General features: G+C 45.9%; 92 protein-coding genes and 3 tRNA genes (1 of these 95 only partly in view). 24 read left to right on the top strand and 71 right to left on the bottom strand.

What is annotated here, in order from left to right:
* The 25 genes from T359_RS0112650 to T359_RS0112530 form a co-directional block, all read right to left on the bottom strand.
* Positions 1 to 2,396, bottom strand: a 2,396-nt coding sequence (locus T359_RS0112650; protein ID WP_026517805.1) for a hypothetical protein, incomplete at its 3' end; no start/stop codon positions are given.
* Between the two features lie 95 nt (positions 2,397 to 2,491).
* Positions 2,492 to 2,579: transfer RNA gene (locus tag T359_RS0112645), tRNA-Ser, on the bottom strand.
* A 111-nt stretch (positions 2,580 to 2,690) separates the two neighbouring features.
* Complete coding sequence (locus tag T359_RS0112640) at positions 2,691 to 3,248, bottom strand: Fe-S-containing hydro-lyase (RefSeq protein WP_026517804.1); 558 nt, start codon at positions 3,246 to 3,248, stop codon at positions 2,691 to 2,693.
* A 59-nt stretch (positions 3,249 to 3,307) separates the two neighbouring features.
* Positions 3,308 to 4,150, bottom strand: a complete 843-nt coding sequence (locus tag T359_RS0112635) for a fumarate hydratase (protein ID WP_330370190.1) — start codon at positions 4,148 to 4,150, stop codon at positions 3,308 to 3,310.
* Between the two features lie 9 nt (positions 4,151 to 4,159).
* Positions 4,160 to 4,567 carry an HIT family protein gene (locus tag T359_RS0112630; protein ID WP_026517802.1) on the bottom strand — a complete coding sequence of 136 codons (408 nt, stop codon included), beginning with the start codon at positions 4,565 to 4,567 and terminating at the stop codon, positions 4,160 to 4,162.
* On the bottom strand, positions 4,567 to 5,217 hold the full coding sequence (locus T359_RS0112625) for a rhomboid family intramembrane serine protease (protein WP_051545364.1): 651 nt from the start codon (positions 5,215 to 5,217) through the stop codon (positions 4,567 to 4,569). The genes T359_RS0112630 and T359_RS0112625 overlap by 1 nt, the downstream gene beginning before the upstream one ends.
* Before the next feature lie 19 nt (positions 5,218 to 5,236).
* Complete coding sequence (locus tag T359_RS0112620) at positions 5,237 to 6,250, bottom strand: SCP2 sterol-binding domain-containing protein (protein WP_026517800.1); 1,014 nt, start codon at positions 6,248 to 6,250, stop codon at positions 5,237 to 5,239.
* A gap of 39 nt (positions 6,251 to 6,289) precedes the next feature.
* Entirely contained in the window at positions 6,290 to 7,705 is a 1,416-nt protein-coding gene (locus T359_RS0112615; RefSeq protein WP_026517799.1) for a DUF6382 domain-containing protein, read from the bottom strand.
* Positions 7,702 to 8,154, bottom strand: coding sequence for a hypothetical protein (locus tag T359_RS0112610; protein ID WP_155840119.1), 453 nt, complete (start codon positions 8,152 to 8,154; stop codon positions 7,702 to 7,704). Before T359_RS0112610 ends, T359_RS0112615 begins: the two co-directional genes overlap by 4 nt.
* Positions 8,141 to 8,587 carry a prepilin peptidase gene (locus T359_RS0112605; RefSeq protein ID WP_026517797.1) on the bottom strand — a complete coding sequence of 149 codons (447 nt, stop codon included), beginning with the start codon at positions 8,585 to 8,587 and terminating at the stop codon, positions 8,141 to 8,143. The genes T359_RS0112610 and T359_RS0112605 overlap by 14 nt, the downstream gene beginning before the upstream one ends.
* A gap of 23 nt (positions 8,588 to 8,610) precedes the next feature.
* A complete protein-coding gene (locus T359_RS21690) occupies positions 8,611 to 9,534 on the bottom strand; it encodes a TadE/TadG family type IV pilus assembly protein (protein ID WP_155840118.1) in 924 nt (307 codons plus the stop codon).
* A complete protein-coding gene (locus tag T359_RS0112595) occupies positions 9,518 to 10,954 on the bottom strand; it encodes a DUF5702 domain-containing protein (protein ID WP_026517796.1) in 1,437 nt (478 codons plus the stop codon). The genes T359_RS21690 and T359_RS0112595 overlap by 17 nt, the downstream gene beginning before the upstream one ends.
* Positions 10,938 to 11,156: a Flp1 family type IVb pilin gene (locus T359_RS23060; RefSeq protein ID WP_035784399.1), complete on the bottom strand. Its 219-nt coding sequence runs from the start codon at positions 11,154 to 11,156 to the stop codon at positions 10,938 to 10,940. Before T359_RS23060 ends, T359_RS0112595 begins: the two co-directional genes overlap by 17 nt.
* Positions 11,157 to 11,190: 34 nt before the next feature.
* Positions 11,191 to 12,657 (bottom strand): type II secretion system F family protein, encoded by a 1,467-nt coding sequence (locus tag T359_RS0112585; RefSeq protein ID WP_026517795.1) that lies wholly within the window; start codon positions 12,655 to 12,657, stop codon positions 11,191 to 11,193.
* Between the two features lie 21 nt (positions 12,658 to 12,678).
* Positions 12,679 to 13,461 (bottom strand): type II secretion system F family protein, encoded by a 783-nt coding sequence (locus tag T359_RS0112580; protein ID WP_155840117.1) that lies wholly within the window; start codon positions 13,459 to 13,461, stop codon positions 12,679 to 12,681.
* Positions 13,394 to 14,626 carry a CpaF family protein gene (locus tag T359_RS0112575; RefSeq protein WP_026517793.1) on the bottom strand — a complete coding sequence of 411 codons (1,233 nt, stop codon included), beginning with the start codon at positions 14,624 to 14,626 and terminating at the stop codon, positions 13,394 to 13,396. The genes T359_RS0112580 and T359_RS0112575 overlap by 68 nt, the downstream gene beginning before the upstream one ends.
* Complete coding sequence (locus T359_RS0112570; RefSeq protein ID WP_026517792.1) at positions 14,610 to 15,638, bottom strand: hypothetical protein; 1,029 nt, start codon at positions 15,636 to 15,638, stop codon at positions 14,610 to 14,612. The genes T359_RS0112575 and T359_RS0112570 overlap by 17 nt, the downstream gene beginning before the upstream one ends.
* Positions 15,635 to 16,066, bottom strand: a complete 432-nt coding sequence (locus T359_RS21685) for an A24 family peptidase (protein WP_242839091.1) — start codon at positions 16,064 to 16,066, stop codon at positions 15,635 to 15,637. The genes T359_RS0112570 and T359_RS21685 overlap by 4 nt, the downstream gene beginning before the upstream one ends.
* A gap of 273 nt (positions 16,067 to 16,339) precedes the next feature.
* Entirely contained in the window at positions 16,340 to 16,816 is a 477-nt protein-coding gene (locus T359_RS0112560) for a flagellar export chaperone FliS (protein ID WP_026517791.1), read from the bottom strand.
* 14 nt (positions 16,817 to 16,830) lie between these two features.
* Positions 16,831 to 17,991, bottom strand: coding sequence for a flagellin N-terminal helical domain-containing protein (locus T359_RS0112555; RefSeq protein ID WP_026517790.1), 1,161 nt, complete (start codon positions 17,989 to 17,991; stop codon positions 16,831 to 16,833).
* A 13-nt stretch (positions 17,992 to 18,004) separates the two neighbouring features.
* Positions 18,005 to 21,142, bottom strand: a complete 3,138-nt coding sequence (locus tag T359_RS0112550; RefSeq protein ID WP_026517789.1) for a DUF6240 domain-containing protein — start codon at positions 21,140 to 21,142, stop codon at positions 18,005 to 18,007.
* A gap of 95 nt (positions 21,143 to 21,237) precedes the next feature.
* Complete coding sequence (glgB, locus tag T359_RS20285; protein ID WP_081795570.1) at positions 21,238 to 23,277, bottom strand: 1,4-alpha-glucan branching protein GlgB; 2,040 nt, start codon at positions 23,275 to 23,277, stop codon at positions 21,238 to 21,240.
* 36 nt (positions 23,278 to 23,313) lie between these two features.
* Positions 23,314 to 26,433, bottom strand: a complete 3,120-nt coding sequence (locus T359_RS0112540; protein WP_026517788.1) for a hypothetical protein — start codon at positions 26,431 to 26,433, stop codon at positions 23,314 to 23,316.
* A gap of 129 nt (positions 26,434 to 26,562) precedes the next feature.
* The gene (gene rsmA, locus T359_RS0112535; RefSeq protein ID WP_026517787.1) at positions 26,563 to 27,423 is read right to left on the bottom strand and encodes a 16S rRNA (adenine(1518)-N(6)/adenine(1519)-N(6))-dimethyltransferase RsmA; all 861 of its coding nucleotides are present in this window, start codon (positions 27,421 to 27,423) and stop codon (positions 26,563 to 26,565) included.
* A gap of 12 nt (positions 27,424 to 27,435) precedes the next feature.
* A complete protein-coding gene (locus tag T359_RS0112530) occupies positions 27,436 to 28,200 on the bottom strand; it encodes a TatD family hydrolase (RefSeq protein ID WP_026517786.1) in 765 nt (254 codons plus the stop codon).
* Positions 28,201 to 28,495: 295 nt separating this feature from the next.
* Between T359_RS0112530 and T359_RS0112525 the strand changes: the two genes are divergently transcribed.
* Positions 28,496 to 28,568, top strand: a tRNA-Lys gene (locus T359_RS0112525).
* 651 nt (positions 28,569 to 29,219) lie between these two features.
* Here the strand turns inward: T359_RS0112525 and T359_RS0112520 are convergent.
* The 11 genes from T359_RS0112520 to sufC form a co-directional block, all read right to left on the bottom strand.
* On the bottom strand, positions 29,220 to 29,681 hold the full coding sequence (locus tag T359_RS0112520; protein WP_026517785.1) for a hypothetical protein: 462 nt from the start codon (positions 29,679 to 29,681) through the stop codon (positions 29,220 to 29,222).
* Positions 29,678 to 30,772, bottom strand: a complete 1,095-nt coding sequence (locus T359_RS0112515) for a hypothetical protein (RefSeq protein WP_026517784.1) — start codon at positions 30,770 to 30,772, stop codon at positions 29,678 to 29,680. Before T359_RS0112515 ends, T359_RS0112520 begins: the two co-directional genes overlap by 4 nt.
* A gap of 104 nt (positions 30,773 to 30,876) precedes the next feature.
* Positions 30,877 to 31,086 carry a hypothetical protein gene (locus T359_RS0112510; RefSeq protein WP_026517783.1) on the bottom strand — a complete coding sequence of 70 codons (210 nt, stop codon included), beginning with the start codon at positions 31,084 to 31,086 and terminating at the stop codon, positions 30,877 to 30,879.
* A gap of 9 nt (positions 31,087 to 31,095) precedes the next feature.
* Positions 31,096 to 31,785, bottom strand: a complete 690-nt coding sequence (locus tag T359_RS20280; RefSeq protein WP_051545359.1) for an MBL fold metallo-hydrolase — start codon at positions 31,783 to 31,785, stop codon at positions 31,096 to 31,098.
* A gap of 26 nt (positions 31,786 to 31,811) precedes the next feature.
* Positions 31,812 to 32,360, bottom strand: coding sequence for a M48 family metallopeptidase (locus T359_RS0112500; protein WP_026517782.1), 549 nt, complete (start codon positions 32,358 to 32,360; stop codon positions 31,812 to 31,814).
* 34 nt (positions 32,361 to 32,394) lie between these two features.
* A complete protein-coding gene (locus T359_RS0112495) occupies positions 32,395 to 32,844 on the bottom strand; it encodes a hypothetical protein (protein WP_026517781.1) in 450 nt (149 codons plus the stop codon).
* 443 nt (positions 32,845 to 33,287) lie between these two features.
* Positions 33,288 to 33,731, bottom strand: a complete 444-nt coding sequence (gene sufU / locus T359_RS0112490; RefSeq protein ID WP_026517780.1) for a Fe-S cluster assembly sulfur transfer protein SufU — start codon at positions 33,729 to 33,731, stop codon at positions 33,288 to 33,290.
* Positions 33,721 to 34,941 (bottom strand): aminotransferase class V-fold PLP-dependent enzyme, encoded by a 1,221-nt coding sequence (locus tag T359_RS0112485; RefSeq protein ID WP_026517779.1) that lies wholly within the window; start codon positions 34,939 to 34,941, stop codon positions 33,721 to 33,723. Before T359_RS0112485 ends, sufU begins: the two co-directional genes overlap by 11 nt.
* 92 nt (positions 34,942 to 35,033) lie before the next feature.
* Complete coding sequence (locus T359_RS0112480; protein WP_026517778.1) at positions 35,034 to 36,200, bottom strand: SufB/SufD family protein; 1,167 nt, start codon at positions 36,198 to 36,200, stop codon at positions 35,034 to 35,036.
* A 9-nt stretch (positions 36,201 to 36,209) separates the two neighbouring features.
* Positions 36,210 to 37,619, bottom strand: a complete 1,410-nt coding sequence (gene sufB / locus T359_RS0112475) for a Fe-S cluster assembly protein SufB (protein ID WP_026517777.1) — start codon at positions 37,617 to 37,619, stop codon at positions 36,210 to 36,212.
* 1 nt (position 37,620) lies between these two features.
* Entirely contained in the window at positions 37,621 to 38,376 is a 756-nt protein-coding gene (sufC, locus tag T359_RS0112470) for a Fe-S cluster assembly ATPase SufC (RefSeq protein WP_026517776.1), read from the bottom strand.
* 221 nt (positions 38,377 to 38,597) lie between these two features.
* On the opposite strand from sufC, the gene T359_RS0112465 reads away from it, so the two are divergent.
* The 4 genes from T359_RS0112465 (at position 38,598) to T359_RS0112440 (ending at position 42,142) form a co-directional block, all read left to right on the top strand.
* A tRNA-Gly gene (locus T359_RS0112465) sits at positions 38,598 to 38,668 on the top strand.
* 287 nt (positions 38,669 to 38,955) lie between these two features.
* Entirely contained in the window at positions 38,956 to 39,852 is an 897-nt protein-coding gene (locus tag T359_RS0112460; RefSeq protein ID WP_035784396.1) for a putative manganese transporter, read from the top strand.
* 35 nt (positions 39,853 to 39,887) lie between these two features.
* A complete protein-coding gene (locus T359_RS0112455) occupies positions 39,888 to 40,346 on the top strand; it encodes a Fur family transcriptional regulator (RefSeq protein WP_051545357.1) in 459 nt (152 codons plus the stop codon).
* A 611-nt stretch (positions 40,347 to 40,957) separates the two neighbouring features.
* The gene (locus tag T359_RS0112440; RefSeq protein ID WP_155840116.1) at positions 40,958 to 42,142 is read left to right on the top strand and encodes a hypothetical protein; all 1,185 of its coding nucleotides are present in this window, start codon (positions 40,958 to 40,960) and stop codon (positions 42,140 to 42,142) included.
* A gap of 115 nt (positions 42,143 to 42,257) precedes the next feature.
* On the opposite strand, the gene T359_RS0112435 is transcribed toward T359_RS0112440, so the two are convergent.
* Positions 42,258 to 42,776, bottom strand: coding sequence for a hypothetical protein (locus T359_RS0112435; protein ID WP_026517771.1), 519 nt, complete (start codon positions 42,774 to 42,776; stop codon positions 42,258 to 42,260).
* 496 nt (positions 42,777 to 43,272) lie between these two features.
* Here T359_RS0112435 and T359_RS0112430 point away from each other — a divergent pair, with 496 nt between their 5' ends.
* Positions 43,273 to 43,968, top strand: a complete 696-nt coding sequence (locus T359_RS0112430; RefSeq protein WP_026517770.1) for a hypothetical protein — start codon at positions 43,273 to 43,275, stop codon at positions 43,966 to 43,968.
* 524 nt (positions 43,969 to 44,492) lie between these two features.
* Here the strand turns inward: T359_RS0112430 and T359_RS20275 are convergent.
* From T359_RS20275 to T359_RS20270, 3 genes are all read right to left on the bottom strand, one after another.
* Positions 44,493 to 44,828, bottom strand: a complete 336-nt coding sequence (locus T359_RS20275; RefSeq protein ID WP_026517769.1) for a hypothetical protein — start codon at positions 44,826 to 44,828, stop codon at positions 44,493 to 44,495.
* A gap of 206 nt (positions 44,829 to 45,034) precedes the next feature.
* Positions 45,035 to 45,820, bottom strand: a complete 786-nt coding sequence (locus T359_RS0112420; protein WP_026517768.1) for a hypothetical protein — start codon at positions 45,818 to 45,820, stop codon at positions 45,035 to 45,037.
* Between the two features lie 199 nt (positions 45,821 to 46,019).
* A complete protein-coding gene (locus T359_RS20270; protein WP_051545356.1) occupies positions 46,020 to 47,180 on the bottom strand; it encodes a DUF3810 domain-containing protein in 1,161 nt (386 codons plus the stop codon).
* 191 nt (positions 47,181 to 47,371) lie between these two features.
* Here T359_RS20270 and T359_RS0112410 point away from each other — a divergent pair, with 191 nt between their 5' ends.
* From T359_RS0112410 to T359_RS0112400, 3 genes are all read left to right on the top strand, one after another.
* Positions 47,372 to 48,046, top strand: coding sequence for a response regulator transcription factor (locus T359_RS0112410; RefSeq protein WP_026517767.1), 675 nt, complete (start codon positions 47,372 to 47,374; stop codon positions 48,044 to 48,046).
* On the top strand, positions 48,046 to 49,386 hold the full coding sequence (locus tag T359_RS20265) for a sensor histidine kinase (protein WP_051545353.1): 1,341 nt from the start codon (positions 48,046 to 48,048) through the stop codon (positions 49,384 to 49,386). The genes T359_RS0112410 and T359_RS20265 overlap by 1 nt, the downstream gene beginning before the upstream one ends.
* A 141-nt stretch (positions 49,387 to 49,527) precedes the next feature.
* A complete protein-coding gene (locus T359_RS0112400) occupies positions 49,528 to 50,013 on the top strand; it encodes a hypothetical protein (RefSeq protein WP_026517766.1) in 486 nt (161 codons plus the stop codon).
* 69 nt (positions 50,014 to 50,082) lie between these two features.
* On the opposite strand, the gene T359_RS0112395 is transcribed toward T359_RS0112400, so the two are convergent.
* The 4 genes from T359_RS0112395 to T359_RS0112380 form a co-directional block, all read right to left on the bottom strand.
* Positions 50,083 to 51,588, bottom strand: a complete 1,506-nt coding sequence (locus tag T359_RS0112395; protein WP_026517765.1) for an O-antigen ligase family protein — start codon at positions 51,586 to 51,588, stop codon at positions 50,083 to 50,085.
* A 345-nt stretch (positions 51,589 to 51,933) separates the two neighbouring features.
* Positions 51,934 to 52,710, bottom strand: a complete 777-nt coding sequence (locus T359_RS20260; protein ID WP_051545351.1) for an RluA family pseudouridine synthase — start codon at positions 52,708 to 52,710, stop codon at positions 51,934 to 51,936.
* 86 nt (positions 52,711 to 52,796) lie between these two features.
* Positions 52,797 to 53,486, bottom strand: a complete 690-nt coding sequence (locus T359_RS0112385; RefSeq protein ID WP_026517764.1) for a response regulator transcription factor — start codon at positions 53,484 to 53,486, stop codon at positions 52,797 to 52,799.
* 21 nt (positions 53,487 to 53,507) lie between these two features.
* Positions 53,508 to 55,034 carry a sensor histidine kinase gene (locus T359_RS0112380; protein ID WP_026517763.1) on the bottom strand — a complete coding sequence of 509 codons (1,527 nt, stop codon included), beginning with the start codon at positions 55,032 to 55,034 and terminating at the stop codon, positions 53,508 to 53,510.
* Between the two features lie 309 nt (positions 55,035 to 55,343).
* On the opposite strand from T359_RS0112380, the gene T359_RS0112375 reads away from it, so the two are divergent.
* A complete protein-coding gene (locus tag T359_RS0112375; protein WP_026517762.1) occupies positions 55,344 to 56,924 on the top strand; it encodes a glucose-6-phosphate isomerase in 1,581 nt (526 codons plus the stop codon).
* A 1,163-nt stretch (positions 56,925 to 58,087) separates the two neighbouring features.
* On the opposite strand, the gene T359_RS0112370 is transcribed toward T359_RS0112375, so the two are convergent.
* From T359_RS0112370 to T359_RS0112360, 3 genes are all read right to left on the bottom strand, one after another.
* On the bottom strand, positions 58,088 to 58,783 hold the full coding sequence (locus T359_RS0112370; protein WP_026517761.1) for a 5'-methylthioadenosine/adenosylhomocysteine nucleosidase: 696 nt from the start codon (positions 58,781 to 58,783) through the stop codon (positions 58,088 to 58,090).
* Positions 58,784 to 59,066: 283 nt separating this feature from the next.
* Complete coding sequence (locus T359_RS0112365; RefSeq protein WP_026517760.1) at positions 59,067 to 59,546, bottom strand: S-ribosylhomocysteine lyase; 480 nt, start codon at positions 59,544 to 59,546, stop codon at positions 59,067 to 59,069.
* Positions 59,547 to 59,560: 14 nt separating this feature from the next.
* Complete coding sequence (locus T359_RS0112360; protein ID WP_026517759.1) at positions 59,561 to 60,427, bottom strand: MurR/RpiR family transcriptional regulator; 867 nt, start codon at positions 60,425 to 60,427, stop codon at positions 59,561 to 59,563.
* A gap of 209 nt (positions 60,428 to 60,636) precedes the next feature.
* Here T359_RS0112360 and T359_RS0112355 point away from each other — a divergent pair, with 209 nt between their 5' ends.
* From T359_RS0112355 to T359_RS0112340, 4 genes are all read left to right on the top strand, one after another.
* The gene (locus T359_RS0112355) at positions 60,637 to 61,035 is read left to right on the top strand and encodes a Fur family transcriptional regulator (RefSeq protein ID WP_026517758.1); all 399 of its coding nucleotides are present in this window, start codon (positions 60,637 to 60,639) and stop codon (positions 61,033 to 61,035) included.
* Between the two features lie 62 nt (positions 61,036 to 61,097).
* Positions 61,098 to 61,637, top strand: a complete 540-nt coding sequence (locus T359_RS0112350; protein ID WP_026517757.1) for an NADH peroxidase — start codon at positions 61,098 to 61,100, stop codon at positions 61,635 to 61,637.
* 186 nt (positions 61,638 to 61,823) lie between these two features.
* Complete coding sequence (locus tag T359_RS0112345; RefSeq protein WP_026517756.1) at positions 61,824 to 64,478, top strand: HD domain-containing protein; 2,655 nt, start codon at positions 61,824 to 61,826, stop codon at positions 64,476 to 64,478.
* Between the two features lie 107 nt (positions 64,479 to 64,585).
* The gene (locus tag T359_RS0112340) at positions 64,586 to 65,086 is read left to right on the top strand and encodes a hypothetical protein (protein WP_026517755.1); all 501 of its coding nucleotides are present in this window, start codon (positions 64,586 to 64,588) and stop codon (positions 65,084 to 65,086) included.
* A 49-nt stretch (positions 65,087 to 65,135) separates the two neighbouring features.
* On the opposite strand, the gene T359_RS22835 is transcribed toward T359_RS0112340, so the two are convergent.
* Positions 65,136 to 66,299: a flavodoxin family protein gene (locus tag T359_RS22835; protein WP_197027096.1), complete on the bottom strand. Its 1,164-nt coding sequence runs from the start codon at positions 66,297 to 66,299 to the stop codon at positions 65,136 to 65,138.
* Between the two features lie 398 nt (positions 66,300 to 66,697).
* Here T359_RS22835 and rsgA point away from each other — a divergent pair, with 398 nt between their 5' ends.
* Positions 66,698 to 67,669 (top strand): ribosome small subunit-dependent GTPase A, encoded by a 972-nt coding sequence (gene rsgA, locus T359_RS20250; RefSeq protein ID WP_051545349.1) that lies wholly within the window; start codon positions 66,698 to 66,700, stop codon positions 67,667 to 67,669.
* A gap of 14 nt (positions 67,670 to 67,683) precedes the next feature.
* On the opposite strand, the gene T359_RS0112325 is transcribed toward rsgA, so the two are convergent.
* Positions 67,684 to 68,640, bottom strand: a complete 957-nt coding sequence (locus tag T359_RS0112325; protein WP_026517754.1) for a hypothetical protein — start codon at positions 68,638 to 68,640, stop codon at positions 67,684 to 67,686.
* Between the two features lie 195 nt (positions 68,641 to 68,835).
* Here T359_RS0112325 and T359_RS0112320 point away from each other — a divergent pair, with 195 nt between their 5' ends.
* Positions 68,836 to 69,969, top strand: coding sequence for an ArsR/SmtB family transcription factor (locus T359_RS0112320; RefSeq protein WP_026517753.1), 1,134 nt, complete (start codon positions 68,836 to 68,838; stop codon positions 69,967 to 69,969).
* A 71-nt stretch (positions 69,970 to 70,040) separates the two neighbouring features.
* Here the strand turns inward: T359_RS0112320 and T359_RS0112315 are convergent, their stop codons facing one another.
* The 3 genes from T359_RS0112315 to T359_RS0112305 all read right to left on the bottom strand — a co-directional run bounded on the left by T359_RS0112315 (position 70,041) and on the right by T359_RS0112305 (position 73,206).
* Positions 70,041 to 70,991: a leucine-rich repeat domain-containing protein gene (locus T359_RS0112315; RefSeq protein WP_330370191.1), complete on the bottom strand. Its 951-nt coding sequence runs from the start codon at positions 70,989 to 70,991 to the stop codon at positions 70,041 to 70,043.
* A gap of 336 nt (positions 70,992 to 71,327) precedes the next feature.
* A complete protein-coding gene (locus tag T359_RS0112310; RefSeq protein ID WP_026517751.1) occupies positions 71,328 to 72,680 on the bottom strand; it encodes an MATE family efflux transporter in 1,353 nt (450 codons plus the stop codon).
* 70 nt (positions 72,681 to 72,750) lie between these two features.
* On the bottom strand, positions 72,751 to 73,206 hold the full coding sequence (locus T359_RS0112305; RefSeq protein ID WP_026517750.1) for a hypothetical protein: 456 nt from the start codon (positions 73,204 to 73,206) through the stop codon (positions 72,751 to 72,753).
* 195 nt (positions 73,207 to 73,401) lie between these two features.
* On the opposite strand from T359_RS0112305, the gene T359_RS0112300 reads away from it, so the two are divergent.
* Positions 73,402 to 74,568: a GGDEF domain-containing protein gene (locus tag T359_RS0112300; RefSeq protein WP_026517749.1), complete on the top strand. Its 1,167-nt coding sequence runs from the start codon at positions 73,402 to 73,404 to the stop codon at positions 74,566 to 74,568.
* A 76-nt stretch (positions 74,569 to 74,644) separates the two neighbouring features.
* Here T359_RS0112300 and T359_RS0112295 read toward each other — a convergent pair whose 3' ends face one another.
* The 6 genes from T359_RS0112295 to T359_RS0112270 form a co-directional block, all read right to left on the bottom strand.
* Positions 74,645 to 75,721: an undecaprenyldiphospho-muramoylpentapeptide beta-N-acetylglucosaminyltransferase gene (locus T359_RS0112295; RefSeq protein ID WP_026517748.1), complete on the bottom strand. Its 1,077-nt coding sequence runs from the start codon at positions 75,719 to 75,721 to the stop codon at positions 74,645 to 74,647.
* Between the two features lie 24 nt (positions 75,722 to 75,745).
* Positions 75,746 to 75,988 carry a TIGR03905 family TSCPD domain-containing protein gene (locus tag T359_RS0112290; protein WP_026517747.1) on the bottom strand — a complete coding sequence of 81 codons (243 nt, stop codon included), beginning with the start codon at positions 75,986 to 75,988 and terminating at the stop codon, positions 75,746 to 75,748.
* 88 nt (positions 75,989 to 76,076) lie between these two features.
* Complete coding sequence (locus T359_RS0112285) at positions 76,077 to 77,168, bottom strand: hypothetical protein (protein ID WP_026517746.1); 1,092 nt, start codon at positions 77,166 to 77,168, stop codon at positions 76,077 to 76,079.
* A gap of 18 nt (positions 77,169 to 77,186) precedes the next feature.
* Positions 77,187 to 78,704 (bottom strand): MBOAT family O-acyltransferase, encoded by a 1,518-nt coding sequence (locus tag T359_RS0112280; protein ID WP_026517745.1) that lies wholly within the window; start codon positions 78,702 to 78,704, stop codon positions 77,187 to 77,189.
* 117 nt (positions 78,705 to 78,821) lie between these two features.
* Entirely contained in the window at positions 78,822 to 82,601 is a 3,780-nt protein-coding gene (locus T359_RS0112275; RefSeq protein WP_026517744.1) for an endo-1,4-beta-xylanase, read from the bottom strand.
* A 202-nt stretch (positions 82,602 to 82,803) separates the two neighbouring features.
* Positions 82,804 to 88,044, bottom strand: a complete 5,241-nt coding sequence (locus T359_RS0112270) for a leucine-rich repeat protein (protein WP_026517743.1) — start codon at positions 88,042 to 88,044, stop codon at positions 82,804 to 82,806.
* A gap of 167 nt (positions 88,045 to 88,211) precedes the next feature.
* Between T359_RS0112270 and T359_RS20245 the strand changes: the two genes are divergently transcribed.
* Positions 88,212 to 89,144 carry an alpha/beta hydrolase gene (locus T359_RS20245; protein ID WP_051545347.1) on the top strand — a complete coding sequence of 311 codons (933 nt, stop codon included), beginning with the start codon at positions 88,212 to 88,214 and terminating at the stop codon, positions 89,142 to 89,144.
* Positions 89,145 to 89,233: 89 nt separating this feature from the next.
* Here the strand turns inward: T359_RS20245 and trpA are convergent, their stop codons facing one another.
* The 6 genes from trpA to T359_RS0112235 all read right to left on the bottom strand — a co-directional run bounded on the left by trpA (position 89,234) and on the right by T359_RS0112235 (position 94,677).
* Positions 89,234 to 90,004 (bottom strand): tryptophan synthase subunit alpha, encoded by a 771-nt coding sequence (gene trpA / locus T359_RS0112260; RefSeq protein WP_026517742.1) that lies wholly within the window; start codon positions 90,002 to 90,004, stop codon positions 89,234 to 89,236.
* Positions 89,997 to 91,187, bottom strand: a complete 1,191-nt coding sequence (gene trpB, locus T359_RS0112255) for a tryptophan synthase subunit beta (RefSeq protein WP_026517741.1) — start codon at positions 91,185 to 91,187, stop codon at positions 89,997 to 89,999. Before trpB ends, trpA begins: the two co-directional genes overlap by 8 nt.
* A 23-nt stretch (positions 91,188 to 91,210) precedes the next feature.
* Entirely contained in the window at positions 91,211 to 91,816 is a 606-nt protein-coding gene (locus T359_RS0112250) for a phosphoribosylanthranilate isomerase (protein WP_026517740.1), read from the bottom strand.
* Positions 91,813 to 92,595, bottom strand: a complete 783-nt coding sequence (gene trpC, locus T359_RS0112245; RefSeq protein WP_026517739.1) for an indole-3-glycerol phosphate synthase TrpC — start codon at positions 92,593 to 92,595, stop codon at positions 91,813 to 91,815. Before trpC ends, T359_RS0112250 begins: the two co-directional genes overlap by 4 nt.
* An 11-nt stretch (positions 92,596 to 92,606) precedes the next feature.
* Positions 92,607 to 93,623 carry an anthranilate phosphoribosyltransferase gene (trpD, locus tag T359_RS0112240; RefSeq protein WP_026517738.1) on the bottom strand — a complete coding sequence of 339 codons (1,017 nt, stop codon included), beginning with the start codon at positions 93,621 to 93,623 and terminating at the stop codon, positions 92,607 to 92,609.
* Positions 93,624 to 94,059: 436 nt separating this feature from the next.
* Complete coding sequence (locus T359_RS0112235; protein WP_026517737.1) at positions 94,060 to 94,677, bottom strand: hypothetical protein; 618 nt, start codon at positions 94,675 to 94,677, stop codon at positions 94,060 to 94,062.
* 214 nt (positions 94,678 to 94,891) lie between these two features.
* Here T359_RS0112235 and T359_RS0112230 point away from each other — a divergent pair, with 214 nt between their 5' ends.
* Together T359_RS0112230 and T359_RS0112225 are read left to right on the top strand one after the other, a co-directional pair.
* Entirely contained in the window at positions 94,892 to 95,653 is a 762-nt protein-coding gene (locus T359_RS0112230; protein WP_035784392.1) for an exodeoxyribonuclease III, read from the top strand.
* 52 nt (positions 95,654 to 95,705) lie between these two features.
* Positions 95,706 to 96,701 carry an AEC family transporter gene (locus T359_RS0112225; protein ID WP_026517735.1) on the top strand — a complete coding sequence of 332 codons (996 nt, stop codon included), beginning with the start codon at positions 95,706 to 95,708 and terminating at the stop codon, positions 96,699 to 96,701.
* On the opposite strand, the gene T359_RS0112220 is transcribed toward T359_RS0112225, so the two are convergent.
* The 7 genes from T359_RS0112220 to dnaA form a co-directional block, all read right to left on the bottom strand.
* Positions 96,702 to 98,159 carry a GGDEF domain-containing protein gene (locus T359_RS0112220; RefSeq protein ID WP_026517734.1) on the bottom strand — a complete coding sequence of 486 codons (1,458 nt, stop codon included), beginning with the start codon at positions 98,157 to 98,159 and terminating at the stop codon, positions 96,702 to 96,704. It abuts the gene before it with no gap.
* Positions 98,160 to 98,198: 39 nt separating this feature from the next.
* Positions 98,199 to 100,718: a DNA gyrase subunit A gene (gyrA, locus tag T359_RS0112215; protein ID WP_035784426.1), complete on the bottom strand. Its 2,520-nt coding sequence runs from the start codon at positions 100,716 to 100,718 to the stop codon at positions 98,199 to 98,201.
* Positions 100,719 to 100,763: 45 nt separating this feature from the next.
* Positions 100,764 to 102,701 (bottom strand): DNA topoisomerase (ATP-hydrolyzing) subunit B, encoded by a 1,938-nt coding sequence (gene gyrB, locus T359_RS0112210; protein WP_026517732.1) that lies wholly within the window; start codon positions 102,699 to 102,701, stop codon positions 100,764 to 100,766.
* A 15-nt stretch (positions 102,702 to 102,716) separates the two neighbouring features.
* Positions 102,717 to 103,832, bottom strand: a complete 1,116-nt coding sequence (recF, locus tag T359_RS0112205; RefSeq protein WP_026517731.1) for a DNA replication/repair protein RecF — start codon at positions 103,830 to 103,832, stop codon at positions 102,717 to 102,719.
* The gene (locus T359_RS0112200) at positions 103,829 to 104,044 is read right to left on the bottom strand and encodes an RNA-binding S4 domain-containing protein (RefSeq protein WP_022777385.1); all 216 of its coding nucleotides are present in this window, start codon (positions 104,042 to 104,044) and stop codon (positions 103,829 to 103,831) included. Before T359_RS0112200 ends, recF begins: the two co-directional genes overlap by 4 nt.
* Before the next feature lie 31 nt (positions 104,045 to 104,075).
* Positions 104,076 to 105,185 carry a DNA polymerase III subunit beta gene (gene dnaN, locus T359_RS0112195; protein WP_026517730.1) on the bottom strand — a complete coding sequence of 370 codons (1,110 nt, stop codon included), beginning with the start codon at positions 105,183 to 105,185 and terminating at the stop codon, positions 104,076 to 104,078.
* A 304-nt stretch (positions 105,186 to 105,489) separates the two neighbouring features.
* A complete protein-coding gene (gene dnaA, locus T359_RS0112190; protein ID WP_051545344.1) occupies positions 105,490 to 106,890 on the bottom strand; it encodes a chromosomal replication initiator protein DnaA in 1,401 nt (466 codons plus the stop codon).
* 550 nt (positions 106,891 to 107,440) lie between these two features.
* Between dnaA and rpmH the strand changes: the two genes are divergently transcribed.
* The 4 genes from rpmH to T359_RS0112175 form a co-directional block, all read left to right on the top strand.
* Positions 107,441 to 107,575, top strand: a complete 135-nt coding sequence (gene rpmH, locus T359_RS0112185; protein ID WP_013282343.1) for a 50S ribosomal protein L34 — start codon at positions 107,441 to 107,443, stop codon at positions 107,573 to 107,575.
* Between the two features lie 86 nt (positions 107,576 to 107,661).
* The gene (gene rnpA / locus T359_RS0112180) at positions 107,662 to 108,012 is read left to right on the top strand and encodes a ribonuclease P protein component (RefSeq protein ID WP_026517728.1); all 351 of its coding nucleotides are present in this window, start codon (positions 107,662 to 107,664) and stop codon (positions 108,010 to 108,012) included.
* Positions 108,009 to 108,218: a membrane protein insertion efficiency factor YidD gene (gene yidD, locus T359_RS22205; protein ID WP_081795565.1), complete on the top strand. Its 210-nt coding sequence runs from the start codon at positions 108,009 to 108,011 to the stop codon at positions 108,216 to 108,218. Before rnpA ends, yidD begins: the two co-directional genes overlap by 4 nt.
* Positions 108,219 to 108,238: 20 nt before the next feature.
* A protein-coding gene (locus T359_RS0112175; RefSeq protein WP_026517727.1) for a YidC/Oxa1 family membrane protein insertase crosses the window boundary here: on the top strand, positions 108,239 to 108,665 show its beginning. It continues 887 nt past the right edge of the window; the window shows 427 of its 1,314 coding nt (coding positions 1-427); its start codon is at positions 108,239 to 108,241; the stop codon falls past the right edge of the window.

The raw sequence follows: 108,665 nt of genomic DNA, 5'->3' as shown, positions 1-108,665 counted from the left end.
TTTTCATTGGCATTGATCAGAAGATTCCCTTCTACCTCAACCCTGGCATCTTCAATCGTAAAACAGCTAGTGTTAAGGTACAGATCTCCCATAACCACCATCTTAGCGGTCTGCTCTGAGGCTGGAGCTGATATAGTCAAGGATCCGTTCGGTACGATAGCTCCAACAGCAAAAACTCCGCTGCCCGGGAGGACAACCTTTCCGTTTCCGTAAAGGTAAGAAGTATAAATCTCCTGAGAGTCATATGTTAATACGCTTAATGTTCCACCATTTAATCTGATTCCATTGACTATTCTGTACTCAAATTCTGGAATTCTAAATGTTCCTTTTTTAGAGGCATAAATTCCTACATAATTGGATCCATCTTTCTGGATAGTAAGTGTCTCTCCCGAATTAACAGTAAAGGGATTGTCAAAAATTGGCATGAGAACTGTATCAATAAGACTATCCTGCATTGAATTGTATCTATCAGTCAGTCCGGAAACCGTGTCGGTGCCCCCTACCCAATCAATGACTCTTCCAAGTCCGCTTTCAGCAATGGCCTTGATGGTGTTATAGCCAAGTTCATTGGCACGCAAAGTAAGCTTCTTTATAAAAAAAAGATCATCCAGACAATGTTTCGCAAGCTCATCTAATCGGTCATCATTTATACCACTATTTTTTGCATTTATATAAGCAGTTTTATCATCTTTATACGCCTGAACAGCATATCCTTTTACTATCTTGAGATACTTAATCTCAATAATCTTATCAGCCGCGTCCGCCACACTATTAAGTTTCATTCCCAGCTTAATGGTAGCATCAATATATCCCAGCTGCTCAAGATAACCTGCAGCCTTAATTGCAGTGATTTCTCTTGATGCGCTGTTAATGGCGGTTCTTGATGACAGGGCATTCACAATCCAGTTTTTTCCCTGTTTTTTAATTTCCTTCTTAATCTCTTTTTGTATATAACTATTAGCAAACTTCATAGCAGCATCATAAACTGCCTTATTAACATTCTCTTCGTAGTTATAGTCGCTTCCCAAAAGTTTAATGTAACGTCCGGAAACGCCCGCATACTTATTGTCATTTTTGGCAATAGCTATATCGTGAGTTGCCCTCAGCGGATACACCAAGGAATCCTGCTGTTCAAACAAAGACTCTATGACCAGCACATTCTGCATAGAATCAGTTACAATACCAAGCACGTCCCCTGCGGATAATCTCTTCTTTGTCTTTTCTCCACCAATATTAAGATCAAGATTTGTCCTCCACGCCAAGAACTTATCATTATCACTTCCCAGCAAGGCATATTCATCAGCCTCCAAGGCCTGGGCAAGGGTCATACTGTCATCTTTAGTTACACAGTTAATTTTCTTTCCATTCAAAAGATCACTGATTGTGTTCCAATATTCAACCTTAGAGTCAGCATAGGTTGGCAGGGCCACATAAAGATAATATTTCTGTTCGGCATCCTCCAGATCACTGGCCAAAGAAGCCCATTCTTTAGCATCGCTCATAGCTCCCTTAAGCTTTTTCGCGTATGAAATTGCAGTCCTGTATTCCTGAAGCCTTGCACTTTCATTGTTTACAGAATCCCCTATGGATGAAGTGTAATCCGTGCTTAGACTCTTGCTGAGCACTGCTTCATAATTCTTTACAGTTACTCCGGACTTAAATTTCTCCCACTGTTCTTCCTTGAACTTATCCCAGTCAGCTTCAGTCCCAAAATCATCTCTATATTTTTCATACAGATAATCAATATACTTTTCACGAAGGTTTTCGATCTGTTCACTGACTCCATCCATAATGTTGTCTATAGAGTAGTACAGATCCACCATTGCCTTGTATTCCCAGAAATCCTTATTCTGATATGTATCCATAACATCCTGGTACAGATACTGGGTCCCACTGGTGAAATATGGATTATCACTGGAGGATTCATCATTTATGAATGTTTCCTCTACAAAAGATCTATTCTCAAGAAGGTTGTCGTAAATCGTATGATCAACGCCTCTTCCTCTAAATCCTCCTGCCTGGAGTGCATATTCATCTTCTGAGCCATAATCATATGCCTCAACTGAAGAATTGTTTTTCTCGGAGGAAGGCAGACTATCCCCGGGATCGTCGGAAAGAATGATCTCCTCCTCAGCATCGGAAGGCTCTTCCTCCAGGATGTCATCCAAAGAAAGCTCGGATTCCTCGGGGAGATCTTCATCTAAGGATGCATCTTCTGAGGGATCGAGGGATTCGTCCTCGAATAAATCCACAGAGGCATCCTCCGGAGATTCTTCCATAAAAATAATTTCGTTGTTGTCTTCATCGGAATATGCGAATGCGCTAAGATCCATAGATGAAAAAAGAACAGCAACAGACAGTAAGCCACCTACGACTCTACCAAGACCAGGTTTCATATTAACCCCCTTATTCAACAATACAGATTTTTCATAGATATAATAACACAAAAAAACTCCGGGAAACATTAAGTTTCCCGGAGCTATTTGCTAAACGGAGAAAGCGGGATTTGAACCCGCGCACCGCGTTAACGGTCTACACCCTTAGCAGGGGCGCCTCTTCAGCCACTTGAGTATTTCTCCATGCCTGAATCCCTCTACCAATATGTGGTTTTGAGTTCATATTTCTGATGACGAATCATCAGACGCAAAATTAATTATACAAAGAGCTGATGCCTTTGTCAATTACTTTATTCAAGAATCTTCTCTGTTAAACGCTCTTACGGCAGTCTCATAGAGATTATTGCCCTCGGAGTCTATTACTACAATGGCAGGAAATCTCTCTACTTTGAGCTTCCTGATGGCTTCTGTGCCAAGGTCATCATAGGCCACAACCTCTGACTCTGTAATAGACTTGGACAAAAGAGCTCCTGCTCCGCCGATGGCAGCAAGATAAACTGAACCATTGCGCTTGATGGCATCCACCACCGCCTGGGATCTCTTACCCTTACCGATCATTCCACCAAGGCCAAGATCCAAAAGCTTGGGGGCATACTTATCCATTCTGCTGGCAGTTGTTGGACCGGCAGAGCCTATAGGGCGTCCCTCTCTCGCGGGAGATGGTCCCATATAATAGATGGAATTGCCTTCCAATTCTATAGGAAGCTTGCCTCCACTGGCCAGAGTTTCTGCCATTCTCTTATGAGCAGCATCTCGGGCAGTGAAAATAGTTCCGGTAATATAAACCATATCTCCGGCCTTGAGCTGCTTCGCTGTGTCCTTGTCTATAGGTGCATGTATTTCTCTTTCCATGATAACCTCTTGATATTTCTATATATTGTAGATAATGCCGGTAAAACCGTTAATCCCAATTAAAGTGTAATTGTAACATGTCGATTGACGTGACAGCAAATGTTAACTGCTACAGGAAGTCCTGCTATATGTGTCGGATAAGTGTTGATGTTAACCGCCAGGGCTGTTATTCGTCCGCCAAGTCCGGCAGGACCTATTCCAAGCTTGTTGATCCTGGTTAGGAGTTCCTCTTCCATTGCTCTGATGTGTTCAAGCTCTGAGTGCTGACCTACAGGTCTTGTAAGAGCCTCCTTTGACATCTCAGCACATTTCTCGAAGGTTCCACCGATACCGACTCCCACAGTCATGGGCGGGCAGGCATTGGGACCTGCATCCTTAACCGCCTGGATTATGGCATTCTTAACGCCCTCTTCTCCGTCGGCGGGTTTAAGCATAAATACGCGGCTCATGTTCTCACTGCCAAAGCCCTTGGGAGCACAGGTGATCTGAACCTTATCTCCCGGAACGATCTCGTAATGAACCACCGCAGGAGTATTATCTCCGGTGTTCTTTCTGATAAGTGGATCGCCCACTACAGACTTGCGAAGATATCCTTCTGTATAACCCAGCTTAACACCCTCGTTGATGGCATCCTGAAGGCTTCCGCCCACAAAATGAACATCCTGACCTACCTTAAAAAAGAACACTGCCATTCCTGTATCCTGGCAGATAGGAATCCTGTCACTTGCTGCAATCTCGAGATTCTCCTGCAGCTGGCAAAGGATCTTTTTTCCCAGTTCGGACTCTTCCTTGTCCCTGGCATCCAACAGGGCCTTCTTCATATCTTCGGAAAGCTCATAGTTGGCGTCTATACACATATTTTTTACAGTTTCTGTTATCTGCTTAACATCAATTTCACGCATTATCCTGTATCAGCCTTTCAAAATCTCATCTTTAATTGCGGTAAGCTCCTCAGCTGATGGAGATGTAGGCTTCCAAAGGATGTGCTGTCCGTCATTCTCATATCTGGGGATCACATGAAGGTGGAAGTGCATAACTGTCTGTCCTGCTGCCTCTCCGTTGTTCTGAACAAGGTTAAGGCCGTCGCACTTCAGAGTCTTCTTCATCATGGCTGCAACCTTCTTACCGGTATTAACAGCGCCAGCCAGGGTCTCATCAGGAATCTCAAAAAGATCTGCGTAATGAGCCTTGGGAAGTACCAGTGCATGTCCCTTGGTAGCAGGTCCCAGGTCTAAGATCACTCTGAAATTGTCATCCTCATAAATTGTATTTGACGGAATCTCTCCGCTTGCTATCTTACAAAAAATACAGCCGTCCATTATGCAATACCCTCCATATTCTTTCTGTTTTTTAGAAGTACTATATTGATGATTCCAAACACACCACCTGTGAGGAATCCGCCAAGATGAGCCAGTGTATTGGCTCCTTCCTGGAAAAAGCATGTGTAGATAAGAAAAACTGCCAAGAGGCCAAGCCTCATCATAAGGCTCTTGTTCTGAATAAACTTACGTCTGTTGATCACGAGCCAGATCACCATGAAACCTACGATTCCCATGATGGCTCCGCTGGCTCCCACCGATACCCAGTTGAGATTGTTGCGGACCTCGTAGGCCATGGACAAAAGATTCCCAAAGATACCGGATATAAGATACATGATAATAAAGAAGCTGTGGCCTGTATACTGCTCCACGATAGCTCCCACAATGACCAGCTGCAGCATATTGTTGATAAGATGCTCTATGCCGGCATGGAGGAACATGGCGGTGAATATCCTGTAAAATTCACCCTCCATCAGAACCCTGTAGGTAACCAGTGCTCCTTTGTTGTACATAACATCTCCCACGATTGGTCCCAGGAGAAAAATAATAACATTCACTCCCAGTAAAATCAGTGTGACGAATGCATTCCTGTATATATCTCCCTGGTGTTTAATAAAATCATCGGGATTTGATTCTGTATTATAATCCATAGCAAAATCCTTTCAGGCTTCAATCGTTCTGCATCAGATCAAAAAGCTGATCCATGCTCCTAAGGAGCTTGAAGTCGCCTTTCATCTTGATATTACCTGCCATAAATGCTCTCTGGAAGGTAAGTCTGCCGTCAAGAATGTCCTCAAAGACCTTCTGATCTGAGGTAATAATAACATCGCAGCCATCCTCGTCACCGGTTCTGCACTCGCATTTGGAGTTGTCAACGTCGACTATCACCGGGCGAAGCTTGGGATTGTCCTGAAGAATGATCTTGTACTTGGAGCGGATTCCGGCAACAGGGGTAAAGACTCTGTTGAGCTTCTTGATATACTCATCGGTATTGCCCGATGCGGAATCTTCTTTGCCCATCTTGTCTCTGAAGATGCTGGCCAGCTCCTGAAGATCTTCCTTTTGCTTTTTAACATATTTATCATCGGAGGCATACTCGGAAAGCTGCTCCGACTCCTGAGGTGTAAGGTCTATGCCCTTGGCAACCGCAACCTTGTTGATAACGGCCTGATTGCTGGTGGGGAAAACAGCCATCTTCTGATTGATGGTCCTGTAGATGTTCTCGGTCTTTTTCTCAATGATCTTGATATATTCGGTGTTGGTCTCCAGCTTGGTAGTATCCGGGATATAGCCGCATATTCCGTCGCAGGGAAGACCTCCCAGCATCTCCCAGGCAGCCAGAAGACTCATCATGCCCTCTCTTTCGCCGTGGGTTGTGCTCATAACAACCGGAGCCATGTAGATTTCCCTGATCCTGTTCTTATCTCCGTAAAGCCAGCAGGCATCAAGGAACTGCATCATATATCCGCCAACGCCGAACCACTCAACGGTGGAAGCAAGAATAACGCCGTCCGCATCCTTGAGGGTGTTGGGAAGTGCGGTTATGCCGTTTCTCTGTTCGTAGAGATTGTACTGCTGTACCTTAACATTAAGTTCCTGTAAAACAGTGGTGATCTGTGAGATTACTTGAAGCGTGGGATCGTCGATAATCCCTCTGCCCCCATAATAGATATTGATCTTCATGAACTTCCCTCCAACTAATTAAGGCTATTATAACACAATTTACCTACAGTCGAAGCAAATTCTACCTATTCTCACCTCGTCCCCCTCATCGATGTAATTCTTTTCCTGAGGGGTCAGTTTAAGGCCGTTCTTGAAGGTTCCGTTGGTGGAGTTGAGATCAACCAGGGCCAGCCTTCCGCTGTCCTCATCTCTGAATATCCTACAGTGAATTCTGGATACGCTCATATCCTTTAATACCTTGTCGACGCAGCCCTCCATCTTGCCGATGGTGAGGGGCAGCTTATCAAGGCAGATCCTTACTGTCTTATCAAGATTTCTGCTGTAAAGGTTAAGAGGGCCGCTTATCTCTTCATCCATGTTGAGAACCATGGTGGCGTTATTCACACAGCCATCACCGCTGCTGCCGGCGGTTATCTTCAAAGGAGTCTTGTAAAAGCTCTCATTCACAGGCTCCTCATAGTCGTAGTTATAACTAAATCCGGGCTCTTCCTCCTCTTCTTCCTCAGATTCACTGATGTCTTCATGGGAAATGACTTTTTCCTCATCAGGCATATTTTTTCCGCGGTAGCCCTTAAAGCCGCTGACAAAGCACAGGGCTCCGCACACCAGGGATACGGCCATAACTGCCATGGACATGTAATTCTCCTGGCTGGTGAGGATGTAGGCCTTTCTGACATAGACCATGCCTGCCACCAGAAGGGCAAATAGTCCTGCCAAAAGAAGCTGTGCCCTGGCCCCAAGCTTCTGCTCAGCTCTTTTTAAACCGAAGGACTTATGGGATCTGATGCCTGCAAAAACTGCCGCCTCCTCATCATCTTCCTCGTCCTCATCCTCATCATCGCTGTCTTCCGGCTCAAAGGAAATGCTCTCCCCGGGCGGGATAACCGCCGGAAGAGGAGTCTCTTTTTCACAGGCCGGGGCAGCTTTCAAGAGCTTTTCTATGCCCTCTATGGTCATGGCCCCTTTTCCCGTGGCGTATTCGCAGAGCTCATAAATGGCAGTGGCTGCCTCCTCATCCTCTGAATTGGTCATATCAAGGAGCTGCTCTGTCAGTTTTTCAAAGCCCCCTTCCGCTGCCGCAAAAGGGCAGAACATAAAGCTGTAGCGGCCCGTGGTCAGGTCCACAAATATGCTGTCCGCATCAAAAACCACGCCGTCCTCTCCAAGAAGATACTCGGAGAGCCCCTCCAGCATGTCCTTCATATCGGAAAAAAGCTGAAGCTGCTGGGCCCTGTTCATGCCTCTTGAGGTGTATCTGTCACGAAGGCTCTGCATGGAGCCTATCTCATAATACAGAAACTGCTCCCCGTTGACATTTCTTACATCGCAGGGAAGAAGCCCCGCAAGCCTCCCTCCCGACAGGATCTTGAGCTGGTAGGCCTCGCCCTCGCTCTGCTTTTCAAGCTTTACCACCAGGTAATTGTGCTTTAAATCTCTGTAATACTTGTAATTCATAACACTTTTTCTCCTATATCCTTAAGCCTCTTGATTCTTCTGATGTGCTTCGGGTCATTTCTGATCCTGGCTTTTAGCACTGCTTCCAGCTCCCAGCCGGATTTTATCTTGAGAAAATATCTTCCCATGGCGGAGTTCCTTATTTTGGTGGTGCCCTTTACCTTGACCTCCTTGCCGGAAACCGCCGCGCTGAAGGCGGGCTTGTCGGCCCCGAAGTACCTGCCGCCGGCCTGCTTGGAGGCTCCTGCTGCCACGTAGTCTGCGGGGGCCACTTTCTTTTTGGCATCGGCCTTCACGCTGGCCCGTAATGCCAGAATATAACAGTCCTGACTGAGGATCGCCCTGTTGTACATGTAGTAGGCGCCCCATATCAGCATCACTATCACGCAGATAACCATTGGAATGATAAGGGAGGCCTCCAGAGTCATATATGCCTTAAACCTGCGCAAGGACCATCACCCCCATTCCCACTGCCATGAAGGGTAAAAAGGGTATCCGGGTCTTCCCTTTGGCTTTTTTGCAGACCAGAAGAAAAAGTGACAAAAAGCCGCAGAGAAAAACTGCCAGGATAAGCCCCAGGGCCGCCTTTTCAAGACCAAAGGCAGGAGCTATGCAAAGGGCCATCAGCCCGTCTCCGTAGCCAAGACTCTGTCCGGTGGCTCTGGAGATAAGAAGCATCACAGCCCCGGGAATCAGGCAGGCGATAAGGCTCCAAACAGTGGCTGTATTCATAAAAAGTATCACGATAATATCCAAAAGGGCTACGACGCCGCACAAAATAAGCAGGGTAGCAGACACCTCTTTTTTCCTGATGTCCCTCACCGCAGCCCAGACGAGAACTGAGATCAGGGTTGTTTTAAAAAATGCATCTACAAATATCATATCTGTCCTTTCCGTGACCCGGCTCACCCGCAGGCGCTGCAGGGGCCTCGTCCACCCACCTCGGAGATGGGGATTGTATAGATTTTTCTTTTTAATCCGGGGCAGCTGACGCTGCTGTGGTATCTGGTTCCGTAATCCGTCACAAAGACGTTTCCGCCGCCCACGGTCTCTGCGCAGTATTCGCAGGGGTAGTATTTGGAGCCGTCCTTACTTCTTGCAAATCCAAGGCTGTCAAAGGGGATGCTCCGCACATCGATCTTCAGATGCTTGCAGCCGGCGTTTCTGTGATAGACTGTTCCATGCTCCGTGACATAGACCATCTCTTCCTCGGAGTCTTCGCCGGCCAGTCCTCCGGATATGTCATAGCCGGTCCAGGCGTGCCCATAATACCTGGACTGAACCTTGAATTCCTTAAATCCAATGATAGGAATCAGCGGATGGACCTTGTAATCCACCACTATATCTATGTAGTCGTCTCCCGCCATTATCTTTGATGTCAGAAAACTCAGTCCGGATGCCCCGCCCGTCACACAGCTTTTGTTGACGCTGTCCCCCAGGTATTTTTTTACACTGTGGGATGCGTAAGCCATGTAACCTCCCGCCGCCAGCACGTCTTTGACAAGGGAGTCACCGCCAAGACCAAGGGCATCCTTTCCGGTTTTAATGTCATAGCCCACCAGGGCTATTTCGCTTCCCGTCTGGTGAAGCGCCGCCTCAAGATCCGACTGGACCTTGATGACATTAAAGGCGGTCATAATATTAACGAAGAAGAAAATAAAGAGGGGGAGAACTATCGAGGCTTCCACGGTGATAGAAGCAGATAGGAGCACTTCCTTACTTCTTCTTATCGTCCGGAAAAACGTATCTTCTTTCTTTTTTATTTTTGTTTGGTCTTTTAAAGAAGTGCCCTTATCAGCTTCCATCAGCGCATTACTCCTCATAGCCATAGATTTTGTCCACCTTTGCTTCATATCCGTATCTTGTTCCCACTGTGATCTCCGCCCTGAAAATATCCACGCAGTGATCTATCCGAAATCCGCTGTTGCCGGCGGTTTTTCTGACGTCCATCTCTATGATGTCCATCATCCTTTTTGTCTTAGTTGAAGAATCTGTCATGAAAAGCTTGATCCGCAGGTAGTCCTGATAATATAGCCCCTCTCCCAGGTCTCCTCCCCGAAGAAAGTCCCTGAAAAGAAGCATGTTCAGAAGACTCAGCCTCCAGGTCCTATCGCTCTTTAGGATGGGAACCCTTCCTCCGTCAAAAAGAATATTGAGGTCCGAGATGGACTCTGCGAAGGTCCAGGCAAAAAGAATGGAATACTTAAGGATATCCCTTATCTCAGGCATAAAGAGGATGATGGCCAGGGTATCCGCCAGGAGCTCTGCCTCTTCCACTTTTTCCGAGCAGGAAAAGAGATAGAGCATATTGGAAGCCTCTCTCCAAAAAAGCAGGGTCCAGGCCATGCTCTGAAGATTCTCGTAGTCGCTGCCTTTGCCGTAGATCATATATTCCAGCTGGTACTTAAGAAGGGATTTATCAAGGGTATCCCCGTAGCGGCTGCACTTTTCGTAGTAATACTGCTCCAAAAGAAGCTTCTGGGCATCCGTGGGTCCGCTCTCATCAAGGCCTGTTCCATGGCCCAGCTCCCTGTGGGAGGCCAGTGTTCCAAGGCTGGCTGTAGCGGTAGATATCTTGCTTTTATCAGGAATAGACAGCACCAGTGGTCCCAGGCTTTTAAAACAGTTCACTCCGTCTGCCGGATTTCCCAGGGGAACCTCTTCCTCTTTTCCCTCGTCATTGATGATCTTTGGCGGGATAATGGCATCCAGCTGAGCCTGATTGGCTGCTGCCATAGCCTCCACATCAGTGGAATCAAGGCCTGCGGATGTGAGGTCGCTTAAGTTTTTGAGAACATCGGATAGTAATCCCTCCACAGGCTCAGCCTCCATATAGGCCAGGATCTGGCGGTTCAGCACCGCGCCCTCACCGTCACTGGCAAGGGAAAAGCCGGTGACCTTGGCCTCGTCGCAGTTCATGGAGAGCATAGTGTCAGCTCCTGTGAGCTTACCGACAGCATTTCGCTGAAAGTTCTTGTCCGCATAGTATTTGAGGTGCTCCTCCATTTTTTTTACAGAGCCTTTTCCTGTGCCGTAGGCCATATCCACCATAAGAAGCCCGTATTGGTCGTACAAAGCCCTGCTGTATTCCCCCAGGCAGGAATTCATGGAGATGTCAGCCACGCATTCCGCCTTCATCCTCACTGCCCCGATCCTGGCTCCCTGATAAAGAGCCAGAATAAGTGACAGAATGATCATTATGGACAGTGAAAGGAATACCGTCAGGTAGGCCTTAGCTGATGATCGCACGGGTATCTCTTCTGATCGCTTTAAAGACATCATCCACAATTCCTGAAATCTCTTTCTTGAAAATAATGACAAGACCGATGAGAACTACGATGATAAGGATGACCTCCACTGTTCCCATGCCGTCCTCGTCCTTCCAGAAGTCCTTGAATCTTCTGTAGGCTCCTACTCCAAATGCTCTTGTTCGTAAAATTAAATCATTCATACTTTTTCTCCTTTTTTCTTGTTCTTTTTTATTGTTAAAATGCCATGTATGCGGGAATCATGATGATGACCATCACGATAAGAAGCATAAGCACCATGGGCATCAATAACCTTGTTCCGGCTTCCTCCCCTTCCTTTCTCACCAGGTCAAGCCTGTCGGAAAAGGCTTTTTCCGCTTCGCTTCGAAGCAGGGTAAGAAGCTCGCTGTTTCCTTTTTTCAGATTTTGGGAAAGAAGTGTGCAAAGCCTTGTGTACTGCTGACTTCCACACCTCTGCCCAAGGCTCTCGTAGACTTTTGTCTCCGGAACACCGCTTTTTAGCTCTCTGGCGGACCGAAGGATCTCTTCATAGAGATAGCTCTTGGGGGCTCCGGCCCTTTTCTTTTGCTGATAATTTCTGGCCTGCTTTTCAATGGCTCCACGCATGGTCATGCCGGCCCCCAGATACAGGACCATCTTGGACACAAACTGGGGATACTCCGACAAAAGGGCCTTGGATCTTTCCCGGACCTGCTTGGACAGCTCTCTGTCCTTGATTACGTAGGAGCCCACGGACAGGACCAGCATCATTATGAGAAGCATGAGGCTGTTGTCCTGTGTGTTTTCCTTCCAGATGATCTCTGTCTCACCGTAGCTGCCGGGGAGGGGGATGCTCTCGTCATATTGGGACTCTTTATCCGCATCCTTAAGCTTTCCGTTTATGGACTCCATAAGCTGCTCATAGGGAGTCAGGGTCTTTGGTTTTACATTGGCATAGAGCACCTGCTGAAAGGCATCATCTCCGTAGCTAAAAGTAGCTGTCAGCATCACAGGCTTGCCCCCCGCCGGGATTGCCTCGGTATTAAGACTTCCGTCGTAGTGCATGACTGAATAGTCCTCCACGGTCCAGTCGATCTCGAAGGGATAGCCCTCAAGAACTTCCACCAGATTCAGGTCCTCCGTGACCTCATCAAGAGATGGGTTGCCGCCAAGGATAGCCCCCGGCAGGATCTCCGAGGCCTCTTCAAAAAGGTTTTTTGCCTGGGACGCAGTGTACCTGCGCTCATCCACAGGGAGACTGAACTCCCCGATGACCTCTCCCCCGGGGCTTTCCGCTATCAGCTCCGCATCATAGGAGCCCTCACCGTAGTCCCTTCTAAGGAGCCTTCCCTCGTCATCGATATTGGAGGAAAAAACCACGCTCAGGTGCATCAGCAGCGCCAGAATGCTTCCCGCATTGGCCAAAAGCAGCACCAAACTGAGCTTTCGAATGTAATAGCCGGTCTGGAGACTCCCCATATCCCTGGGGTTATTCAGTTGTCTTAGATTGGTGCGAACAGCTTCCGGCTCCAGGAACCGGAATTTCTTGCTCCCCACCAGCTTTTTGTAGAGAAAGAGAGACATCCTCAAAAGCTCTCTGCTGATGCCGGTTTCATCAATCTCCTCCGGCAGAGTGGTCTTCCTTGCCAAAAACCACAGCGCCACAGAGAGAGCGGGCACCGCTCCGTAAAGAATAGTGATCATGTTTTATTTCCTTTTCTGATTTCAGGCCTTGATATTGACTATCCGCTCGGACATTAGATAAGCAAAGATATAGATGGTCATACACACAGTCATTGCAATGATCCCAAAGAGGTTGTGATACAGCGGGGAAAAGAAATCCCTGCTGGTGAGGCTCACATAGAGGATAATGAAAAAGGGCACGCAGTTCATGATCCTGGCTTCCAGCTTTCTGGCGCTGATCAAAACCTCGATCTCCTTTTCCACCTCCACTCTGGAGGAGATGATCCCGATAGTCCTTTCTATCATCTGTGTCATATTGCCACCATTTCTTTTTGACACAGCAAACACCTCCGCAAAGTCCTGCACATCCCTGTTGAGGCAATCCTCTCCGAATCGAAAGAGCAGGGTTTCTATAGGGATATTGTTTCTTATTCCTTTGTGGATCCTTCCGAGATGCCTGCAGATCAGACTCTTTTTTCCATAGAGAAGCTCCATATCACTCTGTGCTTCCATAAAGGCATTCTCCACGGAATACCCGGCCTTCATGGCCGTAAGTACTGACTGCATGGCATCCCTGAACTGGATTCCAATGAGCCTTATGTCCCTCTCGATCCTTCTTTTTCTCTGGAGGAACACCCATATCAGCATCACGGGAGATACAAACACAACCGCTGTCCAGGAATCGTAAAACAGTCTTCCGAATAAAACTGCAATTCCCACTCCCTGCAGAATCCCCGGGATATCAGCCCGGGTAAATCTAAAGCGTAAGGCCTGCTGCCACAAGCTTCTCCCTCGCCTTAAGATCTCCTTCTTTTTTCCACTCACCTTTTATCCTCCCTGTTTCGTCCGTTCCGGTCTCAACGAACCGAAACAGCGTATTTGTCCTTATTCTTCCCTGCTCGTCAAGGCCGTTCTCAACCTCTCTTATCTCCAGGACCTTCCTGCTTCTGTCCCTGATTCTTCCCAAGTGCACGATAATGTCTATTCCCGCCGCGATCTGCCCTCTGACAGCTGGAAGGGGCAGCTCACCCATTCCCATAAGGCTCATGGTCTCAAGTCTCGACAGCATATCCACTGCACTGTTGGAGTGTCCGGTGGACATGGCCATATGGCCCGTATTCATGGCCTGGAGCATGTCTACGCACTCCCCGCCTCTGACTTCACCCACAATAAGCCAATCCGGGCGCATGCGCAGCGAGGACTTTATAAGGTCTCTGATGCTGATGGGCCTGCAGCCTTCAACGTTGGCATTTCTGGCCTCCATCCGCACCAGATTGGGAACGCCTCTTATCTGAAGCTCCGCGTTGTCCTCTATACTGATTACTCGTAGATCTTTGGGAATATAATCTGACAGTGCATTTAAGAAGGTGGTTTTACCGGAGCCGGTACCACCGGAGATAAAAATGTTATAGCCTGCTTTGATGAGAGTCCCCAGATAGTCCCTGAGTTCCTCTGATAAAGAGCCCAGCTCAAGGAGCCTAGCCATGTTGATGGGCTCATCGGGGAATCGCCTTATGGTTATCACCGGGCCTCCCAGGGCCACGGGATTCAGAACAATGTTGACTCTGGCCCCGTTTTCAAGCCTTGCATCCACTATGGGCGAGGCCTCATTAACCACCCTGTTGCAGGAGGCCACAATCTGCTGAACCACATCCTCCAGCTTTTCTCTGGATTCGAACCTGCCGCCGAAGCGAAAAAGCCGTCCGTCCTTTTCGATAAAAATGTTGTCTGTTCCGTTTACCATGATCTCCGTGACCCTTGGGTCATCGATGAGCTGCTGCAGAACATCCAGCTTTCTGATGGAATGAAAGATCAGGTCTCTCAGTTTTTTCCTGTCACTGACGGACATGGCCAGATTCTTGAAGCTCCCGGACAGTTCCTGATCGATGAGGCCGTACATCTCCTCATCGGAAATATCCTTGGAAAAATCAAGGGATGCCATAACCCTTTCTTTTACTTTTCTTTTGAGCTCCTCAAGACGCGGATCCATTGATCAATCCCTCTCTGCCAAGAAGCTCCTCAATGGCACCTGTGTAGGCGGCCTTTTCTCTGATATCGGGAAGGCTGCATTTCACAAGGCTCTGTTGGATGTCCTCACAGCCGTTCCGGGAAAGGACGTTTTCAAACATCCTCATCCTGTACTTATCCGAGGGCTGGGCTCTGTTCACTGTAAAAATACAGCTGCACATCCTGAGGATATCGTCGAAGCCCTCCGGGTATTCCTTCATGTCTATTAAAATGAATTCGTACCCTGCCTCCCGGGTAAGGAGCTGCGTTAGCTCCGAAAGTCTCTCGCAGGTCACGTCCTTGATCTGCATGGCAGTCTTGGCAGGAGCTATGAAATCCAGCTCTCCGGAGCTCTTTTTTATCCTCTCCAGATACAGGCAGAACTTGTCTTTTTCGCAGTCCGCATAATAGAGAAGATCTGTGATATCCTCCTCCGGCTCCTCCTTGAGAAGCCCTCCCATGGAGGAATAGGTCTCGAAGCTGAGAAGTATCGTTTTTCCCTTCCGGGCCAGTATCTCTCCGGCCTTGATGGCCATGGAGGTCTGTCCGCATCTTGAAAGAGGCGTATAGAATCCGATTATCCTGCTGTTTCCGACTTTGGATCTGGCCCAGAGCCCTCTGAAATCCTCGGGGCTTCTGGAGCACATATCTATGACCGCATGGGCGATCCCCGAAGCCGGCTGGTATTTACTTATATGCTCAACGTGCCTGCCGGTGGGATCCGCCTCTGCCACTGCTCCCGAGAAGCCTTCCTCGTCGAGAACCAGAATGTTTCTGTACTTATCCAGGGCCTTTGCGTCCCACAGCTCATAGTAGCTTTTCTCCGATGCGATAAGAAGATTAACATCCTCGGTCTCTGCAAATTTATCCATAATCAATCGATCGGAAAAAGAATGGATATCAATGCTTAAGTTAATGTGATTTCTGATGTACTCATCAAGGCGTCTCAGATATACGGAATCCGGGTCGCAGATGGCAAGTATCGGCCTACTCATACAAATCCTCCCAAAACAAGTAACGCACTCATCATGACCGGAACGGCGAAATGAATGGTTCTTTGCTTATTTCTTTTAAATATAATGACAAAAAGTGATATGGCTCCTGCAATCAGGAAAGAATATAAGATACAGGAATGTAATTCCTGCAGTGATAAAAAAGATGCTGTCGACATGATCAGCTTAACATCGCCTGCGGCGATACCCTTTAGCATATACACCGGAAGACATACCAGAAATGCCGCAAGGATCGCAAGAAGCGAATTCTCAAAAGCATCCGGTCCCTCCAGAGCTGAGAGTGTAACTCCCGCCACAAGCTGCGGTAAAACCCAGAGGTTGTAGATCTTGTTCCTGGTCAGGTCGGTGATCACCGCCCCCGCAAGGAACACACATAAAATTATTCTGATAAAAATTCGCTCCTTTCGCAAACCGATTTTTATTCCGGAATATTTCGAGCTCGTGAAACCAAATTAGCAGATGAATTTTGCTTTGTAAATAGGGTTTTGACGTTTCATGACTTTGCATAATTAATAATTTGTTCGATTGGTGTTCGATTCCTTTTAAAACAACAAAAAAGCGGACCCCTACGCCACCATCAAACGTTTTAATAGGATTCGCTCTTTGTTATTACGTATATATGTTAATGCAAATGCGCAAAAACATCAATAAAAATTAATAATTTTAAGATTTCTTAAGAAATGTCAGCAAACATAGCCCCTGTTCATGGAAGATGCAGCTATACTCTCGTTCAGAGCGCTTTTTCCATAAGTAAGACCCGCATATACGGTCTGGATGTTGTCCATCATGGGAGGCGTGGTGTCGAACTTCTCAAGCTCTGTATAGGCTTCGTGAAGAGCTCTGATATTTCTTTTAACTCTCCAGATCTTGTTCATGCTTCCTGTGGCCCCTGCCACCACAAGCTCTTTTTTGGAAAAAAGATAAATCTTGTGGAGCTGCTTTGCCAGTTCGAATCTAAGGTCCAGGGACCTTATGAGTTCGTCCAGACAGCTCTGGGCCTTATCCAGGCTGGTTATGGCATCATCTCTTTTTCCGATAGCCAGAGCATCTATGGCATCATCGGCATAGCAGATGAGGATCTCGTAAAGTATGGTTATCATCTGGGTCTTATTGGCACCGGATATTCTTAAGGTAAATTCCTGTTTCTTTTCAGAGGTCATATGCACTACTCCTTTTACTGAAGAAGCTGAAGGACCTGGGAAGGTCTTTCGTTTGCCTGGGCCATCATGGATGTTCCTGCCTGGGAGAGAACCTGCTGGGTTGAGTAAACCGTCATTTCCTCTGCCATGTCTACGTCCATGATTCGTGAGTACGCTGCTGTCATATTTTCAACTGTGATATCAAGACTTGATGTGGTGTGCTCCAGTCTGTTCTGATATGCTCCCAGTCGGCTTCTGATGGAGCTGATGTCTGAGAGGGCATCCTTTACACTCTGGATGGCCTGTCTGGCACCTATGGGGTTGGCCATATCAAGGTTGTAGATTCCCAGGGTTGTAAGATTGACTGCGGGAATCCTGATGTCAATGGTCTGTCCCTCGTTGGCTCCCACCTGCATGGTCATGGCGCCTGTGGCTGTGAGCTCTATGTCGATATCGCCGTTAAAGGCCTCGTCTATCTGGATCTGGATCTTTTTACCTGTGCTGTCCTTAAGTGTCAATACATCTTCTTTGATGCTGGCCTGCATGCCGTTGGGCATGTAGTCGTTGCCCTTTTCATCATAGATATGAATGTTGTTTTCGCTGTTATTTTCAAAAAAGATACCGTTTTTATCTACATCAGTTGAACCCTTCAGGTGTGCGTAAGAAACATCGATACCGGTTATCTTGTATTTGCCGGCGTCTATGGCATCGGAGTAGCTGCTTACCTTGATCTTGGGATTGGTGTCGCCGTTTACCGTTGCATAGGCTCTAAGGTCAAAGGAACCGTCAAGGATGTTCTGGCCGTTGAACTGTGTGGTCTCTGACATTCTGACAATCTCGTCTTTAAGAAGTGTTACCTCTTCCTGAATTGTCTCTCTGTCGCTTTCTGTCAGCGTATCGTTACTTGCCTGAATCGCCAGCTGGTTCATTCTCTGAAGGATTTCGTGGATTTCAGATAAGGTTCCGTCCGCCACCTGTACAATTGAGATGGCGTCATTTGCTGAGTTTCCGGCAACTCCAAGGCCCTCTATCTGGGAATTCATACGTCTTGACATGGCCAGGCCCGAAGGATTGTCCTTGGCGTTGACGATTTTAAGTCCGCTGGATAGTCTCTCCAGAGATTCTGATAAGAGCTTGTCGTTTCTCTGAAGGGAGTTATTAGCCACCATTGCAGATACGTTGTAATTGATCTTCATTTCTACCTCGTTTCTATAAAGCTTCAAGGAAAGCTTTTGCCATTTTCAGAAGGGTTCCGGTTTCTGTAATATTCTTTAAGTTGCCATCCGTGGCATTAGCTGAAGCCGCGCCTGAGTTTACAGGCTGTATCTGCGCGTGGTAAAGGATCGCTATTTTATCTTGGCCCACACCAAATTCCCTTATTTTCTCTGCCAATTTGTCGCACATTTTACGTCTAACGGTTTCTAAATATTCAGTTTCCTCGCTGCCCGGGCTGTTAGTCGTTGTCAGCATTCCGGCTATCATGCCGCCCTCTTCGTAGAGGGTTGCGGTGATAAGTCCGTACTCATAGGTCTGAACACTAGCTTCCATCCGTGATTTTTGTGTGTCATCACTTCTTAAGGTGATGTGCATTGAAATCTTTTGCCCGTCTATCTCTGCAGGTACGTCAAAGCTTCCTCTTTCGGAACTCTGACTCATGACGGTCAGCTGCTTTTGCATGAGCTTTATGCTCTTGACGTCGATATAGGAATCCTCCGTCTGCTCAAGCACTTCGGTGAGTTTGTCGGAGATAGAGGATAAGGTGCTTCTATAGGTTTCCCCGTAGTCGTCGTCACCGAGAGCCTCTGCCAGCAAGCTCTGCTCTCTTGTCACCTCATCTTTTCCCAGATCTTCCGTCTTATCCCAAATGCTTCCGCTGCGTCTGTCACGCCTGTTGGAAATCATAGCCTCTATGTTGCTTAAGGTGACATCAAGACCGAGCACATTCAGCTCATCCACTGCTCCGGCCGCCGCCTTAGAAGATGCTATGTTCCTTATTTCATTGACCTGCTGCCTGTAAAACTCATTGTCCAGTTCCCGATCCTCGTATGCATTTTCCAGCCTGTCTGCAAGGTCGTTTAAAAGAGTCTGAGCATTAGGTTTTACCTGCGATAGTTTTTCAGGTTCAAGATTCTCATATACTATATCGGCTTTGGCACTATAATATCTGAAGGCCAAATTGATCTGTTCATCAATTTTTTTTGCGCCATCTGTCCCGGCCGCTTCCAGACCGCCAAAGCTATCATCTACAGTAAAATCAAGGCCTCTTCTCGCCGTCCGCTGGGTTCTTGTGGCGGATAAAAGATTTTCCAGAGTCATGTCACGGCCTGTCTTAAGCACAGCGCCTATGGCCTGATAATCTCCTGCCTTGATGGTGGAAAAAAGTCTGTAGATTCCGATAAAAGAGGTTTTTTCCTCCTGGGTTATATTCTTTTGCTTTTCAAGCTTGTAGATAAATCTCGAGTATTTCTCGTCGCCGCCGGAATTACCCTTGTTGCCGCCGTCCTTTGAAAGGTTCTGGTCCAGGGCCTGCCCCAGCTCTTCCAGGGTCATGGAAAGAGGGTTCTTGCCATCCCTTATAAGATCAAGGACTGCGCCGGGTTTGAGCCTGTCCAGAGTTGCTTTAAGGGTCTGATCCCAGCTCTTTATCTTCTCTATATTATCTTTGGTGATCTCCATGCTGTTGTAGCCAAGTATCCTCACCGCACGTCTGTTGTCTTCGTTTACTTCTTCGCCGTTTTCCTTAAGAAGCTCATCGACATTGCCAAAGGCCTTCTTTATGCTGTCTCCCAGATCTGAGCGAACCTGGGTGGAAAGAGGCTCGTAGCTCTTCCGGGCTTTGGTATAGGAAAGGGTGAGCCGCTGGGATACTGTGCTGATCTCGGAGAGGGTTGCGCTCTCCAGGTCGTCTCCCATGGCGCCGGTTACATCGATGGGTCCAGTCTTTATCACGTTTACTCTGGAGATGGTCAGGGTCATGACCTGGGACTGAACCTTTTTATCAACTCCCGTTATCTCATCCAGGGCTATACCTGCGGTCTCGTCTGACATATTTCCAAGGATGCTCTTCAAATGGTCGATGAGATCCTGCATTGGGGCTGTGTCGATGGAGAAGCCGCTGGAAAGGAGCTGTCTGTTGGCCTCCACTGTCATCTTCATGCGGACTTCCTCAAGCTGAAGTCTCGCCTTGATAAAACGAGGATCCTGATCATCCACTGCGGTGGCTGTAGTATCGCCGCTTTGATATGCCCTTGTTTCCTGATCGAGATTTTTTATGTTGATCTCTTTTCCATAGGCTATTGCTCTCTTGATTCCCTCAGGAGTTATCTGTCTTGTGACCCTCTGGAGGTTCTTAGCCTTGGTAAAAAAGCTCTCTCTGTCACAGATATCTGCGCTGGTAACCTTCTTGTAATCCGCCTTGGCTGCGGCTATGGCGTCGGCTGCGGTCTCTTCTGTTACAGGAAATTCCAGGTGTCTGAGTTTATCCGCCGCTGTGAGATTCTCGGGAGTAAGGGGGATTCCCTGCTCCACGATCCATTTTGCGGTATCCTTCACATCCTCTTTTGATGCGTCAAGTCCCGCTTCCTCAATGATCCTGTCTATCTGGGGAGCCAGCTGCTGCCAGTCGTATTCCTCGGACTTCTGAGCGTAATAGCCGCCCATCTCCTGGACATAGAAGCCTCGTGCTGTCCTGTCCATGCCGTTGGTGCTGTGGGCTGCGAAGTAGAGATTTTCTATGGTGGGCTCCATTTTGTTCAGCACCATGAACTTGACAGCGCTGTCACTTAGCTCCGTCATGTCCTTTATCTCGTCATAGGCCACCTTGGCTGCCTTGACGTTCTCTGAGGTCACAGGGACATCATTATCATGAAAGCTCTTCTGGATAGCGGAGGCAAAAGCTTCACTGCCGGTAATGCGGGTAAGCTTTTCAAGGCTGAGGTCATCATTGTAGCCTGTGATCTCAACTCCGGATTCCAGGAGCACACTCTTTATTTTGTCTACGATTGTAACTGTTTCCGAAGGGTCTGTTTCCCTTAGATCAAATCCATCCTTGGAGGCCCTTGCAAAGTCCTCCGCCGACATGGTATTTGAAAGGAGCGCCATATAGTTATGCTGCGTCAGAACATCCGTGTTCTGTGCCATCTGACTCAGATCCTCAAGGCTTCTTGTCTTTTTGGTATAAGCTTCGTTTCCGAAAAGACTGCTTTCGAGGTCCACCTGGCAGGTAGCTGAGCCATCTATAGCATAGCTCCCGATCTTGTTGTAGGAAGGCCTCTGGAACTCCATCCCTGAAGTGTTCATGTTCTGGGCCACCTTCTGATCGGATACAGTATTAAAAGTTATGTTCATATACGCCTCATAATTTCTTAGCAAAACAATAGAAGGTGATGAACCTATCATTCATCACCTTCTATTTCGGCTTATGCCGCTAAATTCTTAACTGTTTATTTTTTCTTGGTTGAAGTGGTCTTTTTGGCCGCTGCCTTCTTGGCGGGAGCCTTGGCTGCAGCCTTCTTTTCAGGCTCCGGCTTCACTTCCTTTACTTCTTTAACTTCTTCCTTGGCCTTTTCCTTCAGCTCGGGATTCTGGAAAACGAATACCTCTGCTCCGTAGGGAGGAAGGTCAAAGGTCAGGCTGTAATCCTTGTAGTCGCAAAGACCTGGCTGAGCCTTGATCTTGGCGGGGATTCCTGTTCCCATGCCGCCGAAGCGCTCCTCGGCGCTGTCCAGGATATGTGTATAGGTTCCGGCGAAGGGAACACCAACCATGAAGCCCTTGCGCTCCACGGGGGTCATGTTGATGACAAAAAGGATGTTGTCCTTGCCGTTACTTGCTCTTCTGTAGAAGCTGTAGGTGCTGCGCTCCTTGTCGTCTGCATTGATCCACTCGAATCCGCCCCAGTCGTTGTCAATCTCGTACAGGGCAGGATACTTACGGTAGATCTGAAGGAGGTTGGCCACATAGTCCTTCATTCCTCTGTTGAGAGGGTTGGCAAGAAGGAACCAGTCAAGTTCTCTCTTTTCACTCCACTCGCGCTCCTGGCCGAAATCCTGGCCCATGAAAAGGAGCTTTTTGCCGGAGTGGCCGAACATGAATGTGTAGCCGGCGCGGAGGTTGGCATACTTATCAACCTGATAGCCGGGCATCTTCTCAAGCATGGAGCACTTAAGATGAACCACCTCGTCATGAGAAAGAGGCAGGATGTAGTTCTCTGCGTCATTGTAGCTCATGGCAAAGGTCATCATGTAATGAGCGCCCTGTCTGAAGTATGGATCCAGCTTCATGTACTCGCAGAAGTCATGCATCCATCCCATATTCCATTTGAATGCAAAGCCAAGACCGTCGTCCTCGGGTCTTGCTGTAACCTTGGGCCATGCTGTGGATTCCTCGGCGATGGTAAGGACCTCAGGATAGGTTCCTCTTACAACGCTGTTGAAATGTTTGAAGAATTCGATGGCTTCAAGGTTCTTGTTGTCGCCGTATTTATTGGGTACCCACTGGCCGTCCTTCTTGCCGTAGTCCAGGTAAAGCATGGAAGCTACCGCGTCTACACGAAGGCCGTCGATGTGGAATTTTCTGATCCAGTAAAGAGCGTTGGCGATAAGGAAGTTCCTTACCTCGTTCTTCTCAAGGTTGAAGATCTTGGTTCCCCAGTCGGGATGCTCTCCCTTTCTTGGGTCCGGATGCTCGTAGATGCAGGTGCCGTCGAAGCAGGCAAGGCCGAACTCGTCAGGGCAGAAGTGAGCGGGAACCCAGTCAAGGATAACGCCGATGCCTGCCTTGTGGAGCTTGTTCACAAGGTACATGAAATCTGTAGGCTCGCCGTATCTGGCTGTGGGAGCATAGTATCCGGTTACCTGATATCCCCAAGATCCGTCAAAAGGGTGCTCCGCAATACCGATGAGCTCGATATGGGTGTACTGCATCTCCTTGAGATACTCAACGATCCTGTCTGCAAACTGTCTGTAGGTGTAAAAACCGTCCTCGGTTCCGTCAGGATGCTTCATCCAGGAACCAATGTGGCACTCGTAAATAGCAATGGGAAGACGATTAACATCTTTTCCCCTGATGCTGTCATACCATTTCTCATCAGACCACTTGAATCCGGAAAGATCTGTGGTTCTGGAGGCGTTGCCGGGACGAAGCTCAGCGTAATTGGCATATGGATCTGCCTTGTAGAGCTTCCTGCCGTCCTGGGTGGTGATCATATATTTGTAGAGCTCTCCGATGCCGACTCCCGGAATAAAAAGTGTCCAGATATTGCCGGTCTTGGAGCGCTGCATCTGATGTGCGTTCTCATCCCAATGATTGAAGTTGCCCACAACGTGAACATCTGCGGCATTGGGTGCCCACACTGCGAAGAAATAGCCTTTTTTGCCATTCTCCTCTGAAGGATGTGCTCCTAATTTCTCGTAAATCTCGTAATGAGTTCCCTGTCCAAAAAGATACTCATCAGCCTCTGATATAAAAACTTTCTGACTCATATTTTTTCCCCCTCGGTCAAAAGTCATTATAATTCTTTAATGCAAAAAGTCTTTTTCTCGTAAGATGACCATGTCATTCTCGTCGTAGCGCTTGTTGACGATGATATCCATGAAGTGTCCCACGGACTTCTTCTCAGCGTAGTAAATGGCGTCATCTATGATGTCCTTGACCTCTGAAACCGTTACCTCATGGTCAAGGGTCTGTCTCTCGGAGATCTTGGTGTGAAGCGCAAGAATACCGAGATTATCTATAGCGTACTCTTTTTCAAGAGCATACTGTCTTGCATAGGCAACCAGCGAATCGTCGTCCAGAGCCTCGATATCGACTCTGGCATTAAAGCACTGGTTAAGAGACGGGTTCTTGTCAAGGAATTTGTCCATATCCTCTCTGGTATCTTCCATGACGATTATAAGACCCTTGTTCTCTTCCTGAAGAACCTTGAGCAGCTCGCTCACTGTCTCAGGAAGAAGGTCTGCCGCTCTCTGGATGATAAGCGCACCGTTGGCAAGCTTGTCAAAAATGGTTCCGACACTCTTCTTGTTCAGGGTGTTGGCTGTTATCTTGGCCACCTTGCCGCTGAAGTTGGAGTCGGAGGCCTGAATGGCCTTGATAAGTCCCTTGGCCAGATTAACAGTGCCTGCGCCCTCCTCACCGGTTACAATGGCATTGCCGGAAAAGGCGTCCATGCTCAGATTATCAATGGCGTTGATGATCTGTCTTCTGGATTTCTTGTGATGGATATAGGGGCCAAAGAGCTCTTTCTCCTCAGGAGTCATGGTCCTTACGCGCTCCTCCATCTCACGGTTGCCGATGTGGTGCTTCCTGGAGTCTTTGTGCTTCTTATCCTTTTTATTTTTTTCTTTATTGTCTTCAGTGCTATCCTCGGTGCTGTCCTTGGATGCTTCCTCGGAAGCAGGCTCGTCTTTGGATTCTGCGTTCTCTTCGGAATCGGTCTCATCCTGGGATTTATCTGTTTCTTCCAGGGATTCGTCTGCTTTTTCCTCGGAGTCCTCTGTTTTTTCCTCAGATGCGTCCTCTGCCTGATCTTCTGCCTCAGAAGTCTCTTCTGCTACATCTTCTGCTGCGTCTTCTGCAGGCTCAGCCTCTGTCTCAGGTTCTGTTGCTGTATCAGGCTCCTCCTGGGGCTGCGCTGCTGTATCCTCAGCCTCGGCATCCTGGATTTCTTCCTCTACCTCAGGGATCTCGCGGGTATCGGTCTCCTCCTCGATGGGTGCCTCTCCCGGGAATACCTCCTCCAGGCCGTCATCTGCGTCCTCAATGTTCTCGCTGTCAAAAACTTCCGCCACAGCGTCATTGATCACATCCTCGTTATTGCGTGACCAGTCGCCTCTTCCGGAAGCCTTGTCATGGCGCTCCTTCTTGATGGCATCGCTGATGGCCTTCTCAATTTTCTCCTGAAGGCCTGCCTTGGTCTTTTCATCGAAGTCAGCAAACATGTCGCCGGTCTCGTCGGCAACTCTCTTTTTAACTCGCTCAAACTGCTTCTGCTGCTGATTCTTCTTGAACTGTTCCCAGTTCTCCATATATTCTGCAATACTGATCTGGCCTGTGATCTGTTTCTCAACCATAGGCTCGGGTTCAACCGCCAGACTGATCTGACCGTCGGATTCCTGGGCGAGAATTCTCTCAAAGTGTGAAGGCATCTGGTAGCTGGCGTTAGGGTGGATAACGGCTCCGGGCACTTCATCCTCAAGGGGCTTCTCTTCATAAACCGCAGGTCCAAAGGCTGTCTGCACAGGTGGCAGCTCTTTTGTATTGCGCTCTTCTACGTAAGCCTTGAATTTAACTGTATCGTTGGTACGAAGCTCCGCAAAATCGGGCTGATCGTCCTCTTCTTCGTCGATCTGGTCATAGTTATCCTTGGCTTCTCCCAGGATAGGACCGTTGCCGCCGAATTTGATATCTATTCCAAGCTCAGGAGCTGTGGGAATGTCCTGAGTCTGTGTGTCGAAAAATACTTCCTGAATGCCACCTGCAGGTGCATCGGATACCGCTGAAGTAACAGGAGAAAAGGCTCTTGTCTCAGAATCCTTGTCATCATAGATCTCAGCGGTGTCGCGCTTAACAGGGTTCTGGTCCTGAACAGGCTCATAGATCCTGGTGTCGTCGCTGATCTTACCCTCGGCAAAGGCCTCTTTAAGCCCCTGGGCCAGGGTCTCCTGAAGGTTCATGGTGTTGTAATCACTGATATCTACAGAAGGCTCCTTGATCTCGCTGATATGAGGATATCTGATCTGATAGGGATCGTACTCGGGCTCAGGCTCTGCAGTCTCCTGCCGGCTGCTCTCAGCCATGGCCTGCTCCTGGGTGATGACCTCGCTGACAGACTCAAACTCCGCTGTGTCAGGCTCTGCCGGAAGCTCCGGATCCTGGTATGTGCCTTCGTTATAGGCCTTTATCACCTCATCCGTAACGGGAGGCATCTCCTTGGTGGGCTGCTTGATCTCTATGGTGCCGGTCTCGTCCTTGCCGACTTCGTCCTTTTCATTGACGATGGTGGCATCAACCTGGCCGCCGTGGGCTGCCTTGAGTCTTGCATATCTGTCCTGCTGCTCCGGTGAAAGAGGCTCGTGAAGGGCCTTGAGTTCCAGAGCCTTCATGACATATCTGCCCTCGCCGAACCACAGGAACATCTCATCACATTCCTCGATACATTCTGTGGTCAGACCCACACGATGATAAAGATACGCAAGTTCATATGCCCATCTTTCCCTGTAATCGTGCTTCTTATATTCCTCAAGTACAGCTATTCTCTCCTCAAGACTTACGTCCTGGGCCTCGTACAGCTTGTACTGAAGTATGTATCTTCCGGTGTCTCGCGGTGCTATCCTTACAAATTCCTTGTAATACTCAACCGCCTGAACGAACTCGCCCATTTTGATGGCCAGCTCGCAAAGAGAATAAACGATGGCTCTCCCCGTAGGGTGCCTGTCATAAGCCATAAGGAGAATATCCCTGCTCTCCTCGTAGCGTCTGTTGATCTTATATAAATCGCTGATGGTGCAGAGCATCGCAACGCTCTTAACACGCTTCCAATCAATGGTGTCAGCGATCTTTACTGCATCGGCATACTTGCCTTCCCCAATCAGAGCCTTGATCTCATCGGCTCGGATTTTATACTCGACTTTATCCAAAATATCCACCCTTTTTTAGTAAAAAAAATTATGATACGAATTCATAATGAGGATCATGCAAGCATGACCACATTATGACCTTTGTCCCCTATCATAATACTATATATAGTGCTAGTTTATCATAGCACACTATCTTTGTAAAATATCTGAGAGCATTGCAAACTGCTCTAATGTAAGGACTTCACCCCTTGCCCTTTCGTCGATCCCCATCTCTGTGAGGGCATCCTGAACCTGCTGCCTGGAAACACCCAGCTGCGGGTTGCCGGAAAGAGAATTGGACAGTGTCTTTCTTCTCTGGTTAAAAGCGGTCCTGATAATGTCAAAAAGGAGCTTCTCGTCCTTAACACTCACCTTGGGCTCCTGATAGCGCCTTAAGTGCACCACTGCGGAACCAACTCCCGGCTGCGGGATAAAAGAGCTGGGAGGAACATCCATAACCTCTGAGGCCTCGGCATAAAACCCAACTGCCAGGGAAAGCGCTCCGTAGTCCTTGCTTCCGGGGCCCATGCTCATGCGGTCCGCCACTTCCTTCTGAACCATGACGGTGACGCTCTCGATGGGAGCACCGCTCTCAAAAAGCTTCATGATAATGGGAGTTGTGATGTAGTAGGGAAGATTGGCCACCACTTTGATGGGCCTTCCCTCGTTGTAGGTATTGACTATCTCCTCTATATCCACCTTGAGGACGTCCTCGTTGATGACGGTGACATTGTCATATTCTGAAAGAGTGTCCGCAAGAACCGGCATCAGAGTCTTGTCGATCTCCACAGCCACCACCTTTTTGGCGCTGTCTGCAAGATACTGGGTCAGGGTTCCGATTCCCGGTCCAATCTCCAGAACGCAGTCGCTGTCTGTGACTCCGGCGGCCTCCACAATGCCTTCCAGTGTGCCGTTATCTATGAGGAAGTTCTGGCCGAACTTCTTCTTGGCACTCATATTGAATTTAGTCAGGACCTCTTTTGTCCTGGCGGCGTTACCTAAATATGCCATTATTAACCTCTTTTATATTCCATACATTCGTCTGGCGTTATCAAGCGTGATGCGCTGAACCTCTTCCTCGGAGATGCCCTTGATGGCGGCTATCTCTTTTACCACGTGGGGAAGGTAGGTTGAATTGTTCCTCTTGCCGCGGTAGGGCTCGGGAGCAAGGTAGGGACAGTCCGTCTCAAGAAGGATCCTGTCCATGGGGGTCACATCCACAACCTCTCTCAGCTTCCTGCCGTTCTTAAAGGTGATGACTCCGCCAACTCCTATATAAAAGCCCATGTTAAGGCAAACCTTGGCGATCTCTGCAGAGTAGGAAAAACAGTGAACCACGCCGCCAATCTCCTCGGCATGGGCCTCCTTCATGGTATTCACCGTATCCTCTGCGGCATCCCTGGAATGAATGATAACGGGAAGCCTCTTCTCTCTGGCAAGGTCCAGCTGCCTAAGAAACCATTTCTTCTGAACGTCCTTGCCGGGCTCGGGCCAGTGATAATCAAGACCGATCTCTCCGATGGCTACACATCTGCCGTCATCGCTCCACTCTCTAAGCAGTTCGAAATTGTCCTCATTGAGCTCCGCGGAGTCGCTGGGATGCACTCCCACAGCGGCATAGACAAAATCATATTTATGTGCCAGTTCCAAGGTCCTCCTGGTAGTATCCAGGTTGGCACCTACATTTACAATATATCCGATCCCCGCATCCTTCATGGACGCCAGGAGCTGTTCTCTATCTTCATTAAACCTCTCATCATCATAATGAGCATGTGTATCAAAAATCATATTTTCCTCCAAGTTACCATATATAAAATATCACAAAATACGTACAAATCACAGTATTTATGTGGGATGAATTGCAATCTGACATAAGTAAAAACACTCTGTAAAGGTGGTTTTATGTCAAATCAACGGAAACTTTTAAAAAAGGTTTGGTCTCCAAAGCATGTAAAACACTGGCTTTTCTAAAAAACTAATAAAAAAATTAAAATTTTTTCAAAAAAGTGCTTGCAATCTCCTTCTGGGCGTAGTATAGTATCACTTGTCGTTAAGACATGGCCACCGCCGCTAAATAATAAATGCGCTGCTAGCTCAGTTGGTAGAGCACCTGACTCTTAATCAGGTTGTCCAGGGTTCGAGACCCTGGCAGCGCACGCCGAGTACTGTTTTCATAGGTATATCCTATGGGGATGGTACTTTTTTTCGCGTTAAAGTGAGCCACGCAAGACAAAATAAGCATATGGAGGTTCCGGGGGAGTTTACTCACCAAGGAACTTCCATATGCTTATTTTGATTTATGCGGCGAACGCCGCGTAAATGAGGAATTTGCCCTCAGGCAAATTCCGAATCTTGCGTGGCTTACTTTATCGCGAAAAAACGCGGAAACCACAACCAATGCCGCGACAACGAGGAATCTGCTCCTCAAGATTCCGAGTCTGCGTGGTTCATTTTGATCACAAAGTGGAGGGCATCACCCGTGGGAGCTTGCTCACTAAGGTGAATATATATGTCTCTTTTTGCATGGCTCATTTCAATGCGCAAAGTCGCTGTAGTCTTGTAAATTCCGAATCTTGCGTGGCTTACTTTATCGCGAAAAAACGCGGAAACCACAACCAATGCCGCGACAACTCGGAATCTGCTCCTCAAGATTCCGAGTCTGCGTGGTTCATTTTGATCACAAAGTGGAGGGTATCACTGCCGGTAGCCTGCTCAGCTTTTTTTCCGCAGGCAGCGCAGCACACAGCCAATAGCGCTGCGATCCCCAAAACTACTTTTTCCTCAAAATAATTCTCCTTCCGGCCTTGTCAATTCGCCCTCAGGTCTACCAAATGATTATACGGCGCAATGCCATTCCCCCAGGTATACACCAGATAATATTTCCCATCAGACACATCCGCATCAACAGTATCATCAAAGCCGTAATTCCTCTCAATATCCTCCAACTGCTGGCTTGCCTGGTGCTGCACCAGCATGTCATATTTCCCTTTTCTGTAGGCGCTGTAATGCTTATCGATCTCTTCCAGAGAAAGTTCTGAGCGGATCACCACAGCCCCGTAGAAATTCATCTTATTTCCGCTGCCATTGAGATTTCCCGCCAGATAAAAGGTCTCCACCAGTTCCGACCTGTCCGGAAGCGGTGTGTCCTTTATCCTGTCCATCTCTTTTTTCGCCCCAAGATTATTCATAAGGGGAGTTATCATAATGTTTATCAATAATAAAGCGAACAGCACAACCGCTGTTGTAATAATAATGATTACCTTTTTCATAATGACTGCCCATTCTCCTCTTTAAAGTGTTTGTAGTAATTCATTACTACTTCACCGTATCTTTCAGCAAGATCCCCGGAGCCGTTGTAGCTTCTGAACATCTTCTGAATCTCCTCGGGAGACATATTCTCGACGCTGTAGCCATTTTTCCAGGCCTTATAACTGAGGACCTTGGCCACCATATCAATATTGTAGGCAGGATCCTGGAGCTGCTCCCACATCTTGGCAATATCCTCAGGATTATCTGCACTAAGCTTGCTGTCCGGATTGAAGTGATTATATGCCTCAATGGCAGTTCCGGCAAAGATCTGGCCTAAGCCGGTGGAGGAATCCCCCTTAACGCCCAGCTCTACAGCTGCATCTGCCAGCGGATCGTCGATACCGTAAAATCTGATCTCCTGGAAAAGAACAGCCTGAATCATGGCTTTATCCATGCCGTTAGCATCTGCGATCTGAGATATAAGCGCATCATTTTTTACAATATAATCAAGAGATTCTATGCTGGAATTGAAAAGAGAAGTCTTCAGATACTGACCTATATTGGCATAGCCCACGATATCTCCCTGCAGCTTCATAAGAAGATCCAGCTTGCCGCTCTTCATCAGATCGATGAGCTCCGGGAAGTCCTCTAGCAGCTGCTTAACGATTGAAAGCTTGGGCGCTTTTAGAAGAAGCATCAGATCGATCAGGGTTTCCCAGTCCTGATTGGCGTTGGCTTTTTTAGGATTTGCTGCGGGTGCCGGGGCTGCGGGCTGAGCAGGTGTACCGCCGGTTTCGGGCGCGCTTAAAGGAATCAGCTGTGGACCGTTTCCTGCCTTCTGCTGATTTCCGGTAATCTTGCTCTCGCAGTCGATATAATAGCGCACTGCTGCCCCAAGAGTCACTCCAAGAGTTGTTATGTTTGTTGCATGTTGATTTGTCCTTACAGTTAAAGTTCCCAGAGCCGGGCCGACCTTTTCAGCAAGACTTGAATCAAGACTATCTTTTACATCACTAATCTGTGTCGCACAGCTGCGGATATCTGTTGTGCATTGCCCCAATGTTGCCACGGACTTCATCACTTCGTCCGGGTTAATATAGAATTTAGCCATTTCTGCCTCCGTATCTGTTTATGTTTCGGATTATAGCATACAAATCCTTGTAAATTCGGATTTTCTGACGAATGGCACTTGAAATGGGATGAATGGCATGTTTTTTACTTTTTTCTCCCGATCATCATTCCGATTCCGCCTGCAGCTGCGCCACCTACGATCATCAAAAAGGCCTCGATGGCGGCTTTCCCCTGCTGTTCCTCGGTGGGATTCAGCTCCAGGGAGCCGGTGTAAAGATACATGATTCCCGTAAGTATGAGTATTACTGCCGCCAGCAGCAATGCGAATTTTATAATCTTAAGAAATGTATTCATAATTACTCCTTATATTATGTAGAACCCGCAGTCCTCAGTAGTATAGGACTTAACCTGATTTCCGAACAGATCTGCCATCTCGAAAGGAACCTCCCCGGCTCTCACTTTCTGCCAGGCGGCCTTCACCTTCTCCACGTGGTCCGCAGGAATCTCCCTCACATCATGGGATGCGTAAATTGTGTCGTATTCATCCTTCATGGCGATGAGCTTATCAAGAGATGCCTCGTACTTCTCCGGATCTCTTTTGTCGCCAAACATGTAGATATGGCCCTTCTGCACAGAATCCCCGGCGATGAGTACGCGGTTCTTCACATCAAGGATGGCCACGCTTCCGGCGGTGTGTCCCGGAATGTGGATTATCTTAAGGGGCCTGTTGCCCAGGTCGATCACGTCACCGTCTGCGATCTCATGGAGGGCTGTCCCCGGATATCTGTTGCAGACATCGCACTTAACGTAGTCCTCGGGATGAATGTATATTTCGGTGAAAGAGCTTGTTGCTGAGGTGTGGTCTCCGTCTCCGTGAGTGTTTAACAGCATGATAGGCTTGTCTGTGAGGTTTTTTGCCTGCTCCAGGGCATCAGGGCAGTTCATTCCGCTGTCGATCATCACAGCCTTCTCATCCCCTGCCAGAAGGAAAAATCTCACAAAGCCGTCCTCAAAGCTCCAGGTGTTCTCGCCAATCTTAATTATTTCTGCCATAGTTTTTTGCTCCCCATTTTAATCTATTATTTTCTCATCAGTTCATTTCCGTGATCCTTGAGCCATTTGCGGCGCTCTTTGTAATCCGGAATGATCTTCTCCACCTCTGCCCAGAAACGGTCGGAATGGTTCATTTCCTTCCTGTGGCACAGCTCGTGGACCACCACATACTCCGTGATCTCGTCCGGCGCCCTCATCAGAAGGCAGTTGAAGTTGAGGTTACCCTTGCCGGAGCAGCTTCCCCAGCGGCTCTTCTGCATTCTGATGGTGATATTTCCATAGGTAACTCCCATCATTCTTGCGTATTTGTCCACCATGGGCGGGATGATGCGCTTCGCCCTGGTCACAAGAAGCCTTATATCCTGCTCTGTCAGCTCTTCCCCTTTGGTGGCCTCCTGCTGTCTCTCCTGCATCTTCCGAAGGCTCTTATCTATCCAGTCAGCCTTCTCCCCGATGAAGCGATTTATCTCCTTCTCTGAGACGCCATAGGGCGCCTTCACAACCACCCGAAGATCCCTGGTAACCTCTATAGCTATTGTTTTTCGTCTGCTTCTAATTAGTTCTATCTTCTGCATACTAGAATTATAGCAAACGCTGTCAATCACTATACTATTTCAGATGATTTATTACTTTTTTCTCTACTTGTTTTATATCTAACGGAAACGCCTCTGATTCCATTGAAAACAATAATGTATTCCCAATAGATAATCCACTCTTTTCATAAGCCCCCAACTTGGATAGCGATTTTATTGCATACTCGCCGTCAGTTACAAGACCAAAATGCTCCCAATATATTGTTTTTCTCTGTTCCACATTCAAAAGAGCAAAATCAGGAAATAACACTCCTCCTGCAGTAAGCTCATATTTCGGCTCATAAACATATGGAATTTCATGTTTATAAAACAAATCCGCTAATATCTTCTCTGATTTTGACCGCACATATTCACCCTTATTGGTTAAATATTGCCCTTTCTCCGGAAAAGTATTCTTTTCTCCTTCATGTGTACGCTTCCATTCTTCTATAAATTCTTTATCTGAAAGAACCACCGGTGTTACCATCTCTTTTCTTGCATCACAAAGACGATCGTAGACATCTGTGATCACATTCATGTCATACAATTTAATGAAATGTTCTATCTTAAGTCGCAGGCTGCGAACCTTTCATTTACGTGTAGTTCCCGTCTCATCCCTACACGCATTATTCTCATTTACTCTAATCTGCGTGTAGAACAAATCAAGATGCCACTTGGAACCACACGCAAAAAGCGCATACTTACTTAGATACGTGTAGTTTCTTAACACTGGGCCAATAATTTCTTTGGAATCAGCGTGATCAGACAAAAACGATCACAAAATGATTGTGTTGAATAAAAGAATTAAGGAAAGAATACTCCCATCCTGCTGATAAATCAAGGATTTTTGCTTTGGGTAAAAAAACAGTGCATTGGATTTAATTCCAATACACTGTCATAAGCATTTCATCATTATAATATTCTATGCAATCACTGCTGTGCCTTCTCGGGGTTCTCCAGCATCTCCTGCATGGTGTGCCAGCCAAGGACTGCGCACTTAACTCTGGCGGGCATGTGAGCCACGTCCTGAAGGGCTGCTGCCTCGTCCAGCTCCTCGAGAGATGCCTCGTCGGTAACTTCTCCCTTTATCATACCCATGAAGGTGCCTGCAAGCTTGATGGCGTCCTCTTTGGTTCTGCCGATGATCTGGTCTGCCATCATATCAACGGATGCCTGGGAAATAGCACATCCGCTGCCTTCGTACATGGCGTCCTCAATCTTGCCGTCTACTATCTTAAGTGACAAAGTAATATCATCGCCGCAGCTGGGATTAACGCCGCGAAGCACCAGGTCCGGCGCCTCCATCTTGCCCTTGTGAACCGGGTGAAGATTGTGCTCATTAACTATCTCTCTGTATAACTGCTTAAGCTCCATATCCCATGACCTCTCTTACTCCTGAAAGCTTCTCCAGGAATCTCTCTACCTCTTCCTCGGTGTTGTAAAAATACACGCTGGCTCTTGCTGTGGAGCCTGCTCCGATGAACTGCATAAGAGGCTGAGCACAGTGATGTCCCGCTCTTACGCATACATGGTCATCGTTAAGCACCGATGAGATGTCGTGGGGATGAACTCCCTCCATGGTGAATGTCACAATTCCGCAGTGCTTGGTGTAATCCTTTGATCCATATATTTTAATATAAGGCATCTTGGCCATGCCGTCCATAAGAAGCTTGGTGAGCCTGTGCTCCTGCTCCTGAATCTTGTCAAAGCCAACATTCTGAAGATACTTAATGGCTGCCGCAAGACCTACAGCGCCGCCCAGGTTCACGGTTCCTGCCTCAAACTTGTGAGGAAGCTCTGCGTAGGTGGCATCGGTTCTTGTTACATACTCGATCATCTCTCCGCCGGTCAAAAAAGGACTCATCTTCTCGAGAAGATCCTTTCTTCCGTAAAGAGCGCCGATTCCCATAGGTGCCAGCATCTTGTGTCCGGAAATAGCGTAGAAATCAACACCAAGCTCTCTTACATTGACCTGCATGTGAGGAGCGGCCTGGGCTCCGTCAGCGAGAACAACAGCGCCCTTGCTGTGGGCGTACTCTGCGATCTCTGCCACAGGATTGGTGATTCCCATTACATTTGAAACATGGCCTACTGCCACGATTTTGGTCTTATCTGTAATCTTGGAGGTGTACTCTGCTTCTGAGATAACGCCCTCTTCATCAGGCTCAAGGAAAACGAGAGTTGCTCCTTTTTTCTTGGCTACCATCTGCCAGGGAAGAAGGTTACTGTGGTGCTCCATGACGGTTACCACGATCTCGTCCCCTGCTTCAACGTTATCCATTCCGTATGAATAAGCCACTAAGTTGATGGACTCTGTAGTATTTCTTGTAAAAATGATCTCTTCTGACTTAACGCCGCCGAGGAACTGGGCCACTGTGCTTCTTGCGCTCTCGTAGGCATCGGTAGCTGCAACGCTCCAGTCATAAAGGCCTCTTAAAGGGTTGGCATTGGCTGTCTTGTAAACCTCTGAAATAGCATCCAGCACCTGTCTTGGGCGCTGGGATGTGGCTGCATTGTCAAAATAGATATAATCTCCTGAATTAAGGATATCGAAATCCTTACGAAAATCCTGGACTGTACTCATACTGTCTCCTATTGTTTATGTTTGTTCGGGTCATGAAGTCATAAGTACTTCTGCATGCGAGCATGCAGTACTTATAACTTATGACACCTATATCATAATACATTCTGTATATAGTAATTCACTCTCTCCATAAGGCCTGGCTCGGGGATGGTTCTTGCCACGCTCTTAAGCCTTGCTCTTATCATGATCCTCTTGGCTTCTTCCTCATCAATGCCTCTGCTCTGCATGTAGAAAAGAAGGTCCTCGCCCAGCTGACCGATGGTTGCTCCGTGTCTTCCGTCCACGTCCTCTTCCTGACAAAGGATAACAGGCATTGAACGGTTAACTACGTCGGGACTGAGGAGAAGTGCATCCTCCTGCTCATCTCCCGCAGAACCTGAGCTGCCGTTCTTGAAATCAATGGTTCCTCTGAAGGTCTTTTTTGCCTGATCCATCAGAACGCCCTTGAACTGCATGTTTGCCAGGGTCTTTTTGCCTCTGTGGTCTGCAACATAGTTGATATCAAGCTTCTCATCATCTCTGCAAAGATATCCCATGTTGGTGTTAAGCTCGGACTCTTTCTCAGACAGATTGATGTAGCTTCCTGTCCAGACCTTGTTTGCTCCAAGCTCGAGAGTTGTTATATTGATGGCGCCTTTGTTAAAAGCTGCGCCGCCGATGTCGTCAAAATGTGTAAAGCCCTTGCCCAGAAGCTGCGCCTTAACGAGACTTATCTTAGCGCCTTCCTCTGCAAGAAGTCTTGTGCTGACGCCAAGGAATCCCTCAGCATCAAGCTCTGAATTGTAATCCATGACTACAGTGATCTCGGAATCCTTCTTGGCGTGGATCACCTGTCCTGCCAGGACGCCCTGTCCCTTGTCCATCTTGAACTCAAGAACCACGGGCTCTGCTGCCTTAACGCCCTCTTCAACGGTGTATACGTCGACCTGGGCTCCCACAGCCTCCATGAGATTGTCCACATCAGCGCCCATTCCTGTTCTTACGGCCTGGGATGCGTCTCTTCCCGAAGTATCTCCGTTGGGCACTCCGGGAACGCCGGTGGAAACGTTGATCCTGTCACTTACTTTTCTGAAAAGTTCTCCTGCCTCGGCAAAAGATACCCTTTTTACGCTGACACCCTGTGGAAGGGCCTTGGCCTCAGGGCTTTCCAGCTTATCAATATTTAAATCAGATCCGGTAATGGCACTGTCGTTGACCTGTAAAAAATTGTAAGTCAGCACCGGCAGTACATTAACCTTTAAATTCAAGTCTTTTTTCATATCAGTACCTTACATGTTTCCACTCATCTCTAACTTGATGAGGTTATTCATCTCTACTGCGTACTCAAGAGGAAGTTCCTTGGATACAGGGTTCGCAAAGCCGCTAACGATCATGGCCTTGGCATCCTCTTCGCTGATACCGCGGCTCATGAGATAGAAGATAGCGTCGTCGCTGATTCTTCCGATCTTTGCCTCGTGTCCTACGTCCGCGTCATCTGTGCGGATGTCCATTCCGGGGATAGTGTCCGCTCTGGAAATGGAATCAAGCATAAGTGAATCGCAGGAAACGGAAGCCTTAGCCTTTTTGGCTGTGCTGTTAATGATTACACTGCTGCGGTAGGTTCCGATGCCGCCGTCCTTGGAAATAGACTTGGTGGAAATAACAGATGCAGTGCGCTTACCCTGGTGAACTACCTTGGCACCGGTATCAAGGTTCTGGCCCTTGCCGGCAAAAGTAATTCCCGTAAACTCCATCTGAGAATCGTCGCCCTTGAGGATGGTCATAGGATAAAGGTATGAAGTGTGGGAACCGAAGGAACCTGATACCCACTCCATTCTTCCGCCTTCCTCAACGATGGCTCTCTTGGTGTTAAGGTTATACATATTCTTGGACCAGTTCTCAATGGTTGAGTAACGAAGTCTCGCATTCTTGCCTACATAAAGCTCTACGCAGCCTGCGTGAAGGTTGGCCACGTTGTACTTGGGAGCTGAGCAGCCCTCTATGAAGTGAAGGTCTGCGCCCTCATCAACAATGATCAGGGTGTGCTCGAACTGACCTGCTCCTGCGGCATTAAGTCTGAAGTATGACTGAAGAGGAACCTCAACCTTTGCTCCCTTGGGAACATATACGAAGGATCCGCCTGACCAGACCGCGCCGTGAAGAGCTGCGAATTTGTGGTCTGTGGGAGGTACCAGCTTCATGAAGTGGCTCTTGATCATATCTGCGTAAGGGCCCTTCATGGCACTCTCTAGGTCTGTGTAGATAACTCCCTGAGCTGCAACTTCATCCTTCAGATTGTGGTAAACCAGCTCTGAGTCGTACTGAGCGCCTACACCTGCAAGAGACTCTCTCTCTGCCTGAGGAATTCCCAGTTTTTCAAAAGTGTTCTTGATATCCTCGGGAACCTCTTCCCAGCTGCCCTTCATGTCGGACTTGTGTCTTACATAAGAAGAGATCTTGTCCATATCAAGGCCTTCAATACTTGGGCCCCAGTCAGGAACCTGCAGCTCCTTGTAGATACCAAGGCATTTAAGCCTGAACTCTCTCATCCATTCAGGATCGTCCTTCTCCTCTGAAACCTTAAGAACGGTCTCCTCGGTGAGGCCTTCCTGCATACGGTAGAAGTCCTGCTCGTTCTCTATATCTTTAAAATCGTATAAGCTGTGGTCGATATCGGCCACCATCTGCTTGTTGTCCATATCAATCCTCGTTTATAAATCTCTCGAATCCGTGCTCGTTGATCTCGTCCACAAGGCTTCCGTCACCGGTGTGAACGATCTTGCCCTTAACCAGAACGTGTGTGTAGTCAACATGAAGTGACTCTAAGATCTTGGTTGAGTGGGTGATGATAAGAAGGGCTCCGTCCTTCTTTTTCTGATATTCCTCGATACCCTTGGAAACAGTTCTTACAGCGTCTACGTCAAGACCTGAGTCTGTCTCGTCAAGGATGGCAAATTTGGGATTAAGCATAAGAAGCTGAAGAATCTCAGCCTTTTTCTTCTCACCGCCGGAAAATCCTACGTTGAGATCTCTGTCCGCATAGGACTCATCCATGGAAAGGATCTCCATGGCTTCCTTCAGGGACTTGCGAAAAGACATAAGCTTAACAGGAGCGCCGGTCTGGGCGTGGTATGAATTCCTGATGAAGCTGGAAAGTGAGATTCCTGGAACCTCGTAGGGGTTCTGGAAAGAAAGGAACATTCCTGCCTTGGCTCTCTTGTCTGCGCCGCTGTTTGTAATGTCCTCTCCGTCAAAAAGGATGTTACCCTCGGTTACGTTGTAGTGAGGGTTACCCATGAGAGTGAATCCCAGGGTAGACTTACCTGCGCCGTTGGGTCCCATGAGTACGTGGGTCTCGCCGGGCTTGATATCCAGGTTGATGTTATGAAGTATCGGAAGCTCATTATCAATTGAAACCGATAAATCCTTAACCTGTAATAAAGACTGTTCTGACATGATAAATTTCCTTTCCCAAAAACGTATATAGATAAAACTACTGTTTCAAATCAAAGTTTTCCTACTAGCTTAGTAGGATTTATATTATCATCCCTTATAACTGTTGTCAAATAGGGATTTTTCCTACATTTGAAAAAAACACAACAGCAATCCATAGTTTATCATAAAAGTGCTTGACATACCATTGAAAGTTAAGTAATATATATTCTTGTCAGCACCACGCGGGTGTAGTTCAATGGTAGAACACCAGCCTTCCAAGCTGGATACGTGGGTTCGATTCCCATCACCCGCTTTGTGTAGAACACTTGGCGAGGTTTTCCACGAGCCTAGTGTGAACCATGGGTAAGCACTTAACGAGGTTCTTTCGAGTTTAGTGCGCATCCCACGCAGAACACTTGGCGATGTGTTTCACAAGTTTAGTGCGCATCCCACGCAGAACATCATCGGTTTTTCACAGCATCGTGAAAAGCCAATTTTTTTGCCAAAAATCTAAATGCAAATGATTTGCATTTGCATTTAGATCAGAGGCGAAGCAATCCGTGATATAACAACACCTACACCATTCATAAGGAGAAACCTATGGAACTTATTATCGACATTATAAAAGACGGCGTCATAGACTCTGTTAAGATCCTGCCTTTCCTTTTTATCACCTACCTGATAATGGAATACTTAGAGCACAAGACCGCGGATTTCACTCAGGACATCGTTCAGAAGACCGAGCACTTCGGACCTCTCTGGGGCGGACTTATCGGAATCTTTCCCCAGTGCGGCTTCTCTGCGGCGGCTTCCAACCTCTACGCAGGAAGAGTCATCACTCTGGGAACACTGATCGCCATTTACCTTTCAACTTCAGATGAGATGATCCCTCTTTTCATATCAGAGCATTTCCCTGTGGGAACCATGATCAAGATTCTCGCTGTGAAGGCCGTAATCGGCATCATCGCCGGTTTCGTTATCGACGCGGTGGTGCATTACTACCACAAGCTCAAGGGCAGAGCCCTCAACGATCCCGTGAACATTGAGGCCCTCTGTGAAAAAGAGCACTGCCACTGCGAAGAGAGCGAGGAGGAAGGACTCCTTGGCATTGTAAAATCAGCATTTGTTCACACCATGCACATTTTCCTGTTTGTACTGGCGCTTTCACTGATCCTCAACGCAGCCATTGAGCTCATCGGCTCCGACAACCTTTCAGCCATGCTCAAGACAAGCCCTGTGATCAGCCATATCCTGGCAGGAATCCTGGGACTTATCCCCAACTGCGCAGCATCAGTTATCATCTCAACCCTTTACCTTGACCAGATGATCACCTTCGGAACCATGATGAGCGGCCTTCTGGTAGGCGCCGGCATCGGTCTTCTGGTTCTGTTCAGGGTTAACGACGACAAGCGCCAGAACATCAACATCACTATTCTTTTATTTGTAATCGGAACAGTGATCGGTCTTCTTCTGGACCTTATCGGTATCAGATTCTGATATTTGTTTTTGTTTATTAGTTTTGGAGAAAAATCATGAACTGCAAGATACATCCCGAATCTCACGACGATATAATAGAAAAATTCTGGCCCGAGGGCTTTAAAAAGACGAAGCAGAGGATTGATATATTCAAGATACTTCATGCATCCGAGACACCTTTATCCGCTGCCGAGATTTATAACCAGCTTCTCAGCGATAGTGCCAAAGAGCAATACGCTTTCTCTACGATTTACAGAACCCTGCTGGCCTTTGAAAAAGCCGGCATTGTAACAAAGAGTGTCCTCTCCACCGAGGACAACGCCATTTACGAGCTTACTCTTGGCACCCACAAGCACTACGCAATATGCTTAACCTGCCACAAGAAGTTCCCTATCAGTGCCTGTCCTATGCACATAATCTCAGACGAAGTTACGAAGACACTTCCCGACTTCCAGATCACAGGCCACCAATTGGAAGTCTACGGATATTGCAGTAGCTGCAAAGTCGCACGCTGACTGGCTTTACCAGAGAGTGGGGTCAGTCATTACTACATTCAGCCTATTACAAACAGCAGATGTAATATTATATTCCTTAAATTTGTGAACAAGCCGGTCCTCATCTCTCCCTAGTACCATTGCAAGCGACCAATCTTGCTCTAATCCCAAATCATACAATCCATTCTCTGTAGTTAAACTTCTTGGCCAAGCCTTATAACTATGTGTTTCATTTTGGCATAAAATAATTCGCAATATTCTCATTTAATATAATCTCCATGTAAACATTTCATTTGATTAGAGGCGGCTTCACGAACCGCCTCTAGCCTTTTATCTCTACCAACCTTTTATTGAAAGTTCAGGGAACCTGTCAAAATATTTATAAAATATAACATTAAACTCATGTGTAAAAAAGCTTTTGTATATCCCTCCTAAGAAGGTGTAATATTAAATCTGTTAGATAATAATTTCTATAATTGAAGATAAGGATTCGCTACAATGCCATCAATCAATCAATCAATCAATCAATCAATCAAAAATCCGCCAAGTCACCACTGAAGTCAATCATTTTTTCCATATTTTTACTTATTGCCAGCATCTTTCTTGGTCTTATTTTTGAAGTATTTGCATACATGATACCAACAGACAGAATCCGTGAAAATATAGCCAGAGGAGTAGACATTTATCACTCCGAAACTAACTTTTACATGTTTTCAGATGGTTATCTGTCAACCATGAATGATAATGACTCAGATTCGGTTATTCTCTCCATTACGGCGTATTCTACAGGCAACCCACTAAAAGACGCACTTTCTTCCGAGTATCCCTCAGTAATATCAGGTGAAGAAAACGCTCCTAGAATATTAAATATATTATCATATTCACATTTCCATCCTGATCAGTACCAAATTCTCTCTTACTCGAGATACTGGCACGGATACGTCACAATACTAAAACCCTTCTTCTATTTCTTTGATTTTGCAGATGCCAGAGTATTTAATTACATCTGCCAGCTTTGCCTTTATATGTATGTTGGCTATCTGTTGATAAAAAACAATAAAAGTCAGTATTCGCTTGCATATTTTGTTCTGCTGGCAATATTTAATCCGGTCATAATCGCATTGGCTTTTCAATATTCCCCTTGCACGTATATCATGCTTATAGCTATGTGCATACTGCTAAAATACCAGACCTTCTTAGAAGAAAAGCATATGATTCCTTGGTTTTTTATGATATTAGGAATTATAACCTCATATTTTGATTTTTTAACCTTTCCCTTTGTCACCCTGGGAATCCCTACAGTCATTCTTATTCTTAACAATGATGCAACTGTGGTCAAATTTAAAAAATGTTTCTTGTGCGGCTTTTTATGGTGTTTTGGATACGTTGGCATGTGGAGTGGGAAATGGCTGTTAGGTTCACTTTTCTTAGATCAAAATCTTTTAGAAGAAGCAATTTATTATATTAAACACAGAACCGGCCATATTAATCCTGAAATAACCAGGCTTGGCGCATTAATAAATGTATGTAGTGTTCTTGCCAAATGGCCATATCTTTTGCTTTCAGTTGCCGTCTTTATATTTCTTTTTATTAAATACATTGTTCCGGTTATTAAGGCAAAAAAATTTAAGTATTTTTTGCAAAAAATACTCCCATTTATATTTGTGGGATTATACGGTATCATCTGGATACTTTTCACTTATGAACATTGTGACGAAAATCTAAAATTCTCATACAGAGAGCTGGGAATAACTGCTTTCTCATTTGTTTCCGGTATTATTTATGCAGGTAATGAAACTCTAACCCGAAATATCTAAAGAGTGGGGTCAGTGACCCCACTTTAGAAAAAAAGCCTGCAAACAACAAAACCTGATTCAATTCCTCTGATCAACACACAACATTTTCATCAAACATATAGCCGAACATATTTGATTACTTTTCTTTTACACTTTCAAGAATTCTGATGAAGTCATCGTAATAGTCGTATTTTCTGTCCTCGGGAATTAGTAATACGAACTGCAGGACTTCTTCAGGATGATCTTTTCTCTCGGCCAGATATCCATAACGATCACTGCCTTTGCCGTCCGTTCCCTCTGTAGTTGCATAGAACCATGAGCCTGTCATAATACCGTAGGAACGAATCTCACTCTCATATACTTTTCCGTATCTTTCTTCCCACTCGTTTTTAAATTTCTCCAGTCCGGCTTCTTCTGTATAAGACGGCTCCTCCGGATCACGATCACGATAGTAAAAACGTAATTCTATACCATCAGAGTCATCTTTAACACAGTATCTAAGATCAGTTTCATCGTCCATTTCAACTCTTTCAAAATATGAAGGAATTTCAAAAGTAAAATTATCGGCATTAACTGTTCTGGTGTCTGATGATCTGAATCCGTTACGGCTTGGTCTGTCTGAAGATGATTCCGCATTTGAGGATGATCCTATCAAAGCGCCTCCGAAAAAACAAAGCAATCTAAAGAGCACAACGCATGCGATTACAATTATGATTATCGCAGTATCGTTCTTTTTAGGTTTTGCACCATACATGTTCTGTGGTCCACGCTGCATATTAGGCTGGCCATACTGCATGTTTTGTGGATTGCTCTGCATATTCTGCTGTGTATTTGTCTGATTCTGCCAATTTAGCTGTATATTACTTGAACAATATCCGCAAGTGCAGCTCGTCGCATTTGCGCTGTATTCAACATCTGCCCCACAATAGGGACACTTAATTACCATTCTGTTAACCATTTTATTTCCCCAATCCATTACTTAATTTCAAAGTGCGCACACTTTTCGCAACATCATAACACCTGACCCTTGTACTTTCAATGAAATTATTGAACGTGCGTAATTAAGAGAATTTTTATCCTTTATAGCAACAATAACGATTATAATTATAGGTGCACACAATCAATATTTTTCAATTAGTGAGGGGTATTATATGAGTAAAAAATCCGGATTTATCAAAAAACTTTGTGGAATTATTCTTTCTGTTTTTGTTCTTTCATCATTTGTTGGAAATATAGAAGCTTTCGCTTATAGTGAAATTCCAGATTATCTTGACTTCGGCGACAGCGTTGTTTCCATCAACGCCGGAGAATCAAAGGAAGTGTGGCTCTACGCCCACTATGATTACACCTATTATCTTGGACCACATTCCAGCACCGGAACATATTGCGAGTGCAAGTTCAAGAGTGGAACCGAGTATATCAAGCTTCACATCGGAGCTGATGAGACTGAAAAAAACGTATTCTTCTACTTCTACATCGATGATCCCAAGGTTCCATCCAAGGATGTTCACGACAACATCGAGGTTTATGTTCAGAATATCACCGCTGCTCCGGAAACATTAGCAGTGCCCATCGCAGGCGGAACCGGCACTCTTAAGAAGCAGGGAAATATCGCAATGCTCTACAATGCACAGGGCATCGCAATGGCTTCCTTCTCCCTCACCAAAGGAGCAGGAAACATGGCTTCACTTTCCATCAAGGGTGTAGCAAACAACGGCTCTAACTATTTCAACGTAACTTCCGGCAGTGACTCCTCCCCGGTAATCTCCGAATCCGATAAAGCAGTCATGCTCGCCAACGGCTACGCCGGTGTCTGCGTAAACGGCAAATTCAAAAATTGGCCATAATTTAGCGGAACATATTTCCCCTGTCAGATCTACCTCTGCCAGGGGATTTTATTATTTCATAGCACAGGGCCGGGAGGATTTGGGAGGCGCAGCGGGAATGCTCGCGGACAAAGATCCGGGCTCAGGTTGAGGATGCCCCCGGATTTGGCGTGCCCTGCGGAAATATAAATTGTGAGACATTGGAGACGGGCAGATGATTTATGCGCGCCTCAGATAGCCGGACGGTCGAGTGTTCTGAACTACGTGAAATGAGACCGTCCGGTTAGATGAGGTGCCATAAATCACAAGCGGCTCCATGCGAACAGATTTATATTTTCGCAGGGTGCGACGAAGCCGGAGGGAGCCTCAACCTGTCGCAAACCTCCCTGCGGGCATTCCCGCTGCGCCCCCAAATCCCCCGGGCCGTCCTTCAATCATAAAACCCCCGCCACCGATTGGTGACAGGGGTCTCAATATGTACTGACTAAAGCAATTGATTATTAACTAGTTACTACGTGTTGTAAATCTAATTGAATTAGTGTCTATTAGTTGTTTGCAGACTCAGATGTAGCCTCAGAAGCAGCCTCAACTGCCTCCTCAACAGAAGCCTCCTCTGATGCCTCAACAGAAGCATCCTCATTAGCCTCTTCTACAGTTGCATCTGTAGCAGCCTCAACAGCTTCCTCAACAGAAGCGTCCTCAGTAGCCTCTACTGATACTTCCTCAACGGCCTCAACAGCCTCTTCTACTGTAGCCTCAACAGTTGCCTCAACAGCTGTCTCCTCTACTGCGTTCTCTTCTACTGCTGCCTCTCCGCAACCAGCAAGAACTGCTGCAGAAAGTGTTAAAACTGAAAGTAATGTTACGATATTCTTTTTCATAATATATAATCTCCTCTTTGTATACTGCTACTTCAAAACAGAAAGCAGTGACACCTGGTGCCACACAGTCTGAAGTAGTCAATTGCTTCAGTACAAAGTAAGATTATATACTCCTAAAAACGAAATGTCATGAATAAACTTGTGCATATTATATTAAAGAATTGCCAATTTGTTGTGCATCTTGCACAAGCTCTTTTCCCTCAAAATCAGTTGGAACCGCCGTCAGATGCTGAATCCGCGCCGCTTTCAGAGGCCGAATCACCGCTGGCTGCTGTATCCGCATTATCCGTTTCCGGAATGCTTATATAGGAACCGAATTCCGCCACAGACCCCCCTGATTCAGTGTCCATTTTAAGGGTAATGGACATTCCGTCCTCTCCCTGACCCACCAGATTACCGCAGGCAAAGACGTACTCTTTTCCATTCTCATCAGTGGCCACAAGCTCATAGTCCTTGGAATCCGCATAAACCTGAAGCATTATCCCCATGAGGGTGTATCCGTCTGTCAGCACCACATCATCTCCCAAAAGATTGTCTGAATAGCTGTCTGCAGAAACATCATGGAGCTTCAAAGAAGTCAGATTAACTCCCGTCTTATTAACAAGGTAGCACTCTATCTCCTGATGCTTGGCAGCTTCCACCCTGTCTGCCTCCTCGCTGTCGTAGGTCTTGTCCATGACTCCCACAATATCTTCATATTCGGAAATAATAGCTCTCACTGTGGGGAGATACTCATCGATCTTCTTGTCGCTCATCTTGGTAAAATCAACCGTCAGAGTCTCATCAACCCTTGCTGACAGCTCATCAAGCTTGGCCCTGTTGGACTCCTCGGTGAGGTCCAGATATTTCTGCTCAGCGCGGCCTCTGTATTCGATCAGTGTATTTCTTGCAGTCTCCGCCTCATCCAGCTTCTCGTCAGAAGGCTTGCAGCCCACAAGAAGAAGTCCGCAGACAGCGATCAACATCAATGTCTTAAACTTTTTTACATTCATTATTATTATTCCTTTTTCCAAAAAATAGAATGTCGCTTGCGACATTCTCGCGCCGAGCGCGGTTGCTGAAGGCAACATATTCCTATCGCGCGAGTGCGCATCCATAGCGGAGCGCTTTTTATGATATAGGAATTTCGGAGAAATTTCCTATATCATAAAAATTCCCGGGATCGCCCCAAAAGGCAATCCTAGGAATCCATTATACCCCAGAATCCGGTCCGTGGTAATAATAATCCATTATAAGTCCCACCACCTGAGTGTAATTAACCTTGCCCTCCAGCACTCCGTTGACCTTGAGGTTCGTGTCGATGAAGACATCTGCGGCTTTTTTAACTGTCTCGGTCTTGATCACCGCCTTCTTCTCGACCTCTTTCCACTCCTCCTCGGTGACGAACTGGTTGTCAAACCTGACCCTGTCGGAGATCTTTACATGGGAGTTGTAAACGTCCTTATCCACAGCCTTGTAAAAATCGTTGTTGATATAGTTCAGAACCCCCAGCCAGCCGCTGTACTGGAACACGATATCATCGGATCTGATGCAGGCCAGGAACCCGAAGAAATTGGCCTCGTCCTCGTAGATGTAGCCGTGGGTGTGGGCCAGCTCATGGCACATGGTGAAGGGCTTGTTCATTATCGCCATCTTGGAATTGATATTGGCTTCCATGGAAAAAGGGAAGTAGTACCCCTGCATGTACTGTTGGCACATAAATTCAGAAAAATACAGCTCCTTGGGAACTGAGAAATATCCGTCAAACCTCTTGTAATCATTGGAAAGAGCCGCAACCGCGCGCCTTGCGGTCTCAGTCATGTCGCCCTCGTAAACCACATTTCCCTTTTCATCCCTGGGCATCTGCTTGCTAAGTTCGTTGCACTTTTTTACCACAAAGTCACGAAGATCTGCCAGCTGCTGCAGGTCGTAGCTCTCCCCCGGCGCATAGAGCGGAATCTTGGAGGTGTGATACAGAACGAAGCAGTTAAGACTCATAATGACACAGGTTATGGCCAGAAGAACCGGTGTCACTCTGTAAAAAAAATCTGATATCCCATCAAGGACCTTTTTGGCCTCTTTAACGGATTCTTTTTTGGACAGGAAAAAATGGTATATTCCAAGAAAAATGGTATGTAAAAGAATAAACAGAACCGTGGTCGCCACATATATGACCACCAGAACCAGTAGCCACTCTCCCACGGAAAATGGTGCTATGCTGGTAATTCGCGAATATACGGATGTAAGCCTTGGAAAAATATTATCAACGTAAAAATCGGAAAAAGCTGTGCTCTTCCACGCGATCAGATTGAATATTCCACAAAGAACAAGTGTAAGAATAATAGGAAATGAAAAAGCCTTCTTCGTTTTCATGTCCGTAACCCCCGGTGCCCCAAATATACATAATATTTTACATTCAAAATATGTACTGAAAATGTCTAAAACAGGAGTAAATTGTTCATATTTTATACATATATTAGAACCATTTTAAGTTAGCTTAAGGTTAACCATGGTAAAATTATAATAGGAACTAATGATCACTTTTAATAAAGGAATTATTTCATATGAAACTTCTTCTTGCAGACGACGAAAAAGAATTAACAAACGCCCTGGTGGCTATATTAAAACACAGCAACTACACCGTGGATGCGGTCTACAACGGCACCGACGCCCTGGACTACGCTCTTGCGGGGGACTACGACGGCATCATCCTGGATGTCATGATGCCCGGCATGGACGGCATGGAGGTTCTGAAGGCCCTTAGAGCCAAGGGCATCTCCACACCGGCTCTTTTCCTCACTGCCAAGACCGAGGTGGATGACAGGATAAAAGGCCTGGACCTGGGGGCGGACGACTATATTTCCAAGCCCTTTGATATGGGGGAGCTCCTGGCAAGAGTGCGGGCAATGCTCAGGAGAAAAGAGGAATTTGCTCCCTCTGACCTGACCTGCGGAAACCTTACTTTGGACAGAAACGGGTGCGAGCTCAAGACCCCGGATCACGAGGCCGTGCGCCTTGCGGGCAGGGAATTCCAGATGATGGAGATGCTCATGACAAGCCCCGGCCGCATTATCTCCGTGGACACCTTCATGGACCGCATCTGGTCTGACGGCGAAGCGGACGTAAACGTAGTCTGGGTCTACATTTCCAACCTTCGAAAGAAACTCGCTTCTTTGGATGCAACCTGTGAGATCAAGGCCTCAAGAGGTCTTGGCTATTCTATAAACGAGGTCAAATAATGGAAGCTGAAAACAGTATGGTAAAAAAGCTGCGGAAAAAGTTCGTGCTTACTGCGATGTTATCGCTGCTGGTCATTCTCGCCATAATGATCTTCGTCATCAACATCGTTAACGTGAACCGTCTTATTTCCGATGCGGACAACCTCCTTAACATGCTGACCCTCAACGACGGTGAATTTCCCATGCCCTTTGGGCCTGAGTCCAAGGGCAGAGGCCGCGGCCCCAGAGGTCCCATCGAAAATGATCCCAGTGCCTTTTTTGCCCTGGATAAATTAAACGACAACAGGTCCCGGGAGATGCCCTATCAGTCCAGATATTTCTATGTAAAATTCAACGCTGACGGTAAAGTCTACATGGCAGACACCAGTCACGTTGCTTCCGTTGATGATGACACCGCCATAAGCTATGGCAACGCTGTTTATTCCGATAAGAACCACAAGGGCTTTCATCACTCCTACAGATATCAGCAGCTGCTGGATACCGACGGCAACAGCATAATTGTTTTCACGGACCTGAGCACCTCAATCCTCAGCGCCTACACACTGCTGTATCAGTCACTGCTCATAGGCCTTTTTGCCCTGGTGGCCATGTTCATTCTGGTGTATCTCTTCTCCGGAAGAGCCGTGGCCCCCGTGGTTGAGTCCCTGGATAAGCAAAAGAGATTCATCACCGACGCAGGCCATGAACTGAAGACCCCGCTGGCTGTCATCTCCGCCAATGTTGACGTTCTGGAGCTGGAATCCGGCAAGAGCGAATGGACCGGAAGTATCCGCAACCAGATAAAGCGCATGAATTCTCTGGTAAAAAATATGCTGACTCTCTCCAGAATGGACGAGGAAGTGATGCATGTGGTCTACAGCGATTTTGACATGAGCAAGGCCGTGGAAGAAACCGCCAGAAGCTTTGAACCCGTGGCGGAATCCGAAGGCAAGGACTATCAGATAAATATAGAAGAAGACATACACATCACCGGGGATAAGAACGCCATAACCCAGCTCACATCCCTGCTCCTGGACAATGCCATTAAGTATTCTTCGGAAAAAGGAAACATACACCTTATGCTCTCCAGGGACAAAAATGTAGTTCTTGAGGTCTCAAACAGCTGCAGCAACATCCCCGAGGGCAATCTGGACAAGCTATTTGACAGGTTCTACAGAGCGGACTCCTCCCGAAGCAGAGAAAGCGGCGGTTTCGGAATAGGCCTTTCCGTGGCAAGGGCCATAGCCATCTCCCACGGAGGCGATATCCAGGCACTGCGAGATGGGGATGAGCTCATCAGATTTGTGGTAACTCTTCCGAGGCACCTTCCCAAGAGCATGATGGCTAGAATTAGTAAGTAAATAATAAAATGTGACAACTTTATACTTTTTTAAGATATTTTTTTCGTAAAAATGTCTGAGAAGTCCCATTAATACTGCATTCCTATGCTATAATTAATAAATCACAACTAAACTTAATTTTTACTGACTGGAGGGATGCGTATGTACAAAAGCGGGGACAAAGTTATTATTCTTGATTACAACCAGAAACCTCTCGTTCCACAAGTAGTAGCAGAGATTGAGGATGTGATCGCCGAGGACAGGGTAAGGCTCAAACTTCCTGACAATGCTTGTTGTATGGAGTTTGTTGATCGTTTTGAAAAGATTGATGAAGAAACCTATAATAAATATCTCCACGCTGTGCATGAACGCGAAAAGGAGCTTCCTGTAGACCTTCAGCTGGACATCAGGAAATTCGCTTCCAAGCATCCGCGCCGCAGAAAAGATGAGATCATAAAGATGTTCGACAGGGACAAGCGCTACGTTTCAGTGCTTAACGCCTACACCGGCCGTGCCAAGATGTACGGTGAAGAGAACATCAACGACCGCTTCCTTTTTGAATATAAGGAAGCCCTCTACGGAATTGTAGAGACAAGAACCTTCTTCCACGAGCTTGATGATTCCATCAAGGTTCCGGAACTGATCTGAATATAGCAAATTAAGAGCCGGCCTCATTTTGATAATGAGGACCGGCTTTTCTTATGTCATATGCAGTTGCTATTTCTGAGATCTGAGTCTGTGATCTGCCATTAGCTTCAGTCCCATACCGATGCAGATGAAGAAGTAGGGAGTCGATACAGTCTGGGGAAAAGACACAAGGCTGTTCAGGAAGTAGGCTCCGATAGGAAGGGCAAAGACCATGGCCAGTCTGGTATCTTCCTCTGAATTCATGCCCTCTGCGATCTTCATGAGATTCCAGAGACTTGAAAATATCATTCCAAGGTAGGCCGCTGCTCCCAGGATTCCGTTCTGGATAAGGATTGTAAAGAGCTCTGAGTGGGCATTGGTGAGCCTTGCGCCATCGAAGGCATCATACACCACCCGGGCAATCTCCTTATCTGTTTTGATAAAAGCAAAGTAACAGTCAGGTCCCACACCAAAGAGCTTTTGGAAAAAGGATTCCCCGGAAAAGACCATGGCTGAGATCCTCCAGATGACGCCCCTGCCGTTGCCGAAGTCATCACTGAAGCTGTTTTTTACATATAAAAGAACCACAACCCCTGCCGTGATGGCCACTCCTATGAGGAGGTAGCGGTAGATTTCCTTTTTGAAGGAAGCCTTGATCTCCCCAAGAAGACAGCTGAGTCTGTAGAGGCTGATTGCCGCTGCCGCCAGGATAAGTCCCACGTGCCTTGCGCAGGTAAGGATCAGGATGCTGTCCTCGTAGGTATAGCTGCTCTTAAGGATTATATAGAGAAGACCTGCACTCTCCATGGCTATTCCCAGGATAAAAAGCTGGCAGAGGAAGTTCTTAAAACTCTCTCTGTCCCTGAGGCCGTTAAAGGCAAGAAGCCCGAAGCATGCTCCCACCACCAGAAGGGCGCTCTCGCTTCCCTGAAGAAAAAGTGCCGCAAGGCCCACCAGCTCGTATATTGCGCAGAGGAAAAAGCCCTTGGAAAATCTCTTTTCCCTGTAGCAGAGCCCTGCCCCAAGGGGCACAAACACTGACAGAAAGCCGGTGAACCAATTGATGTTGCCGATGGTTGCCAGGTAGGAATTGTTTCTGCCGTTGATGGCAAAGGGGTAGATGCCGAATCTGTTGATGATGCCAAGGATGAACATCAGGAAGGGCACCAAAAGACTTATGGCGGCCACCCATTTACTGAACTTGCCGCTGCCTATGCCCCAAAAGGCAATGATAAAGGCCAGTGCCGCTGCAAAACCCCAGGTCAGAAAGCCGGTTCTCCAGCCATCCAGGCCGAAGAAGGCTACCTTCCTATCTACTGCGAAGGCAAGCGAAATGATGGATAAGCCGAAGAATGCCAGAAGAAAAGCTCCCTTTCTCGCGGTTACGATCAGCCTTTCTTTATCTATCTGTTTCCCCGCTTTCTTAAGCCTCAGCAGATAGATTCCGATTCCCAAAACACAGGCCCCCAGCGCAATCCCGCTTATCCACAGAAATGCCAAACCCTTAGCTTCGCCCAGCTTGTGATATCCGTCCTTCATGTATATTGGTAAAAAAACACACATCACCACTATGTAAATTGCTGTCAGAAACTTCATAAAATACTCCCGATTATTTTTTGGTCCCCCATCCTCGTCCACGGGGGCCGCCCCACAGCAGAACGTCAGAAATATTCGCCGCTCCTTCGCTTAGATTCATGGCACTCCCAAAAGTCCCCCTCGTGTCTGCGACTCAAGAACTCCGTCCGTATCTTCTGCAACCACCACATGCTCTAATCCGTCGGACGTCAGACATTGAGCCGCGGACAGACCCTCGGAGGATTTTGGTAGCGCTCATGAATCTTTGCGCTCTCTCACAGGACTCACATTTCTGACGTCCTGCTGCGTGTCGGCCCCCGTGGACGAGGTTGCATCGATAAATATAAATACGTGAAGATAAAATAATTACTTCCGGATCAATTCACTTATATGTGAATTATGTGGTTTTACTGAAAATTCTGTGCGTTTGCCTGTCTTTGGATGGTCGAAAGCAAATTTGTAGCAGACAAGGCACACATCCTTGATTCCCTGGGATTCAGAAAAGGCCTTGGAATCAGCACTTCCGTACTTCTGATCTCCGAGGATCGGATGTCCCAAATACGATAGCTGTGCACGAATCTGATGATACCGCCCGGTAAGGAGCTTGATTTTAAAGAGTGTCATCTCGCTTTCTTCAGCTACCACTTCATATTCCAGCTCTGCTTTGTCTACTCCTCCTGCGATAAGGCGACACTTTTCACCACTATCCAGAAGCACTGAACTGCCATCAAACGATTCCTTCTCTTTTTCAGTGAGGATTATCGCGTTCCCATCGCTTTCTTTACGTGCGATATAGTCAGTCAAATGACCTGATTTTTCCTGAACACTTCCAAAAGAAAGAGCATAGTAGTACTTATCCGTAGTCTTTTCCTTGATCTGCCCGGAAAGGCTCGTGGCTGCTGCCTTGGTCTTGGCAAGAACCAGAACGCCCTCCACCGGCTGGTCCAGGCGGCTTACGGTGGCGACGTATGGGGGCTTGGGTTTTCCTGCATAGGCGGCCCTGCGCTCTTTTCGCGCCAGGTAGTTCCTTACGTAGCTCACCACATCCATGCTGCCTACCCTTGCCCCTTCCGTGGCAACTCCGGCGGGCTTGTGGCAGGCGATTATGTCATTGTCTTCATAGACGATTTTTATCTCTCTCATCAAATCAACACTCTCGGATTTTATAAACTGAAAAAAGCGTCTACCAACGGCATTTACCGATGATAGACGCCAATGTGCATCTTGTATTATACCTTAAATCTGTAGCCTACGCCCCAAATTGTTTCAATATACTGTGGATTGGAGGTGTCGTACTCGATCTTTTCACGGATCTTCTTGATATGCACTGTTACAGTGGCGATATCGCCGATGGAATCCATGTTCCAGATCTTGCGGAAGAGCTCTTCCTTGGTGAATACGTGGTTGGGATTCTCTGCAAGGAAAGTAAGAAGATCGAACTCCTTGGTTGTGAAGCTCTTCTCCTGGTCATCCACATAAACTCTTCTTGCGGTCTTGTCGATCTTCAGTCCTCTGATCTCTACATAGTCGTTGGACTCATGACCTGAACCAACAAGTCTTGAGTATCTGGCCATATGTGCCTTAACTCTTGCCACCAGCTCTGATGGGCTGAAGGGCTTGGTGATATAGTCGTCGGCGCCAAGTCCAAGGCCTCTTATCTTGTCAATGTCGTCCTTCTTGGCGGATACCATAAGGATCGGCACATCCTTCTTTTCCCTGATGTGCTTACAAACTTCAAAGCCATCCATTCCCGGAAGCATAAGGTCAAGAATTATCAGATCAAAGTCCTCTGCAATAGCGGTTTCAAGACCTGCATCTCCGGTGTTCTCAATCTTTACCTCAAAGTCACTGAGTTCAAGGTAATCCTTCTCGAGGTCGGCGATTGCCTCTTCATCCTCAACAATAAGAATTTTGCTCATACACGTTCTTTACCTTTCTTTTTAATATGTGTCCTGGTCTACTGTTACGGCTTCTGTATCAGCCTCGGAGCTGTCTGCATAGTCCACAAATTTACGAAGGACGAAATGCATGCAGGTTCCCTCCCCCTCATGGCTTGTAGCCCATATATATCCGCCATGATCCTCAATTATCTTTTTAACTATTGATAGTCCTATACCGCTGCCGCCCTGCTTGGAATTGCGGGATGCGTCCGTCCTGTAGAATCTGTCGAAGATATTGGGAATGTCCTTCTGGGCGATTCCCTTGCCGTTATCCTCCAGCTCCACTCGGATGGAATCCAGCTCATCAAGGATCCTGATGTCGATCTGACCGGTGCCGTCGTCACGATTGAGGTACTTGACGCTGTTGCTGACGATATTGTTGACTACCCTCTTTATCTGCTCGGGATCCGCAACGATCTGGGTGTCCGGAGTAGTAAGGTTCGAATAATTCAGCTCAATCTGCTTATTTTCAAGGTCCGCGCCGATCTCCTCGATACAATCGCCGAAGTAATCAGCCACATTGAGCTTTACAAAATTATAAGGGATACGGTTGTTGTCGATACTGGAATACAGCGTAAGCTCATTTATCAGGTTGTTCATGTCATTGGCCTTACCGTAAATGATCTTGATGTATTTCATCTGCTTCTCAGGGTTGTCGGCAACGCCTTCAAGAAGTCCCTGGGAATATCCCTTAATGGCAGTGATAGGAGTCTTAAGGTCGTGGGAAATATTACTGATAAGCTCCTTGTTCTGCTTCTCTCGCTCTATTTTTTCTTCCGCGGATTCCTTAAGACGAAGTCTCATGTCCTCGTAGTTGCGGTACATGGCTCCAATCTCACCCTTTTCCTTGACGTCCGTCGGAAGGACATAGTCAAAATTGCCATCCTTAATATGCTGCATCGCCACGTTAAGTTCGTCGATGGGCTTGAAAAAGCTCCTTCCGATCCACATGGTGAGCAGAATACTGGTTAGCAAAAGGATCAGTATGATGGCGATACTCATGTACACTATCATGGAAGTAGTCAGTGCCGGTCTGAGCCCTGATACTATGTACAACGAGCCCTCTTCCCCTGTGGAAAAGATAAAGTCAATCTGCCTTACTAGTCGTCTTGAGGATGTGTAGTAGATTCCGTTTACGTTGGTTCCGTAGCCCGGAAGCTCCTTCAGTACGTCTCTGGCCCGCTCGTAGTCATCTACGTAGTAGACCGCATCCCCTTTTTTAACAATGATAAAAGCATACTTCTGCTCAACTTTACTGTTGAGTTCACTGAGAAAAAGCGTGTTCTCCAGTGCAAAAGGATCAACTAAAAGCGAAAGAGTGATCTCCTTGGTAAGCTCCTCCGTCATTTCAGAAAAGGCTCCGCCGGGGTCCGAAATCATGCCATAGTCCATGTTTCTGGGGTATCCAACGGTCTGCTGCCTTCCCACCAAATAACTTCCTAATACAAGGTACGTTCCTACTGCAAGTATAATCGGTATTATTACAACCGCTATTGATGTGATCAAGAGTTTAGTACGAAAACGCATAGTGCCCCCTACATCTAAATTAAGTATAACATAAAAAATGCACGGTTGTTAATTTTCACTTTATAATTATCAATTTTTTGAACAAAAATTATTTATATATTTATTACTATATTTCATAATATATTTAAAACCTTGTGCTTGCTATGTCTTTTAAGGTTTGATAAACTTTTATCGAATGCGGAAAAGGGTTTCCGCAAGGCAAATAGGAGCTGGAAACCGTTATCGCGCGTCCTTTGGGCGATTACGGATCCCGTATCCGAACGGGCATAGTCAGGTTTAAACTGATAATAATAGAGGAGGACTCGAAAAATGATTAATTGGAATAATCTTGATACTCTTGGTTCATTTAATGAGCTCAAGGGCGCAAAAAAGGTTAACCTTCAGGCAGTTATGGAAGGTGCCTCAGGAGCAGAGCGTGTAAAGAAGTACTCTGTACCTATGGCTGCAGGCCTTGCATTTAACTACGCTGCAAAAGAGGTTGACGATGCAGTTCTTGGCTCACTTGAAAAGCTTGCTACAGAGGCTCAGCTCCTTGAGAAGTTTGAAGCTCTCTACAACGGCGAAGTTATAAATACAGGCGAGAAGCGTCTTGTTCTTCATCAGCTTACCCGTGGTCAGCTGGGAGAAGACGTGGTTGCAGACGGCGTTAACAAGCGCGAGTTTTATGTTAAAGAGCAGCAGAGAATTGCTGATTTTGCTAAAAAAGTTCACTCAGGCGAGATTGCAAACGCCAAGGGTGAGAAGTTCACAACTGTAGTACAGATCGGTATCGGCGGATCTGATCTGGGCCCCAGAGCTATGTATCTTGCTCTTGAGAACTGGGCTAAGAGAACCGGCAACTTCAAGATGGAAGCCAAGTTCATCTCCAACGTAGATCCTGATGACGCATCAGCTGTTCTTGCTTCTGTAGACGTTGCACACTCACTGTTCATCCTTGTTTCCAAGTCAGGAACTACACTTGAGACTCTTACCAATGAGTCCTTCGTTACAGATGCTCTTAAGAAGGCCGGCCTTGATCAGAACAAGCATATGATCGCCGTTACTTCCGAGACATCACCTCTTGCTAAGAGCGATAACTACCTTGAAGCTTTCTTCATGGATGACTATATCGGCGGAAGATATTCTTCAACTTCAGGCGTAGGCGGAGCAGTTCTTTCCCTCGCTTTCGGTCCCGAAGTATTTGCTAAGTTCCTGGACGGCGCTGCCGCTGAGGACAAACTTGCAGCTAATAAAAACGTTCTTGAGAACCCTGCACTTCTTGATGCACTTATCGGTGTTTACGAGAGAAACGTTCTTGGATACGGCAGCACAGCAGTGCTTCCTTACTCCCAGGGCCTTAGCCGTTTCCCTGCACACCTTCAGCAGCTTGACATGGAGTCCAACGGCAAGAGCGTTAACAGATTCGGCGAGCCTGTTAACTATGTTACAGGACCAATCATCTTTGGTGAGCCCGGTACCAACGGACAGCACTCCTTCTACCAGCTGCTTCACCAGGGAACAGATATCATTCCTCTTCAGTTCATCGGCTTTAAGAACAGCCAGTGCCAGAACGATGTAAACATTCAGGACAGCACCAGCCAGCAGAAGCTCTGCGCCAACGTTGCTGCTCAGATCGTTGCATTCGCCTGCGGTAAAAAAGATGACAACAAGAATAAGAACTTCGAAGGCGGACGTCCTTCAAGTATCATCATCGGTGAGGAGCTGACCCCTGAAGCACTTGGTGCACTTCTTTCTCACTTCGAGAACAAAGTAATGTTCCAGGGCTTCGTATGGAACATCAACAGTTTCGACCAGGAAGGCGTACAGCTCGGCAAAGTCCTTGCCAAGAAAGTCCTTGCCCACGAAACAGATGGCGCCCTCGCTGAGTACAGCAAGCTTCTTAACATTTGATTTTGATCGGACAAAGATAGAGAAGGCCGTGGGCGCTACGACGAAATAAAGATTTGTTCGCTTCGCCGACTCCTTGATTTATCAGCACATAAAAAAAGCCGTGTCACAAAGCTTTCACGTTGTTCAGAGCAGCTTTGCAACACGGTTTTTTTATGTGCATAAATCATAGTCACAGTACGAATGACTCACAAATTTCCATTACGCCGCAGCGCCCCCGATCTCCTCTATCTTCTGCGCGTTGGAAACGTATATGTTGAGAATGCTTGCTTTACACAACAGGCTTCCCGCAGGTTTCGTTGGGCAAGTATATTTTTTGAATGAGCTGCCGCGCAGACTGCTTGCTAGTCACAGTAAAGAAAGGGCCTGCCCCCGCATAAATAGGATAAGACCACGGGAAAATGCTGGTCTTATCCTACATTTTATCGGTATAACAGTAATATATTATTGATTGAAGGTATTTTTTGTAATTTAATAGGATAAAATGCTTTATATTGTAGAATCTTATCCTATTTTTCAAGAAAAAATATAGGATAAAACAATTGAAACTGTAGAGTCTTATCCTATTCCGCTGTTTTAGCCACTCCAAATGAAGCCATATTGAATGTTACTATTCACAGTCTTACGACTGCTCATAGTAACATTCGGGGCGATATTAAAGTTTTGCTTCGCAAAAGATCGCCCCTCACTCTTGTATCATATTCTCACGAATCACGCAGCTAGTGCGTGATTCTACTATGAATAGTAACTATTGAACTACTTCCCGGAGCGGGAGCTTAGTCAAGGGACCGTGGAATAAACCGCAGCGGCAGCCCCCGTCCGGGTAGCCACAAAAATAGACTTCCGCGAGGATTTATGCCGCGAAAGCCCTTGATTAAGTGACACGGATCATCCTTGCCAGGCGGGGGACGGCTTCTTTATGCCGGCCCTCCTGCCTTCCGGCGAGGACGGGTTCGGGCAGCGCCCGAAATAAAGCTTAGGACCAGGGGATGCCCAAGTGGCGGGGATAGCCCTTCTCGAAGGGCCATCCCCAAGAACGTCCTCCTAGGTACTAGCACCTTCGGGTAGCCACAAAAATGCATAATTGGGGTCTGACCCCACTCTGTGCTAAAGCCAGTAAACATCATCGTTTCCCGGGTGTCAATTTGGTTAGATTGTGTGCAATTTCATAAACTCTTAAGCAGTTCCAGCGTCGCTGCCGCGCAGTCTTTCGCAGCCTTTGCTTCAAACACAGGATAGTCCACAACATCGCTGCCGTCTGCCTTGTCGGAGATGGCGCGGATGATGAGGAAAGGAATGTTGTTCAAAAAGCATGCCTGAGCGATTCCTGTGCCTTCCATCTCGCAGCACATTCCGCCAAAATCAGCTATGATGGTGTCCTTAACTGCCTTGTCGCAGATGAACTGGTCACCGCTGCAGACTCTTCCCTCAAAGATCCCAAGATCCGGCGCCGCAACCTTGATGGCAGCCGCAGCCTTCTCTCTCAAAGTCTTGTCTGCCTCGAAAGAAGCCACTCCCAGCTGGGGAACCTCTCCCTTTTTATATCCGAAAATTGTAGCGTCCACATCATGATAAACCGCATCTGTGGAGAGCACGATGTCTCCGATATTGATCCTTGCATCCAGCGAGCCTGCTGCCCCGGTGTTTATAACATGGGTCACACCGAAGGTATCCACCAGGATCTGCACACAGATTCCCGCATTCACCTTACAGATTCCGCTTCGTACAACAACTGCCTCTGTGCCTCCGATGGTTCCCTCAAAGAACTCCATAGAGGCCTTCTTAACGATATTTTTTATCTCCATGTTCTTCTTGAGGGTCTCTACCTCAACTTCCATGGCTCCGATAATTCCAATTTTCATGGGTTTTCTCCTTTATTCTTAATGATAAAATTAAACCGCATATTTATTATAATGCATGTAAACACATCTAAAAAGGGAAGCTCCTCATATTCCAAGGAACTTCCCTTAATCTGTCATATCGATCGTTACTGTTCACTCGCCACAGCTCGCTCCAGTAACGAATTCGCGCATTCATTCCAATTCGCCTGCGGCGAAGAATGCGCTCACTCCTGAATCATATTCTTACGCAGTCAGCGGCGTTGCGCTTCCTGCTACCTCTGAACAGTAACTATCGGTCCTTTTATTATTCCGGATAGACAAGATGCTTATCATCTATGTTGTAGAGAGTGTTGTCCAGATACCTTTTTGCCAGGAAATTGGCCATTCCCAAGTTCATATCAAGATAATTGCCACAGTCTCTGGGGCTTGCTCCGGGAACCTCTCCCTTAAAGTCCCTGATAAACTCATACATTCTTGTGATAAGAGGTACGATGTCCCTGGAATCAAGGTCTCCTGCAAGAACTACATAGAAGCCGGTCCTGCAGCCCATAGGTCCAAAGTAAATGGTTCTATCCTTGTACTCCTCATCGTTTCTGAGGAAAGTAGCGCCAAGGTGCTCCATTGTATGTACCTCTGCGGTATTCATGACGGGTTCCTTGTTGGGAGCTGTCATTCTAAGGTCAAAGGTTGTGATGGTCTCTGCTCCCACTTTGTCTTTTCTTGATACATAAATGCCCGGTTCAAGGTCTAAGTGATTCACTGTAAAGCTTGCTATTTTTTCCATTATGTTCTCTTCCTTTAATCTTTATTGGACTCATGGAAAACTTCATATGAATCGCGGAGATACCCTTTGATATTCTCGTAATCCCTGTTGGCGATGGCTGTGTAAAGCGTATCCACAAGGAAGAGCTGCGCAAATCTTGAACTGGTGATTCCGCTCTTTTTATCAATCTCGGGCGATGTGGCAAAAAGAACCTGATCGCAGCCTGTGGTAAGGGGATTATTTCCCAACTTGGTAATGGCAATAGTGCCGGCACCTCTCTCTTTTGCAATCTTGAAAAGTGCCATGATCTCTGCATTCTTGGCGTTGTCGCTAAAGAAAATCGCCACATCATCAGAGCAGATCTGGGAAATAGTCATGAGATTCATATGATGATCCTGGTTAAATACAACATTATAATGAATTCTCAGAAGTTTGCAATACAGGTCGTAGGCTGCAACTCCCGCCGTACCTACACCAAATACCTGGATCTGCTTGGCTCCCACGATCTTTGTTACCGCATCGGAAAAAGTTCCCGCGTCAAAAAGTCTGTATGTGGTCTGCACCGCCTGAACGCTGGTAGCACAGATATTATCTGCAATTGACTGAAGCGAGGTATATTCATTTACGTCCTTGAAGGAAATCTTGGGACCCTTGTCCGCCTGAGCCAGTGAGGTGTTGGCCTCTGCATAGTAGGCGTTCTTCAGATCCTTAAGTCCGTTATAACCTATGGCCTGCGCAAATCTTGTCCAGGCCGCCTGGGTTGTGCCGGAGAGCCTCGCCAGCTCTTTTATGGGATATTGGAAAAGATCATCCTTCCTCTCCAAAACATAGTCTGCCACCAGTCTCTCGGAACTGGGCAATGAGTTATAACAACTTTTGATCTTTTCACTGACAATGTTCATAATAACCTCCATTATTTGAAACCCTATATCATAAGTATATATCAATATTTCATTCATAAACGAAATAAAATTACAAACTTTTCATAAGATATTCTAAAACTTTTATAAACTGAAGACAAAGATGGATATTTGTGTTATATTTGATATTAGGAATGATTACTGATTTTGAGAAAGGGTCAATTTTTTAATTCGCAATAGCAGGAGGTTACATGGCGCTTAAATACAGCAAACAGAGAGCTATGATCAAAGATTTCCTGCAGGGCAGGAAAGACCATCCTACGGCAGAGGTAGTCTACAACAATATCCGGGAGATTTACCCCAAGATCAGCCTTGGCACGGTTTACCGGAATCTGGTGCTTTTATCCGACATCGGAGAGATCGCAAGATTCAGGGTTGGGGACGGATATGAGCATTTTGACTATGATGTCAGAAATCACAACCACTTTGTCTGCAACTGCTGCAAAAAAGTGGCGGACATCGAGATGGACGATATCAACGGCAAAATTGATGAGATCGCCTCCAAGTCTTTTCCCGGAAAGATAGATGGGCACAAAATCTATTTCTACGGCACCTGCGAGGATTGCCTTTTACAGAATCCGCAATTATAAATTCAAACATCATGTGCAAACAATTGCACTTTGCGCAGAGCGCGAGAAAGGAGATTTCTACTATGAAATGGGTATGTCAGGTATGTGGTTACGTTCATGAAGGCGACACTCCTCCGGAGGCTTGTCCTGTATGTAAGGCACCGGCTGAGAAGTTTACCAAGCAGGCAGATGACCTTGTATGGGCTGCTGAGCACGTTGTTGGTGTAGCTAAGGGCGCTCCTGATGATATTATCGAGGACCTTCGCTCCAACTTTACCGGAGAGTGTTCAGAGGTTGGTATGTATCTTGCAATGAGCCGCCAGGCTTATCGTGAGGGATATCCCGAGATTGGTGACTATTATGCTAAGGCAGCCTGGGAAGAGGCTGAGCACGCAGCAAAGTTTGCTGAGCTTCTGGGAGAAGTTCTTACAGATTCCACCAAGAAGAACCTTCAGATGAGAGTTGACGCTGAGAACGGCGCAACCAATGGAAAGACAGATCTTGCCAAGAGAGCTAAGAAGCTTGATCTTGATGCTATCCACGACACGGTTCATGAGATGGCCAGAGACGAGGCTAGACACGGCAAGGCTTTCGCTGGTCTCCTTAAGAGATATTTCGGTTAATCAGAAATATATATACTGAATTTTTGAAAGAGGGCAATCCTGTGTGATTGCTCTCTTTTTTTGCATTGAAATTGGTCAGTTTGCATGCGTAAAGAACAGACTGCAAGTTCGTAATATGGTGTATAATTGTTTTATATAATGTGTATGCATGATTGAAAGATGGCTAGATATTTATGAGGGATCACGATGAATAAATCTTCAGATAAGCTGTTATCAAGATTGTTTTTTTCAATACTACCGGTACAGATACTTATTTTTGCCATGGGCTCCATCAACACCATAGTTGACGGAACAATGGCGGGACGATACATAGATTCCACCGCGGTTGGAGTTATCGGTCTTTACTACTCCATGGTCAATATCATGACCGCTGCGGGCTCGGTACTTCTCGGCGGTACCACTGTTCTGTGCGGAAGGTACATGGGAAAAGGTGAAATCCACAAAACTGAAGGTATCTTTTCTCTGAATCTGACGGTGACATTCATTGTTGGAGTTATTCTTACTGCCTGCAGCCTTCTGGTCCCGGGACCAATAGCAGTTATGCTGGGATCCAGTGACGAGCTGAAGGCTAAACTTGTCCAGTATATTGTCGGATATGCCATCGGTATCATACCTATGCTCCTTGCTCAGCAGATAGCTTCTTTCCTTCAGATGGAGAGGCAGAGCACCAGAGGATATATAGGTGTTGCAGGTATGATCATTTCCAACGTCGCATTGGATATTGTGCTGGTAGGGGTTCTGCATATGGGCATTTGGGGCCTTGCCCTTGCGACTTCTTTCAGTAATCTGACCTATTTTATTATACTTGCTCCCTATTATTTTTCTAAAAAATGTCAGCTTCATTATGGCTTCAAAAAGATATTGTGGAGGGATCTGGGCCGCCTTATAAAAATCGGTATTCCCGGAGCCCTGCTTGTATTCTGTATAGCCCTAAGGGGCATGGTCCTCAACAGAATTCTTCTTAAATATTCAGGAAATGACGGCCTTTCAGCCATGTCATCCTTTAATATGATCTGCGGTTTCCTTATTGCATATTGCCTGGGAAACGGATCTGTTGTCCGCATGCTGACCAGTGTTTTTGTGGGTGAGGAAGATAAGCACTCCATGAAGAAGACTCTGAAGCTGGTCTTTACCAAAGGGCTTCTCATGTCGGTGGTGTTTACCATATTTATATTGCTCATAGCTCCTTTTGTGACATCCATTTTTTTCCCGGACAATACTTCAAACGTGTATAAGCTGGCCTATCAGCTTCTTATGATCTATTCCGCATGCATACCGCTGATCCTGATATGCCAGATCTTCACAAATTACCTTCAGGCCACCGGTCATGTAACATTTGTAAATATCCAATCGGTGTTCGATGGCTTTTTTTCCATGGTCATTCCGTCGATTATTCTCGCTCCCATCATGGGAGCCATGGGTGTCTGGCTTGCCAATCCGATCGGAATTGTACTGACCATACTTACGGTCCCGCTCTACAACATTATCTTTTGGAAGAGGCTTCCGAGAAATGTTGACGAGGTCATGTTCCTCAGACCGTCTTTCGGTGTGGCGGAGGGAGACCTTATCGATGTTCCTATTTCTGATATCAGTGACGCATCAGCTGCCTCAGAGAAGATCCAGAACTTCTGCGCTGAGCATTCCATGGGCAAAAAAACTGCCTATTTTTCAGCTCTTTGTCTTGAAGAGATCTCAACATATATCATTGAACACGGCTTTAAAGCCGATAAGAAAAAACATTCCCTGAATGCACTTTCAGTTTTTAAGGATGAGAAAGTAATTCTCAGGATCAAGGATGACTGCCAGCCCTTTGATCCAAAGGACATGGCGTATCTGACCTCGGGAGAAGATAACCTTGGTAATATGGGAATCAGGATGGTTTATGACATTGCGGATGAGGTTAATTACCAGAACATGCTGGGAATGAATGTCCTGACCATTACCATAGATGACAAGAATCTTCTTGAGAACAAAGAAACAGATTATCTTTTGGAAAAGAGATTGCGGGAGCTTAGCCCGGAGCTTCATACCAAATTCAGAAATACTGTTTTTACAACTGAGAAAATACTGTCGAACTATCTGCTTCTTTTCCCGGGATTTACGGACCACTCCGAGCTTCACAGTATGACGGTCATTGACTCCTGTAACAGACTTATAGGAAAAGAGCGGATAAATGAGCTGAATGCAGACGAGATATTTATTCTTCTGGTGGGCTGTTACCTTCATGATGTGGGCATGGGCATAAGGGAAGAGGATTTCCAGGAGTTCAGGGTAAGACTTCCGGAAAAAGAATTTTTTGAAAAGAATAAGGGTGCCAGCAAGGCAGATTTCGTAAGGTCTTATCACAATGAGTTCAGTGGCTTTTTTGTTGAAAAGTATGCAGATCTCTTTGAACTGCCTTCAAAAGAGCATGTTTTTGCGGTGAAACAGATCGTGCGAGGACACAGAAAGACAGATCTGATGGATGAAAAGGAATACCCTTCAGAGTTAAGGCTCCCAAACGGAAACACAGTATGTCTGCCCTATCTCGCGGCTCTTATAAGATTGTCGGATGAAATTGATGTTGTGGCCACCAGAAATCCTCTTGTTCTCTTCGATATTGCTATTTTGACAAAAGAGATCGATATTGTTGAGACCAGAAAGCTTCTGGCCGTCAAAAGCATGATGATGACAAACGATGCTTTTATTCTAAATTATGAGACAGAGGATGAAAATGTTTATAGATCACTTGAGGTTATGGTGGAAAAGATGCAGGATATTCTGGATTACTGCAGGGATGTAGTAAGTAAAAAGAGTAAATTCAACATCAGCCAGACAAAGGTTGTTCTGAAAAGAAGATAAACTATAAAGTCGCAATATTTTTCATTCCCATTTTGAAACCCTTATGATAAGATGGAGTGCTTAAAAATATAATTTTAAGCAAAGTAAGAGAAAAGAGGTATACAAAAATGGGTAGATATCGGGAGGTACATTCAGAAAAGGAAGCAAGGAAATATGCAAGGGGTTACGCAACCACAATATGTTGGTTTCTGTGGGCATTTTGCCTTCTTATCCTGATTTATACTGTTGGAATGCAGTATTCTGAGTACAGAAGTATCAAAGGGGCTACAACTGTTGTCGCAGAATACACCAGAGGCAAGGACTTTGAACATGCTAATTATATGGATGAGGATAACCACTATCATTCCTTCGACATAACAGGAATGGGCGCTGAGCATGATGGTGATTCCATTGTGCTTTACTACAAGGGCGATATAGATTCTGCACTCCCCCGCGTAGGTGCGGCAACCTGGATCAGATCTTATGTATTATTTGGACTTGCGTTTATATGCTTATCTATAAGATTGATCGTCATTTATAAGTCGGATCACAACGTCTATGACGCTAATGGTTTCTTCAGCAAACTGTCAGTGTCTCCGTTAATTAAGTTTTATATGAAAGAGAAATAAATACTGAGATTAATAAGAGAGTAGTCCGCAGACCACTCTCTTTTCGTTATTAGCAAGTCTTCTTATAAAGATCCCTTTTGCGGAGGCCGTTCTCTTTGGCCTTCATTAAGAAGCCCTTGTTGCCGTACATGATGTATCCGATGCGGGGGAATTTGTAGGACTTGGTGTAAATGTCCCCGATCACGCCGGAAGCATTGATGGCTTCTGCGGCGCGAAGGAGCTCTTCATATACAAATTTGCCGGGGCCGTGGTGACCGTATTTGATCACGTTGCCCATCATTCCGCCGGCGCCGATGGCGATACCACCGCAGTAGGTAAAGCCGCATTTCTCACACCAGGTCTTTACCATGCTGAGAAGGTTGCCTATCTGCTCGCTCTCGAAAAATCCCATGTTTGCAACAACATAGATCTTCTTATCCCTTGAAACAGCGCTGCCGGCGGCACATTCTTTTTCCAGAAGCTCCATGAGCTTAAGGGCTGTTGAAGGAATTCCATCAACATAGAGGGGCATTCCGAGAACCACTTTTTTAGCGGAAAAAACTTCGTCTCTGAGCTCATCCATCTTTTTAAGATAAGGAGTAACGTTGAGCTGAAGCTTCTCACCCTCGGTATTGTCTGCAATGATGTCCAGGAACTTCCTGGAGCGGGATTCATCTCCGCGGAGGCTGCAGTTTAAGAAGAGAGTCTCGGTCTTAACTTCCTGCTCCTTGGAAACTTCAGCGGCCTCTCCGGTCTCAGCCTCAGTCTCCCAGAACTGTATATCCTTGATACGTCCGTTGAAGTTGATGCAGACAGCCTTCACGTACTTTTTTGCCTTCTCCTTGTCCTCTTCAGTGAGGTTCTCGCCTCTGAAGATAAATCTGAAGGGCTTCTTCTCGTGGAATCTGGGCTGGTGGTGCATCTCGCCCTTAACCAGTCTGAAAAAGGGAAGAATATATCCGATGCTCCTGTCCAGAACATTTTTTACAAAGCTGCTGAATCCGCCGTAGGTATATCTGCTGATGACAACAACCTCATCGGCGCTGTGGATGAGCTGTCCCATCTTGTCATAGCCATCCTTGATAACGCACTGGCCCGGAGTCTTGAGCCAGCATCCAAAGCATCCTGCGCAGGGGGAGATGTCTCCCTTGTCTGAAATCACTTTCCAGCCTTCATAATCTGAAGCTATCTTTGCCCATTCTTTTTCATTTAAGTCGTGAATAATAAGATTCATAGGTCCCTCCATGCGCTAGATGTTTATCTAATATTTGATTGATGAATATAAAATATCATATTGTTTGATGGTTGCCAAATATAAATATTAGATTTTTATCTAACATAATATAAAATGCCTGTGAAAAAGGGGATGTTGACGGTGTATGGTATCAGTGCTACACTCAATTAAGAAACAAAAATAACGAGGAAAGCGAGGTAATCATAATAATGAGTGCAATGAGAATAGAGATTGTAACTGAATATGGAATGATGGCCTCGGTATGCCCATTTTGATATATTAGACTAGTTCTATTCTATATTAGCATTTGAACCGTGGCTTGTTTTGTCACGGTATTTTTATGCCCTTTTTTAGGGAAAAAACACTATGAAAACACTACAAATTAACGGAGAAAAAAAATGAATAATATTGGAAGAATTACAGAGATTCAGAAAAACAGCTATACAATCAGATTTATGGAAAAAGAAATTCCGGCTAAGCTCAAGGGCTCTTTTTACAATGAAAGTGCCGATAAGCTGCCGGTGGTGGGTGACTATGTTGAATTTGCCTACAACCCCATGGGGGATTCAATGATCCGGTCTGTATGCGAGAGAAAGAGCTTTTTGACCAGGCCGGATCAGGCCAAGACTGCCACTATGCAGTATATGGTGGCAAATGTGGACTACACCTTTATTGTCACATCATTGAATGAAGACTACAGCTACAACCGAATCGCAAGGTATGCCAGCGTTGTGCTGCAGGGGGGCTCCACGCCTGTGGTGGTTCTCACCAAGTCTGACCTTTGCAATAACGCAGGAAGGTATATAAGTGAAGTGGAATCAATTTCAGATAAGATCAGGGTCCATGCCATCTCTGCTAAATATGAGATTGGCCTTGAGGAGCTTGATGAGTATCTGACCCCCGGAACGACTATCTGCTTCATGGGCTCCTCCGGTGCAGGGAAGTCAACGCTTTTGAATGCTATTTGCGGAAAAGAGATAATGAAGACTTCAGAGATAAGGTCCTATGATTCCACAGGAAGACACACCACCACCCATAGACAGCTGATCACGCTGGATAACGGTGTTGCTATCATAGACACTCCCGGCATGAGAGAGCTGGGAATGGCTCAGGTTGAGGAGGGGCTGGATAACACATTTTCTGATATCCTGGAGCTGGAAAGTCAGTGCAGGTTCAGTGACTGCAAGCATGAGACTGAGCCCGGATGTGCTATTAAGGCTGCTATCGAAAGCGGGGAGCTTGATCCTGACAGGTACATGCTCTACAAGTCCTTAGGACAGGAGAACCAAAGAAACTACGCCAAGAAAAAAGTGATCTCCAAATGGGCAAAGGCCTCCAAGAAGTTTAAGGATAGCAACAATGTCTGGTGATGGATGAATATAGTTCATTGGTTGGCTGTCACCACAAGCTCGTAGTTGGGGCCGAAGGACCAGGATTCAAGGGTGTTTCTGGCGGAGTCCCGGAGGGTCCAGGTGCCGGATTTGATCTCGGGCTGCCCTTTCATATCCATGGTAAAGTAAATGGCGGTGCCGTCGGCAGCCTGTCCATAGAAAGCACCACTTTCATTGGAAAAAGTGCCTTTTACCCTGTGGGATGCGGAAACAATGCCGTCATCTCCTGTGATGGTGGCTATCCAGCTCTTCCCGGACTTTTTCATGGAAAGGGTTATATCGCTGACTTTTCTTCCTAAACTGTTCTTAAGGGAAAGGTCATAGGTTCCTTCGATATCCCCGAAAGTATCATTATAATCGCTCTCACTTATGCAGACATAATCAGGGTTAAGCTCCAGGGTATAGGGCACTCCGCAGTCTATCTTTATACATTTCCTGTCGTGGAGAATGCCGGTGCTGCCGGACTTAACAAATATCTCGCAGTCCTCAGCGGTGCCCTTGCTGACAAAGCTGCCATCTGCTGCCCTTCGCTGCACCCACCGGGAGGATACCCTGAACATGGCATCCCTGGTTCTGTCTCCGATGAAGGTCAGGGTCAGGTCATAATAGGTAAAAGTATCTTTTGAGCTGCTACTGTCATCAATCCTCATGAGATACTTAACATTGGCTCCGTTGCTCAAGGCTATAAAGATCGGGTCAAACTTGGAAAGCTCCACAACGGTCCCACGCTTGTTATAAACTGTGGGCGTAAGGCTCATCTCAATAATCCCGACCTCCTTGAGCCTGGGCATAAGATCAAAGATATTATCAACTTCAAACTGTTCGTAGGGCTCCATCCAATGGTCCGCAGCATAGGCTGTAACGGGGGTAAAAAGCAGGCAAAAAGCACTGCAAACCAGCACAGTAACCGGGGTTATTCTATTTTTTACAAATCTCTTAAAATTCTTCATACCATATTCTATCAGCGAATTGTTAATACCAAGTAAACCTAATGTTAAGACTCGGAAAAGAAATTCCAAAGAAAATCTATAGAATATTAGATAAAAATCTAATGTTTATATTTGAAAATCATCAAATGATATGTTACGTTATAATCATCGAACAATTATTAGACATCTATCTAATTCATAGTCTATGGAGGCAGTATGAATCAGTTTCATTTGGAAGTAAATTATGTTCCGGAGAGTATCACACTTCTCAATATGGTGGCTCAGCCCGCGGGGTTTGAGATTAATTTCATGAACAGTATCGCCGCTGAGTACGGCATAACTCCTGATGCTGAGGCAAAAGAGTATGTGACGATGCTGCAGGAGATCGAGGATGAAGCCCGGGTAGAATTTTCCAAGGATATGGAAGATATCCGCTTTTTCTGCGGTATGCAAAAGATTGGAGAAAAGGTTGAGACCTTCGCCAATGTGCTGATGCTGGCTGGTAACAATGCCCTGAGAGAGAGGTCTGTGGCGGATTATTATGATGAGCTTAAGGGGCTTTCCGAGGAGGAGTATACGAGGCAGTTCTACTATGAGGTTATGGTCTTTGGCACCAGGAGAATCGGTCAGGGAGCCGAGGGGGCGGTCACTGCCCTGGAGGTCTTTGATCTTATACAGCAAAAAGAGCTGTCGGATGCGGAGAAGTTAAGGCTTCAGAAGATGTTTATACACCACAGGGAGTACTGCGAGAAGTTCGCGGGGCTGATGGAGCGGGCTGCCGGGGTGATAAAGAAGTATGAGAAAAAGCTCCTTGCCAAGGGTAAAAAGGTGGCTGCGTACTTTGAGGGAGTTCTTGGGGGCTCCACAATGGCGGCTTATATCATGAAGGAGCTGTTCCTGGACCAGGAATATGGGAATAATTTTGAGGAATGTGATGTTTATATCTCTTACATAAAGAGCGCGGCTATGGGATTTTTCTTTGAGGGAGAGCCTGCTGCCAGGGCGGTGGTGAATATCGGAGCGGTTTATAACGACTCCATAAGGATCGGGGATCTTTTGAAGAATCAGAACAGCCTCAATGAGGACAAGGTGCTGATGATGCTTAAGCTGCTGGCTGATAAGAGTAAGTTTCAGATTTTGTCGGCCACGGTGGAGAAGGCGGCCTATGGGGCGCAGCTGGCGAATATGCTGGGGCTGACGACGGCGACGATATCTCATCATACGTCGGCGCTGCTGGAGCAGAAGCTGCTGACGCTGGAGAAGGTGGATACGAAGATATATTATAGGGCGAATCCGGAGATGATCAGGGCGTTGGTGGAATATGTGAAGAAAGAACTTTTGAAAGAGTAAAATGTCCCACATTGACCCGGACATAAAAATCCCCAGACTCGGAAGAGCCTGGGGATTAATTATGCTATGAATTACTTGATTTTTGCTGCTTCGACGCCTGCGTCGATGAGGAGCTGTTTGTAGGCGGCGAGCTTGGTTTTGTCTGAGATCTTGTAGGTGGCAGCGGGGCTGTTGCCGTAGAACGCTTTGTATCCGATGAGGATAAGGTTCTTGGACTTGATGGTAACAGTCTTTAAGTTGCTACAGCCTTCAAAGGCCTGATTGTCTATTGTCCTAACATTCTTGCCAATAGTTACAGTGGTTATAGCGGTGTTGTCCTTAAATGCACTTTCCTGGATGCCTATAACAGGAATTGCAAGACCTCTGTAAGTTACTGCGTCAGGAACTTTGATGGATTTAGCTGCTGCATCATTGGTTCCGGTAAGATATGCTTCAAAGGTTTCATCAGTAATAAGGATATATACATTATTCTTGGCATCTGTAAAGGTATCGATATACAGAAGCAGATTTCTGATGATCTCATCTTTTGCTGCCTTGTTCTTGGTTGTTATCTTGAATTTAGCCTTATCAGGTACCTGGGCAAAAGCATCTTCTCCTATCTTAACAGCTTCGCCTGCAATAGTAACCTTGTTAAGTGCTGTACATCCGCCGAAGACATCTGCTCCGAAGTTGTCGGTGGTCAGTACCTCAGTGTTTATTGTTACCTTCTTAAGTCCTGTGCATCCAAAGAATGCTTTATCGCCCACATAGCTTACCTTTGAAGGCAATGCTACGGAAGTGATTCTGATACAGTTCATAAATGCCTGGGCGCCGATCTTTTCAAGCTTGGACGGGAGCTTCAGATCCTTAAGGGCTGTACATCCCTTAAATGCTTCATCACCGATCTCCTGAACATTTGCGCCGAATTTAACCTTTGCAAGGCTGTTACATTCTGCAAATGCTTCGCTTCTGATGGTGGTGACATTCTTTCCGATGGTTACGGATATAAGATCGTCACAATCATGGAATGTATTGGCATCAATTCTTGTTACCTTATAGGTTACTCCGTCCTTCTTAACAGTTGCAGGAATAGTTATACTTGTGCTCTTCTTGTCCTTGTTTATTCCGCATACTGCAACTTCCGCCTTGCCGCTCTTGCGGTAATAGATACCCTTGTCCTCAAAAATGCACGGAAATACGACATTATTCTATCTGATTTTGCGGATACAATGTGGCTTTCTGAGGAAATATAATTTTAATTTTATCTAGTTTATCTGAAATTAATAAACTACTGAATGGATGGTCATTTTTAGGCCTGTTTCCCCGCCTCTTTTCGGGCTTCTTCCTCCAGGTGCAAAAGGGCTTCAAAATTATAAATGTCAGTTTTTAATTCGCTTGATCCACTTGCCGCTTCTAAGACGGATTACGCAGACGAAGCATTTGATGAACTGGTCGATCCTCAGCATGATAAATACCCAAAATCCGGGCCAGTTAAATACAAGGCCTGCCAGTGCTCCCATGGGGATACTGCATACCCAGAGGAAGATGATGTCCGCCACCATCAGGAACTTGGTGTCTCCGCCGCCCCTTAGGGTACCCTTGGTGAGGATACTGTTGGCCGCCTGGAACCAGATGGTAATAGCCACGGCGTGCATCAGGTCTCTTGCCAGGGCCGCGGTCTCGGGGGTAATCCTATAGGCTCCCACCACCAGGTCTGAGATGGCCAGGATAAGCACACATCCAAAGCCGCCGATGATGAATCCCAGTGCCGCAAAGGTATTGCCCTGCTCTCTGGCCTTTTCCACTTCTCCTTTTCCCAGGGTGATGCCTGTGATGGTACAGCTGGCCTGGCTGATACCCTGGATGACAACGGTGGCAAGGCTCATTACCACGGTGGTTATGGAGTTGGCCGCAACAAAGGTGGCTCCGATGTGTCCCATAACTGCTGCCACGGCGCTGTTTCCAAGACCAAGAAGTGTGTCGGAAATAAGAACCGGGATGGAAATTCTGATGTACTCCCCAAGGAGCTCTTTTACAGAAAGGGTCAGGTCCTTGAGCCTGAAGCCGATATTGGTGTCTACAAATAGCAAAAAGCCCATGATTATGGCGAATTCCACAACTCTTGCCAGCAATGTTCCCAGTGCCGCACCGTTGACGCCCATCTCGGGAGCTCCCAATTTACCGAAGATAAATACCCAGTTAAAGAAGATATTGATGAAGAAGGAGCAGCAGCTGGATAAAAGGGGAATATTGGCCTTGCCCACGCTTCGCAGCATAATGCTGGAGGTGACGGCATAGCCGTTTAAGTAATAACAGGGGATGGAGATAAGAAGGTAGCCTGTTCCCTGGCTGATGACATCCTGCTCCGATGTAAAGAGGCCCATGATCTCACCGGGCATCAGAGCCGTTGCCAGTGCAAAGCAGGTGGCTACCACAAAGAGGAGCCTATACATGATATTCACAGACCTTTTCATATTGAGCTTGTCCTTCATTCCGAAGAATCTGCTGACCAGGACGCTGGCTCCCATGCCAAGGCCCATGCACATGATCTGAAAGATGGTAATAAAGTTATTGGCCAGGGTGGCTCCGCTCATGGGGGCCTCTCCCAGCTGCCCCAGCATGATGTTGTCCGCCATGTTGACGCCCACGGTTATGAGCTGCTGAAGCGCTATTGGCAGCGCATAGGCCACCAGTGTTTTATAGAATTCTTTATCCCTTACAAAGACTTTCATTCGTTCACCACTAATTCAAAACTTTAAAATGCCTCTGTTCTTAAGCAAGAACAAAGGCATTTATATAATATCAGTTATTTGCGGTAACTACTACCTTTTTGTGAGGAGTTTCAAGCTCTCCCTCTGCTGTTACGGCGTAGATTTCCGCTTCGCCGGGGGTAACGCCTCTGATTACGCAGTAAACGCTGTTTGCACGGGTTACTCTGTCGAATACAACCTCAGCAACTTCGGGGTTAGAGCTAACAAAAACAATATCCTCTGCTGTAAGATCAGCATCCTCGCCAAGCTCAACCTTAGCATAGATTCCTGTGTCCTGCTTTCCAACACCGATCTCAAGATCATCTACATTTGAAAGAACCAGTGACTCAATCTTGTTCTGCTGTGTGCTTGCTGTAGTAACTGTTGCCATCTCCTCAAGGTCCTTCTCTGCGTTCATTGTCTTACCTGAAACAGAGTAAACAAGGGCGAAAACCAGTACCGTGAAAACTGCTACGCTTAACCATTTGATCACATTTTTCTTTTTCATTTCTAAATACTCCTGAATTATATATTTATAGGCGCTGAAATAGACAGCGCAACTTTGCTATTGTACCACTTTGTGAAAATCTTTCAAGAACAATTATCTCTTAATGTATTTTTATTTATTTGTTAACGGATTTTTGATAAAGATTTGCTATAATAAACTATCGCAGTATGTCCATCACTCCATGGAGATTAAGCTATGCTTGAGATGCAGATAAATATTCTTGTGGTCCTTATAATAGTTGTATATCTGATCACTATTGGCATCATTTTTTTCAAAACAAAGGAAACCATCGGTGATCAGAGGGAGGCCTTTGCCTTCAGATGCATGCTCTTTTCCTTCATGGTTTATGGCCTGGTAGACTTAAGATTCCTGTTCCCGACCTTCTACACGTCTTTTCCCGTATGGTTTGTGACACTGGTCACTGAGCTGGGATTTGCTTCCATGACCTGGGCATGCTATTTCTGGTTCATCTATGTATCCACAGACACCAGGCAGCGCCGCAAATATGCCATTAAATGGTATGTGGTGACCTCTATCCCGCTGCTGATCACTATGGCTCTCATCTTCACACCCTTCAATAAAAACCTCTTTGAAATAAATGAGATACTGCTGGTAAAGCCTGCAATCATTACAATTACCTGGTTTGACTATATTTACCTGATCATGGCCACCATAATATCAGCCATCAAGATGCACAGGTCCAAGACCAGGATTGAAAAAAGGAAGTACAGAACCCAGATCTTTTTCATCATCTTTTTTACCTTAAGCGGCTTTCTGATCGGTTTTCTTATGGGACTTCCCTCCATTGAGCTCTGTGTTATTCCCGTGGTGGTCAAGATCTTCGTTGATGTTCAGGACTCCAAGATCTATACCGATGCTCTCACAAGGCTGAATAACAGGATCAGGATCTCCGAATATTTTAAAGAGGAGATAAAAAACGTAAACGACACCCACCCGCTGTGCATAATTATGATAGATATCGATTTCTTCAAGAGTATCAACGATATTCTGGGACATGATGAGGGCGACAAGACTCTGATCGCCTTTTCAGACGCCCTCGCCAAAATTACAGCTTCCAAAAACGCCATGGCTTCCAGATGGGGCGGTGATGAGTTTATAGTTGCCACGAGAGATAAGGCCCTTACTGAGAATTTCAGGGAAAAACTGAATAGCAAGATAGAAAACTCCAAAGAGATCAGTTTTATCCCTTCCTTCAGCCTGGGAATGTATGAATGTACCGACACTTCCATAAGCATTGATCAGGCCCTTATAGAGGCGGATAAAAATCTATACAAGGATAAAGAGATCCAGCATCAGCAGACGGATGCCTTCCACGAAAGAATTAAGGCATTGAAGTCCTGATTTATTATTTATTCAAAAAAAAGCACTTGGCCCTCTCCTATGAGAACGCTCGGTGCTTTATTTTGTCTTATGATAATTACTGAATCTCTTCGTTGATGATCTGAACAATGGTATCGGTAGCGCTGTGAAGGCTGCTCTTACTCATGTTCTCGATATATTTCTCTCTGTTCTCATACAGATCCTGAATGGTCTCCACCAGGATATCCTCATCAAGATCATCGTTGTCGATCACCAATGAGAATCCCTGCTGCTCAAAGCTGCGGGCGTTCAGCATCTGGTCGCCTCTGCTGGCCTTGGTGGACAGTGGAATAAGGATGTTGGGCTTCTTAAGTGCCAGAAGTTCGCAGATGGAATTGGCGCCGGCTCTTGATACTACGATGTCAGCCATGGCAAAAATGTCCTTGAGCTCGTTCTTTACATACTCAAACTGCTTGTAGCCGGGAACGGAGAGCTTGAGGTTATCCATTTTCTCCTTGCCGCAGATGTGGACCACGTTGAAATCGGGAAGGAGTCTCGGAAGAGCGTATCTCACTGTCTCATTGACGGACTGTGCTCCAAGGCTTCCGCCGATGACCATAAGAACGGGCTTGTCATCGGTAAATCCGCAGAGCTTCTTGCCTTCCTCGGGAGAGCCCATTCCCAGCTCTTCTCTGATGGGGGTTCCTGTGAGAACCGCCTTGTCTGCGGGAAGAGACTTCATGGTCTCAGGGAAATTGCAGCAGATCTTCTTGGCGCCGGTCATGCTGAGTTTGTTGGCAAGACCGGGAGTCATGTCTGATTCGTGGACAATATATGGGATCTTGAGAAATCCTGCTGCCCTGACAACGGGAACGCTGACAAATCCGCCCTTGGAAAACACAACGTCGGGCTTGATCTTGCGAAGCAGGGTCACAGCCTCTGTAAAGCCCTTGAGTACTCTGAAGGGATCAGAGAAATTCTTGGGATCAAAGTATCTGCGAAGCTTGCCTGTGGCGATTCCGAAGTATGGAATATTGTAGTCTTCTATAAGCTTTTTCTCGATTCCGTTGTAGGAGCCGATGTAAAAGATTTCGTAGCCAGCCTTTTTCAGAGCCGGAATAAGGGCTATATTGGGAGTTACGTGTCCCGCACTTCCACCGCCGGTAAGTACTATAGTCTTAGTATTCTCACTCACTTTTTTATCCTTCTTCCACCAAAGTTACTGGTTCATTGCCTGCTCGATGGCATATGAGAGCTGATCCGGGCAGGAAGTGTCCTTGAATCCGCACTTGATGCCGCGAAGCTTGGCAATGGCGTCCTCGCCCTTCATTCCTTCCACCAGCTTGGAAATGCCCTTGAGATTGCCGTTGCAGCCGCCGGTGAAGGCAACACTCTTTATAATACCACCCTCAACCTCAATATCTATCTTAGTTGAGCAGGTGCCTTTTGTCTTATATACCATTATAAAACTCCTTTTATGTAAATGTGAATTTGTTTTTGCCAATCAATGATACCACGTTTTGCTGTATTCGCAAACTTTCGCCGAAAGCTCAGTTGTGAAGAAGCCCCTGCTCCTCGTAAGGGATGATGTAATCTGTCACCACGTCCTGGGAAAAATTCTTTACTCCATCCAGAACTTCCTCATAGTTTTCGAGGGTCATCTCGTCCTCTCCGGCGATGATCTTGTCCAGCATACGCCTGTTGATCTCGGGGGCAAAGTGGATGGTGTCCATATAAAGGTCCAGGTTGGTGGCCACTTCCCTGTCGTTCTGGAAGCAGAAGATACGGACGTTGTCATAGGATAAAAGAGCCTTGGTCATCTGCTTTTCATTGTAGATATAGGCATCTCTTTCTCCGGTTCTCACAATGCCGTCCCACCAGAGCATGGAATATGTTGGATAAAAGAATATAAACTCTGTCTCGGGATGAGCTGCCACCTGCTCTGTCAAAAGAGCGATGTTGGCATCAAGCTCAGTCTGATACGCGCTCTCCTCCATCATGGGGATCACATCCTCCGCCCTGTTGTAGAGGCCCAGGGCCAGCTCCGATCCGAAGTTCTTCCATTTCGCCCAGTTATAGGAGAGGTTCTCATTGTAGTCTCCTATAAAGGAATTGGCCAGCTGATAGGGAATCTTTTCCAGAAGCACGTCCTTGTTAAAGAGGTACTTCACGTCGTTGAAGGGATTCTTGTCATACAGATACATGGGGCAGCCTGTGGATTCGTAGGTAGGCTCCGGGGATGCAGACAGCGACGAAGGATCGATATTGTAAAAAACGTATCTGATGTCGTGGCTCTCATAGGCGGCATCCAGAAGATAACACAGGTCCGCTGTGGCTCCGTAGCTCCTTATGGCCTTGATGGACTTGATGCCGTAGGCACTGTCATACCAGGAGTTGTCGTTGTTCTCCATAACGGAGGAGCCCACCAGCAGGGAGTCGTAGTCAAAGTTACGAAGGGTTCCGATGCACTGATACTCCTTGTCGTTGAGGACCGCCTTCAGCCCCAGCCAGGGCTTGTGATAGTGATAGAAGGGGTCAAAAACAAAGACAATGCCCGCCACCAGCACCATCAATGCCAGGATGGTTATCAGAAATCTTTTTATAAATGAAGTTGAGTTTGTTGTTTTTTCTTTTTTATTCATTGGTAATTCAGGTCTTCCTTAAAACTGGAAATAAATAAATGTGCTGACATTGGACAGGGACACAAAGGACCAGATAAAGATAATGGCAAGGCCTATCACTGTCCTGGTGTCGAACCTGGTCTCCTCTATGATCTCCTGAGTATTCTTCCTTGTCATAACGAAGCCGCTGACAATAAGAAGGATCAGGAAAGTCGCCACATATATAAGGTTCTGCATGCCATCACCCATATTCAGCTGGGTAAAAAGCTGTCTTGGCAGGTAATTCTCCGCCAGCTTCAGGTTCTCTGCGGTCTTGTAGAGGAACCCGGGATAGGTGAAGAAGAAAAACTGCTTAAACATCTGAAGAGCATAGGTCATATTCTGGGATCCGAAGAACACCAGAGAGATAACGAACATAATGAAGGTCAGGGCATTTCCCAGGAAATGAGGGATCCAGATAAGGGGCTCTTTCCTGAAGAGGAACTTGCCTGTTTTATTGCCCTCTTTATCCTTAACTCCCACGATACCCAGGTTGTCCCAGACTACAAGAAGGCCCTGCATAAGGCCCCAGCAGATGTAGGTCCAGCCGGCACCGTGCCACAGTCCTGACAGCACAAAGACGATGAGGACGTTTACCATGGTGCGAAGTTTGCCCTTCCTGCTGCCTCCAAGAGGAATGTAAACATATTTGATGAAAAATCTGGACAAAGTCATATGCCAGCGCTGCCACAGTTCCTTGGGCGTAGCTGCCTTGTAGGGCGAATTGAAGTTCACGGGGAGCTTATAATTCAGCATAAGGCTGACGCCGCTTGCCATATCGCAGTAACCGGAGAAATCCAGGTAGATCTGGAAGGTGTAGGAGAGCATCACGAGAATCCCGGTGATGGTGTCCATATAGTAGGTGTAGTGGAAGCCGTAGACCACCACTTTGGACAGTGTATCCGCCAGAATTGCCTTTTTTCCAAGGCCTAGGATAAAGGACATAAGGCCTCTCGCGAAATTATCGGGATTAAAGCGCCTCAGGCTCTTATCCTCGAACTGGCTGATCATCTCCTCATGGAATGCGATGGGTCCCTGGATCAGCTTGGGAAAATAGGCTGTGTACATGACGTACTTAAGGACCGGATAGTGGGGCGCCTTGCCCTGGGCCCTGTCCACGATAAAGGATATCTGACCGAAGGTAAAAAAGCTGATACCTATGGGCATCAGGATCTGTCTTGAGGTAAGGGCTCCGCCGGTAATGGCATTTACATTTTCCATGAAAAATCCCAGATATTTGAAGTAGAACAGCAAAGCCAGGTTAAAGATGACTCCTGCTGCCATGAGAACTTTTTTGCCGGAAAGCTTGTCCATCAAAAAGCTAAGCAGATAGTTCCCCGCCATGCTGACAAGCAGTATGACCAGGAAGGATGCGCCAAAAGAGTAATAGAAATACAGTGACATAAGACAAAGGAATACGTCCGCCACTGCATGCTTTTCAAATCTGTTAAGCAGATACCAGCCGGCTAAGAGGGCAGGAAGGAACAGCAATATAAATCTAAAGGAATTAAAACCCATTAAAAAATCTCCATCTGATGTATTTCAACGAAGAGTATATCATATTTACGACCTTTCATAAAAGGAAAAACGAGGCTTCGCATAATGCGAAGCCCCGCCAAAAACCGTTTTTACTTATCAGCGATGTTTCTTGCTGATGCAAACACCGTTTGCATCAAATGTGCACCAGTACTTGCCAACCCATCTCTGGGTATTCTTAACGATAACACCGTTTGATAATGCATAATACTCTTTGCCGTCAACTGTGATCCAGCCGCACTGTCTTCTTCCGTCCTTCTTGTCGAAGTAGTAGGTGTGTCCCTTGTAATCGAAGAATCCAAGCTTTAATGCGCCGGTAGCATCATCGCAGTAGTAGTAATTTGACTTATTTCTGCGAAGCTCGCCGAACCACTTCTTGCCGTCTTTGCCATAGTAGTAGATGGTGTTTTCGTCTACTCTTACGAACTGCTTGTCTACTCTTACTCCCTTAGCATCGAAGTAGTAATAGTCAGCACCGATCTTAACTTCTGTCTTCTTCTGGATAACGCCTTCCTCATCTGCGTAGTAGAACTTCTTGTCCTTTGTGAACTTGCCGATAACTACGTGTCCTTCAGCGTTGAGGTAATATTCCTTGTCATCTTCGGTAACAAATTTCTTTCTTACCATGTGGCCCTTGCTGTTGAAGTAGTACTTGTATCCATCTTTCTCAAGGAATCCAACGTGGAATGTTCCGTCAGGATACTTGAAGTATGTGCTGCCCCACTTTGTATAGAACTCGCCCTTTACTTCCTCATCCTGTGTAAGAACGATTGTGCCGAATACTGCAGGTGAACTCCATCCGTTACCTGTGTTGTCTGCCCAGTTAAGAGTTCCTACTCTCTTGCCGCTGGCATCAGCGTCGTTGATCTGGATATCAAGACCAACCTTAGATCCTGCTGCAGGTGCGATGTCTGTCCACTTAAGTGCTGCTACTACTCTGTAGCCGTCATCTGTTACAAATACATCTGAATCAATGTTCTCTGCTACGCACTTTGTGCCGTTGAAGCTGAGCTCATTTACATAGCTGATTCTGTACTGCTTGTCGTCCTCTTCATAGGAAGAAGCCTTAGCATTGTTCTCGTCTACGAAGATTTCTACTGAATCCTGCTCCCAAGCATCTGAAGCATCCTTGTTAAGGAGTGAATCCTGAACCTCTGCAAGAACATAGAGGTTTTCCTCATCCCAGAGGGCCTTAGCTGTTGCTGTTGCCTGTGCGCCGCCGTTGATAGCTACTACGAAAGGAGTTGCCTTTTCCCAAGCTGCGTCAAGCTCCTGTGCATCAACCTTTACTGTTCCGTTCTTTACTGCAAGAAGAGGCTTGATAACTGTCTCAGCGTAGTAATCACTTCTCTCGCCCTGCTTGAGCTGTGTATCGCCGAATGCGAAGTCCTTCTCACCGTCTGTTACTACTACGTCAAGCTTAACCTGGTTAGCAGCAAGCTTATCATTATCTACTGCAAGCTTAAGAACTGCAGCGTATCCCAAGTTGGTAACGGTTGCTGCTGATCTCTCTACAACAGTCTTCTTGATGGATCCGTCTGTTGCATAAAGAGTGATCTTATCTGTATCGTCTACAGTTGTATCTTCTACTTCAACCCTAACTGCAAGGCCGCCCTCTTCCCACATAGGAACGAAGCTTACTACGCCTGCGTCTGTTTTGAAATCATAGCTCTGACCTGCATCGAAGTCATCGCCCTGGAGCTGAAGAAGTGTTACGTTTCTAACCTCAGGCATAAGCTCGCCGGGATTTGCGATAGCATAGAATGCATTCTTAGCCTTGTAGTGATCATCGAAAAGAAGTGGATACTGTCTTGCGTTTCCTGAAGCACCGCCACCTGCTGAGTTAGCTGTCTGAAGCCAAGAGTGCTTATCTACTACACCCCAGATTGTCATACCTGTGATGTTAACGCCTTCATCCTTAAGTCTTCTGATTGTGTCATAGAGATCTTTATATCTCTTTGCAAGTCTCTCGTCTGTTGAATTTCTGCTGCCCTTGAAGTCAAGCTCTGTTACCTGAACCTGATCAACGATTGCTGCATATCTCTTAGCTGCTGTTCTGAAGGCTTCCATTGAAGGATCGTTGTTAGCGATCTGGTAGTGAGCCTGCATTCCGAAACCATCGATTCTTGCTCCGGGTGTTGCCTTAACATCCTCAAGGAGCTTGCAGATACCGTTAACCTTGTTTGTCATGGTATCGTTGTAATCGTTGTAGAAAAGAGAGATGTTTGCAGGATAGTACTTGTTAGCATATACGAATGCGTTCTGGATGAACTCAGGGCTGTTGTATACTCTCCACCATGATGAGTTCTCGTTGCCGTTTCTGTATGTGCCTGTGCCATCGCTGACTGCCTCGTTAACTACATCCCAGCCGTAGAACAGATCTTTGTACTTGCTGTCAGGAGCTGTGAAGTGGTTAGCAACCTCTCTGATGTAAACCTCGAGACGCTTGTTCATAACGTCAGGTGTTACATAAGGCTTGTTTGTATCGAAGTCCTCGTGGAAGATAAGCTCAGGAGTCTGTGAGTGCCATACAAGTACGTGGCCTCTGATCTTGATGAACTTATCAGGGTGCTCGTTGTTCCAATCAAGGAAGAAATCAAGGTATCTCTCAGGAGTCTCGAAGTTAAGTTCAGGGAAAAGAACCTCTTCGCCGTTGAGCTCATAGCTCTTAACCTTGTTTACATCCTTAACGATCATTGAGTCAGGCTTAAGCTCGTTACCAAGTGTGCATCCGTTGAAGTGCTTGGTTACAAGAGCCATCTCCTTGGCATCAGCGAACTCCATGTAGCTGATAGCTGTACCGATGATGAAATCGTCGCCCATGATCTTGGCAACTTCATCGCGCAGGTTAACTATGTCATATTCAACTTCGTTGTCTGAAGGCTCTTCAACAGCTGTATCCTCTACAAAAACTACGCTCTCGATGGTAGCTTCTACAGGGAATGACTTGTTGTCATCTCCGGCCATGAAAGCAAAGTCTGTAACAGTTCCTGTTGCTGAAGGATAGATTACATACTCGTTGCTGTTATTCTTGCCGTAGAATGCCTGAAGCTCTTTTCCTGCATCATCATAGATCTTGAATGCAAGAGATGCTGTCTGACCACTGGTCTTTACTGTGATGGACTTGATCTTCTCAGCATCGAACTTTCTGTTAAGGTGGAACCAGTACTCATCCCAGGTCTCAACAAAGGTAAGAGTATTCTTCTCAACCTCAGCGCCGCTCCATTTCTGGCTGAACTTCATGCTCTCAGGACCATAGGTAATGGTCTCCTCTTCGCCGCCTGTTGCGGTTAAATCCGGATTGATCTCTTTAATTGTGATGCTGTAAGGATAATTCTCCTCACCTGATGCCATTGACATAACGCCAAGATATTTAACATCACCGTCATATTTAGGTACTACTTCATATTCTGTGCTTCCGCTGTTGCTGTAGTTGGCCTGCATCTCGTTCATGCCTGAATCATACAGCTTGAAGCAAACGTTATTACCCTGATCCGCAACTTTAACTACTATTGTATTGCAGACAGCAGTCTCGAATCCCTCAGGGAACTCATAAACAAATTCCTGATACTGGCCAGCGAATGTGATCTTGTTTCCGCAAGTATCATTGCTGTTCCATCTGTTTACAAACTTAAGAGTGCTCTCCTCAGCCGGAACAGGCTCCTCCGGGTTATCAATGGGCTGTTCACCGGGCTCCTCACTGCCCTCGTTCCAGTCCTCGTCACCGTCTGATTCCAGCAAAACTGCTTCCTCTTCGGCAACATCAGTAAGTGACAATTCTTCGTCCGCTGCAAATGCCAGGTTTGCAGGTGCAAGTGAGCCTGCTACAAGAACGCCCGCCATTGCCAGGGACAACATCCCCAAAAACTTTTTGTGCATAGTTTTCCTTTCCCTCCTATAGAAATTTTTACACTTGTGCATTTATCCCCTAACGCACAATTCCTTATTCTGATTATTTAGCATTTTCGCACATATTGCTTCTCAGAATATGCTATTTTATCGTCATTTTTTGCCATGTTTTTGCAAAATAGAAAACGCCACCCACCGGGCGTTATAAACCGCGGTGAATGGCGCTTCTTTATTATTCTATTTCTCTGGGTTTTATCTTAAATTTGACAGTTGTTGTTCCGGTATAGTTTCCGGTGCCCTCAATTATTATGGTTCCGGTTCCCACATGCTTGTTGTTTTCATATCTTAAGATGTAGTAATCCTGATTGAAAACCAGATTCTTTTTACCGTCCCTGGCAACTATGTCATACTCATTTGGATTAATATTGTCACCTGTGTAGTAATAATCCTTTACAGTGAACTTTACCTTACTGATGTCCTTTTTCTTACCGGACTTAAGATCGCTCTTAACGGTGTATCGTCCCTGCACTTTTCCTTCATAGTTACCTTTGCCGGTGATCTCTATTGCCATATAAGTTCCGACGGATACTTTATCTTCCTTGGAATTGAGTGCTGTTCCGCCCTTCTTATATACAACATTTTTGTCATAGTCTGTGCCGGCTTTGAGTTTTACGCCATCGGAGTCATAAACTGTAAAGGTGGTTACGAAATTACCGGCCTTATCCTTGAAGGCTACGTCCTTGGCCTTTACTTTGCACTTGGAAATATCAGCCTTTACGACCTTGAATTCCTTACTCAGAGTGCCCTTGTAATTTCCTTTTCCCTTGACTGTTACTGTGGCGGTTTCACCAACCTTTTTGTTGTTTTTGTATTTAACTGTGTATTCGGACGAATACAGTTTTTCTCCTAAGGCGGTCACGGTTACGGAAGGTCTGCTGCCCTTCTTGGCATACCTTGCCTCCTGAGCACATGTCAGAACAGCTTTACATTCATCTGATGCCAGGTCGCAGCGCTCTACTTTAAAGGTCTTGGTAATTTTTCCCTCATATCCGTTAACGCCTCTGATCACAACCTTTGCTGTGCCTGCATAGAAATGATCCTTGCAGACATAGTAATAATTCACCTTCTTTTTCTGCTCGGAGCTCATATTGGAATAAGCCTCCTGCTCCACACCGTAGAGAGGCTCATCGGAGGACTTAAGGTAAACCCTGATATTCTCCTGATCAGCGTATTCTCCGCAGAAGACCTTGTTTTCAATGCCTTCCACTCTGGCCTTGGCAATGCTTATTGCCTTAATTTCAAAGCTGATAACTAATGTTCCGTCGTAGCCCTTACCTTCTTTAGCAGTTATAGCAATAGTAGCGGTTCCGGGCTCTGTGTTGTTGGTGTACTTATAGCTGAGGCTGTCGCTGACGAATTTTCCATCCTTGAAGCTGCCCACAACTGTCTTTCCGTCCTTAACAGTAAACTCAGGACAGATGGCCTTTCCGGTATAGGTGTAAGACTTGCTTACCCCTGAGATACTGAGCTTTGTAACAGGCTTGTCGGCAGTAATTCTCTGGGTAAATTCAAGCTGTCCTTCGAAGTTTCCGATTCCCTTTATGATAAGGGTATCTTTTCCCGGATCCTTAAAAGGAGTTCTTGCCTTTCCGTTCTCCTGGGTTATTCCCTTGTACTCAAGGGTGTAATCCTTGTTTTCCTTGAGTTTAAGTGTCTTTCCGTTGCCCTTTACAAAGGTCAGTACCGGCTTGGCCTTCTGCTCTTTCTGATTATATGCAAAAAGAGTATCTGCTCCCTGAACCTTAAGTTTTCCGGAAGAATAAGCCTTTTTAACATTTGCTTTCCTGATCTCAAAGGTAAAGGTTCTGGTGCCGTGATAGTCTCCCTTGAAGGTCACGGTCCCGGTAGCTGTGCCGACTTTTACGTTATTGCTGTACTTTAGTGTATAGCACTTATCAGGGTTCAACATGATGCTGCCTTGCATAATCTTGAATCTCGGCAGTGTCACAGGGCTTCCGGTATATTCCATATCCTCAACGCCCTTAATTACCACATCTTCTGATGATGCAGCTTTTTTCCACTGAGCAACAGCAGATACGTCTGAGGTTACATTACTTATGGAAGAACCTGTTCCGGTCCTGCCATCGCTGAAGGTGTACTTCCATCCGGCAAATTCATATCCTGTTTTCGCCGGGATGTCAGGCTGGTAGGACTTTCCGTATTCTACCTGAACCTCATAAGGCTTATCGGTTCCGTTATTGGGATCGATCTTTACCGTAAAGGTTTTCATAAGGACTTTTCCGTAAACAGTTAAGTCACCCTCAACTATATATCCCGCGGGAACAGGCTTTTTGAAGTCTTTGTCAAAATACCAGCCCTCAAATATAAGGCTGTATCCATAATACTTATTAAAATTGTCATCGTCTGTGTTAAACTCTGTTCCTACAAGCTGAGATCTGCTGAAAGTGTAATTCTGATTATACTGGGTAATCGGAATTATATAATCTATCTTTACCTTGCCCGGATTCCATTTAGCATAGATTGTCGTATCTTTTGTAAGAAATTGACTGCTGTATACCTGTTCCCTGCCATTATTATCATAATACCAGTTATCAAATGTATATCCCGCACGCTGCTTCTGCTCCGGTTTTAAGTACCTTTCACCATAATGGATCTTATCAACCTTGGGAGTTGTTCCATCCTTGCTATCAATAGTCACTTTCAGATATTTGTATTCCCATTTTGCATATACTGTAATATCTTCCTTGGGAACAAAATCCTCAGAAACCTTTTTAGTGTATGCTTTATCAAAATACCAGCCCAGGAATTTGTAATAACCGGTATTTTCATAAATAGCTACCCGACTCTCCTCTTGTAAAAATTTCCAGCCATTAAGATAAATCGAGGTAAACCGTGGAGATGATGTAAATGAAACCTCGAATTCAGAAAGAACATAGGTCACTTGTGGTCTAAACTCTGCCCAATAAGCGTATAAAACCATATCCTGTGTGACATAATCTGAAAAATTATATGTCTTGGTAAGATTTCTGTCGGAGCACCAAAGGATAAATCTGTAGCCTTTTTTTGTTGGCTTCTCCGGCTTTTTTACAGTGGCTTTTCCGCTTTCATCAACTATCTGCTGTGCTACTTTGCTTCCGCCGTTTGTTTTGAAAATGATCTTGTAGCCTTCATATTTAAGACCTGCATAAAGGGTCATTTTTCCCCTTACAGGATTCGCAAAGTTCCACTTGGTTCCGCTGAACTGTTCATCTTTAGCGGTATACCAGCCTCCAAGCTCCTGGCCGTTCTTAAGACTTATGCTTGGCGCAGATACTTTATCTCCCACGGACACTTCCTTGGTTGCCACAGTTTTTCCACTGAGATCTACAAAGGTTACTGTGGTCTTATTGTTTCCGTAGGGCACGAAGCTTACCAGTTCCTCATCATAAGTAAGGTTGTCGATGGCGTCAGACCAGCCCTTTCCGTCGAATGAGTAATAGACCTTCATCTTAGTGGACGCATTTTTAAAAAAGTAGTTGTCCAGTTCAGGATAATCCCCTGCAAAGGTTATCTTTTCAAGCTTGGGCATATCGTATATAGCATCAGCCGCAAAATTCCTAGTGCCTTCACTTAAGATGATTTCTTTGACATCAGTATTTTCAAATACTCTCGAATTAAAATCCTTAACTCCTGAAGGAATTGTTACTGATGTGTTGAGGTTACTGACATTATAAAAAGAATACTCTCCAAGATAGGTAAGTTTATCAGGCAGAACCAGCTTTCCATCCATACTCTTACATCCGCCGAATGCATTGTCACCAATATATGTAAGAGTTGAAGGAAGCTTCAGATCAATTGGGGTATTTTCACTTCCGCATAATCCGTGTTCTCCCAGATACTCTAGGCTGTCCAGCTTGATACTCTTGAATGACCAACCGTATTTAGAAGTATAAAATCCATAATCACCTATATATTTAACGCCCTTTGGGAACTCTCCTTCACAGGTAATATCTGAATTATAAAAAGCATATTCTTCTATTCTGGTAACTTTCCCGGGAAACTTGCAGTTTAAAATGGTTGTGTTGGCAAAGGCATATTTTCCAATCCTGCTGAGCTTTTTAGGAAATACCAGAGGATTTGTAGTTTTATTGACCGATTGAAGAGGATTAAAATTGTAAAATGCATAATCTCCTATGCTGGTGATTCTGGAATCCAGCACAAGAAATATTATATCTTCTCCATACCTATACCATTCCGGCAGGTTTGAAGGTGAATAGTTATACATATCGCCGTATCCCTCAAATGTAAGGGTACCTTTGTTCATTTTCCAGGTGATATTATCTCCGGCTTTATTAGAAACTTTAGCATTTTTATCCACCCAGGTTACTTCCTTAAAGTGTTTGGAAGCGTTTTTCCTGTTAGTTTCACTAAAGGTTGAGTTCTTTCCGTCATAATATACAATCACTATATCATCGGCAAAAGCACCTTCTCCAAGCTTTGGCAGGTCACCCTCAAATGTCACTGTCTTGGCCGGAGTAAGTTCGGCACATCCCATACTTTTTATGGTTTTAACACTGGCAGGGATAACAAAATTACTAATATACGAAAACTTGCAAAAAGCCTTCTCTCCGAAAGTAGTTATTGTATTAGGCCAGGTAACCGATCCCACATTTGCACGGTAAAAAGCCCCTGTTCCGATTTCTTCTATACCTTCTGAAAATACCAGTGGTGCGAAAGTACATCGCATTTGAGAAAAGGCATAATCACTTACCTTTTTTAATGAACCCGGAATTACAAACTCCTTACCTCCAACGTCAAAATCGGCAAAAGCAAATTTGCCTACACTGGAAAGCTTTGATGGTAATTTGAATTTTTCTGAACCACTACGTTTAATTCCAACAAATGCAGCTGCTCCAATATGGGTAATATCATCTGAAATTACAACATCTTTTATGCTTTTATAATATTGAAACCATGGAGCTGAGCTCTTATCAACAATTTCAGTATTTCTAAAGTAGCCTTCTTTATAGTCCCACATAGCTCCGCTACCGCCTATGGTAAGAACACCCTTGGTCTTGTTATAGCTCCAGGTGGCGTTGTCACCGCATTTGCCGCTGGTCTGGCCTGTATAGTCCTCAGTGAACCCGGCTGTTTCTTCATCAGAATCCTCGGAAACAGCCTCAGATGCTGTGTCTGAAGCTTCCTCGGAAAGAAGGATTTCTTCTTCAGGAATCTCCTCTTCAACCACTTCTTCCTCCTGAATGAGAATCTCATCCTCTGAATATTCTGATGAGCTCTCCTCTGAGCCCTCTTCAGGCTCAAGCACTATCTCCTCTGTTGTTGATTCTTCCGTGAAAAGTGATTCCTCATAAGAATCGTAAGATGCCGCCCCGGCTGTGGCCGAAAAGACAGCGTTGAACATAAGAATTGAACCGGCCACCCCCGAAGCCAGTCTGATAAAACCTTTTCTCATACCTTTGACTCCCAAAAAAAAAACGCGTTTTCTTTATAGTTGCTATAATTTATAACATAAATGTCATCATTTTAAAAGAAAAATAATAATATTCTAAAGTATGCGATATTATTCCCAAAAGATGGTATCATATGATATATGTCAAATGCTTTGAAATAGGAGTAACAATGAGTAAGAAAAATACAATTTTAGGACTTGGCATTTTTACCGCCCTTTTTGGCGGAGCATATGCCTTCGGAAATTACATATACCAGATCTCTGCTGTTCCCAAGCAGCACACAGATGAAGACGACGTAAGGGATTTAGCCCCTGAGATCACCAAGGGCCGCCGCTTTGTCAGAAATCACGAGCGCAGACAGGACATGTACATTGACAGCATTGATCAGCTCAAGCTCCATGCTTCCTACATTCCCGCCAAGGATGAGAGCCACAGATATGTGATACTTATCCACGGAATCTGGGATAACCACGAGGCCAACGGCGTTTACGCAGAGCACTATCTTGAAAAGGGTATCAACTGCCTGCTTCCTGACCTTAGAGGCTTCGGTAAGAGCGAGGGCAAGTATATCGGCTATGGCTACGACGACAGGCTTGATATCCTGGAGTGGATCTACTGGATCATCAAAAGAGATCCCGAGGCCAAGATCATTCTTCACGGCATGAGCATGGGTGCTGCCACAACCCTGATGACTACAGGGGAGTCCCTTCCCGAGAATGTGAAGGGTGCCATCGCAGACAGTGCCTACTCTGTACTTCGTGAGCAGTTTGCCGATACCTACAAGAGCTTCAAGGGCTCCTTCGTTCCTGTTCCCATCGCACTGGGCCTGGCAAGACTGCTGATCCTTCTTCGTGCAGGCTATGACATCAACAGGGTTCGCCCCATTGATGCGGTTCAGATAAGTAAGACCCCGACGCTTTTCATGCACGGTGACAACGATACCTTTATCGATCCTCACATGTGCTCAAGGCTCTATGAAGCAGCTAACTGCCCCAAGCAGTTCTGTATGATCCTTGGGGCCGGACATATCGAGGGCGTGGTCAAGGATCCCACCAATTACTGGAACAAGGTTGCCAGCTTCCTTATGAAGATTTCATTCTGAATATGACAAGAATACCAAAAACCCCTGAAAGCTCAGTGCTCTCAGGGGTTTTCAGTAATTTAACAGGATAAAAAGGATTTATATGAAGTTTATGCTATAGCCTCTTTCATGCTCTTTACGTATTCGCCTACGTATTTTGGAGCTTCTTTTCCGTATTTCTCAAGGATCTTGATGATGGCGGAACCTACGATTACGCCGTCAGAAAGCTTGGAGATGCGTTCTGCCTGCTCGGGAGTTGAGATTCCAAAGCCGATGGCACAGGGAATATCTGTGTTCTCTTTTACGATCTTTACCATGGAGCCCAGGTCTGTGGTGATCTCGCTTCTGGTTCCTGTTACGCCAAGACTTGATACGATGTACAAAAAGCCCTTGGCTTCCTTGGCGATCATGGCGATTCTGTTCTCTGAGGTAGGGGCGATCAGTGACACCAGGTCCACTCCGTACTTATTGCAGACTTCATCAAACTCCTCTTTTTCCTCGAAGGGAAGGTCCGGAAGGATGATTCCGTCGATGCCCACCTTCTGGCAGTTGGCCATGAATTTCTCTGAGCCGTAGGAATAAACCACGTTGGCGTAGGTCATGAATACCAGGGGAATGGTTACCTCTTTTCTGAGGTCCTCCACGAAATCAAAGATCTTATCTGTTGTAACGCCGCCGGTGAGAGCACGGAGGTTGGCTCCCTGAATAACAGGACCCTCAGCTGTGGGATCGGAAAAAGGGATTCCCAGCTCGATAAGGTCTGCTCCGTTGTTGGCAGCTTCTATAACTGTCTTTTTGGTGGTCTCAAGGTCCGGATCACCGCAGGTGATGAAGGCTACGAAGGCCTTTCCGTTTTCGAAGGCTTTTTTAATATTACTCATTGATATCCTCCCCTCTGTAGCGGGCAATGGCTGCGCAGTCCTTGTCGCCGCGGCCTGAAATTGTAACTACGATTATCTTGTCTTTGTCCATGGTGGGTGCTACCTTCATGGCATAAGCAAGGGCGTGTGATGACTCGATGGCGGGGATGATTCCCTCTGTCCTTGAAAGGTACTCAAAGGCGTCAACGGCCTCGTCATCTGTGATTGCCACATATTTTGCTCTCTTGGAATCGTGGAGATATGCGTGCTCCGGTCCGATTCCGGGATAGTCCAGGCCTGCTGAAATGGAGTAAACAGGAGCTATCTGACCATATTCATCCTGGCAGAAGTAGGACTTCATGCCGTGGAAAATTCCAAGTCTTCCGGTGTTGATGGTGGCTGCGGTCTCAAAGGTATCGATTCCTCTTCCTGCGGCCTCGCATCCGATGAGCTCTACGCTCTCATCCTCGATGAAATTGTAGAAGCTTCCGATGGCATTGGATCCGCCGCCAACGCAGGCGATAACTGCATCGGGAAGTCTTCCCTCTTTTTCCAGCATCTGCTCCTTGATCTCCTTGGAGATAACAGCCTGGAAGTCACGAACGATGGTGGGGAAAGGGTGAGGTCCCATAACTGAGCCAAGACAGTAGTGGGTATCGCTGATTCTGGAAGTCCACTCACGCATTGCCTCTGATACGGCGTCCTTGAGGGTTGCGGTTCCTGTCTTAACAGGGATGACCTCTGCTCCCAGAAGTCTCATCTTATATACGTTAAGGGCCTGTCTCTTGGTGTCCTCTTCGCCCATGAAAACAACACATTCCATTCCAAAAAGTGCCGCAGCTGTGGCGGTTGCAACGCCGTGCTGTCCCGCGCCGGTCTCGGCGATGAGTCTTGTCTTCCCCATCTTTTTGGCAAGAAGGGCCTGTCCCAGAACGTTGTTGATCTTGTGGGCTCCTGTGTGATTGAGGTCCTCTCTCTTTAAGTAGATTTTGGCGCCCCCCAGGTCCCTGGTCATCTTCTCAGCATAGTAGAGCCTTGAGGGACGACCTGCGTACTCGTTAAAAAGCTCCTGGAGCTCGCGGTTAAATTCCGGGTCATCCTTATATTTGTTGTAGGCTTCTTCCAACTCTATAACTGCATTCATCAGTGTTTCCGGAATATACTGTCCGCCGTGTATTCCGAATCTTCCCTTTGGATTGGTCATAATATTTCTCCTCTTTTTCCTTTTTAACCCGCTGCGTTTCGTACGTTATCCACAAAACGCCTCATTTTATCCACATCTTTTTTCTTATCAGTTTCTATTCCTGAGCTTACGTCAACGGCGTAGGGCTTTACTGTCTCTATGGCCTCTTTCACGTTTTCCGGGAAAAGACCGCCCGCCAGGAAGTAATCTCTTTTTATTCCCTGTAAAAGCTCCCAGTTAAAGGGCTTTCCGGTGCCCATGCCTGAATCAAGAAGGATGTAATCTGCCTTGGAATTGTTGGCTTTTTCCACATCCTGAGGCTCCTTTACCTTGAAGGCCTGTATCACGGGGCGGCCGGTGGCTGCCTTGATATTCTCTACATAGGCCTCATCCTCTGAGCCGTGGAGCTGGATGATATCTATCACATTTTCAGAGGAGAGCTTTTTTATGAACTCGGGGTCCTCATCCACGAAGACGCCCACCGCCTTGATCCTGGAATCCAGCAGTGCTTTCAGCTCTTTTGCCCTGTCTAAGGATACGTTTCTTACACTCTTTTCGTAAAAGACAAATCCCATGAAGTCAGGTAAAAGCTGATTCACAGCCTCTATATCTTCAGTTCTTGATAGTCCGCACAACTTGATCTTTGTCATTTGATTGCCTTAAGCTCCTGTAATAAAGCCTTTTTGTCCGGTGCTCTCATGAGCATCTCTCCTATGAGAACCGCATCAACTCCGATGCTCTTAAGGGCCGCTATGTCCTCGCCCTTGGAGATTCCGCTCTCGGATACGAAGACGTTTCCCTCGGGAACAAGGCTCCGAAGTCTTGCGGAATTGGAGGTATCCACATGGAAGTCCTTGAGGTTTCTGTTGTTGACGCCGATAATCCTGGCTCCCACAGAGACTGCGGTGTCTATCTCCCGCTCGTCGTGGGTCTCCACCAGGGCTGACAGGCCAAGTTCATCGCAGATATCCATATACTCTTTTATCCGGCTCTTCTCAAGGATGGAGCAGATAAGAAGAACTGCCTTGGCTCCCAGATTCTTGGCTTCGAAGATCATGTACTCATCTACGGTGAAGTCCTTCCTGATGCAGGGGATCTTCACTGTCTCTGTAATCTCCCTCAGGTATTCATCGGAGCCCAGGAACCACTTGGGCTCTGTGAGAACGGAAATGCAGTCGGCTCCTGCCTCCTCATAGGACTTGGCAATATCAAGGTATGGAAAGTCCGGAGCGATGAGGCCCTTGGAAGGTGATGCCTTTTTACATTCACAGATGAAGGACATTCCGGGCTTTTTCAGGGCTTCTTCGAATTCGAAACTGCCCTTTGGAAGGCTCTCCGCCTGTCTTCTTACTTCCTCAAGGGGTCTGTTCTTTTTTGCCTGCTCTGTTCTGTATACGGCGTACTTCGCCAGTTCATCAAGGATTGTCATGATAGCTCCAATTATGCGTTACTTACTTCAATAAGCTTGTTAAGTGTCTCTGTTGCCTTGCCTGAATCGATGATCTCTGCTGCCAGCTTAACGCCAGCAGCGAAGGTCTCTGCCTTGCCGCCGATGTAAAGGGATGCACCGGCGTTCATAAGAACTGCGTCTCTCTTTGGTCCCTTTTCTCCTGCAAGGATCTTTCTTGTGATCTCTGCGTTTTCTTCAGGAGTTCCGCCCACCAGGTCTTTTTTCTCACATCTTGTAAGACCAAAGTCCTCGGGAGTTATGGTGTAAACCTTGTACCAGCCGTCCTTGATCTCGCACACTGTTGTGGGTGCGCTAAGGGAGATCTCATCCAGCTTGTCCTGTCCGTAAACAACCATTCCGCGCTTAACTCCAAGGCTTACAAGAACCTGTGCCAGGGGCTGAACCAGGTACTCGTCATATACACCAAGAAGCTGCATTGCGGGCTTGCCGGGGTTGGTAAGTGGTCCGAGGATATTGAACACTGTCCTGAAGCCTAGCTCTTTTCTTATGGCTCCTACATATTTCATGGAGGTGTGATACTTCTGTGCAAAGAAGAAGCACATACCAACTTTTTCAAGAAGCTCTATGCACTTCTCAGGATCCTGCTGGATGTTAACTCCGAGAGCCTCCAGACAGTCAGCGGTTCCGCACTTGGAGGAAGCTGCTCTGTTACCGTGCTTGGCAACCTTCATTCCGCCGGCTGCAGCCACAAGAGCTGAGGTGGTGGAAATGTTGAAGCTTCCTGCGTTATCTCCACCTGTTCCAACGATCTCAAATATATCCATTCCTGTCTCAACCTGTGTAGCGTGCTCTCTCATGGCAGCTGCGCAGCCTGCGATCTCGTCTGTTGTCTCGGCTCTTGCACTCTTGGTGGAAAGGGCTGACAGGAATGCGGCATTCTGAGTAGGGCTTGTCTCGCCGCTCATTATCTCATTCATTACCGCGTAGGCTTCATCATAGGTAAGGTCTTCCTTGTTTACGATTTTTACGATAGCTTCCTTGATCATTTCTTTGTTCTCCTTTTCATAAAAATTTAAGCGTCTTGGCTATTCTTCTGCCAAAACGCTTCTTTGAGAACTTGTCCTAATACACGAAAGTCCTTGGCAGAGAATAACCTCTGTCAAGGACGAATATTTATAATCTATCCGCGGTGCCACCTTGAATTCGTAGTGAATATACTACGCGCTTAATCAGGATACCATCATATCCCTCGCAACTGACGTATGCGATCCACGTTGCAGAATACTTTGTCTCTCTGTTATTTGGTAAAAGAGGCATTTGACTGCACCCTCCGCGGTCCATTTGACTACCTGTTTCTTACCCGTTCTCAGCAACCCGGGCTCTCTGTGTAGGCATTATAGCCGTTATCTCCGCTTCATCGGTTTAAAGTATTAACTTGAATAAATATTAAACCAGGCTCCTTTATCTGTCAAGAAAAAAAGATTAATTTTCTGCGAATATGTTGGCCATTACTGTGGCGTATATCTTTCCTCTGGACTCGTATACTATGACTCCGTAGCTTTCTTCGCCACCGGCCAGGTCATTTGAAACGTACTGCACAGGATCTTTTTCCGCAAATTCCTCTAAAAAGTATGTAACATTATCGATTGTTCCATAGTAAAAAGTGGAATCTCCGCAGTTGAAGCTTTCCTTCCGGACCTTGAACTGTCCATCCTCTTTGAATACCAGGTAGTGATCACATACAGATGAAGATCCCTCAAATGCGAAGTATGCAACGAAGTTTTCTTCAGGGACATAGCGGGGAATATTTGTGTCATAGGCATATATGGACTCTCTAACTTTTTCGGCATTCTCCATGAAGGGTACATGTTCATTCTCATAAAGTGTGATGTTGTAATTATGTCTTTCCATCACTATGGGAGTTTCTTCGTAGGATTCAACGAATTCTGCGGTGGTATAGTTAACAACTGTTCCGCCAATATATGGTATTCTGGCAGAATCATGTATATATCGGTCATCTTCCTCTTTATTGGAACAGCCCATAGCTGCTATAACTGTGGAAAATGTCAGTGCCAGCGCGATTATCTTTCTATAATTCACAGGTTTTCCTCTTTTCTTTTTCTGTTTTCTATTTTGAAAAAATGGGATTTTTGCTTGAACTTAAGGTAATGATAACATTTTATTACTATCACAAACACTTCTCATTGGGCAAGTTACAGCGGTTTATGTGGCGGACTTGCGTATGTTACTGATATACATTAGCTTTTGTGATATCATAGTTTTATATTTAGTGAATATAAGAAAGGCGGATTTTATGGGACTTAAGCTTGTATCATGGAATGTAAACGGCCTCAGGGCCTGTGTTTCAAAGGGATGCTTTCAGGAATTTATGGATAAAGAGCAGCCTGATGTGATCTGTCTTCAGGAGACCAAGCTCCAGGAGGGTCAGATAGAGATGGACCTGCCGGGCTACGAGGAGTACTGGAACTATGCTGAGAAAAAGGGTTACTCCGGAACGGCGATCTTCACAAAAGAAAAGCCTCTGTCAGTTACCTACGGCCTCGGAATAGAAGAGCACGACCACGAGGGAAGAGTGATAACTGCCGAATATCCTGATTACTACCTGGTTACGGTCTATGTTCCCAATGCAAAAGAGGACCTTTCAAGACTTGAGTACAGACAGGTCTGGGAGGATGATTTCCTTGCATATATCAAAAAGCTTGAGGAGAAAAAGCCTGTTATCTACTGTGGCGATCTGAATGTTGCCCACAAGGAGATAGACCTTAAAAATCCCAAGCCCAACCGCGGACATGCGGGATTTACAGACGAAGAGAGAGCCAAATTCGACAATGTGGTTGGCTCAGGCCTTGTCGACACCTTCAGACATTTTTATCCGGATCTTGAGGGTGCATATTCCTGGTGGAGCTACAGATTCAACTCAAGAGCCAAGAACGCAGGCTGGCGTATTGACTACTTCGTTGTTTCCGAGAGCTTTATGGATAGGGTAGAAGATGCCAAGATCTATTCCGATGCCCTTGGCTCCGATCACTGTCCCGTAGGACTTATACTGAAGTAAGTATTGAACTGGCTGATACAGTATGTTGTATCAGCCTTTTTGGAGGAGAAATATGTCTAATCTTGTCTTTAGCTTAAATGCCACACTGCCAATTTTCCTTCTGATGGTGCTGGGCTATATATTCAACAAAATCGGCCTCATCGACGATAAAGCTGCTGCCTGGATGAACAAATTCGTCTTCAAGGTAGCTCTGCCGGTGCTTTTGTTCAGCGACCTGTCAAAAGAGGATTTCGCTTCCGCCTGGAACGGCAAGTTCGTGCTGTTTTGTTTTGTGACCACAGCAGTAAGTATCCTTCTGATCTCGCTTTTATCTCTGATTCTTGTGAAAAACAAGGGTAGGAGAGGAGAGTTCATCCAGGGCTCCTACAGAAGCAGCGCAGCCCTCCTTGGAATCGCCTTTATCCACAATATCTACGGGGATGCGGGCTCAGGCATGGCGCCCCTTATGATACTGGGCAGCGTGCCCCTTTACAATATCTTCGCAGTTGTAGTCCTGATGGTTACTGCTCCCGCGGACTTTATTCTCGGGGATGAGGATGAGAATTCCCTTGAGCGGAAGTATGATTCCAAGAAGCTCCTTATGAAAAAGACTCTTTTCGGAATCATAACAAATCCTATTCTCATCGGTATTCTCTTAGGTTTGTTGTGGTCTGTATGCGAGATTCCTACGCCTAAGATCATCAGCACTCTTACTTCAAATCTTGGAGCACTGGCCACACCCCTGGGCCTTATGTCCATGGGCGCAACCTTTGATTTCAGAAAGGCCGCAAATGAAATAAAGCCGGCGCTATGCGCCAGCTTTATAAAACTATTCCTGTTAGTAGCTGTATTTCTTCCAATCGCAGTCTCCCTTGGTTTTGCGGGAGAGCAGATAGTAGCGATCCTTGTAATGCTGGGATCCGCCACAACCGTCAGCTGCTATATCATGGCCAAGAGCATGGGACACGAAGGGACCCTCAGTAGCAGTATCATCATGATGACTACCTTCGGATGCTCATTCTCACTGACCTTCTGGTTATTCGTCCTCAAATCCCTGGGAATTATCTGATCAATAATTTCCCTTGATCCTCTGGAGATTTTCATCTGTTTCCTTCAGCATTTCACGAAGGGACAGATTCTCATCATGACCGAATTCACAGATAGAATACTGAAGATGATTGATATATCTGCTGGTCTCTGCCAGGAGCTTGGCATTCTGGGTGGACATTTCCTGACGGAAAGAGTCTCCCTTGCCATCATCTTCGGTTATATCGATAACAGCGAATTCATCGCCACGGATTCTTCCGTAAATACTGCCTTCAAAGACCTCTTCCAGAATCTGGGCTACTCTCTTTACAGCTCTGTCGCCTTCCTCATGACCATACATCTCATTGATCTTCTTGAGGGATTCCATATGGATATATGCCACAATGGCGCTGCTTCCGGGCTTGAAGTTGTCCTTGAGGTAATCGTAGGCCTTGGCAAAAAAGCCTCGTCTGTTGAGACCGCCGGTGAGATAGTCCTGATCTCCGATGTGATCAAGAACGGAATCGTCCCTGGCAAGCTCCTCCTGAACCTCATAGAGCTCTTCATTGGTCTTCTTAAGCTCTTTTTCAAGATAAGCAACTCTTGAAGCACCGGTAACAATGCTTAAGAGGCTGTCAAAATAGTAGTCTGCTATAACTTCGGGTCTGAACTCTGTAATCAGAAGTCCCAGCTGGTACTCACCGACAAAGATGACGCCTGCGATGAACACGTTCTCCCTGCTGTTTGCAAATACTGAAAAGACCTTGTCTGTTTCCACAAGTCTTTCTTCTTCTGCGAATTCCTGGATCTTTCCGCCTAAAAGAGCGGATTTGGCACTGATGTATTCAGGCTTTTCCCAGGCGTACTTGATAACGTTTCTGATCTTTTTATCATAAAGGAATACTCCGCAGTCCTGTATTCCTTCCCTGGCTGCATATTCGGTAAAAGCAAGATATGCCTGCTCCTTGGGATATTTTCTGTGAAGGAGCTGGTAGCCAAGCTCGGAGAGAGTCTTAACACTCTTTCCAACGGGAGGCTCCACGAAACTGAAGGTCTGAAGCGGGGCAGGAGCGGGGATGCTGCCGTCTTTCACAAAACCAATGGCATCACATACTGCCTCGTAGCCCAGCTGCTCGAATCTGCAGGGCTCTGTGGTTACTTCATTGACGTTTTTGTAGCCTTCCTGCTCTGTGAGAGTGATCACAGGGACGTTGTCAAACTTCTTGAGGAATGCTTCTTTCTTGAGAATGGGCACATTCTTGCCGATTCTGTCTATGTCGATGATAACAGCATCCAGATCCGAAGTGTTGGCGTAGTCGAAGAGAGCAGCACTCTGATAGTCATAGGGCCTGTCTTCATCCACATCTTTTTCCGTGTAAAGGTATCTGCCGGGCATGATGAAGAGCTTGATTTTCTTCTCCTTGGCAGCCTGGCAGGCACCTATGCAGATTTTTTTAACGTCCTGATCCTCTAATTCAGATATCAACAGTCCAATATTCATATATCCCCTCGCACATGATACAGATCTGCTTTTTACGAATTACTCTTCAACATCCTCGGAAACGTCATCGATATTGTCGATATCCTTGTCTCCGTCGGAAATCTTTTCTCTTACCTTGGCAATCTTGGCAACTGTGACACCCTTGTCCAGATTGATCATCTTAACACCGGATGTAACACGGCCGTGAACTGTGATCTCGTCCATACGAAGCTGGATGATGGTTCCGCCGTTGGTGATCATCATGATCTCGTTCTCGTCTGTAACAGCCTTAACGCCTACTACATTACCGGTCTTCTCGGTTATCTTATAGCACTTAACACCCTTACCGCCTCTGAACTGGCTGTTGAATTCTTCAAGGGTTGTGCGCTTTCCATAGCCTTTTTCTGAAACGATGAGAAGTGAATCGCCCTGGGAATCAAGCTGCATACCAACGATCTCATCGGTATCGTCAAGCATCATTCCTCTTACACCGATAGAGGATCTTCCGGTGGAGCGCACGTCTTCTTCGTCAAAGTGGATGCACATTCCGTTCTTGGTTACAAGGAAGATCTCTGCATCCTTCTTAACAGTCTTTACCTCGATGAGCTCATCATCATCACGAAGAACAATGGCTACAAGACCTGTCTTTCTCACGTTGGAGAAGTCTGTGATAGGAGTCTTCTTAACGGTTCCCTTCTTGGTTACCATGAAGAGGCTCTTGGACTCGTCCTCGAAGCCTGTTACAGGGATCATAGCGGAAATCTTTTCCCCGGGAGCAAGCTGCAGGAGGTTGACGATAGCCATTCCTCTTGATGTTCTTGAAGCCTCAGGAATCTGATAAGCCTTGAGTCTGTAAACTCGTCCTGTGTTGGTAAAGAACATGATGTAATTGTGGGTTGTGGTCATGAGAATATCTTCAACAAAGTCGTTATCGATTGTTGTGATTCCCTTAATGCCCTTACCACCGCGGTTCTGGGCCTTAAAGTTGTCGATGGACATTCTCTTGATATAACCTAAATCGGTCATTGCGATAACGGTATTGACGTTGGGGATAAGGTCCTCAATGTCGATATCTGACTCGTCGTGTCCGATCTGTGACTTTCTGTCATCGCCGTATTTATCTGAGATTTCGGTGATCTCTTTTCTGATTACTCCGAGGAGGAGCTTCTCATCTGCAAGGATGGCCTTGAGTTCCTCGATCTTCTTGAGGAGTTCAGCGTGCTCCTGCTCAAGCTTGTCTCTTTCCAAGCCGGTGAGAGTACGAAGTCTCATGTCTACAATAGCCTGGGCCTGAACATCTGAAAGTCCGAAGCGGGCCATCAACTGCTCCTTGGCGATAGCTACTGTTTCACTGCCTCTGATGATTTTGATAACTTCATCGATGTTATCAAGGGCAATAAGCAGACCTTCCAAAATGTGGTTTCTTTCCTCAGCTTTGTTAAGGTCGTACCTGGTTCTTCTTGTTACAACTTCTTCCTGATGCTTGATGTAGTGCCCCAGCATCTCGGTGATGCTAAGGACCTTGGGCTCGTTATTTACCAGAGCCAGCATGATGATACCGAAGGAATCCTGCATCTGTGTATGTTTGTAAAGCTTGTTAAGCATGATGTTAGGGTTAACATCGCTTCGAAGCTCGATAACAACACGCATACCTTCACGGTCTGACTCATCGCGAAGGGCAGTGATACCGTCAAGCTTCTTGAGCTTAACCAGCTCTGCGATCTTGGAGATCATGTTAGCCTTGTTAACCAGGTAAGGAAGCTCGGTTACAACGATTCTGTTCTTACCGTTCTGCATAGGCTCGATGTTGGTAACGGCTCTTACTACAACCTTGCCGCGGCCTGTTCTGTAGGCCTCCTCGGCACCTCTTGTTCCGAGGATAATACCGCCTGTAGGGAAATCGGGAGCCTTGATGATATCAAGAACTTCTTCGATCTCTGTCTCTCTGTCCTCGAGAACTCTGTTATCGATCATCTTAACTACAGCGCCGATAACTTCACGAAGATTGTGGGGCGGGATATTGGTAGCCATACCTACCGCAATACCTGTGGTACCGTTAACCAGAAGGTTAGGATATCTGGAAGGAAGGATCACAGGCTCTTTTTCTGTCTCATCAAAGTTTGGTACAAAATCAACAGTGTCCTTGTTGATGTCGGCAATCATTTCCATGGAGATCTTGGTAAGTCTTGCCTCTGTATATCGCATAGCAGCAGCGCCGTCGCCGTCCACTGATCCGAAGTTACCGTGTCCGTCAACAAGACAGTATCTCATGGACCAGGGCTGAGCCATGTTTACCAAAGAACCGTAGATTGAGCTGTCACCGTGGGGATGATATTTACCCATGGTATCACCGACGATACGGGCGCACTTACGATGCGGCTTGTCGGGACCGTTGTTGAGCTCGATCATGGAGTAGAGGATTCTTCTCTGAACGGGCTTAAGTCCGTCTCTTACATCCGGAAGAGCACGGGCAGCGATAACGCTCATGGCGTAGTCAATATAGTCGGACTCCATGGTCTTCTGAAGGTCTACCTCTTTGATTCTGTCGGTAGTTACCTTGTCAAAAACGTCATCCGGCATTTCATTGTTGTTATTGTTTTTATTATCAGGCATTTCTTATCCCCTTTATACATCAAGATTCTTAACAAATCTTGCGTTCTTTTCGATGAAATCTCTTCTTGGTTCTACCTTGTCACCCATAAGTGTTGTGAAGGTAACATCGATATCAGACTGGGATTCCTCATCCATATTGACTCTAAGGAGAACTCTGCGTTCAGGATCCATGGTGGTTTCCCAAAGCTGCTCGGGATCCATCTCACCAAGTCCCTTATATCTCTGGATCTTGTTGTTCTGGTCACGGCCTACATCGGTAAGGATCTTATCAAGCTCCTCATCTGAGTATGCGTACCATACCTTTTTATTCTTCTCGAGCTTATAGAGCGGTGGCTGTGCAAGATATACATGGCCCTGTCTGATAAGCTCAGGCATAAATCTGTAAAGGAAGGTGAGCATGAGAGTGGAAATATGCGCACCGTCTACGTCGGCATCGGTCATGATGATGATTTTGTCATAGCGGAGCTTGGAAATATCGAAATCATCATGGATACCTGTTCCGAAGGCTGTGATCATGGCCTTGATCTCGTTGTTGGCGTAGATCTTGTCCACACGGGCCTTCTCAACGTTAAGGATCTTTCCTCTAAGAGGAAGGATAGCCTGGGTTGCACGGCTTCTGGCTGTCTTGGCTGAACCGCCGGCGGAATCTCCCTCAACGATGAATATCTCGCAATTCTTGGGATCCTTGTCGGAGCAGTCCGCAAGCTTGCCGGGAAGTCCGAGGCCGTCAAGAGCTGACTTACGTCTTGTGAGGTCTCTTGCCTTTCTGGCGGCATCTCTTGCTCTCTGAGCCAGGATGGCCTTTTCAAGGATAAGCTTGGCAACTGAAGGATTCTGCTCGAGATAGTAGGTGAGCTGCTCGCTGACGATAGCATTAACAGCGCCTCTTGCCTCAGAATTACCGAGCTTCTGTTTGGTCTGTCCTTCAAACTGAGGATCCTCGATCTTAACACTGATGATGGCGGTGAGACCTTCTCTGATGTCTTCACCGGTGAGGTTGTCCTCATTCTCTTTTAACATCTTGTTGGCTCTTGCGTAGTCGTTGAAAGTCTTGGTCAGTGCGGCCTTGAAGCCCTCAAGATGTGTTCCTCCCTCAGGAGTATTGATATTGTTTACGAAGGTATAAATACTTTCGTTGTAAGAATCGTTGTGCTGGAAGGAAACCTCAACCTGAACGTTATTCTTGTTTCCGTCAAAGTACATGATATCTGTGTAAAGAGGAGTCTTGCTCTTATTCAGATACTGGACGAATTCCTTGATACCGCCTTCATAGTGGAAGGTCTGAACTATCGGATCCTCGCCCTCTTCAACACGCATATCTGTAAGAGAAATACGAAGTCCCTTGGTAAGAAAAGCCATTTCTCTGAGTCTCTGCTTGAGAATGTTATATTCGTAAACTGTGGTCTCCTTGAAGATAAGGGCGTCGGGCTTAAAGTATACTCTGGTGCCGGATGCTCCTTCAGGGGCAGTTCCCACAACCTTAAGAGGGTAGCAGACCTTACCTCTTTCGTATCTCTGCTGGTATACCTTGCCGTCTCTTGTAACCTGAACTTCAAGCCACTCGGAGAGAGCGTTAACTACTGATGCACCAACTCCGTGAAGACCTCCGGATACCTTGTAACCTCCACCGCCAAACTTACCGCCGGCGTGAAGAATTGTAAATACGACCTCAACACCTGTAAGTCCTGACTTGTGATTCACGTCAACAGGGATACCACGACCGTTATCCTTGACAACGATGGTGTTATCGTGATTAATGGTTACCTCGATGTGATCACAAAAGCCTGCCAGGGCTTCATCAACAGAGTTATCAACTATCTCATAAACGAGATGGTGAAGACCTCTGCTGGCTGTGGTTCCGATATACATACCGGGTCTTTTTCTAACCGCCTCAAGTCCTTCAAGAATCTGGATTTGATCAGCTCCATATTGTACTTCTTCGTTAGCCATCTTTCGCTCCGTTTCTTAATTTTCACTACTTACTGTTCCTTCTGTAACCTTGAACAGCTTATCTATTTCAAATCTGTTATTAACAAATTCATCCAAACCGGTACAGGTGATGATTGTCTGAATATCACCTATGGTATTAAGCAGATAGTTCTGTCTGTTGGAATCAAGCTCTGACAGAACATCATCCAAAAGCAGTACCGGATTTTCCTTCTTAGCCTTTTTTACAATCTCGATCTCTGAAAGCTTCAGGGATAAAGAAGCGGTCCTTTGCTGTCCCTGGGATCCGAACTTCCTGATATCGATGCCTTCTCCGAGATTGCCGGAATTATCTTTTTTTTGAACAATAAAAGAAAAATCATCCTTATGGGGGCCTACTGTTGTCTGCTTGAGTGCAGCATCCTTGCGCCTTGCGGCCTTCAGCTTTTGTTCAAAATCAGCTGCCGTAACATAAGGCTCATAGTAAACGGACAGGCTCTCTTTTTGTCCTGTCAATTTCTCATGAATAGGTCTTATTATTTCATTAAGTTCGCCTATGAATTTTTCTCTAGTCTTGATGATGACGGATCCGTATTCGCACAGCTGCTTGTCCTGAACATCAAGAAGCACGCTGTTTTCCGGATGTTCGTACAGATCCTTAAGAACTTTATTGCGCTCGGTGACGAGCTTGTTGTACTTAGAAAGACTATTTAGATATATCTGATCCAGCTGACACAGCTCCATATCCATGAATCTGCGTCTCTCTGAGGGACCATTCTTAATAATGCTTAGATCTTCCGGAGAAAAAAATACTACATTAAGCTTGCCAATAAGATCCGAAGCCTTCTTGATCTTCTGACCGTCAATGGCAATTCCCTTGGATTTGTTCTTACGAAGGTGCATGTCCACGCGATATTCCGCGTTGTCTCTCTCGAGAATGGTTCTTACATGGCCCTCTTCCTTGCCAAATCTGATGATTTCCTTGTCCTTGCTGCCTTTATGGGATTTGGTGGTTGCAGAAACAAATATCGCCTCGAGGATATTGGTCTTCCCCTGGGCATTGTCGCCATACAATATATTTGTACCGCTGCTGAAATCAATCTTTAAGTTCTCATAATTTCTGAAATCAGCTAATTCCAACGACTTTATTATCATTTCTCTATCTTTACCTGTACGCCGTCATATTCGAAAATGTCACCATCATAGAGTTTACGGCCACGTCTTTCTTCAATTTCACCGTTAACCTTAACAAGTCCGGCCTGGATGTCATTCTTGGCATCCACACCTGAACCCTCAAGACCTGCCTTTTTAAGAGCCTGTCCAAGTTTAATAAAGTCATCCTGTTCGCGTAATTTAACTATTTCCATCTTTTTTACTTCTAAAACTTTCTAAATCTTTTTAATCAACTGTTGTAAAGTTAACCGGAAGAACAAGGTAAATGTAGGTTGATTCCTTGTCTCTGATAAAGCATGGTGCCTTAGGGTTAACAAGATAAATATCTACAATCTCGTCCTCGATTACACGAAGTGCATCAATGAGGAATTTGGGGTTAAAGCCGATCATAAGGTCTTTGCCCTGCTTGTCGATATCGATTTCTTCATCCATGCTTCCGATTGCTGAATTGATCTTGAGCTCCATCTTGCCGTCTGTCACTGAAATGATAACAGGCTTCTTGTCACCCTCTTTTACCAGAAGGGTAGCACGGTCGATACAGTCCAGGAACTCTTTTCTGTTGATGCTCATCTTGGTCTCGTAATCGGAAGAGAGCATCTGATCTATACTGAAATACTCGCCCTCAATGAGACGGGATACAACAGTAGTCTTATCAAACTCAAATAAAACGTGCTTGTCTGTGAAATAAATGCTGACCTTCTTCTCAGTGCTGTCGCTGAGGATCTTGCTGATCTCGCCCAGGGTCTTGCCGGGAACGATGACCTTCTTGTAAGGATAGTTGCCTCCGAGCTTCACCTTTCTGATGGAGATTCTGTGTCCGTCAAGGGATACGAGCTTAAGGTTCTCGCCGTCTACCTCGAAGAGCTCACCTGCCATGATCTTGTTGGCGTCATTCTCTGCAATTGAAAAAATGGTCTGCTGGATTACATTTCTAAGAGTAAACTGTGAAACCTCAACGCCGTCGATCTTCTCGATAGCGGGAAGATAAGTGAAGTCATCACCCTTCCTGCCGATAAGATTGAACTTGGCCTTCTCACAGCTGATAGTTACTTTATTGGATGAATCTGATTCTATGGTTACATCATTGTCAGGGAGTTTTCTTACAATATCTACGAAAATCTTGGCATCGATTGCAATGAAACCTCTCTCTACAATATTTCCTTCTACGATAGTCTGAATGCCAAGCTCCATATCGTTGGCAATGAATTTGATTATGCCTTCGGTTGCATCTATAAGAATACATTCAAGAATTGACATTGTAGTCTTAGAAGGAACAGCCTTGGAAACAATCTGCAAACTGCTTACGAGATTTGATTTAGAGCAAACGAATTTCATTTACGAAGTTACCCCCATCGGAAAATATATAAAATAATTATAAAAAAATAGTAAAAGTATTAATAAGTGTTGTTGATATGTTGAAAACCTATTCTATTATACAATTTTAAAGGCTTTTTTACAAATTTTTGGTTGTTGAAAACAAAAAAATTGATGTTGAAAATTAAAAAGTTATAAACAAGCCAAATTTTTGCATATGAGGGATAAAAAATCTATCCACCCATTAATAACAATTAATCCCCTGCCAAATCACAAGTTATCAAGATAGTTATCCACAAATTGTTGATAACTCGGTTGGAAATGTTTATAAAGAGGGATTAAGTTTCTTCATTATAATATCAAGGTTCTTGTTGAGCTCATCATCGATGGTCATTTTCTGTTTGATCTTGCTGATACCGCTCATAACTGTGGTGTGGTCTTTTTTTCCAAGGATCTTACCGATCTCTTCCAGGGAAGCATCGGTGTGCTCTCTGCAAAGATACATGATGATCTGTCTGGGAAGAACGATCTCTGAATTTCTCTTCTTGGAGACGATGTCTTCCTTCTTGGTGCCGTACTGTTCGCAGACAGTATCAATGATAAGCTGAGGTGTGATGACCTTGGTCTTGTCGGGATAAATGATATCCTTCAGAGCCTCCATGGCATTTTCCAGAGTAATATCTACATTATTAAGTCTTGAGTAAGCGATGATCTTGTTGAAGGCTCCCTCAAGCTCTCGAATATTGGACTTGATGTTGGTAGCAATGTAATCGATGATCTCGTCATCAATGTATCTTCCGCAGGTCTCTGCATTTTTACGAAGGATAGCCATTCTTGTCTCGTAGTCAGGAGACTGGATATCAGCGATGAGACCCATCTCGAATCGTGAACGGAATCTCTCTTCAAGGGTCTCCATCTCCTTGGGCGGCTTATCGGATGAAAGAATGATCTGCTTGCCGGCCTGGTGGAGCTCGTTGAAGGTGTGGAAGAACTCAACCTGTGTCTGCTCTTTACCGATGATGAACTGAACGTCGTCGACCATGAGAACGTCAACGGTGCGGTATTTGTCACGAAGCTTGGACATGCTCTCTGTCTTACCGCTTCGGATGGACTCAATAACTTCGTTGGTGAACTGCTCGGAAGTTACATACAGAACCTTGGCCTGATGATTGTGCTCAATGATGAAGTGACCGATGGAGTGCATAAGGTGGGTCTTACCAAGTCCCGGACCGCCGTACAGGAAAAGAGGGTTGTAGGAGATTCCCGGTGACTCCGCAACAGCCAATGATGCTGAATGAGCAAACTTGTTGTTGCTGCCTACAACGAAGGTATCGAATCTATATTTAGGATTAAGGTTGGAATGCTCAACGTTGGCATTAGACATATAGCGGCTTTCAGAGCTATTGTCATTTTCATTTTCCTGTGTTTCTTCATTATTAATAGTATCTTTGTTTAAAATGAAGATAACCTCAACCATGGAATCTAAGAATTCAGATATTGTAACCTTGAAGAAATCCATATAGTTCTTACTGATATAAGAAAGAGCCATGGGATTATCCTGAGGGATGAGAATCTTTACAGTATCCTGTGTTGCCTCATAAACAGTCAGCGGATCGATCCAGGTACGATAAGAAATATCAGTGATTCCTGATAAAGCTCTGATCTGTTTCTTGATTTCCTCCCAGTTAGATTTGAGATTTTGTGTGATTTCTGATGATGATTGCATGAAAAAACTCCCCAAATTACGCATAATTTTAGACTTTAACTATTTTATATTAAAAGGTTTTAAATATCAAATTGATCAAATTGTGGATAACTTTTTTTATTTTCGGTAAAAAAAATGATAAAAAAGTTCATTGTGGAAAAACCCCTCTTTTTCCACTTTTAGGTATCAACCGATATAAACCGCATGAATACTGAGTTTATTAATAGTTGTCAACGGATTAATAACCCTTTTATCCACAAAAAAAATCAAAAATGTGGATAAAAATGGGCACAAAATATTAATTCACAAGTTTTCCACAGAATCAACATTTTGCTGTGGATAACTTTTCTTTACACCATATATTGTTGATTATTATTTTGAAATTTTTTTTTATTTCAGATTAGATATTTTAAGGGTTTTTAAGGCTTGACTGACCTATTTTTATTTATTATAATTATAAAGATTTTTTCCACACGGATGTAATCAATTGATAATTTTGAGATGCATTTCATGTATTCTCATTTAACAGACCCTTATGGGTTAGTTTGTATAAGAAGGAGGTGTTTCCGAAATGAAGATGACATTCCAGCCTCATAAGCTCCAGAGAGCCAGAGTTCACGGCTTCAGAGCAAGAATGGCTACTAAGGGCGGCAGAAAAGTTCTCGCTGCTAGAAGAGCTAAGGGAAGAAAGAGATTATCAGCATGATTTTAAAGGCCGCAGTAATATGTGGCCTTTTTTCTTCTGTCTTAATTCTTTCAATTGTTTTGGTTATATAATAAGGAAACTTAATAATGCTTTTTTCTGAATCGATGAAAAAAACAGGTGATTTCCGTAATGTTTACGAGAACGGCAAGAGTTATGCCAATAAGTATATTGTAGTTTATGTGTGGAAAAATGAGACTTCTCGTAATCATCTTGGAATATCATGCAGCAAAAAAATAGGGAACAGTGTTGTAAGGCACAGATTTGCAAGACTTGTTCGAGAATCTTACCGGCTACATGAAGATATGTTCAATAGTGGTTTGGACATAGTAGTCGTTGCCAGAGCCTGTGCGTCTGACGCAAGCTTTTTTGATATAGAAGCTGCTCTTTTAAGCCTGGCAGGGAAGGCCCGCATAATGAAAAATGGCGGTGAAGAATGAAAAAAATACTTATCTGTTTGATCAAATTTTATAGAAAGTATTTGTCTCCATTAAAAAGAACGAAGTGTCCGTATATTCCGACCTGTTCTGAGTACGGACTAGAAGCAATAGAAAAGTACGGAGCCCTTAAAGGGGGACTTTTGGCTGTTTGGAGAATACTTAGATGTAATCCTTTTTCCAGCGGCGGATACGATCCGGTTCCGTGAGCTTTTAGAGGAGGTTGAATTTGGAGGGATTTTTATTAACCCAGTACACTGGGAAAATTGTTGGACCCGTAGCATGGCTTCTTGGCCATCTGATGAACGGAATATTCACAGTTCTTAATCTTATCGGTATTCCTAATATCGGTCTTGCAATCATCATTTTTACAATTGTTATTTATTTATGTCTGCTTCCGCTTACTTACAAGCAGCAGAAATTTTCCAAGCTTCAGAGCAAGATGAGTCCTGAGCTCAAGGCTATTCAGGCCAAGTACAAGGGCAAGAAGGACAACGATTCAATGCTTGCTATGCAGCAGGAGACCAAAGAGCTCTATGCTAAATATGGCGTATCCCAGACAGGCAGCTGCCTGCAGCTGGTTATTCAGATGCCTATTCTGTTTGCTCTTTATCGTGTTATCTATGCAATTCCCGCTTATGTTACTATCGTAAGGA

It is taken from the genome of Butyrivibrio sp. MC2021 (genome assembly GCF_000621605.1).
In the GTDB taxonomy this organism is placed as follows: Bacteria; Bacillota; Clostridia; order Lachnospirales; family Lachnospiraceae; genus Butyrivibrio.
The sequence above is the reverse complement of the archived record's forward strand: the minus strand, read 5'-3'. Positions and strand labels throughout refer to the sequence as shown.

What these genes read in the sequence shown, in the direction of transcription:
- T359_RS0112520 (WP_026517785.1), bottom strand. Translation starts at nt 29,681, where the DNA reads ATGAAAAAGGTAATCATTATTATTACAACAGCGGTTGTGCTGTTCGCT.
- sufB (WP_026517777.1), bottom strand. Translation starts at nt 37,619, where the DNA reads ATGGACAACAAGCAGATGGTGGCCGATATCGACCACAGCTTATACGAT.
- T359_RS0112560 (WP_026517791.1), bottom strand. Translation starts at nt 16,816, where the DNA reads ATGACCTCTGAAAAGAAACAGGAATTTACCTTAAGAATATCCGGTGCC.
- T359_RS0112400 (WP_026517766.1), top strand. Translation starts at nt 49,528, where the DNA reads ATGTACAAAAGCGGGGACAAAGTTATTATTCTTGATTACAACCAGAAA.
- T359_RS0112230 (WP_035784392.1), top strand. Translation starts at nt 94,892, where the DNA reads ATGGGACTTAAGCTTGTATCATGGAATGTAAACGGCCTCAGGGCCTGT.
- T359_RS20245 (WP_051545347.1), top strand. Translation starts at nt 88,212, where the DNA reads ATGAGTAAGAAAAATACAATTTTAGGACTTGGCATTTTTACCGCCCTT.
- rsmA (WP_026517787.1), bottom strand. Translation starts at nt 27,423, where the DNA reads ATGGCATATTTAGGTAACGCCGCCAGGACAAAAGAGGTCCTGACTAAA.
- T359_RS0112500 (WP_026517782.1), bottom strand. Translation starts at nt 32,360, where the DNA reads ATGCAGAAGATAGAACTAATTAGAAGCAGACGAAAAACAATAGCTATA.
- T359_RS0112285 (WP_026517746.1), bottom strand. Translation starts at nt 77,168, where the DNA reads ATGAATAAAAAAGAAAAAACAACAAACTCAACTTCATTTATAAAAAGA.
- T359_RS0112630 (WP_026517802.1), bottom strand. Translation starts at nt 4,567, where the DNA reads ATGGACGGCTGTATTTTTTGTAAGATAGCAAGCGGAGAGATTCCGTCA.
- T359_RS0112410 (WP_026517767.1), top strand. Translation starts at nt 47,372, where the DNA reads ATGAAACTTCTTCTTGCAGACGACGAAAAAGAATTAACAAACGCCCTG.
- T359_RS0112455 (WP_051545357.1), top strand. Translation starts at nt 39,888, where the DNA reads ATGAACTGCAAGATACATCCCGAATCTCACGACGATATAATAGAAAAA.
- T359_RS0112485 (WP_026517779.1), bottom strand. Translation starts at nt 34,941, where the DNA reads ATGAGTACAGTCCAGGATTTTCGTAAGGATTTCGATATCCTTAATTCA.
- gyrB (WP_026517732.1), bottom strand. Translation starts at nt 102,701, where the DNA reads ATGGCTAACGAAGAAGTACAATATGGAGCTGATCAAATCCAGATTCTT.
- T359_RS0112440 (WP_155840116.1), top strand. Translation starts at nt 40,958, where the DNA reads ATGATACCAACAGACAGAATCCGTGAAAATATAGCCAGAGGAGTAGAC.
- T359_RS0112220 (WP_026517734.1), bottom strand. Translation starts at nt 98,159, where the DNA reads ATGAATATTGGACTGTTGATATCTGAATTAGAGGATCAGGACGTTAAA.
- T359_RS21690 (WP_155840118.1), bottom strand. Translation starts at nt 9,534, where the DNA reads ATGGCTATGAGGAGTAATGCGCTGATGGAAGCTGATAAGGGCACTTCT.
- T359_RS20270 (WP_051545356.1), bottom strand. Translation starts at nt 47,180, where the DNA reads ATGAAAACGAAGAAGGCTTTTTCATTTCCTATTATTCTTACACTTGTT.
- rpmH (WP_013282343.1), top strand. Translation starts at nt 107,441, where the DNA reads ATGAAGATGACATTCCAGCCTCATAAGCTCCAGAGAGCCAGAGTTCAC.
- T359_RS0112420 (WP_026517768.1), bottom strand. Translation starts at nt 45,820, where the DNA reads ATGAATGTAAAAAAGTTTAAGACATTGATGTTGATCGCTGTCTGCGGA.
- trpC (WP_026517739.1), bottom strand. Translation starts at nt 92,595, where the DNA reads ATGACAATCCTTGATGAACTGGCGAAGTACGCCGTATACAGAACAGAG.
- T359_RS0112430 (WP_026517770.1), top strand. Translation starts at nt 43,273, where the DNA reads ATGAGTAAAAAATCCGGATTTATCAAAAAACTTTGTGGAATTATTCTT.
- T359_RS0112340 (WP_026517755.1), top strand. Translation starts at nt 64,586, where the DNA reads ATGGGTAGATATCGGGAGGTACATTCAGAAAAGGAAGCAAGGAAATAT.
- T359_RS0112250 (WP_026517740.1), bottom strand. Translation starts at nt 91,816, where the DNA reads ATGACAAAGATCAAGTTGTGCGGACTATCAAGAACTGAAGATATAGAG.
- recF (WP_026517731.1), bottom strand. Translation starts at nt 103,832, where the DNA reads ATGATAATAAAGTCGTTGGAATTAGCTGATTTCAGAAATTATGAGAAC.
- T359_RS0112640 (WP_026517804.1), bottom strand. Translation starts at nt 3,248, where the DNA reads ATGGAAAGAGAAATACATGCACCTATAGACAAGGACACAGCGAAGCAG.
- dnaA (WP_051545344.1), bottom strand. Translation starts at nt 106,890, where the DNA reads ATGCAATCATCATCAGAAATCACACAAAATCTCAAATCTAACTGGGAG.
- sufC (WP_026517776.1), bottom strand. Translation starts at nt 38,376, where the DNA reads ATGTCAGAACAGTCTTTATTACAGGTTAAGGATTTATCGGTTTCAATT.
- T359_RS20260 (WP_051545351.1), bottom strand. Translation starts at nt 52,710, where the DNA reads ATGAGAGAGATAAAAATCGTCTATGAAGACAATGACATAATCGCCTGC.
- T359_RS20275 (WP_026517769.1), bottom strand. Translation starts at nt 44,828, where the DNA reads ATGAAAAAGAATATCGTAACATTACTTTCAGTTTTAACACTTTCTGCA.
- T359_RS0112300 (WP_026517749.1), top strand. Translation starts at nt 73,402, where the DNA reads ATGCTTGAGATGCAGATAAATATTCTTGTGGTCCTTATAATAGTTGTA.
- glgB (WP_081795570.1), bottom strand. Translation starts at nt 23,277, where the DNA reads ATGAGTCAGAAAGTTTTTATATCAGAGGCTGATGAGTATCTTTTTGGA.
- T359_RS0112605 (WP_026517797.1), bottom strand. Translation starts at nt 8,587, where the DNA reads ATGATATTTGTAGATGCATTTTTTAAAACAACCCTGATCTCAGTTCTC.
- T359_RS0112355 (WP_026517758.1), top strand. Translation starts at nt 60,637, where the DNA reads ATGGCGCTTAAATACAGCAAACAGAGAGCTATGATCAAAGATTTCCTG.
- T359_RS23060 (WP_035784399.1), bottom strand. Translation starts at nt 11,156, where the DNA reads ATGAATGATTTAATTTTACGAACAAGAGCATTTGGAGTAGGAGCCTAC.
- T359_RS0112380 (WP_026517763.1), bottom strand. Translation starts at nt 55,034, where the DNA reads ATGCGTTTTCGTACTAAACTCTTGATCACATCAATAGCGGTTGTAATA.
- T359_RS0112280 (WP_026517745.1), bottom strand. Translation starts at nt 78,704, where the DNA reads ATGGGTTTTAATTCCTTTAGATTTATATTGCTGTTCCTTCCTGCCCTC.
- T359_RS0112615 (WP_026517799.1), bottom strand. Translation starts at nt 7,705, where the DNA reads ATGAATTACAAGTATTACAGAGATTTAAAGCACAATTACCTGGTGGTA.
- T359_RS0112480 (WP_026517778.1), bottom strand. Translation starts at nt 36,200, where the DNA reads ATGAAAAAAGACTTGAATTTAAAGGTTAATGTACTGCCGGTGCTGACT.
- T359_RS0112510 (WP_026517783.1), bottom strand. Translation starts at nt 31,086, where the DNA reads ATGAATACATTTCTTAAGATTATAAAATTCGCATTGCTGCTGGCGGCA.
- dnaN (WP_026517730.1), bottom strand. Translation starts at nt 105,185, where the DNA reads ATGAAATTCGTTTGCTCTAAATCAAATCTCGTAAGCAGTTTGCAGATT.
- T359_RS0112345 (WP_026517756.1), top strand. Translation starts at nt 61,824, where the DNA reads ATGAATAAATCTTCAGATAAGCTGTTATCAAGATTGTTTTTTTCAATA.
- T359_RS20265 (WP_051545353.1), top strand. Translation starts at nt 48,046, where the DNA reads ATGGAAGCTGAAAACAGTATGGTAAAAAAGCTGCGGAAAAAGTTCGTG.
- T359_RS0112495 (WP_026517781.1), bottom strand. Translation starts at nt 32,844, where the DNA reads ATGGTAACACCGGTGGTTCTTTCAGATAAAGAATTTATAGAAGAATGG.
- T359_RS0112325 (WP_026517754.1), bottom strand. Translation starts at nt 68,640, where the DNA reads ATGAAGAATTTTAAGAGATTTGTAAAAAATAGAATAACCCCGGTTACT.
- T359_RS0112625 (WP_051545364.1), bottom strand. Translation starts at nt 5,217, where the DNA reads ATGGATTATAATACAGAATCAAATCCCGATGATTTTATTAAACACCAG.
- T359_RS0112365 (WP_026517760.1), bottom strand. Translation starts at nt 59,546, where the DNA reads ATGGAAAAAATAGCAAGCTTTACAGTGAATCACTTAGACCTTGAACCG.
- T359_RS0112320 (WP_026517753.1), top strand. Translation starts at nt 68,836, where the DNA reads ATGAATCAGTTTCATTTGGAAGTAAATTATGTTCCGGAGAGTATCACA.
- T359_RS0112550 (WP_026517789.1), bottom strand. Translation starts at nt 21,142, where the DNA reads ATGAACATAACTTTTAATACTGTATCCGATCAGAAGGTGGCCCAGAAC.
- T359_RS0112395 (WP_026517765.1), bottom strand. Translation starts at nt 51,588, where the DNA reads ATGAAGTTTCTGACAGCAATTTACATAGTGGTGATGTGTGTTTTTTTA.
- yidD (WP_081795565.1), top strand. Translation starts at nt 108,009, where the DNA reads ATGAAAAAAATACTTATCTGTTTGATCAAATTTTATAGAAAGTATTTG.
- rnpA (WP_026517728.1), top strand. Translation starts at nt 107,662, where the DNA reads ATGCTTTTTTCTGAATCGATGAAAAAAACAGGTGATTTCCGTAATGTT.
- T359_RS0112375 (WP_026517762.1), top strand. Translation starts at nt 55,344, where the DNA reads ATGATTAATTGGAATAATCTTGATACTCTTGGTTCATTTAATGAGCTC.
- T359_RS0112270 (WP_026517743.1), bottom strand. Translation starts at nt 88,044, where the DNA reads ATGAGAAAAGGTTTTATCAGACTGGCTTCGGGGGTGGCCGGTTCAATT.
- T359_RS0112385 (WP_026517764.1), bottom strand. Translation starts at nt 53,486, where the DNA reads ATGAGCAAAATTCTTATTGTTGAGGATGAAGAGGCAATCGCCGACCTC.
- T359_RS0112350 (WP_026517757.1), top strand. Translation starts at nt 61,098, where the DNA reads ATGAAATGGGTATGTCAGGTATGTGGTTACGTTCATGAAGGCGACACT.
- T359_RS0112310 (WP_026517751.1), bottom strand. Translation starts at nt 72,680, where the DNA reads ATGAAAGTCTTTGTAAGGGATAAAGAATTCTATAAAACACTGGTGGCC.
- trpB (WP_026517741.1), bottom strand. Translation starts at nt 91,187, where the DNA reads ATGACCAATCCAAAGGGAAGATTCGGAATACACGGCGGACAGTATATT.
- T359_RS22835 (WP_197027096.1), bottom strand. Translation starts at nt 66,299, where the DNA reads ATGAATCTTATTATTCACGACTTAAATGAAAAAGAATGGGCAAAGATA.
- T359_RS0112225 (WP_026517735.1), top strand. Translation starts at nt 95,706, where the DNA reads ATGTCTAATCTTGTCTTTAGCTTAAATGCCACACTGCCAATTTTCCTT.
- T359_RS0112460 (WP_035784396.1), top strand. Translation starts at nt 38,956, where the DNA reads ATGGAACTTATTATCGACATTATAAAAGACGGCGTCATAGACTCTGTT.
- T359_RS0112530 (WP_026517786.1), bottom strand. Translation starts at nt 28,200, where the DNA reads ATGATTTTTGATACACATGCTCATTATGATGATGAGAGGTTTAATGAA.
- T359_RS0112635 (WP_330370190.1), bottom strand. Translation starts at nt 4,150, where the DNA reads ATGCGTGAAATTGATGTTAAGCAGATAACAGAAACTGTAAAAAATATG.
- T359_RS0112360 (WP_026517759.1), bottom strand. Translation starts at nt 60,427, where the DNA reads ATGAACATTGTCAGTGAAAAGATCAAAAGTTGTTATAACTCATTGCCC.
- trpA (WP_026517742.1), bottom strand. Translation starts at nt 90,004, where the DNA reads ATGAGTAATATTAAAAAAGCCTTCGAAAACGGAAAGGCCTTCGTAGCC.
- T359_RS0112620 (WP_026517800.1), bottom strand. Translation starts at nt 6,250, where the DNA reads ATGAAGATCAATATCTATTATGGGGGCAGAGGGATTATCGACGATCCC.
- T359_RS20280 (WP_051545359.1), bottom strand. Translation starts at nt 31,785, where the DNA reads ATGGCAGAAATAATTAAGATTGGCGAGAACACCTGGAGCTTTGAGGAC.
- T359_RS0112555 (WP_026517790.1), bottom strand. Translation starts at nt 17,991, where the DNA reads ATGAAGATCAATTACAACGTATCTGCAATGGTGGCTAATAACTCCCTT.
- T359_RS0112585 (WP_026517795.1), bottom strand. Translation starts at nt 12,657, where the DNA reads ATGATCACTATTCTTTACGGAGCGGTGCCCGCTCTCTCTGTGGCGCTG.
- trpD (WP_026517738.1), bottom strand. Translation starts at nt 93,623, where the DNA reads ATGATCAAGGAAGCTATCGTAAAAATCGTAAACAAGGAAGACCTTACC.
- T359_RS0112290 (WP_026517747.1), bottom strand. Translation starts at nt 75,988, where the DNA reads ATGGTATATAAGACAAAAGGCACCTGCTCAACTAAGATAGATATTGAG.
- T359_RS0112515 (WP_026517784.1), bottom strand. Translation starts at nt 30,772, where the DNA reads ATGGCTAAATTCTATATTAACCCGGACGAAGTGATGAAGTCCGTGGCA.
- sufU (WP_026517780.1), bottom strand. Translation starts at nt 33,731, where the DNA reads ATGGAGCTTAAGCAGTTATACAGAGAGATAGTTAATGAGCACAATCTT.
- T359_RS0112575 (WP_026517793.1), bottom strand. Translation starts at nt 14,626, where the DNA reads ATGGATCCGCGTCTTGAGGAGCTCAAAAGAAAAGTAAAAGAAAGGGTT.
- rsgA (WP_051545349.1), top strand. Translation starts at nt 66,698, where the DNA reads ATGAATAATATTGGAAGAATTACAGAGATTCAGAAAAACAGCTATACA.
- T359_RS0112305 (WP_026517750.1), bottom strand. Translation starts at nt 73,206, where the DNA reads ATGAAAAAGAAAAATGTGATCAAATGGTTAAGCGTAGCAGTTTTCACG.
- gyrA (WP_035784426.1), bottom strand. Translation starts at nt 100,718, where the DNA reads ATGCCGGATGACGTTTTTGACAAGGTAACTACCGACAGAATCAAAGAG.
- T359_RS0112275 (WP_026517744.1), bottom strand. Translation starts at nt 82,601, where the DNA reads ATGCACAAAAAGTTTTTGGGGATGTTGTCCCTGGCAATGGCGGGCGTT.
- T359_RS0112370 (WP_026517761.1), bottom strand. Translation starts at nt 58,783, where the DNA reads ATGAAAATTGGAATTATCGGAGCCATGGAAGTTGAGGTAGAGACCCTC.
- T359_RS0112200 (WP_022777385.1), bottom strand. Translation starts at nt 104,044, where the DNA reads ATGGAAATAGTTAAATTACGCGAACAGGATGACTTTATTAAACTTGGA.
- T359_RS0112570 (WP_026517792.1), bottom strand. Translation starts at nt 15,638, where the DNA reads ATGAGTAGGCCGATACTTGCCATCTGCGACCCGGATTCCGTATATCTG.